The organism is Variovorax terrae (genome assembly GCF_022809125.1).
Lineage (GTDB): Bacteria > Pseudomonadota > Gammaproteobacteria > Burkholderiales > Burkholderiaceae_C > Variovorax_A > Variovorax_A terrae.
Map to the genome: position 1 here is coordinate 411,129 of NZ_JALGBI010000002.1, position 111,676 is coordinate 522,804.

111 protein-coding genes and 2 tRNA genes (2 of these 113 only partly in view) are annotated in these 111,676 nt (G+C 66.8%); 83 read left to right on the forward strand and 30 right to left on the reverse strand.

The annotated features are described in order from the left end of the window. From MMF98_RS17355 to tatC, 42 genes are all read left to right on the forward strand, one after another. A protein-coding gene (locus MMF98_RS17355; RefSeq protein ID WP_243307976.1) for a pilus assembly protein PilM crosses the window boundary here: on the forward strand, positions 1–1,025 show its 3' portion. 55 nt of this gene lie to the left of the window's left edge; only the last 1,025 of its 1,080 coding nucleotides appear in the window; the start codon falls outside the window, past its left edge; it ends in the stop codon at positions 1,023–1,025. Continuing rightward, positions 1,022–1,651, forward strand: a complete 630-nt coding sequence (locus tag MMF98_RS17360) for a PilN domain-containing protein (protein WP_243307978.1) — start codon at positions 1,022–1,024, stop codon at positions 1,649–1,651. The genes MMF98_RS17355 and MMF98_RS17360 overlap by 4 nt, the downstream gene beginning before the upstream one ends. 11 nt (positions 1,652–1,662) lie before the next feature. Next, on the forward strand, positions 1,663–2,334 hold the full coding sequence (locus MMF98_RS17365; protein WP_243307980.1) for a type IV pilus inner membrane component PilO: 672 nt from the start codon (positions 1,663–1,665) through the stop codon (positions 2,332–2,334). Then, positions 2,331–2,882 (forward strand): pilus assembly protein PilP, encoded by a 552-nt coding sequence (locus MMF98_RS17370; protein ID WP_243307982.1) that lies wholly within the window; start codon positions 2,331–2,333, stop codon positions 2,880–2,882. The genes MMF98_RS17365 and MMF98_RS17370 overlap by 4 nt, the downstream gene beginning before the upstream one ends. Further along, complete coding sequence (locus MMF98_RS17375; RefSeq protein ID WP_423837641.1) at positions 2,879–5,011, forward strand: type IV pilus secretin PilQ; 2,133 nt, start codon at positions 2,879–2,881, stop codon at positions 5,009–5,011. The genes MMF98_RS17370 and MMF98_RS17375 overlap by 4 nt, the downstream gene beginning before the upstream one ends. Before the next feature lie 204 nt (positions 5,012–5,215). Next, positions 5,216–6,982, forward strand: a complete 1,767-nt coding sequence (locus MMF98_RS17380; RefSeq protein WP_243307983.1) for a hypothetical protein — start codon at positions 5,216–5,218, stop codon at positions 6,980–6,982. Positions 6,983–6,989: 7 nt separating this feature from the next. Further along, positions 6,990–7,514: a shikimate kinase gene (locus tag MMF98_RS17385; RefSeq protein ID WP_243307984.1), complete on the forward strand. Its 525-nt coding sequence runs from the start codon at positions 6,990–6,992 to the stop codon at positions 7,512–7,514. Between the two features lie 67 nt (positions 7,515–7,581). Next, a complete protein-coding gene (gene aroB / locus MMF98_RS17390; RefSeq protein ID WP_243307985.1) occupies positions 7,582–8,694 on the forward strand; it encodes a 3-dehydroquinate synthase in 1,113 nt (370 codons plus the stop codon). A gap of 58 nt (positions 8,695–8,752) precedes the next feature. Then, positions 8,753–9,928 carry a deoxyguanosinetriphosphate triphosphohydrolase gene (locus MMF98_RS17395; protein WP_243307998.1) on the forward strand — a complete coding sequence of 392 codons (1,176 nt, stop codon included), beginning with the start codon at positions 8,753–8,755 and terminating at the stop codon, positions 9,926–9,928. A gap of 15 nt (positions 9,929–9,943) precedes the next feature. Then, a complete protein-coding gene (locus MMF98_RS17400) occupies positions 9,944–11,149 on the forward strand; it encodes an MFS transporter (RefSeq protein ID WP_243308000.1) in 1,206 nt (401 codons plus the stop codon). 69 nt (positions 11,150–11,218) lie between these two features. Then, on the forward strand, positions 11,219–11,866 hold the full coding sequence (locus MMF98_RS17405) for a hypothetical protein (protein WP_243308002.1): 648 nt from the start codon (positions 11,219–11,221) through the stop codon (positions 11,864–11,866). Between the two features lie 12 nt (positions 11,867–11,878). Beyond that, on the forward strand, positions 11,879–12,448 hold the full coding sequence (locus MMF98_RS17410; protein ID WP_243308004.1) for a DUF1415 domain-containing protein: 570 nt from the start codon (positions 11,879–11,881) through the stop codon (positions 12,446–12,448). Further along, positions 12,445–13,320, forward strand: a complete 876-nt coding sequence (locus MMF98_RS17415; protein WP_243308006.1) for a class I SAM-dependent methyltransferase — start codon at positions 12,445–12,447, stop codon at positions 13,318–13,320. The genes MMF98_RS17410 and MMF98_RS17415 overlap by 4 nt, the downstream gene beginning before the upstream one ends. Positions 13,321–13,344: 24 nt before the next feature. Then, the gene (locus MMF98_RS17420; RefSeq protein WP_243308008.1) at positions 13,345–14,043 is read left to right on the forward strand and encodes a transposase; all 699 of its coding nucleotides are present in this window, start codon (positions 13,345–13,347) and stop codon (positions 14,041–14,043) included. A gap of 177 nt (positions 14,044–14,220) precedes the next feature. After that, complete coding sequence (locus tag MMF98_RS17425; RefSeq protein WP_243308010.1) at positions 14,221–18,999, forward strand: glutamate synthase-related protein; 4,779 nt, start codon at positions 14,221–14,223, stop codon at positions 18,997–18,999. Between the two features lie 20 nt (positions 19,000–19,019). Further along, positions 19,020–20,486 (forward strand): glutamate synthase subunit beta, encoded by a 1,467-nt coding sequence (locus MMF98_RS17430; protein ID WP_243308011.1) that lies wholly within the window; start codon positions 19,020–19,022, stop codon positions 20,484–20,486. 56 nt (positions 20,487–20,542) lie between these two features. Continuing rightward, positions 20,543–21,367 carry an ABC transporter ATP-binding protein gene (locus MMF98_RS17435; RefSeq protein ID WP_243308012.1) on the forward strand — a complete coding sequence of 275 codons (825 nt, stop codon included), beginning with the start codon at positions 20,543–20,545 and terminating at the stop codon, positions 21,365–21,367. Continuing rightward, positions 21,364–22,146 (forward strand): lipid asymmetry maintenance ABC transporter permease subunit MlaE, encoded by a 783-nt coding sequence (gene mlaE, locus MMF98_RS17440; RefSeq protein WP_243308013.1) that lies wholly within the window; start codon positions 21,364–21,366, stop codon positions 22,144–22,146. The genes MMF98_RS17435 and mlaE overlap by 4 nt, the downstream gene beginning before the upstream one ends. Before the next feature lie 13 nt (positions 22,147–22,159). Then, entirely contained in the window at positions 22,160–22,648 is a 489-nt protein-coding gene (mlaD, locus tag MMF98_RS17445; RefSeq protein WP_243308014.1) for an outer membrane lipid asymmetry maintenance protein MlaD, read from the forward strand. Beyond that, positions 22,645–23,418 (forward strand): MlaA family lipoprotein, encoded by a 774-nt coding sequence (locus MMF98_RS17450; RefSeq protein ID WP_243308015.1) that lies wholly within the window; start codon positions 22,645–22,647, stop codon positions 23,416–23,418. The genes mlaD and MMF98_RS17450 overlap by 4 nt, the downstream gene beginning before the upstream one ends. Positions 23,419–23,530: 112 nt before the next feature. Beyond that, positions 23,531–24,169 carry an MlaC/ttg2D family ABC transporter substrate-binding protein gene (locus MMF98_RS17455; RefSeq protein WP_243308016.1) on the forward strand — a complete coding sequence of 213 codons (639 nt, stop codon included), beginning with the start codon at positions 23,531–23,533 and terminating at the stop codon, positions 24,167–24,169. A 3-nt stretch (positions 24,170–24,172) separates the two neighbouring features. Then, a complete protein-coding gene (locus MMF98_RS17460; RefSeq protein ID WP_243308017.1) occupies positions 24,173–24,445 on the forward strand; it encodes an STAS domain-containing protein in 273 nt (90 codons plus the stop codon). A 77-nt stretch (positions 24,446–24,522) separates the two neighbouring features. Next, entirely contained in the window at positions 24,523–25,446 is a 924-nt protein-coding gene (locus tag MMF98_RS17465) for an ABC transporter ATP-binding protein (protein WP_243308019.1), read from the forward strand. A 10-nt stretch (positions 25,447–25,456) separates the two neighbouring features. After that, on the forward strand, positions 25,457–26,212 hold the full coding sequence (locus tag MMF98_RS17470) for an ABC transporter permease (protein WP_243308022.1): 756 nt from the start codon (positions 25,457–25,459) through the stop codon (positions 26,210–26,212). A 108-nt stretch (positions 26,213–26,320) separates the two neighbouring features. Next, on the forward strand, positions 26,321–26,563 hold the full coding sequence (locus MMF98_RS17475) for a BolA family protein (protein ID WP_243308023.1): 243 nt from the start codon (positions 26,321–26,323) through the stop codon (positions 26,561–26,563). Positions 26,564–26,568: 5 nt separating this feature from the next. Then, on the forward strand, positions 26,569–27,834 hold the full coding sequence (gene murA / locus MMF98_RS17480; RefSeq protein WP_243308025.1) for a UDP-N-acetylglucosamine 1-carboxyvinyltransferase: 1,266 nt from the start codon (positions 26,569–26,571) through the stop codon (positions 27,832–27,834). Beyond that, positions 27,831–28,472: an ATP phosphoribosyltransferase gene (hisG, locus tag MMF98_RS17485; protein WP_243308027.1), complete on the forward strand. Its 642-nt coding sequence runs from the start codon at positions 27,831–27,833 to the stop codon at positions 28,470–28,472. The genes murA and hisG overlap by 4 nt, the downstream gene beginning before the upstream one ends. A 24-nt stretch (positions 28,473–28,496) precedes the next feature. Next, on the forward strand, positions 28,497–29,864 hold the full coding sequence (gene hisD / locus MMF98_RS17490) for a histidinol dehydrogenase (protein ID WP_243308028.1): 1,368 nt from the start codon (positions 28,497–28,499) through the stop codon (positions 29,862–29,864). Further along, complete coding sequence (gene hisC, locus MMF98_RS17495; protein WP_279343715.1) at positions 29,861–31,018, forward strand: histidinol-phosphate transaminase; 1,158 nt, start codon at positions 29,861–29,863, stop codon at positions 31,016–31,018. The genes hisD and hisC overlap by 4 nt, the downstream gene beginning before the upstream one ends. Then, positions 31,015–31,611 (forward strand): imidazoleglycerol-phosphate dehydratase HisB, encoded by a 597-nt coding sequence (gene hisB / locus MMF98_RS17500; protein WP_243308029.1) that lies wholly within the window; start codon positions 31,015–31,017, stop codon positions 31,609–31,611. Before hisC ends, hisB begins: the two co-directional genes overlap by 4 nt. Positions 31,612–31,655: 44 nt before the next feature. Beyond that, the gene (hisH, locus tag MMF98_RS17505) at positions 31,656–32,312 is read left to right on the forward strand and encodes an imidazole glycerol phosphate synthase subunit HisH (RefSeq protein ID WP_243308030.1); all 657 of its coding nucleotides are present in this window, start codon (positions 31,656–31,658) and stop codon (positions 32,310–32,312) included. Positions 32,313–32,336: 24 nt separating this feature from the next. Then, positions 32,337–33,080 (forward strand): 1-(5-phosphoribosyl)-5-[(5-phosphoribosylamino)methylideneamino]imidazole-4-carboxamide isomerase, encoded by a 744-nt coding sequence (gene hisA, locus MMF98_RS17510; protein ID WP_243308031.1) that lies wholly within the window; start codon positions 32,337–32,339, stop codon positions 33,078–33,080. Then, positions 33,073–33,936 carry a D-hexose-6-phosphate mutarotase gene (locus MMF98_RS17515; RefSeq protein WP_243308032.1) on the forward strand — a complete coding sequence of 288 codons (864 nt, stop codon included), beginning with the start codon at positions 33,073–33,075 and terminating at the stop codon, positions 33,934–33,936. Before hisA ends, MMF98_RS17515 begins: the two co-directional genes overlap by 8 nt. 52 nt (positions 33,937–33,988) lie before the next feature. Further along, positions 33,989–34,768, forward strand: coding sequence for an imidazole glycerol phosphate synthase subunit HisF (gene hisF, locus MMF98_RS17520; RefSeq protein ID WP_243308033.1), 780 nt, complete (start codon positions 33,989–33,991; stop codon positions 34,766–34,768). After that, positions 34,765–35,355: a type 2 periplasmic-binding domain-containing protein gene (locus MMF98_RS17525; RefSeq protein ID WP_243308034.1), complete on the forward strand. Its 591-nt coding sequence runs from the start codon at positions 34,765–34,767 to the stop codon at positions 35,353–35,355. Before hisF ends, MMF98_RS17525 begins: the two co-directional genes overlap by 4 nt. Before the next feature lie 25 nt (positions 35,356–35,380). Further along, the gene (gene hisI / locus MMF98_RS17530) at positions 35,381–35,770 is read left to right on the forward strand and encodes a phosphoribosyl-AMP cyclohydrolase (protein WP_243308036.1); all 390 of its coding nucleotides are present in this window, start codon (positions 35,381–35,383) and stop codon (positions 35,768–35,770) included. Between the two features lie 7 nt (positions 35,771–35,777). Then, positions 35,778–36,146 (forward strand): phosphoribosyl-ATP diphosphatase, encoded by a 369-nt coding sequence (locus MMF98_RS17535; protein ID WP_243308038.1) that lies wholly within the window; start codon positions 35,778–35,780, stop codon positions 36,144–36,146. Further along, the gene (locus tag MMF98_RS17540; protein WP_243308040.1) at positions 36,143–36,496 is read left to right on the forward strand and encodes a DUF4870 family protein; all 354 of its coding nucleotides are present in this window, start codon (positions 36,143–36,145) and stop codon (positions 36,494–36,496) included. The genes MMF98_RS17535 and MMF98_RS17540 overlap by 4 nt, the downstream gene beginning before the upstream one ends. Positions 36,497–36,523: 27 nt before the next feature. After that, positions 36,524–36,883, forward strand: coding sequence for a histidine triad nucleotide-binding protein (locus MMF98_RS17545; protein WP_243308041.1), 360 nt, complete (start codon positions 36,524–36,526; stop codon positions 36,881–36,883). A gap of 67 nt (positions 36,884–36,950) precedes the next feature. Continuing rightward, complete coding sequence (tatA, locus tag MMF98_RS17550) at positions 36,951–37,196, forward strand: Sec-independent protein translocase subunit TatA (RefSeq protein ID WP_243308043.1); 246 nt, start codon at positions 36,951–36,953, stop codon at positions 37,194–37,196. 6 nt (positions 37,197–37,202) lie between these two features. Then, complete coding sequence (tatB, locus tag MMF98_RS17555; protein WP_243308045.1) at positions 37,203–37,667, forward strand: Sec-independent protein translocase protein TatB; 465 nt, start codon at positions 37,203–37,205, stop codon at positions 37,665–37,667. A 4-nt stretch (positions 37,668–37,671) separates the two neighbouring features. After that, complete coding sequence (tatC, locus tag MMF98_RS17560; protein ID WP_243308046.1) at positions 37,672–38,475, forward strand: twin-arginine translocase subunit TatC; 804 nt, start codon at positions 37,672–37,674, stop codon at positions 38,473–38,475. Positions 38,476–38,669: 194 nt separating this feature from the next. Here the strand turns inward: tatC and MMF98_RS17565 are convergent, their stop codons facing one another. The 6 genes from MMF98_RS17565 to MMF98_RS17590 form a co-directional block, all read right to left on the reverse strand. Further along, a complete protein-coding gene (locus MMF98_RS17565) occupies positions 38,670–39,395 on the reverse strand; it encodes an ABC transporter ATP-binding protein (protein ID WP_243308048.1) in 726 nt (241 codons plus the stop codon). Beyond that, positions 39,392–40,183 (reverse strand): ABC transporter ATP-binding protein, encoded by a 792-nt coding sequence (locus MMF98_RS17570; protein ID WP_243308668.1) that lies wholly within the window; start codon positions 40,181–40,183, stop codon positions 39,392–39,394. The genes MMF98_RS17565 and MMF98_RS17570 overlap by 4 nt, the downstream gene beginning before the upstream one ends. Before the next feature lie 5 nt (positions 40,184–40,188). Next, a complete protein-coding gene (locus tag MMF98_RS17575; RefSeq protein WP_243308051.1) occupies positions 40,189–41,058 on the reverse strand; it encodes a branched-chain amino acid ABC transporter permease in 870 nt (289 codons plus the stop codon). A 22-nt stretch (positions 41,059–41,080) separates the two neighbouring features. Then, complete coding sequence (locus MMF98_RS17580; RefSeq protein ID WP_243308052.1) at positions 41,081–41,962, reverse strand: branched-chain amino acid ABC transporter permease; 882 nt, start codon at positions 41,960–41,962, stop codon at positions 41,081–41,083. A 176-nt stretch (positions 41,963–42,138) separates the two neighbouring features. Continuing rightward, entirely contained in the window at positions 42,139–43,296 is a 1,158-nt protein-coding gene (locus MMF98_RS17585) for an ABC transporter substrate-binding protein (RefSeq protein ID WP_423837644.1), read from the reverse strand. Positions 43,297–43,431: 135 nt separating this feature from the next. Beyond that, complete coding sequence (locus MMF98_RS17590; RefSeq protein ID WP_243308053.1) at positions 43,432–44,580, reverse strand: S1C family serine protease; 1,149 nt, start codon at positions 44,578–44,580, stop codon at positions 43,432–43,434. A gap of 115 nt (positions 44,581–44,695) precedes the next feature. Here MMF98_RS17590 and MMF98_RS17595 point away from each other — a divergent pair, with 115 nt between their 5' ends. Both MMF98_RS17595 and pdxA read left to right on the forward strand, forming a co-directional pair. Further along, positions 44,696–45,457: a Nif3-like dinuclear metal center hexameric protein gene (locus MMF98_RS17595; RefSeq protein ID WP_243308054.1), complete on the forward strand. Its 762-nt coding sequence runs from the start codon at positions 44,696–44,698 to the stop codon at positions 45,455–45,457. Next, positions 45,454–46,539: a 4-hydroxythreonine-4-phosphate dehydrogenase PdxA gene (pdxA, locus tag MMF98_RS17600; RefSeq protein ID WP_243308055.1), complete on the forward strand. Its 1,086-nt coding sequence runs from the start codon at positions 45,454–45,456 to the stop codon at positions 46,537–46,539. The genes MMF98_RS17595 and pdxA overlap by 4 nt, the downstream gene beginning before the upstream one ends. Positions 46,540–46,600: 61 nt before the next feature. Here the strand turns inward: pdxA and mscL are convergent, their stop codons facing one another. Continuing rightward, complete coding sequence (mscL, locus tag MMF98_RS17605) at positions 46,601–47,029, reverse strand: large conductance mechanosensitive channel protein MscL (RefSeq protein WP_243308056.1); 429 nt, start codon at positions 47,027–47,029, stop codon at positions 46,601–46,603. A 143-nt stretch (positions 47,030–47,172) separates the two neighbouring features. On the opposite strand from mscL, the gene petA reads away from it, so the two are divergent. The 6 genes from petA to MMF98_RS17635 all read left to right on the forward strand — a co-directional run bounded on the left by petA (position 47,173) and on the right by MMF98_RS17635 (position 51,410). Then, positions 47,173–47,772, forward strand: coding sequence for a ubiquinol-cytochrome c reductase iron-sulfur subunit (gene petA, locus MMF98_RS17610; RefSeq protein ID WP_243308057.1), 600 nt, complete (start codon positions 47,173–47,175; stop codon positions 47,770–47,772). 11 nt (positions 47,773–47,783) lie between these two features. Next, positions 47,784–49,193, forward strand: coding sequence for a cytochrome b (locus MMF98_RS17615; RefSeq protein ID WP_243308058.1), 1,410 nt, complete (start codon positions 47,784–47,786; stop codon positions 49,191–49,193). A gap of 16 nt (positions 49,194–49,209) precedes the next feature. Beyond that, a complete protein-coding gene (locus tag MMF98_RS17620) occupies positions 49,210–49,968 on the forward strand; it encodes a cytochrome c1 (RefSeq protein ID WP_243308060.1) in 759 nt (252 codons plus the stop codon). Between the two features lie 102 nt (positions 49,969–50,070). Continuing rightward, positions 50,071–50,682: a glutathione S-transferase N-terminal domain-containing protein gene (locus MMF98_RS17625; protein WP_243308061.1), complete on the forward strand. Its 612-nt coding sequence runs from the start codon at positions 50,071–50,073 to the stop codon at positions 50,680–50,682. 98 nt (positions 50,683–50,780) lie between these two features. Further along, positions 50,781–51,287 carry a ClpXP protease specificity-enhancing factor gene (locus MMF98_RS17630; RefSeq protein WP_243308063.1) on the forward strand — a complete coding sequence of 169 codons (507 nt, stop codon included), beginning with the start codon at positions 50,781–50,783 and terminating at the stop codon, positions 51,285–51,287. Positions 51,288–51,334: 47 nt separating this feature from the next. After that, positions 51,335–51,410, forward strand: a tRNA-Thr gene (locus MMF98_RS17635). A 3-nt stretch (positions 51,411–51,413) separates the two neighbouring features. Here MMF98_RS17635 and MMF98_RS17640 read toward each other — a convergent pair. Further along, the gene (locus MMF98_RS17640) at positions 51,414–51,725 is read right to left on the reverse strand and encodes a hypothetical protein (protein WP_243308064.1); all 312 of its coding nucleotides are present in this window, start codon (positions 51,723–51,725) and stop codon (positions 51,414–51,416) included. 34 nt (positions 51,726–51,759) lie between these two features. Here MMF98_RS17640 and MMF98_RS17645 point away from each other — a divergent pair, with 34 nt between their 5' ends. The 5 genes from MMF98_RS17645 (at position 51,760) to MMF98_RS17665 (ending at position 58,400) form a co-directional block, all read left to right on the forward strand. Further along, positions 51,760–52,728: a M23 family metallopeptidase gene (locus MMF98_RS17645; protein ID WP_243308065.1), complete on the forward strand. Its 969-nt coding sequence runs from the start codon at positions 51,760–51,762 to the stop codon at positions 52,726–52,728. A gap of 129 nt (positions 52,729–52,857) precedes the next feature. Further along, positions 52,858–55,617: a preprotein translocase subunit SecA gene (gene secA / locus MMF98_RS17650; protein WP_243308066.1), complete on the forward strand. Its 2,760-nt coding sequence runs from the start codon at positions 52,858–52,860 to the stop codon at positions 55,615–55,617. Between the two features lie 92 nt (positions 55,618–55,709). Further along, positions 55,710–56,939 (forward strand): bifunctional glutamate N-acetyltransferase/amino-acid acetyltransferase ArgJ, encoded by a 1,230-nt coding sequence (gene argJ, locus MMF98_RS17655; protein ID WP_243308067.1) that lies wholly within the window; start codon positions 55,710–55,712, stop codon positions 56,937–56,939. A 97-nt stretch (positions 56,940–57,036) separates the two neighbouring features. Further along, a complete protein-coding gene (locus MMF98_RS17660; protein ID WP_243308068.1) occupies positions 57,037–57,909 on the forward strand; it encodes an ATP-binding protein in 873 nt (290 codons plus the stop codon). Continuing rightward, positions 57,906–58,400: an NUDIX domain-containing protein gene (locus MMF98_RS17665; RefSeq protein WP_243308069.1), complete on the forward strand. Its 495-nt coding sequence runs from the start codon at positions 57,906–57,908 to the stop codon at positions 58,398–58,400. The genes MMF98_RS17660 and MMF98_RS17665 overlap by 4 nt, the downstream gene beginning before the upstream one ends. Before the next feature lie 40 nt (positions 58,401–58,440). Here MMF98_RS17665 and MMF98_RS17670 read toward each other — a convergent pair whose 3' ends face one another. The 8 genes from MMF98_RS17670 to MMF98_RS17705 form a co-directional block, all read right to left on the reverse strand. Next, positions 58,441–58,641 (reverse strand): DNA gyrase inhibitor YacG, encoded by a 201-nt coding sequence (locus MMF98_RS17670; RefSeq protein WP_243308070.1) that lies wholly within the window; start codon positions 58,639–58,641, stop codon positions 58,441–58,443. 26 nt (positions 58,642–58,667) lie between these two features. Beyond that, the gene (zapD, locus tag MMF98_RS17675) at positions 58,668–59,420 is read right to left on the reverse strand and encodes a cell division protein ZapD (RefSeq protein ID WP_243308071.1); all 753 of its coding nucleotides are present in this window, start codon (positions 59,418–59,420) and stop codon (positions 58,668–58,670) included. A gap of 23 nt (positions 59,421–59,443) precedes the next feature. Continuing rightward, a complete protein-coding gene (gene coaE / locus MMF98_RS17680; RefSeq protein ID WP_243308072.1) occupies positions 59,444–60,052 on the reverse strand; it encodes a dephospho-CoA kinase in 609 nt (202 codons plus the stop codon). A gap of 4 nt (positions 60,053–60,056) precedes the next feature. After that, positions 60,057–60,902 carry a prepilin peptidase gene (locus MMF98_RS17685; RefSeq protein ID WP_243308074.1) on the reverse strand — a complete coding sequence of 282 codons (846 nt, stop codon included), beginning with the start codon at positions 60,900–60,902 and terminating at the stop codon, positions 60,057–60,059. Next, positions 60,902–62,119, reverse strand: a complete 1,218-nt coding sequence (locus MMF98_RS17690; protein ID WP_243308076.1) for a type II secretion system F family protein — start codon at positions 62,117–62,119, stop codon at positions 60,902–60,904. Before MMF98_RS17690 ends, MMF98_RS17685 begins: the two co-directional genes overlap by 1 nt. Before the next feature lie 35 nt (positions 62,120–62,154). Further along, on the reverse strand, positions 62,155–63,891 hold the full coding sequence (gene pilB / locus MMF98_RS17695; protein ID WP_243308077.1) for a type IV-A pilus assembly ATPase PilB: 1,737 nt from the start codon (positions 63,889–63,891) through the stop codon (positions 62,155–62,157). 121 nt (positions 63,892–64,012) lie between these two features. After that, positions 64,013–64,089 (reverse strand) — tRNA-Pro (locus tag MMF98_RS17700). Positions 64,090–64,110: 21 nt separating this feature from the next. After that, positions 64,111–65,040, reverse strand: a complete 930-nt coding sequence (locus MMF98_RS17705; protein ID WP_423837645.1) for a polyprenyl synthetase family protein — start codon at positions 65,038–65,040, stop codon at positions 64,111–64,113. Between the two features lie 215 nt (positions 65,041–65,255). Here MMF98_RS17705 and rplU point away from each other — a divergent pair, with 215 nt between their 5' ends. The 4 genes from rplU (at position 65,256) to proB (ending at position 68,183) form a co-directional block, all read left to right on the forward strand. Next, positions 65,256–65,567, forward strand: a complete 312-nt coding sequence (gene rplU / locus MMF98_RS17710; RefSeq protein WP_243308079.1) for a 50S ribosomal protein L21 — start codon at positions 65,256–65,258, stop codon at positions 65,565–65,567. A 12-nt stretch (positions 65,568–65,579) separates the two neighbouring features. Beyond that, positions 65,580–65,837 carry a 50S ribosomal protein L27 gene (gene rpmA, locus MMF98_RS17715; RefSeq protein WP_243308080.1) on the forward strand — a complete coding sequence of 86 codons (258 nt, stop codon included), beginning with the start codon at positions 65,580–65,582 and terminating at the stop codon, positions 65,835–65,837. Between the two features lie 80 nt (positions 65,838–65,917). Continuing rightward, positions 65,918–66,988 (forward strand): Obg family GTPase CgtA, encoded by a 1,071-nt coding sequence (cgtA, locus tag MMF98_RS17720; RefSeq protein ID WP_243308082.1) that lies wholly within the window; start codon positions 65,918–65,920, stop codon positions 66,986–66,988. 58 nt (positions 66,989–67,046) lie between these two features. After that, entirely contained in the window at positions 67,047–68,183 is a 1,137-nt protein-coding gene (gene proB, locus MMF98_RS17725; RefSeq protein WP_243308086.1) for a glutamate 5-kinase, read from the forward strand. Between the two features lie 13 nt (positions 68,184–68,196). Here proB and MMF98_RS17730 read toward each other — a convergent pair whose 3' ends face one another. Together MMF98_RS17730 and MMF98_RS17735 are read right to left on the reverse strand one after the other, a co-directional pair. Further along, positions 68,197–68,700, reverse strand: a complete 504-nt coding sequence (locus tag MMF98_RS17730; RefSeq protein ID WP_243308087.1) for a CNP1-like family protein — start codon at positions 68,698–68,700, stop codon at positions 68,197–68,199. After that, positions 68,687–69,337, reverse strand: coding sequence for an RNA pyrophosphohydrolase (locus tag MMF98_RS17735; RefSeq protein WP_243308678.1), 651 nt, complete (start codon positions 69,335–69,337; stop codon positions 68,687–68,689). The genes MMF98_RS17730 and MMF98_RS17735 overlap by 14 nt, the downstream gene beginning before the upstream one ends. 90 nt (positions 69,338–69,427) lie before the next feature. Here MMF98_RS17735 and MMF98_RS17740 point away from each other — a divergent pair, with 90 nt between their 5' ends. Further along, entirely contained in the window at positions 69,428–71,170 is a 1,743-nt protein-coding gene (locus MMF98_RS17740) for a proline--tRNA ligase (protein ID WP_243308095.1), read from the forward strand. A 20-nt stretch (positions 71,171–71,190) separates the two neighbouring features. Then, on the forward strand, positions 71,191–71,799 hold the full coding sequence (locus MMF98_RS17745) for a lytic transglycosylase domain-containing protein (protein WP_243308097.1): 609 nt from the start codon (positions 71,191–71,193) through the stop codon (positions 71,797–71,799). Positions 71,800–71,957: 158 nt separating this feature from the next. Here MMF98_RS17745 and paeA read toward each other — a convergent pair whose 3' ends face one another. Continuing rightward, complete coding sequence (paeA, locus tag MMF98_RS17750; protein ID WP_243308101.1) at positions 71,958–73,271, reverse strand: polyamine export protein PaeA; 1,314 nt, start codon at positions 73,269–73,271, stop codon at positions 71,958–71,960. Positions 73,272–73,711: 440 nt separating this feature from the next. Between paeA and MMF98_RS17755 the strand changes: the two genes are divergently transcribed. The 7 genes from MMF98_RS17755 to mgtA all read left to right on the forward strand — a co-directional run bounded on the left by MMF98_RS17755 (position 73,712) and on the right by mgtA (position 83,926). Then, positions 73,712–74,416 (forward strand): MgtC/SapB family protein, encoded by a 705-nt coding sequence (locus tag MMF98_RS17755; protein ID WP_243308103.1) that lies wholly within the window; start codon positions 73,712–73,714, stop codon positions 74,414–74,416. Positions 74,417–74,426: 10 nt separating this feature from the next. Further along, entirely contained in the window at positions 74,427–74,813 is a 387-nt protein-coding gene (locus MMF98_RS17760) for a hypothetical protein (protein WP_243308105.1), read from the forward strand. Positions 74,814–75,104: 291 nt separating this feature from the next. Next, a complete protein-coding gene (locus tag MMF98_RS17765) occupies positions 75,105–76,259 on the forward strand; it encodes an efflux RND transporter periplasmic adaptor subunit (protein ID WP_243308106.1) in 1,155 nt (384 codons plus the stop codon). Continuing rightward, entirely contained in the window at positions 76,252–79,380 is a 3,129-nt protein-coding gene (locus MMF98_RS17770) for an efflux RND transporter permease subunit (RefSeq protein WP_243308107.1), read from the forward strand. Before MMF98_RS17765 ends, MMF98_RS17770 begins: the two co-directional genes overlap by 8 nt. Further along, a complete protein-coding gene (locus MMF98_RS17775) occupies positions 79,377–80,723 on the forward strand; it encodes a TolC family protein (protein ID WP_243308110.1) in 1,347 nt (448 codons plus the stop codon). Before MMF98_RS17770 ends, MMF98_RS17775 begins: the two co-directional genes overlap by 4 nt. An 18-nt stretch (positions 80,724–80,741) precedes the next feature. Next, positions 80,742–81,158 carry a hypothetical protein gene (locus MMF98_RS17780; protein ID WP_243308112.1) on the forward strand — a complete coding sequence of 139 codons (417 nt, stop codon included), beginning with the start codon at positions 80,742–80,744 and terminating at the stop codon, positions 81,156–81,158. Further along, positions 81,155–83,926 carry a magnesium-translocating P-type ATPase gene (mgtA, locus tag MMF98_RS17785; protein WP_243308115.1) on the forward strand — a complete coding sequence of 924 codons (2,772 nt, stop codon included), beginning with the start codon at positions 81,155–81,157 and terminating at the stop codon, positions 83,924–83,926. Before MMF98_RS17780 ends, mgtA begins: the two co-directional genes overlap by 4 nt. A gap of 154 nt (positions 83,927–84,080) precedes the next feature. Here the strand turns inward: mgtA and MMF98_RS17790 are convergent, their stop codons facing one another. The 5 genes from MMF98_RS17790 to hemA all read right to left on the reverse strand — a co-directional run bounded on the left by MMF98_RS17790 (position 84,081) and on the right by hemA (position 89,752). Next, on the reverse strand, positions 84,081–85,532 hold the full coding sequence (locus tag MMF98_RS17790; protein WP_243308116.1) for a hypothetical protein: 1,452 nt from the start codon (positions 85,530–85,532) through the stop codon (positions 84,081–84,083). Positions 85,533–85,719: 187 nt separating this feature from the next. Continuing rightward, complete coding sequence (gene grxD / locus MMF98_RS17795) at positions 85,720–86,043, reverse strand: Grx4 family monothiol glutaredoxin (RefSeq protein WP_243308117.1); 324 nt, start codon at positions 86,041–86,043, stop codon at positions 85,720–85,722. A 66-nt stretch (positions 86,044–86,109) separates the two neighbouring features. Then, positions 86,110–86,937: a peptide chain release factor N(5)-glutamine methyltransferase gene (gene prmC, locus MMF98_RS17800; protein ID WP_243308118.1), complete on the reverse strand. Its 828-nt coding sequence runs from the start codon at positions 86,935–86,937 to the stop codon at positions 86,110–86,112. 74 nt (positions 86,938–87,011) lie between these two features. Continuing rightward, the gene (prfA, locus tag MMF98_RS17805) at positions 87,012–88,100 is read right to left on the reverse strand and encodes a peptide chain release factor 1 (protein WP_243308119.1); all 1,089 of its coding nucleotides are present in this window, start codon (positions 88,098–88,100) and stop codon (positions 87,012–87,014) included. Positions 88,101–88,492: 392 nt separating this feature from the next. After that, positions 88,493–89,752, reverse strand: a complete 1,260-nt coding sequence (hemA, locus tag MMF98_RS17810) for a glutamyl-tRNA reductase (RefSeq protein ID WP_243308120.1) — start codon at positions 89,750–89,752, stop codon at positions 88,493–88,495. A gap of 59 nt (positions 89,753–89,811) precedes the next feature. Here hemA and MMF98_RS17815 point away from each other — a divergent pair, with 59 nt between their 5' ends. Further along, complete coding sequence (locus tag MMF98_RS17815) at positions 89,812–90,090, forward strand: hypothetical protein (protein ID WP_243308121.1); 279 nt, start codon at positions 89,812–89,814, stop codon at positions 90,088–90,090. Between the two features lie 37 nt (positions 90,091–90,127). Here MMF98_RS17815 and ugpQ read toward each other — a convergent pair whose 3' ends face one another. The 6 genes from ugpQ to ugpB form a co-directional block, all read right to left on the reverse strand. Continuing rightward, the gene (ugpQ, locus tag MMF98_RS17820; protein ID WP_243308123.1) at positions 90,128–90,871 is read right to left on the reverse strand and encodes a glycerophosphodiester phosphodiesterase; all 744 of its coding nucleotides are present in this window, start codon (positions 90,869–90,871) and stop codon (positions 90,128–90,130) included. Next, a complete protein-coding gene (locus MMF98_RS17825; RefSeq protein WP_243308124.1) occupies positions 90,868–91,209 on the reverse strand; it encodes a bleomycin resistance protein in 342 nt (113 codons plus the stop codon). The genes ugpQ and MMF98_RS17825 overlap by 4 nt, the downstream gene beginning before the upstream one ends. Beyond that, positions 91,206–92,216 carry a sn-glycerol-3-phosphate import ATP-binding protein UgpC gene (locus MMF98_RS17830; protein ID WP_243308125.1) on the reverse strand — a complete coding sequence of 337 codons (1,011 nt, stop codon included), beginning with the start codon at positions 92,214–92,216 and terminating at the stop codon, positions 91,206–91,208. Before MMF98_RS17830 ends, MMF98_RS17825 begins: the two co-directional genes overlap by 4 nt. Before the next feature lie 67 nt (positions 92,217–92,283). Then, positions 92,284–93,138 carry a sn-glycerol-3-phosphate ABC transporter permease UgpE gene (ugpE, locus tag MMF98_RS17835; RefSeq protein ID WP_243308128.1) on the reverse strand — a complete coding sequence of 285 codons (855 nt, stop codon included), beginning with the start codon at positions 93,136–93,138 and terminating at the stop codon, positions 92,284–92,286. Then, positions 93,138–94,019 carry a sn-glycerol-3-phosphate ABC transporter permease UgpA gene (gene ugpA / locus MMF98_RS17840; RefSeq protein ID WP_243308130.1) on the reverse strand — a complete coding sequence of 294 codons (882 nt, stop codon included), beginning with the start codon at positions 94,017–94,019 and terminating at the stop codon, positions 93,138–93,140. Before ugpA ends, ugpE begins: the two co-directional genes overlap by 1 nt. 95 nt (positions 94,020–94,114) lie before the next feature. Then, a complete protein-coding gene (gene ugpB / locus MMF98_RS17845; RefSeq protein WP_243308132.1) occupies positions 94,115–95,425 on the reverse strand; it encodes a sn-glycerol-3-phosphate ABC transporter substrate-binding protein UgpB in 1,311 nt (436 codons plus the stop codon). A 197-nt stretch (positions 95,426–95,622) separates the two neighbouring features. On the opposite strand from ugpB, the gene serA reads away from it, so the two are divergent. The 14 genes from serA to clsB form a co-directional block, all read left to right on the forward strand. Further along, positions 95,623–96,852, forward strand: a complete 1,230-nt coding sequence (serA, locus tag MMF98_RS17850; RefSeq protein WP_243308135.1) for a phosphoglycerate dehydrogenase — start codon at positions 95,623–95,625, stop codon at positions 96,850–96,852. A gap of 114 nt (positions 96,853–96,966) precedes the next feature. Then, positions 96,967–100,833 (forward strand): DUF3683 domain-containing protein, encoded by a 3,867-nt coding sequence (locus tag MMF98_RS17855; protein ID WP_243308137.1) that lies wholly within the window; start codon positions 96,967–96,969, stop codon positions 100,831–100,833. 20 nt (positions 100,834–100,853) lie between these two features. Continuing rightward, positions 100,854–101,267, forward strand: coding sequence for a gamma-butyrobetaine hydroxylase family protein (locus tag MMF98_RS17860; RefSeq protein WP_243308139.1), 414 nt, complete (start codon positions 100,854–100,856; stop codon positions 101,265–101,267). Between the two features lie 149 nt (positions 101,268–101,416). Next, on the forward strand, positions 101,417–102,148 hold the full coding sequence (gene ubiE, locus MMF98_RS17865; RefSeq protein WP_243308141.1) for a bifunctional demethylmenaquinone methyltransferase/2-methoxy-6-polyprenyl-1,4-benzoquinol methylase UbiE: 732 nt from the start codon (positions 101,417–101,419) through the stop codon (positions 102,146–102,148). Between the two features lie 24 nt (positions 102,149–102,172). Next, positions 102,173–103,189 carry a Tim44 domain-containing protein gene (locus MMF98_RS17870; RefSeq protein WP_243308143.1) on the forward strand — a complete coding sequence of 339 codons (1,017 nt, stop codon included), beginning with the start codon at positions 102,173–102,175 and terminating at the stop codon, positions 103,187–103,189. A 49-nt stretch (positions 103,190–103,238) separates the two neighbouring features. Next, entirely contained in the window at positions 103,239–103,793 is a 555-nt protein-coding gene (locus MMF98_RS17875; protein ID WP_243308145.1) for a ubiquinone biosynthesis accessory factor UbiJ, read from the forward strand. Continuing rightward, positions 103,790–105,355: a ubiquinone biosynthesis regulatory protein kinase UbiB gene (gene ubiB / locus MMF98_RS17880; RefSeq protein WP_243308147.1), complete on the forward strand. Its 1,566-nt coding sequence runs from the start codon at positions 103,790–103,792 to the stop codon at positions 105,353–105,355. Before MMF98_RS17875 ends, ubiB begins: the two co-directional genes overlap by 4 nt. A 43-nt stretch (positions 105,356–105,398) precedes the next feature. Next, positions 105,399–106,847, forward strand: coding sequence for a high affinity choline transporter 1 (locus tag MMF98_RS17885; RefSeq protein ID WP_243308149.1), 1,449 nt, complete (start codon positions 105,399–105,401; stop codon positions 106,845–106,847). Between the two features lie 132 nt (positions 106,848–106,979). Further along, entirely contained in the window at positions 106,980–107,297 is a 318-nt protein-coding gene (locus MMF98_RS17890) for an FmdB family zinc ribbon protein (RefSeq protein ID WP_243308151.1), read from the forward strand. 8 nt (positions 107,298–107,305) lie between these two features. After that, entirely contained in the window at positions 107,306–107,929 is a 624-nt protein-coding gene (locus MMF98_RS17895) for a DUF502 domain-containing protein (protein WP_243308152.1), read from the forward strand. A 28-nt stretch (positions 107,930–107,957) separates the two neighbouring features. Then, complete coding sequence (aspS, locus tag MMF98_RS17900) at positions 107,958–109,763, forward strand: aspartate--tRNA ligase (protein WP_243308153.1); 1,806 nt, start codon at positions 107,958–107,960, stop codon at positions 109,761–109,763. Positions 109,764–109,812: 49 nt separating this feature from the next. Next, positions 109,813–110,277, forward strand: coding sequence for a dihydroneopterin triphosphate diphosphatase (nudB, locus tag MMF98_RS17905; RefSeq protein ID WP_243308154.1), 465 nt, complete (start codon positions 109,813–109,815; stop codon positions 110,275–110,277). Then, positions 110,274–111,017, forward strand: a complete 744-nt coding sequence (locus tag MMF98_RS17910; RefSeq protein ID WP_243308155.1) for an endonuclease/exonuclease/phosphatase family protein — start codon at positions 110,274–110,276, stop codon at positions 111,015–111,017. The genes nudB and MMF98_RS17910 overlap by 4 nt, the downstream gene beginning before the upstream one ends. Before the next feature lie 94 nt (positions 111,018–111,111). Next, positions 111,112–111,676 carry the beginning of a cardiolipin synthase ClsB gene (clsB, locus tag MMF98_RS17915; RefSeq protein ID WP_243308156.1) on the forward strand. 650 nt of this gene lie beyond the right edge of the window, so 565 of the gene's 1,215 nt are visible here — the first part of the coding sequence; its start codon is at positions 111,112–111,114; its stop codon lies off the right edge, out of view.

The following is a 111,676-nucleotide window of genomic DNA, read 5'->3' on the forward strand; positions in this document are numbered from 1 at the left end:
ACATCAGTTCGTCCAGCGTCAAGCTGGTCGAGCTGGGGCGCGACAAGGCTGGCAATCTGGTGCTCGAGCGCTGCGCGATCGAGCCGCTGGAGCGCGGCTGGATCACCGATGGCAACGTCGAAAAGTTCGATGAGGTCGCCGAAGCCGTGCGCCGGGTGGTCAAGAAGAGCGGAACCCGGACCAAGAACGTGGCGATGGCGCTGCCGCCCTCGGCCGTGATCACGAAGAAGATCATTCTGCCTGGCGGCATGAGCGAGGCCGAGCTGGAAATCCAGGTCGAGTCCGAGGCCAACCAGTACATCCCGTTCTCGCTCGACGAGGTCAGCCTGGACTTCTGTGTCGTGGGGCCCAGCTCGACCTCGGCCGGCGATGTGGAGGTGCTGATCGCCGCTTCGCGCCGGGAAAAGGTGCAGGACCGACAGGGGCTGGCCGAAGCTGCGGGGCTCAAACCCGTGATCATCGATGTCGAATCCTACGCTTCCCGGCTGGCGACCGGCCGCCTGATCGAATCCCTGCCCAACAAGGGCGTGGACACCATGGTGGCGCTGTTCGAGGTGGGGGCTTTCACGACCAGCATGCAGGTCATCCGGAACGATGAAGTCCTGTATGACCGCGACCAGGCCTTCGGCGGGGCCCAGCTGACGCAGTTGATCGTGCGCCAGTACGGCTTTTCGCCGGAGGAAGCCGAGACCAAGAAGCGCAATGGCGACCTGCCCGACGACTATGAGTCCGGCGTCTTGAGGCCATTCGTGGACAGCATGGCCCAGGAAATCGGGCGTGCGCTGCAGTTCTTCTTCACCAGCACGCCCCACAACCGGGTCGACTACGTGATGCTGGCTGGCGGCTCATCCGCGTTGCCGGGCCTGACCGACGCCGTGACGCACCAGACGACCTTTGCGTGCAGCCTGGTCAACCCGTTCGACGGGATGGAAATCGCCGAGGGGGTTCGCGAGAAGAAGATGCGCCGCGAAGCGCCTTCCTATCTGACCTCCTGCGGCCTGGCGATGCGGAGGTTCCTCCAGTGATCCTCATCAACCTGCTCCCTCACCGGGAAGTCGCACGAAAGCACCGGCGCGATGCCTTCTATGCGTCGCTCGGTGTCGCCGCCCTCGTCGGGGGCGTGGTGTCCGGCGTCATCTACCTCTGGTACGAGGCGCAGATTTCATCCCAGCAGGGCAAGAACGTGTTCCTGCAGGGGGAGATCAAGCGGCTCGACGGCCAGATCAAGGACATTGCCAACCTGCAAGCCGAGATCGCCGGGCTGCGGGCCCGGCAACAGGCTGTCGAGGATCTTCAGGCGGATCGCAATCTGCCGGTTCATCTGCTCAACGAACTCGTCAAGCAACTGCCTGACGGTGTGTACGTCACCACCATGCGGCAGGAAAACCAGAGTGTGGTGCTGCAAGGCGTGGCTCAGTCCAACGAGCGCGTCTCGGAATTGCTGCGCAATCTGGCGAACAACAGTCCTTGGCTGACGCGGCCGGAACTGGTCGAAATCGTGGCCAGCAGCGTGAACCTCGGGCCGCGTGACCAGCGGCGGGTGTCCAACTTCACAATGCGCGTGGGTCTCAGGCGCGCCAGCGAGGCGCAAAAGGCCGCGCTGGCTGCCAGCGCCGCATCTGCGCCGGCCTCGGCAGCAGCCAAGACCTGATGGATAGCGCCATGGCAAAGATTCCCTCACTCAATATCGACTTCGCTGGATTGCGCGAACGTGCGCAATCCCAGTTTCGCGGCCTGAACCCGAATGACCCTTCTTCTTGGCCAGCCCTCCCGCGCTATGCGCTGTGTGTGGCCGCAACCCTGCTGGTGATCACCGTATTGTGGTTCGTGTGGTTGAGCGGATCCGATTCCGAACTGGATGCCGAGCGCACCAAGGAGGTTCAACTGCGCGAAGACTACAAAAAGAAGCTGGCGCAGGCCGTCAATCTGGATGCTCTGAAGAAGCAGCGGGAGCAGGTGCAGCAGTATGTGACGCAGCTGGAGAAGCAGCTTCCCAGCAAGGCGGAGATGGATGCCCTGCTGTCGGACATCAACCAGGCCGGACTGGGGCGTAGCCTGCAGTTCGAGCTGTTCCGTCCGGGCCAGGTCAGCGTGAAGGAATACTACGCCGAGCTGCCGATCGCCGTGCGGGTGACGGGCCGGTATCACGATATCGGCTCATTCGCTTCGGATGTGGCCAACCTGTCACGCATCGTGACCCTCAACAACCTTGCCATCGTGCCGGCGCGTGACGGAAGCTTGACCATGGACGCGACGGCCAAGACCTTCCGCTATCTGGATACGGATGAGGTCGCCGCGCAACGCAAGGCCGCACCTGCAGGAGCCAAGAAATGATGCCGGCGCGCCTGATATCAGTTTGCTTGCTGGGACTGTGGGGGGTGATGCTCGCAGGCTGCAGTGGCTCGGGCCAGGAGGAATTGCAGCAATGGATGACTGAGCAACGCAACCAGACCCGGCCCAAGATACCCCCGATTTCCGAGCCGAAGCAGTTCACGCCTCAGGCTTACACGCAGGAAGGGGTTGCTGATCCATTCAGCAATCAGAAGCTGACGCAGGCACTCAAACGGGACTCCACCCAGGCGACGGCGAATGCGGCATTGATTACTCCGGAGTTGGCTCGCCGCAAGGAGGCGCTGGAGGCCTTCCCCCTGGATGCGATATCGATGGTGGGGAGTCTGGTGAAAACAGGGCAACCAGTGGCGCTGGTCAAGGTCGACAACCTTTTGTACCAGGTGCGCACCGGCAACTATCTGGGACAGAACTACGGGCGAATCACCAAAGTCAGTGAGACGGAGGTTGCTTTGCGTGAAATCGTGCAGGACGCCGCGGGTGAGTGGATCGAGCGTACAGCCACGTTGCAGCTGCAAGAAGGGTCAAAATGAACAAACAGAATTGGACGACAGGACATATGCTGCGACGGCTGACCTTGGGGTTCGCGGTGGCTGTGGCATCGCTGTCGGTGCATGCACAAAACACCATCGAATCGGTCACCAGTTCCATCCAGGGGGGGGCAGAAGTCGTCCGGATCGACTTGGCGCAGCCGCTGGCGGCTGTGCCGGCGGGCTTTGCCATCCAGACACCGGCCCGGATTGCGCTCGACTTTCCGGGCGTGGCCAATGGCCTGGGGCGCTCTGCCGTCGAGGTCAACCAAGGTAATTTGAAGACGGTCAATGTCGTGCAGGCCGGAGATCGTACGCGTGTCGTGCTGAACCTGAAGCAGGCGACGACCTATCGGGCCCAGGTCCAGGGCAAGTCGCTGTTGGTTATGTTGGATGCTACGTCGGTGGCGGCCCCAACGGCGTCCGTGGCCCCAGCCTTCGCCGAGAACCGCAACCGGGATACCCTGCCGATCAGGGATCTCGATTTCCGTCGGGGGACCGACAGCACCGGCCGGGTCATCGTCGATCTGGCCAATAACCAGGTGGGGGTGGACATCCGCCAGCAAGGGCAGACGCTGGTTGTCGAATTCATGAAATCCACGCTGCCCGAGGGCTTGAGGCGGCGTCTCGATGTGTCGGATTTCGGCACGCCGGTTCAGACGGTGACCACCTTTCAGAATGGCGATCGGGTGCGCATGGTGATCGAGCCCAAGGGGGCGTGGGAGCATAGCGCCTATCAGAGCGACAACCAGTTCGTCGTAGAGGTGCGGCCGCAGAAGGTCGATCCCTCGAAACTGACCCAGGGCCCGGGCTACAGCGGTGAAAAGCTGTCATTGAATTTCCAGAACATCGAGGTCCGCTCGCTGCTGCAGGTGATTGCCGATTTCACCAACTTCAATATCGTGACGTCCGACTCCGTGAGCGGCGCCGTGACGCTGAGGTTGAAGGATGTGCCCTGGGACCAGGCGCTGGACATCATCTTGCGCGCCAAGGGGCTGGGCATGCGCAAGACCGGCAATGTGTTGTGGATTGCCCCCAAGGATGAAATCGCCGCCAAGGAAAAGCTGGAGCTTGAGGCGCAAGTCGCCATTCAAGGGCTGGAGCCCTTGCGGACGCAGAGTTTCCAATTGAATTACACCCGAGCGGCTGATGTTGCCGTGCAGCTTCGAGGGACTGGGGCTGCGGCTGGCGGAGCCAGCAGCCGTATCCTCACTAGCCGTGGCAGCGTGATTGCGGAGTCGAGAACCAACCAGTTGTTCGTGACGGACATTGCATCCAACCTCGACCAGATCCAGCAATTGATTTCCAAGCTGGACATTGCGGTTCGCCAGGTGCTGATCGAAGCACGTATCGTGGAGGCGTCCGATACGTTCGGCAAATCACTGGGGGTCAAACTCGGCGGCACGGACCAGCGCGCTCAAAATGGTGGTGACGGCGGCTATCGGCTGGCGGGAAACAACCGCGTCGCATTCGGTACGAGCTATAGCAATGTGGTGGCCAGCAGTGGCGCCGGTGGCTCGGTGGATACCACGAGCAATTTTGTGAACCTGCCGGCCGTGGGCCAGAATGGCTACAGCCCGGCGACGTTTGCTGTGTCCATCTTCAATTCGGCCGCCAATCGCTTCCTCAATCTGGAAATCTCCGCACTCGAGGCTGATGGCAAAGGCAAAGTGGTTTCGAGCCCTCGTGTGGTAACCGCAGATCAGACCAAGGCCTTGATCGAGCAAGGTACTGAGTTGCCCTACCAGGTCGCCACGTCGAGCGGCGCAACATCGATCGCGTTCCGCAAGGCCAATCTGAAGCTCGAAGTGACTCCCCAGATCACGCCCGAAGGCAACATCATCCTGGATCTGGATGTCAACAAGGACAGCGTCGGGCAGTCGACGGCGGCGGGCTTTGCCATCAACACCAAGCACATCAAGACCCAGGTCCTTGTAGAGAACGGTGGAACTGTCGTGATCGGCGGCATTTTCGAGCTCAACGAGACCGAAAACGAAACACGTGTTCCGATCCTGGGTGATCTGCCCGCGGTTGGAAACTTGTTCAAGAGTAAGTCACGTACGGCGAACAAGCAGGAAATGCTGGTGTTCATTACCCCCAAGATGATTGCTGACCGCGCGGCCGCGCGTTGAGAAAATCGAATTCAATAGATATAGAGGGAACCCATGAAGTTTTTGCGACATCTACTGGTACTTGTGCTGACCGTATTGCTGGTCGCCTGCGGTGGGGGCGGGGGAAGTCCGGGGACGACCAACAGTGGATCCACAAGCACAACTACAACTACAACTACAACCACACCTACCACCACCACGACCGTCGCTGCTCCTACAATCGCTGTGGCTCTTGTCGATGGTAGCGATGTTGCTCTTCCTTCCAGTGCAATTGGGTCGTCCTCTTTTGTTCGGGTTACTTTGAAAAACTCAAGCGGCGCAGTCGTCGTTGGTAAACTCGTCACGTTTGTAACTGACCCGACCATTGCGACGCTTTCGCAGCAGACGGCGCTGACTGACAGCAATGGTGTTGCTCGCGTAAAGATTTCGCCAGTTAACGTGACGGCTGCAGCTGCGGGCTCTGTTTCTGCTGCGGCAACGGTGGACTCTGTTGTTCTGAGCACCAGTATCGATTTCCAGACATCTGCAGCGAATGTGATTCTCAGCCAGTTCGCTGCCAGCGTTGTCAATATCACGGCTTTGCAATCGTCTGCTGTCACGGTTAAGGCGCTTGTTAATGGCAATGCAGCGGCTTCGGGGCAGGTTGCTGTCGCGTTCTCTGCATCCTGTGGTTCGTTTAGTCCAACATCTGCATCCACAAATAGTAGCGGCATCGTCTCGACCGTCTATCAATCTACCAGTGCGTGCAGCGGTAACGTGACCCTTACTGCGCAAGCTGCAGGATCGACTTCGGTCAACACTGTAGTCAATGTGGCTGCTGCTCAGGCTTCCAATATCTTGTTTGATTCCATTGATCAGAACCTGACCACCATCTTTACGTCGCGAGCTCCAAGTGGCATTAAACAAGCAACCTTGAAATTTAAGGTTGTTGACGCTTCCAATGCTGGCATGGCATCTCAGAATGTCCTATTTGACCTGTCGACCACGGCGATCAATGCGGGAGTGACATTCTCTGACGGGACAAGCGCTACGCAGACGGTGCCAACCGATGCGAGCGGCATTGCAAGCGTCACCATTGTGTCTGGCGCGTTGCCAACGCCGGTTGTCGTCACGGGCAAACTCCAAAGCGCCCCTACACGTGTTGCTTCATCGTTGATACTCTCTGTCACATCGGGTGTGCCGACGCAAGATGCTGCATCTTTATCTGCGTCGAAGCTGAGTATCGAGGGCTTCAATTACGATGGCGAAACTTCCGACATAACATTCCGGATCGCAGATCGTCAGGGCAACCCTGTCCCCGCCGGTACGGCTGTTACTTTCGTTGCATCCCACGGATTGGTGGGGGGTACTTGTAATCTAAACGCAAACTCGGCGTGCACTGTGATCTATACCAGCCAGGGGACTCGACCAGTGAATGGGCGGGTGGCGATTTTGGCCTACTTGGATGGAGAAGAAAGCTTTGTCGATATAGACGGGAACAACATCTTCTCCGCCGGTGACACGTTTACTGATGTTGGTACGGCCTATCGAGACGACAATGAAGACGGGGTCCGGCAATCGACCGAACAGCTCTACCCTGGCGGTATGGTTGGCACTAGCGCGTGTAGTAGTTCAGACCTGAGCGTGCCTTTTGTTGCGAATACCTGTGATGGTATCTGGAGTAGCTCTATTCGCGTTCGGAAGCAGTTGGTGATCGCGTTAGCGACGAGCCATGCGGCTATCTCGCAGATCTCTAGGACGAATCAGCGTCTGATCGTGTCGGTAGCGGATGATCATGGAAATGGAATGCCGACTGGAACGGCCGTTTCAGCCGCTGTCACCACCGTTGGTTCTGCCTGCTCAGTCATTTCGACAAACCCCGGAACTGTGATGAATTCTTCCGGAGCCAGCAGTCATACGATCACGCTCAATGGTGATGCAACCTGCAGTTCGGCGACCATCGCAGTTACCGTGACTACGCCGAAAAGCTTTGCCACGATCACAGCCTTCTGATGAGGAAGTGATCGCGCTCATCGGCCTCCCCGGCTCCGGCAAATCCACCGTCGGGCGGCAGTTCGCCCGGCGGCTGGGGCTTCCGTTTCTTGACTCCGACCATGTGATCGAGCAGCGCCTGGGCTGCTCGATCCGCGAGTTCTTCGAACGCGAGGGCGAAGCCGCATTTCGCGACGTCGAGGAGTCGGTCATCGACGAGCTGTCGCAGCAGCACGAGGGCGTGCTGTCCACCGGCGGCGGCGTCGTGCTGCGGCCGGCCAACCGCGTGCATCTGCGCGAGCGCGGCAAGGTGGTGTACCTGCGTTCCTCGCCCGAAGAGGTGTTTCGCCGCCTGCGGCATGACCAGAGCCGGCCGCTGCTGCAGGTGGCCGATCCGCTGGGCCGGCTGCGCGACCTCTATGCCGAGCGCGATCCGCTGTACCGCGAGACCGCGCATTTCCTGCTTGAAACCGGCCGTCCCTCGGTGGCCACGCTGGTCAACATGATCGTCATGCAGCTGGAGCTGGCCGGTGTTCTGCCGCCCAAACCCTGAGCAGGGTCGAGTGAGCGAATAGCCGACGGGCGGCGGCGCGGCGCGCCAAGCTCTAAACTCGAGGGCTATGCCTGCCTCCGACCTCACCCCTTCCTCCACCGCGCAGCAAGTCGCCATCGATCTCGGCGACCGCAGCTACCCGATCGTCATTGGCCCCTCCCTGCTGGGCGACGCCGCCACCTATGCCGCGCTGCCGCGCTCGGCCTCGGCGCTGGTCGTGACCAACAGTACCGTGGCGCCGCTGTACGCCCGCGCGCTGCGGGCCACCCTGGAGGCGCGCCACGCCGCGGTGCATACCGTGATCCTGCCCGATGGCGAAGAGCACAAGGGCTGGCAGACGTTGAACCTGATTTTCGATGCGCTGCTGCAGCACGGCTGCGATCGCAAGACCGTGCTCTATGCCCTGGGCGGCGGCGTGGTGGGTGACATGACCGGCTTTGCCGCCGCGAGCTACATGCGCGGCGTGCCCTTCGTGCAGGTGCCCACCACCTTGCTGGCGCAGGTCGATTCGTCGGTGGGCGGCAAGACGGCCATCAACCACCCGTTGGGCAAGAACATGATCGGGGCGTTCTACCAGCCGCTGCTCGTGGTGTGCGACCTTGACACGCTCAAGACGCTGCCGGCGCGCGAGCTGAGCGCCGGGCTGGCCGAGATCATCAAGTACGGCCCGATCGCCGACATGGCTTTCCTCGACTGGATCGAGGCCAATCTCGAGGCGCTGCTTGCGCGCGAGCCCGCGGCGCTGGCGCACGCGGTGCGCCGCAGCTGCGAGATCAAGGCCGCGGTGGTGGGCCAGGACGAGCGCGAAGCGGGCCTGCGCGCCATCCTGAACTTTGGCCACACGTTCGGCCACGCCATCGAGTCGGGCCTGGGCTATGGCGAGTGGCTGCATGGCGAGGCCGTGGGCTGCGGCATGGTGATGGCCGCGCAGCTGTCGCAGCGGCTCGGGCTGGTGGACAGCGCCTTCGTGCAGCGGCTGACCAGCCTGATCGGCCGCGCCGGCCTGCCCACTGTGGCGCCGCGGCTCGGCGCCGAGCGCTATCTGGCGCTGATGCGCGTGGACAAGAAGGCCGAGGCCGGCGAGATCAAGTTCGTGGTGATCGAGCAGCCCGGCCGCGCCGCCGTGCGTGGCGCGCCCGACGCGCTGGTGCGCGAGGTGATCGACGCCTGCTGTGCCTGATGTGCTATTGAATTCATAGCAAGCAATGACCGCTGTACCTGGACCTTCGGCTGATTTGATGGAAAAATCCCCGTGGGATGCGCCGGTTCCGCTGGCCGTCTATGCGAGCCATGCCGCGGGCTCGCGCGGGCGGCGCCATCCCGAGCCCGCGGCGCCCACGCGCACCGAGTTCCAGCGCGACCGCGACCGCATCGTGCACTCCACGGCCTTCCGGCGCCTGGTCTACAAGACGCAGGTGTTCCTCAACCATGAGGGCGACCTGTTCCGCACGCGGCTCACGCATTCGCTGGAGGTGGCGCAGCTGGGCCGTTCGATCGCGCGCGCCCTGCGGCTCAACGAAGACCTGGTGGAGGCGATCGCGCTGGCGCACGACCTCGGCCACACGCCGTTCGGCCACGCCGGGCAGGATGCGCTCAACGACTGCATGCGCGCGCATGGCGGCTTCGAGCACAACCTGCAAAGCCTGCGGGTGGTCGATGCGCTCGAGGAGCGCTACCCGCAGTACGACGGCCTGAACCTCACTTTCGAGACGCGCGAGGGCATCCTCAAGCACTGCGCGCGCGCCAATGCCGAGAAACTTGAAGCGGCCGAGCCCGGCGGCGTGGGGCTGCGCTTTCTCGACCGCACCCAGCCCAGCCTGGAAGCGCAGCTGTGCAACCTGGCCGACGAGATCGCCTACAACGCGCACGACATCGACGACGGCGTGCGCTCGGGCCTGATCACGCTGGAGCAGCTCGAAGCGGTGCCGCTGTTCGACGCCTACCGCCGCGAGACGCTTTCCGAGTACCCCGGGCTGCGCGGCCGCCGCGTGCTCTACGAGGCCATCCGCCGCATGCTCAGCGCGCAGGTGTACGACGTGGTCGACGCCACGCGCGCCGCACTCGAGGCGGCGCGCCCCGGCAGCGCCGATGAGGCACGCCAAACCGGCCCGCTGCTGCAGTTTGGAGATGAAATGCGGCTGAGGTCCGCGTCCCTCAAACGTTTCTTGCTACAAAATTTATACCGCCATCCTCAGGTCATGCAGACCACGGGGCAGGCCAAGCTGGTGGTGCGCGAGCTGTTCGAGGCCTACCTGGCCGAGCCGCAGCAGATGCAGGCCGGCTTTGCCGAGCGCACCCGGCATGCCAATGCGGATGCTGCGGCCCGCGCGGTGGCCGACTACATCGCCGGCATGACTGATCGCTTCGCGGCCCGCGAGCACGAGCGGCTCACCGGCCGCTGGCTGCTGGCCTGAGCGGCTTCCTTGTCCATGAAACGCATCGATCCGGCCACCATCGTCATTCTCGCGGGCGTGAGCGCCGCCCTGCACGTGGGCAAGCTGCCGCCGGCGCTGCCCGTGCTGCGCGAGGCGCTGGGCGTCACCCTGGTCCAGGCGGGTTTCCTGCTGTCGCTGGTGCAGTTCGGCGGCATGACGCTGGGGCTGGTCGTCGGGCTCGCCGCCGACGGCCTGGGCCTCAAGCGCAGCATGATCACCGGCCTGTTGCTGCTGTTCGTGGCCAGCGCGCTGGGCGGCGGCGCGCAGGATGCCACCAGCCTGCTGGTGCTGCGCGGGCTCGAGGGCTTCGGCTTCCTGCTCGCCACCATGCCGGCGCCGAGCCTGATCCGGCAACTGGTGCCGCCGCAGCGCATGAGCGGCGCGCTGGGCTGGTGGGGTGCCTACATGCCGCTGGGCTCCGCCACGGCGCTGCTGTGCGGGCCGCTGGTGATCGCGGCCGCCGGCTGGCCGGCCTGGTGGTGGCTGCTGGCGGTGCTGTCGCTGCTGATGGCGCTGTGGCTGTGGCGCGCCGTGCCGAGCGACCGGCGTGTGCCGCCGCCTGCAACCGTGACCATGGCTGCGGCCGGCGATGGCTGGCCGGTGCGCCTGCGCCAGACCTTGTGGGCGCCCGGCCCCTGGCTGGTGGCGCTGAGCTTCGCGGTGTACTCGGGCCAGTGGCTCGCGGTGATCGGCTTTCTGCCCTCCATCTACGCCCAGGCCGGCGTGGCGGGCAGCCTCAGCGGTGTGCTCACGGCGCTGGCCGCCCTCGTCAACATGGGCGGCAACATTGCCTCGGGTCGGCTGCTGCAGCGCGGGGTGCCGCCGCAGGCCTTGCTCTACACCGGCTTCGCCGCCATGGGCCTGGGCGCGCTGGTGGCTTTTGCCAGCGTGGATGGCCATGGGGCGCCGGCTGTGCTGCGCTATGTGGCTGTGCTGCTGTTCTCGATGGTGGGCGGCATGATCCCGGGCACGCTGTTCTCGCTGGCGGTGCGGCTCGCGCCCAGCGAGCGCACCGTGTCCACGACCGTGGGCTGGATGCAGCAGTGGTCGTCCATCGGCCAGTTCATCGGGCCGCCGCTGGTGGGCTGGGTGGCCAGCCAGGTGGGCGACTGGCACTGGACCTGGCTCGTGACCGGCGCCTGCGCGCTGATCGGCATCGTGCTGGCGCGCCAGGTCGGCGCACTGCTGCGGCGGGGCTGAAGGGCACCCGGCCGGTAGAATCCGGGAGACGAGATCGAGGGGAGGACCCACCACGGGCGGGACGATGCCATGAGCTTTCTGAACCAACTCAAATCGCAAGCCAGCGCCCTGCAGGATCAGCAGGTTGCGCAGCAGCACAATTTTGCGGCCAACCTGGCGCAGACGGAGCGCGCCTGCAAGACGGTCTGGTATTACCTGAGCGATCTGGCCCAGCAGCTCAACGTGATTGCGCCGGCCGGCCCCCGGTTCACGCTCGATGGCAAGACACCCTGGCCGGCGATGAAGCTGACCGGCTTCCGCGTCGATGCGCGCCGCAAGCAACTGGGCGGGCAAGAGGTCTACGATTACGTCGCCATGGGCTGGCAGATCGTTCCGCAGCAGGGCGCACCGGTGGAGGGGACGGTCAGCGTCAACTTTCCGCCCGACCTGCAGCGCGTGGAGACGCGGCTGGCCCACGGCGGCGTCAAGCATGAGCGCAAGGAAGTGCGCCACCCCGAGAAGAACAGCCTGCTGGCCATCCGCTTCGACTATCGCACCGAAGCGCGCGGCAGCGTGAGCGTGACGCCCGACCATGAGCGCGCGAATCTGGCTTTCCGGCTGACCAACGCCAACGGCTTTGACGTCGTGAACGTCAGCTGGCCTGCCGCGCAGATCCAGGGCGCCGTGCTGGACGAGCTGGCCAAGCTCATCGTCGCTCAGCCGAGCCGCTTTGCCTGAAGGCCCGCCCCCATGCCCGTTTCCACCTTCCAGGTCGAGCAGGACATGCGTGCCTGGCTCGAGCGCGCCGTGATCGGGCTGAGCCTGTGCCCCTTCGCCAAGGGCGTGCACGCCAAGGGCCAGATCCACTACGCGGTGAGCGCGGCCACGCAGCCGCAGCAACTGCTCGACGACCTGGTGGCGGAGCTGAAGGGACTGGCCGCCCTGGTGCCGTCCGTGCGGGATACGACGTTGTTGATGGCGCCCGATTGCCTGCGCGATTTCCTGGATTTCAATGACTTCCTCGACGAGGCCGACGCTGCGCTGGTGGCGCTGGACCTGGATGGCGTGATCCAGATCGCGAGCTTTCATCCCGGATACCAGTTCGCGGAGACCGCGCCCGACGACATCACCAACTACACCAACCGCGCACCCTATCCCACGCTGCACCTGCTGCGCGAGGAGAGCATCGATCGCGCCGTCGAGGCTTTTCCCGAAGCCGAGGCCATTTTTGAAGAGAACATGCAGACGATGGAGCAACTGGGGCACGCCGGCTGGGCCGCGCTGAAGGTCGGTCCAGGGCAGGGCGGGGGCGCGGCATGAGCAAGTCTCGGAACGCCACTCCGGTGGGCGCTGCCGCGGCTCCGTCTGCGAGCCTGGCGCCCGAGATCCGGCCCGGCCAGTCGGTCGAGCTGCTCAAGGAGCTGCACATCCTCACGCGCGAGGGCCGGCTCAACCAGGACTCGCGGCGCAAGCTCAAGCAGGTCTATCACCTGTTCCAGTTCATCGAGAAGCTGCTGCAGGAGCTGCCACAGCAGCAAGGCATCACCCTGGCGGACCACGGCGCGGGCAAGTCCTACCTGGGCTTCATCATCTACGACCTGTACTTCAAGGCGCTCGAGCAAGGCCGCATCTACGGCATCGAGACTAGGCCCGAGCTGGTGCAGAAATCGCGCGAACTCGCCGCCAGGCTTGGCTTCGGCCGGATGTCGTTCCTCAACCTCAGCGTGGCCGAGTCGGCGCAGTCGGCCGAGCTGCCCGAGCGCATCGATGTGGTGACTGCGCTGCACGCCTGTGACACGGCCACCGACGACGCCATCGCCTTCGGCCTGCAGAAGCAGGCCAGGTTCATGGTACTGGTGCCTTGCTGCCAGGCCGAGGTGGCGGCCTGCCTGCGCGAGAACAAGGCCCTGGCGCTGGCCCGCACGCCGTTGGCCGAGCTCTGGCGCCATCCGCTGCACACGCGCGAGCTGGGCAGCCAGATCACCAACGTGCTGCGCTGCCTGTACCTGGAGGCCAGCGGCTACCAGGTCACGGTGACCGAACTGGTGGGCTGGGAGCACAGCCTCAAGAACGAACTCATCATCGCCCGCCACATCGGCCAGAAGAAGCGCAGCGCCGCCGAGCGCCTGCGCGGCATCCTGGTGGAATTCGGCCTGGAATCATTAATCGGGGTCAGATTCAAACTATCATGATGCGGGTCAACCCCCTGCATCATCATGGCTCGTCTTCCCCGTCTCACCGTTCCCGGCTACCCCCACCACGTCATCCAGCGGGGCAACAACCGGCAGGCGATTTTTACCTCGGCGCAAGATCGGGAGAGGCTGCTGGCGCTGCTGGCTGAAAACGCCGTGAAGTTTGGCGTGGCCGTGCATGCCTATGTGCTGATGGACAACCATTTTCATCTGCTGGCCACGCCCGGAACGGCCGAAGGGCTGCCGCAGATGATGCAGGCGCTAGGGCGGCGCTATGTGCGCTATTTCAACGATAGCCAAGGCCGCAGTGGCACCTTGTGGGAAGGGCGGTACCGGTCCACGCTGATCCAGACCGAGCGCTACCTGCTGGCCTGCATGGCCTACATCGACCTCAACCCGGTGCGCGCGGGCCTCGTGGCCGAGCCGCGCGACTACGCCTGGTCCAGCCACGGCCACTACGTCGGCCTGCGCACCGACCGGCTGATCACGCCGCACCCCCTGTACTGGGCGCTGGGCAATACGCCGTTCGCGCGTGAAGCTGCTTATGCCGATTTGGTGCAGGCCGGCCTCGCCCGCGACCAGCAGGAGGCGTTGACACGCTCGGTGCTCGGCGGCTGGGCCCTTGGCGAGACGGCTTTTGTGGCCGATCTGCAGAAACGGACGGACCGGCGCGTCAGCAAGGGCATGGCAGGACGTCCAGTTTTGAAGAAAAAGCAGGAATAGAAAAGAGCTGGATAGCTTTATCTCCTTTGGGATTCTTGCTATTGATTTTGATGTGTCCCTAATTTAAAAATGAAAATGAGTCTTGATATTTAATAGGAATCTGACCCTTATTGTTCTTCTTGGCATTATTGTTGCGGTGCACTAAGCTATCCATCCCGCGATATTTAGGAGTGCGCCATGACGACGGCAGCTGAGCAACAACAATTGCAACAACAGGGCCTGTACGACCCTGCCAACGAGCACGATGCGTGCGGCGTGGGCTTCGTGGCGCATATCAAGGGCGAGAAAAGCCATGCCATCGTGCAGCAGGGCTTGAAGATCCTCGAAAACCTCGACCATCGCGGTGCCGTCGGCGCCGACAAGCTGATGGGCGACGGCGCCGGCATCTTGATCCAGTTACCCGACGCGCTCTACCGTGAAGAAATGGCCCGGCAGGGCGTTGAGCTGCCGCCGCCCGGTGAATATGGCGTCGGCATGATCTTCCTGCCCAAGGAGCATGCCTCGCGCCTGGCCTGCGAGCAGGAAATGGAGCGCGCCATCAAGACCGAGGGCCAGGTGCTGCTGGGCTGGCGCGACGTGCCGGTCAACCGCGACATGCCGATGTCGCCCACCGTGCGCGAGAAGGAGCCCATCCTGCGCCAGGTCTTCATTGGCCGCGGCAACGACGTCATCGTGCAGGACGCGCTGGAGCGCAAGCTCTACGTGATCCGCAAGACTGCCAGCGCCCACATCCAGGCGCTCAAGCTCAAGCACAGCAAGGAGTATTACGTTCCGAGCATGTCGAGCCGCACCGTGGTCTACAAGGGCCTGCTGCTGGCCGACCAGGTGGGCACCTATTACATGGACCTGCAGGACCCTCGCTGTGTTTCGGCGCTGGGCCTCGTGCACCAGCGCTTTTCCACCAACACCTTCCCCGAATGGCCGCTGGCCCATCCGTACCGCTACGTGGCGCACAACGGCGAGATCAACACCGTCAAGGGCAACTACAACTGGATGAAGGCGCGCGAGGGCGTGATGTCCTCGCCCGTGCTCGGCGCCGACCTCAAGAAGCTCTATCCCATCAGCTTTGCCGGCCAGTCCGACACCGCGACCTTCGACAACTGCCTCGAACTGCTGACCATGGCCGGCTACCCGATCAGCCAGGCCGTGATGATGATGATTCCCGAACCCTGGGAGCAGCACACCACGATGGACGAGCGCCGCAAGGCTTTCTACGAGTACCACGCGGCCATGCTCGAGCCCTGGGACGGCCCGGCCTCCATCGTGTTCACCGACGGCCGCCAGATCGGCGCCACGCTGGACCGCAACGGCCTGCGCCCCTCGCGCTACTGCGTGACCGATGACGACCTGGTGATCATGGCCTCCGAGTCCGGCGTGCTGCCGGTGCCGGAGAACAAGATCGTGCGCAAATGGCGCCTGCAGCCCGGCAAGATGTTCCTGATCGATCTGGAACAGGGCCGCATGATCGACGACGAGGAGCTCAAGGCCAACCTCGCGAACAGCAAGCCCTACAAGCAGTGGATCGAGAACCTGCGCATCCGCCTCGACGACGTGGTGGCGCTGACTGCCGGCGAGTCGCCCAGCGAGCTGCCGGCGGTGGCCACCGAGCCGCAGTCGGCGGGCATGGAGCAGGTGAGCGGTGACCTGCTCGACCGGCAGCAGGCCTTCGGGTACACCCAGGAGGACATCAAGTTCCTGATGAGCCCGATGGCCGCCAGCGGCGAGGAAGGCATCGGCTCCATGGGCAACGACAGCCCGCTGGCCGTGCTGTCCGGCAAAGACAAGCCGCTGTACAACTACTTCAAGCAGTTGTTCGCCCAGGTGACGAACCCGCCGATCGACCCGATCCGCGAGGCCATCGTCATGTCCCTGGTGTCCTTCATCGGCCCGAAGCCGAATCTGCTGGATATCAACCAGGTCAACCCGCCAATGCGGCTCGAGGTCAGCCAGCCCATCCTCGATTTCGCCGACATGGCCAAGCTGCGCGACATCGAGAAGCACACCCAGGGCAAGTTCAAGAGCTACACGCTGGACATCACCTATCCGCTGGCCTGGGGCCGCGAGGGCGTGGAAGCCAAGCTGGCCTCGCTGTGCGCGGAGGCCGTGGACGCGATCAAGGGCGGCAAGAACATCCTGATCATCAGCGACCGCGCCGTCAGTCCGACGCAGATCGCCATTCCAGCGCTGCTGGCGTTGTCGGCGATCCACCAGCATCTGGTGCGCGAGGGTTTGCGCACCACCGCCGGCCTGGTGGCGGAAACCGGCACGGCGCGCGAAGTGCACCACTTCGGCGTGCTCGCCGGCTATGGCGCCGAGGCCGTCCATCCCTACCTGGCGATGGAAACGCTGGTGGCCATCCACCGCGACCTGCCGGGCGACCTGTCGGCCGAGAAGGCCGTCTACAACTATGTCAAGGCCATCGGCAAGGGCCTGTCCAAGATCATGTCCAAGATGGGCGTGAGCACCTACATGAGCTACTGCGGCGCCCAGCTGTTCGAGGCCATCGGCCTGAACAGCGAGACCGTGGACAAGTACTTCACCGGCACCGCCAGCCGTGTCGAGGGCATTGGCGTGTTCGAGATCGCCGAGGAGGCCATCCGCATGCACAAGGCCGCCTTCGGGGACGATCCGGTGCTGGCTTCCATGCTCGACGCCGGCGGTGAATACGCCTGGCGCACGCGCGGCGAGGAGCACATGTGGACGCCCGACGCCATCGCCAAGCTGCAGCACAGCACGCGCGCCAACAACTGGAACACCTACAAGGAATATGCCCAGCTGATCAACGACCAGAGCCGCCGCCACATGACGCTGCGCGGCCTGTTCGAGTTCAGGATCGATCCGGCCAAGGCGATTCCGGTGGATGAAGTCGAGCCCGCCAAGGACATCGTCAAGCGCTTCGCTACCGGCGCCATGTCGCTCGGCTCGATTTCCACCGAGGCCCATGCCACGCTGGCCGTGGCCATGAACCGCATCGGCGGCAAGAGCAACACCGGCGAAGGCGGCGAGGACCCGGCGCGCTACCGCCAGGAGCTCAAGGGCATCCCGATCAGGCAGGGCCAGACCCTGGCCGATATCGTCGGCAAGGACGTGGTCGAGGCCGACTATCCCCTCAACGAAGGCGATTCGCTGCGCTCGCGCATCAAGCAGGTGGCCTCGGGCCGCTTTGGCGTCACGGCCGAGTACCTTTCTTCGGCCGACCAGATCCAGATCAAGATGGCCCAGGGCGCCAAGCCCGGCGAAGGCGGCCAGCTGCCCGGCGGCAAGGTGTCCGACTACATCGGCAAGCTGCGCTACTCGGTGCCCGGCGTGGGCCTGATCTCACCGCCGCCGCACCACGACATCTACTCGATCGAAGACCTGGCCCAGCTGATCCATGACCTGAAGAACGTGGCACCGCATTCGAGCATCAGCGTCAAGCTGGTGTCCGAGGTGGGCGTGGGCACCATCGCGGCGGGCGTCGCCAAGTGCAAGAGTGACCATGTGGTGATCGCCGGGCACGACGGCGGCACGGGCGCCTCGCCGTGGTCGTCGATCAAGCACGCGGGCAGCCCCTGGGAAATCGGTCTGGCCGAGACGCAGCAGACGCTGGTGCTCAACCGCCTGCGCAGCCGCATCCGCGTGCAGGCCGACGGCCAGATGAAGACCGGCCGCGACGTCGCCATCGGCGCGCTGCTCGGGGCCGACGAGTTCGGCTTCGCCACTGCGCCGCTGGTGGTCGAGGGCTGCATCATGATGCGCAAGTGCCACCTCAACACCTGCCCCGTGGGCGTGGCCACGCAGGACCCGGTGCTGCGCGCCAAGTTCTCGGGCAAGCCCGAGCATGTGGTGAACTACTTCTTCTTCGTCGCCGAGGAAGTGCGCCAGATCATGGCGCAGCTGGGCATCCGCAAGTTCGACGACCTGATCGGCCGCTCGGACCTGCTCGACATGCGCCAGGGCATCGAGCACTGGAAGGCGCGCGGCCTGGACTTCAGCCGCCTGCTGGCCCAGCCCCAGGTGCCGGCCGAGGTGCCGCGTTTCCATGTGGAATTGCAGGACCATGGCCTGAACAAGTCGCTCGACCGGGTGCTGATCGAGAAATCGCGCCCCGCGATCGACAAGGGCGAGAAGGTCCAGTTCATCGAGGTGGCGCGCAACGTCAACCGCTCGGTGGGGGCCATGCTCTCGGGCGCGCTGACCAAAGTGCATCCTGAAGGGCTGCCGGACGACACCATCCGCATCCAGCTCGAAGGCACGGGCGGCCAATCGTTCGGCGCCTTCCTGGCGCGGGGCATCACGCTGTACCTGATCGGGGACGCCAACGACTACACCGGCAAGGGGCTGTCGGGCGGCCGCGTGGTGGTGCGCCCGAGCATCGATTTCCGCGGCGATGCCACGCGCAACATCATCATCGGCAACACCGCGCTGTACGGCGCCACCACGGGCGAAGCCTTCTTCAGCGGTGTGGCGGGCGAGCGCTTCGCGGTGCGCCTGTCAGGTGCCACCACGGTGGTGGAAGGCACGGGCGACCATGGCTGCGAGTACATGACCGGCGGCACGGTCGCGGTGCTGGGCAAGACCGGGCGCAACTTCGCGGCCGGCATGAGCGGCGGCATCGCCTACGTCTACGACGAGGACGGCCAGTTTGCGAAGCGCTGCAACACGGCGATGGTCTCGCTCGACAAGGTGCTGCCTTCGGCGGAGCAGCAGGCCTCCATGGACAAGGCCATCTGGCACCGGGGCCAGACCGACGAAGCCCAGCTGAAGAAGCTGCTGGAAGAGCACAACCGCTGGACCGGCAGCAAGCGCGCGCGCGAGCTGCTGGACCACTGGGCCGAGGCGCGCGCGAAGTTCGTGAAGGTGTTCCCCAACGAATACAAGCGTGCCCTGGGCGAGATCCATGCAAAGAAGGAAGCGGCCGAAGCCACGACCAAGGCAAAGAGCTCGGCCCGCAAGGAAGCCGTTGCGGCCAAGTAAGACCTCACAAGGATTGAATCATGGGTAAAGTCACCGGCTTCATGGAGTACGAGCGCGTCGAGGAGGGCTACAAGCCCGTCGAGGAGCGCGTCAAGCATTACAAGGAATTCGTCGTCGGCCTGGATGAGTCGCAGGCCAAGGTGCAGGGCGCGCGCTGCATGGACTGCGGCACGCCGTTCTGCAACAGCGGCTGCCCGGTCAACAACGTCATTCCGGATTTCAACGATCTGGTGTTCCGCGGCGACTGGAAGAACGCCATCGAGGTCCTGCATTCGACCAACAACTTCCCCGAGTTCACCGGCCGCATCTGTCCCGCGCCTTGCGAGGCCGCCTGTGTGCTCAACGTGAACGATGACGCGGTGGGCATCAAGTCGATCGAGCACGCCATCATCGACCGCGCCTGGGACGAAGGCTGGGTGCAGGCGCGCCCGCCCAAGCACAAAACTGGACGGCGCGTGGCCGTGGTCGGCTCCGGCCCGGCCGGCATGGCCGCCGCGCAGCAGCTTGCGCGTGTTGGCCACGACGTGACGCTGTTCGAGAAGAACGACCGCATCGGCGGCCTGCTGCGTTACGGCATTCCCGACTTCAAGATGGAAAAGTCGCACATCGACCGCCGCGTCAAGCAGATGGAGGCCGAAGGCGTAGCTTTCCGCACCGGCGTGCTGGTGGGCAAGCTGCCCGAAGGCTCGAAAGTCACCAATTGGGCCAAGGAAACCCTCACGCCCGAGCAGTTGCACAAGGACTTCGACGCCATCATCCTGACGGGCGGCGCCGAGCAGTCGCGCGACCTGCCGGTGCCGGGGCGCGACCTCGACGGCATCCACTTCGCCATGGAATTCCTGCCGCAGCAGAACAAGGTCAACGCCGGCGACAAGGTCAAAGGCCAGTTGCGCGCCGACGGCAAGCACGTGATCGTGATCGGCGGCGGCGACACCGGCTCCGATTGCGTCGGCACCAGCAACCGCCATGGCGCGGCGAGCGTGACCCAGTTCGAGCTGATGCCCCAGCCGCCGGAAGAAGAGAACCGCCCGCTGACCTGGCCCTACTGGCCCTACAAGCTGCGCACCAGCTCCAGCCATGAAGAGGGCTGCGAGCGCGAATTCGCCATCGCCACCAAGGAATTCATCGGCGAAAAGGGCAAGGTCACGGGCCTGAAGACCGTGCGCGTCGAGTGGAAGGACGGCAAGATGGTCGAGGTGCCGGGCAGCGAGCAGGTGCTCAAGGCTGACCTCGTGCTGCTGGCGATGGGCTTTGTCAGTCCGGTCGCATCGATCCTCGATACCTTCGGCGTGGACAAGGACGCGCGCGGAAACGCCAAAGCAAGCACTGACTTTGCTGGGGGCTATGCCACGAATGTTCCCAAGGTGTTCGCGGCCGGCGACATGCGCCGCGGCCAGTCGCTGGTGGTCTGGGCGATCCGCGAGGGCCGGCAGGCCGCGCGCGCGGTGGACGAGTTCCTGATGGGCTTCAGCGACCTGCCACGCTGAGTTGGCCGCTATCCCTTATCATCCAAAAGCCGGACCGCATCCGGCTTTTGTCATTCATGGACTCTCCCCGCGCAGAATCATTGGTAGAACTTCACGACCTTAGCTTTGGCTACGGCGATCGCCTGATCCTGGACGGCATTTCCCTCACCGTGCCGCGTGGCAAGGTGACGGCATTGATGGGCGCTTCCGGGGGCGGCAAGACCACGGTGCTGCGCCTGATCGGCGGCCAGGTGCGTGCCCAGCAAGGCGCGCTGTTGTTCGACGGGCAGGATGTCGGCCGCCTCGACCAGGCCGGTCTGTATGCCGCGCGCCGTCGCATGGGCATGCTGTTCCAGTTCGGCGCCCTGTTCACGGATCTGAGCGTGTTCGACAACGTGGCTTTTCCCTTGCGCGAGCACACCGATCTGTCCGAGTCCCTGATCCGCGACGTTGTGTTGATGAAGCTCAATGCCGTGGGCTTGCGTGGCGCGCGCGACCTGATGCCCAGCGAGGTGTCGGGTGGCATGGCGCGCCGTGTCGCGCTGGCGCGCGCCATCGCGCTGGACCCGGAATTGGTGATGTACGACGAGCCGTTTGCCGGCCTCGATCCGATCTCGCTGGGGACGGCGGCGCGCTTGATCCGGCAGCTCAACGACACCATGGGGCTGACCAGCATCGTGGTGTCGCACGACCTCGACGAAACCTTTCACATTGCCGACCAGGTGATCGTGCTGGCCAACGGCAAGATTGCGGCCCAGGGCACGCCCGATGAGGTGCGGCACAGCAGCGACCCGCTGGTGCACCAGTTCGTCAATGCGCTGCCCGACGGCCCGGTGCGTTTCCACTATCCCGGCGCCAGCGTTGCGCAGGATTTCGGACTGGGCCGGGGGGAGGCGCCATGAGCTGGTACAAGCCGTCCGACGTCGGTCTCGCCACCCGCTCCAAGCTGGCGGACATCGGCCATGGCGCGCAGCTGTTCATGCGCCTGCTGGCCTTGCTGGGCCCGAGTTTCAGGCGGTTCGGCCTGATCCGCGACCAGATCCACTTCCTGGGCAACTATTCGCTGGCCATCATCACCGTGTCGGGCCTGTTCGTGGGCTTCGTGCTCGGGCTGCAAGGCTACTACACGCTGCAGCGCTACGGTTCATCCGAGGCGCTGGGGCTGCTGGTGGCCCTGAGCCTGGTGCGCGAGCTGGGCCCCGTGGTGACCGCGCTGCTGTTCGCGGGCCGCGCCGGCACGTCGCTCACGGCGGAGATCGGCCTCATGAAGGCCGGTGAGCAGCTCAGCGCCATGGAAATGATGGCGGTCGACCCGGTGCGCCGCATCCTGGCCCCCCGCTTCTGGGGGGGCGTGATCGCCATGCCGCTGCTGGCGGCCGTGTTCAGCGCGGTCGGCATCATCGGCGGCTGGGTGGTGGGCGTGCTGCTGATCGGCGTGGATGCGGGGTCTTTCTGGAGCCAGATGCAGGGTGGCGTCGATGTCTGGCGCGATGTGGGCAACGGCATCATCAAAAGCGTGGTGTTCGGCTTCACGGTGACCTTTGTGGCCCTGCTCCAGGGCTTCGAGGCGCAGCCGACGCCCGAGGGGGTGTCGCGCGCCACCACGCGGACGGTGGTGGTAGCGTCCCTGGCGGTTCTGGGTCTGGATTTCATCCTGACCACCATGATGTTCAGTATTTGAAGGAGAGTGTCGTATGCAACGCTCCAAGAGTGATGTGTGGGTAGGTCTGTTCGTGTTGATCGGTGCGGTGGCCATCCTGTTCCTGGCCTTGCAGTCGGCTAACCTGCTGAGCCTTAGTTTCCAGTCCACCTACCAGGTCGCGGCCAAATTCGATAACATTGGCGGCCTCAAGCCGCAGGCGGCGGTGAAAAGCGCGGGCGTGGTCGTGGGGCGTGTCGAGTCGATCACGTTTGATGACAAGTCTTTCCAGGCCCGCGTGACGCTGGCGCTGCAAAGCCGCTATGCTTTTCCGAAGGACAGCTCGCTGAAAATCCTGACCAGCGGCCTGTTGGGCGAGCAATACATTGGGGTGGAGGCTGGTGCAGACGAGAAGAACCTCGTGGCCGGCGACATCATCAAGACCACGCAATCGGCCGTGGTGCTGGAAAACCTGATCAGCCAGTTCTTGTACAGCAAGGCGGCGGATGGAAGCGCTTCTCAAGGGACGACAAGCAAGAAATGACAAGAATTCCGTGCGGAAACATTCGACAACAAACCGCTCGCTACGCCCGCAACACGGGCGCCGCCCTGGCGGCGCTCGGCCTGCTGGCGGGCTGCGCCAGCGGGCCCAATGCCAATCCACGTGACCCGCTGGAGCCGCTCAACCGCAGCGTCTCCAACTTCAACGAGGGCGTGGACAAGGTCCTGCTCAAGCCGGTAGCCACCGCCTACCGGGAAGTCACGCCCGGCGTGGTGCGGACCGGTGTCAACAATTTCTTTGGCAACCTGGGCGATGCGTGGTCGTTCGTCAACAGCGTGCTGCAGCTCAAGGGGCAGAATGCCGCCGAGAACTTCATGCGGTTCAGCTTCAACACGGTGTTCGGTTTCGCCGGTGTGCTGGACATCGCCAGCGAGATGAACATCGAGCGCCACAAGGAAGATTTCGGCCAGACCCTGGGCCGCTGGGGCGTTCCGGCGGGGCCCTACGTGGTGCTGCCGATCTTCGGGCCGTCGACGCTGCGCGACACGGTGGCGCTGCCGGTGGATACCCGCGGGGACATCGTTCGCCATGTCGACCATGTTCCCACACGCAACTCGCTCTATGCGCTGTGGGCGGTGGACAAGCGGGCCACCCTGCTGCGCGCCAGTTCGGTGCTGGATGAGGCGGCGCTCGACAAATACAGCTTCACGCGCGATGTCTATCTGCAGCTGCGCCGCAGCGAAATCTATGATGGCAAGGATCCGGCCGACGGCAAGGACCCGGGCGACAGCACGAGCCCGCCCGCCAAGTAGGTGTTGCATGCTGTTGCAAACAGGCAACGGGCCCGTCGGAACCGGTCCGCGCCGGGTCGTTCCAACGCGTTAAGAAATCACGGGGGAAGTCCCCCGGTTCGGAAAGGAAACCATGAACCGTCGTCATCTGGGCCAATGGGCCGCCAGCCTTGCCGTGGCATTGACCCTGGCTACACCGCTCGCGCATGCCGCCGACGAGGCGCCGGACGCCCTCATCAAGCGCTTGTCCACGGACGTGCTGGAAACCATCAAGGCCGACAAGACCATCCAGGCCGGGGACAGCTCCAAGATCATCGGGCTGGTCGATACCCAGATCATGCCGAACGTGAACTTCCAGCGCATGACGGCCTCCGCCGTCGGTCCGGGCTGGCGCCAGGCCACGCCGGAGCAGCAAAAGCGCCTGCAGGAGGAGTTCAAGACCCTGCTGGTGCGCACCTATTCCGGGGCACTGGCCCAGGTCAATGACCAGACCATCACCGTCAAGCCCCTGCGCGCCGCCGCGGACGACACCGAGGTGACGGTGCGCACCGAGATCAAGGGCCGTGGCGACCCGATCCAGCTCGACTACCGGCTGGAAAAGACGCCGGGCCAGGGCGCAGGCTGGAAAATCTTCAACCTCAACGTGCTGGGGGTGTGGCTGGTGGAAACCTACCGTAGCCAGTTCGCGCAGGAAATCAACGCCAAGGGCATCGACGGCCTGATTGCCACGCTGGCCGAGCGCAACAAGGCCAACGCCGCGAAGAAGGGCTGAGCGGTGCTGGTCCTGCCCGTCGAACTGACGCAGCAGCAGGCCGCAGCCTGCTCGCGCATGCTGCAGCAGGGGCTGCGCTCCCAGCCGCAGTCGGTCGTGGTGGCGGATGCCACGGCCCTGACCCGCTTCGACTCGTCGGCGCTGGCGGTGCTGCTGGAATGCCACCGCGAGAGCCTGTCCCAGGGCAAGACCTTTGCCGTGAAGGGCCTGCCGCCGCGGCTGCGCGAACTGGCCACGCTGTACGGCGTGGCCGAATTGCTGCCCGCCGCGGCCTGAGAATCCCGCGGCTTGGCGAGGCTGCTGCGCCGGCGCCAAGCGGGCGGCGGGGCCAGCCCGTAAAATCACGGGCTCCCATGCCCGCCATCTCCTTCCAGTCCGTCTCCAAAACCTACTCCACCGCCAAAGGCCCTTTCAAGGCGCTGGATGGCGTGAGCTTCGATATCGAAGAGGGCGAGTTCTTCGGCCTGCTCGGCCCCAACGGGGCGGGCAAGACCACGCTGATCAGCATCCTGGCCGGCCTGGCGCGCGCCACCGGCGGCAGGGTCACGGTCCAGGGCCATGACGTCCAGGCCGACTACGCCCAGGCGCGCCGCCAGCTCGGCGTGGTGCCGCAGGAGTTGGTGTTCGATCCGTTCTTTAGCGTGCGCGAAGCCTTGCGCATCCAGTCCGGCTATTTCGGCATGAAGCACAACGACGCCTGGATCGACGAGCTGCTTGAGAACCTGGGCCTCGCGGACAAGGCCGACGCCAACATGCGCCAGCTCTCGGGCGGCATGAAGCGGCGCGTGCTGGTGGCGCAGGCGCTGGTGCACAAGCCGCCGGTGATCGTGCTGGACGAACCCACGGCCGGCGTGGACGTGGAGCTGCGCCAGACGCTGTGGCAGTTCATCGCCCGGCTCAACAAGCAGGGCCACACCGTGCTGCTGACGACCCATTACCTGGAGGAGGCCGAGGCGCTGTGTCACCGCATCGCGATGCTCAAGACCGGCCGCGTGGTGGCGCTGGACCGCACCAGCGAGCTGCTCAAGTCGGCCTCCAGCAACGTGCTTCGCTTCAAAATTGATAGCAAACTTCCGCGGCAGCTTGCGGACATGGCGCGTATTACAGGCCGAATCGTGCAGTTTCCGGCCCACAGCGCGCGCGAGATCGAGCAGTACCTGGCCGCCGTGCGCGAGGCGGGCCTGCATGCCGAGGATGTGGAAATCCGCAAGGCCGATCTGGAAGACGTGTTTCTCGATGTCATGGCCGCCGAGCATCCGCTGCGGATGGCCGTATGAAAGCAGTCCCATGAGCGGTTGGCAAACCCTGTTCTACAAGGAAGTGCTGCGCTTCTGGAAGGTCAGCTTCCAGACCGTGGCGGCACCGGTGCTCACCGCCGTGCTCTACCTGATGATCTTCGGCCATGTGCTGGAGGACCACGTGAAGGTGTTCGGCACGGTGAGCTACACGGCCTTCCTGGTGCCGGGGCTGGTGATGATGAGCGTGCTGCAGAACGCCTTCGCCAACAGCTCGTCCTCGCTGATCCAGAGCAAGATCATGGGCAGCCTGGTGTTCGTGCTGCTGACGCCGCTGTCCCACTGGAGCTGGTTTTTCGCCTACGTGGGCTCGTCGGTCGCGCGCGGGCTGGCGGTGGGCACCGGGGTGTTCATCGTGACGGCCCTGTTCGCCAAGCTGAGCTTCGTGGCGCCGCTGTGGATCCTGGCCTTCGCCGTCCTGGGCGCCGCCATCCTGGGCGCGCTGGGGCTGATTGCCGGGCTGTGGGCCGAGAAGTTCGACCAGATGGCCGGCTTCCAGAACTTCATCATCATGCCGATGACCTTCCTGTCCGGCGTGTTCTATTCGATCAACTCGCTGCCGCCGTTCTGGCAGGGCGTGAGCCACCTGAACCCGTTCTTCTACATGATCGACGGCTTTCGCTACGGCTTCTTCGGCGTGAGCGACGTTTCGCCCTGGCTGAGCCTGGGCATCGTCAGCGCCGCGCTGGTGGTGGTCAGCGCCATTGCCGTGCACCTGCTGCGCATTGGCTACAAAATCAGAGGATGATGACCTACCCCCGAAGCGCCTGCAGCGCCTCCCCCTCGAGGGAGCGCAACCAGCGGCCCGGCGGAGCCGGTTCCGCGGCTGGTGCGGTTTTGCTCGAGATGGATCCTCATGACTGCTGACGAACTCAAGTCCATCATCGCCGCGGGCCTGCCCTGCGAGCACCTCGAACTCGACGGCGACGGCCGCCACTGGAGCGCCGTCATCGTGTCGGCCGAATTCGAGGGCCGGCGGCTGATCCAGCGGCACCAGCGGGTCTATGCCACGCTGGGTGCGAGAATGCATACCGACGAGGTCCATGCCCTGTCGATGAAGACGTTCACGCCCGCCGAGTGGGCAACCCAACCACACTGATTTTCATGGACAAGTTACTGATTCGCGGTGGCCGCCAGCTCCACGGCGAAGTCCGGATTTCCGGCGCCAAGAATGCCGCGCTGCCCGAGCTGTGCGCCGCGCTGCTCACCGCCGAGGCGGTCACGCTGCAGAACGTGCCGCGCCTGCAGGACGTGGCGACCATGCTCACGCTGGTGCGCAACATGGGCGTGGGCGTCGAGCGTGACGACCACGGCACCGTGCGCCTGGACGCCAGCACGCTGACCTCGCCCGAGGCGCCCTATGAGCTGGTCAAGACCATGCGCGCCTCGGTGCTGGCGCTCGGGCCGCTGCTGGCGCGCTTCGGCGAGGCCACGGTCTCGCTGCCCGGTGGCTGCGCGATCGGCTCGCGTCCGGTGGACCAGCACATCAAGGGCCTCACGGCCATGGGCGCCGAGATCCTGGTCGAGCACGGCTACATGATCGCCAGGCTGCCCAAAGGCTGGAAGCGCCTCAGGGGCGCGCGCATCGCCACCGACATGGTCACCGTCACGGGCACCGAGAACCTGCTGATGGCCGCCACCCTGGCCGAGGGCGAGACCATCCTGGAAAACGCCGCCCAGGAGCCCGAGATTCCCGACCTGGCCGAGATGCTCATCAGCATGGGCGCGCAGATCGAGGGCCATGGCAGCAGCCGCATCCGCATCCAGGGGGTCGACAAGCTGCACGGCTGCACCCACCAGGTCGTGGCCGACCGCATCGAGGCCGGTACTTTCCTGTGCGCCGTGGCCGCCGCCGGCGGCGACGTGCTGCTGCGCCACGGCCGGGCCGACCACCTGGACGCGGTGATCGACAAGCTGCGCGAGGCTGGCGCCCAGGTGCAGGCGGTGGACGGCGGCATCCGCGTGCAGGCCCAGGGCCGGCTCAAGGCACAGAGCTTTCGCACCACCGAGTACCCGGGCTTTCCGACCGACATGCAGGCCCAGTTCATGGCGCTCAACGTGATCGCCGAAGGCACTTCCACGGTGACCGAGACCATCTTCGAGAACCGCTTCATGCACGTCAACGAGATGCTGCGCCTGGGCGCGAAGATCCAGACCGACGGCAAGGTCGCGGTGATCGAGGGCGTGGACAAGCTCTCGGGCGCCACCGTCATGGCCACCGACCTGCGCGCCTCCGCCAGCCTGGTGATTGCCGGCCTGGTGGCCGAAGGCGAGACCCTGGTGGACCGCATCTACCATCTGGACCGCGGCTACGATCAAATGGAAGCCAAGCTGCGCGGCATCGGTGCTGAAATCGAGCGAGTCAAATGATTACCCTAGCCCTGTCCAAAGGACGCATCTTCGACGAGACCCTGCCGCTGCTCAAGGCCGCCGGCATCGAGGTGCTCGAAGACCCGGAAAAGTCGCGCAAGCTGATCCTGCCGACCAACCAGCCCGACGTGCGCGTGGTGCTGGTGCGCGCCACCGACGTGCCCACCTATGTGCAGTACGGCGGCGCCGACCTGGGAGTGACCGGCAAGGACACCCTGATCGAGCATGGCGGCCAGGGCCTGTACCAGCCGCTCGATCTGCAGATCGCCAAATGCCGCATGAGCGTGGCGGTGCGCGCCGATTTCGACTATGCCTCGGCCGTGAAGCAGGGTTCGCGCCTGAAGGTCGCCACCAAGTACACCACCATCGCGCGCGACTTCTTCGCCACCAAGGGCGTGCACGTGGACCTGATCAAGCTCTACGGCAGCATGGAACTGGCGCCGCTCACCGGCCTGGCCGACGCCATCGTCGACCTGGTGTCCACCGGCAACACGCTCAAGGCCAACCACCTGGTGGAGGTCGAGCGCATCATGGACATCACGTCGCGCCTGGTGGTCAACCAGGCCGCGCTCAAGCTCAAGCAGGCGCCGATCCGCGCGATCATCGATGCCTTTGCCGGCGCCATTGGAAAAAACTGAAACAGCACGCGAAAATTGAATGCTATGGATTTGGTAGCTGCTCCCGCCCGCCTGTCAACGACCTCGGCCACTTTCGAAGCTGAATTCAAGGCGCGCTTGCACTGGTCGGCCGACACCGACGCGGCCATCGAGCAGCGCGTGGCCGACATCCTGGCCGACGTGCAGCGGCGCGGCGACGAGGCGGTGCTCGACTACACGCGCCGCTTCGACGGCCTCGAAGCCGCCGCGCTGAAGGACCTGGAACTGTCGCAGGCCGACTTCAAGGCCGCGTTCGACTCGCTGCCCGCCGCGCAGCGCGCGGCCCTGCAGGATGCCGCGGCACGCGTGCGCCTGTACCACGAGGCACAGAAGAAGGCTTGCGGCGAGAGCTGGAGCTACCGCGACGAGGACGGCACCCTGCTGGGCCAGAAAGTCACGCCGCTGGACCGCGTGGGCATCTACGTGCCCGGCGGCAAGGCCGCCTATCCGTCGAGCCTGCTGATGAACGCCATTCCCGCCCATGTGGCCGGCGTGGGCGAGATCATCATGGTGGTGCCCACGCCGGCCAAGGGCAGCGTGGCCACCGGCGGCGCCGGCGGCCAGTCGTCCGGCAAGGGCGAGCGCAATGTGCTGGTGCTCGCCGCCGCCCACGTGGCCGGCGTCACGCGCGCCTTCACCATCGGCGGCGCGCAGGCCGTGGCCGCGCTGGCCTACGGCACGCAGACCGTGCCCGCGGTGGACAAGATCACCGGCCCCGGCAATGCCTATGTGGCGGCCGCCAAGCGCCGCGTGTTCGGTACGGTGGGCATCGACATGATCGCCGGCCCGAGCGAGATCCTGGTGCTGGCCGACGGCAGCACGCCGCCCGACTGGGTGGCGATGGACCTGTTCAGCCAGGCCGAGCACGACGAGCTGGCCCAGAGCATCCTGCTGTGCCCCGACGCGGCCTACATCGCCGCCGTGCAGGCCGAGATCGACCGCCTGCTGCCGCAAATGCCGCGCGCCGCGATCATCGCCAAGTCGCTGAACGGCCGCGGCGCGCTGATCCACACCCGCAGCATGGAAGAGGCCTGTGCCATCAGCAACCGCATCGCGCCCGAGCATTTGGAGGTCTCCAGCCGCGAGCCGCACCGCTGGGAGCCGCTGCTCAAGCACGCCGGCGCCATCTTCCTCGGCGCCTACACCAGCGAAAGCCTGGGCGACTACTGCGCCGGTCCGAACCACGTGCTGCCCACCAGCGGCACGGCGCGCTTTTCCAGTCCGCTCGGCGTCTACGACTTCCAGAAGCGCAGCAGCCTGATCGAGGTCAGCGAGGCCGGTGCGCAGAAGCTCGGCCTGATCGCCGCCGAGCTGGCCTATGGCGAAGGCCTGCAGGCCCATGCCCAGGCGGCCGAGATGAGGCTCAAGCGATGAGCGCGGGCGAGGCCGTGAGCGCCGCCGGGCCGTCCCAAGGCGTGAAGGCCCCCTCGGGGAGCAGCGCAGTCCATGCAGTGGCCAGCGTGGGGGCGCGTATCTTTCGCCAGGACGTGCAGTCCATGCACGCCTATGCCGTGCAGGACTCGACCGGCCTGCTCAAGCTCGACGCCATGGAGAACCCGCACCGCCTGCCACCTGCGCTGCAGGCCGAGCTGGGCGCGCGGCTGGGCGCGCTGGCGCTGAACCGCTATCCCGGCGAGCGCGTCAACGACCTGCGCCGCGCGCTGGCCGCCTACGCGCAGATGCCCGAGGGCTTCGACCTCATGCTGGGCAACGGCTCGGACGAGCTGATCTCGCTGCTGGCCATGGCCTGCGACGTCCCGGGGGCGAGCATCCTGGCGCCCGTGCCCGGCTTCGTGATGTACGCCATGAGCGCGCAGTTGCAGGGCCTGCGCTTCCATGGCGTGCCGCTGACCGCCGACTTCGAGCTCGACGAGGCCGCCATGCTGGCCGCCATCGAGGCGCACCGCCCGGCCATCACCTACCTGGCCTACCCGAACAACCCCACGGCCAACCTCTGGGACGACGCTGCGATCGAGCGCATCGTCACGGCCGTGGGCCGCCAGGGCGGGCTGGTCGTGATGGACGAGGCCTACCAGCCGTTTTCCAGCCAAAGCTACATCGGCCGCATCGCGCGCCACGGCCACGTGCTGCTGATGCGCACCCTGAGCAAGTTCGGCCTGGCCGGCGTGCGCATCGGCTACCTGATGGGGCCGGCCGCGCTGGTGGCCGAGCTGGATAAGGTGCGCCCGCCCTACAACATCAGCGTGCTCAACGCCGAGACGGCGCTGTTCGCGCTCGAGCATGCCGAGGTGTTTGCAGCCCAGGCCCGGGATCTGCGGGCGCAGCGCGCCGTCATCCTCGACGCGCTGGCGGCGCTGCCGGGCGTGCGGGCCTGGCGCAGCGACGCCAACATGGTGCTGGTGCGCGTGCCCGATGCCGCCAAGGCCTTCGAGGGCATGAAGGCGCGCAAGGTCCTGGTCAAGAACGTTTCTAAAATGCATCCATTGCTGGCCAATTGCCTGCGCCTGACCGTCGGAACGGCCGACGAGAACGCGCAGATGCTGGCCGCCCTCCAGGCATCCCTATGAGCACACCACGCACCGCGGACGTCACCCGCAACACGGCCGAAACCAGGATCACCGTCAAGCTCAACCTCGACGGCACGGGCCAGGCCCGGCTGCACACCGGCATCGGCTTTTTCGACCACATGCTCGACCAGATCGCGCGCCACGGCCTGATCGACCTGGACATCGACTGCCAGGGCGACTTGCACATCGACGGCCACCACACGGTGGAAGACGTGGGCATCACGCTCGGCCAGGCGGTGGCCAAGGCCGTGGGCGACAAGAAGGGCATCCGCCGCTACGGCCATGCCTACGTGCCGCTGGACGAGGCGCTGTCGCGCGTGGTGATCGATTTCTCGGGCCGCCCGGGGCTGGAGTTCCACGTGCCCTTCACCAGCGGCATGATCGGCACCTTCGACAGCCAGCTCGCCTACGAGTTTTTCCAGGGCTTCGCCAACCACGCCTTCGTCACGCTGCACATCGACAACCTCAAGGGCGTCAATGCCCACCACCAGTGCGAAACCGTGTTCAAGGCCTTTGCGCGGGCGCTGCGCGCCGCGCTGGAGATCGATCCGCGCGCGGCAGGCTCCATTCCCTCGACCAAAGGCACTTTGTAGAATGGTTTTGCCCCAAGGTCCTTGTCACACGGTCATTTGAAGCTATGAAAACTGTAGCAGTCGTCGATTACGGCATGGGCAACCTGCGCTCCGTCTCGCAGGCCGTGCAGGCCGCGGCAGAGGGCAGCGGCTACGAGGTGATCGTGACGGCGCGGCCCGAGGCGGTGCGCGCCGCCGAGCGCGTGGTGCTGCCCGGCCAGGGCGCGATGCCCGACTGCATGCGCGAGCTGCGCGAGTCGGGCCTGCAGGACTCGGTGCTCGAAGCCGCGGCGGGCAAGCCGCTGTTTGGCGTCTGCGTGGGCATGCAGATGCTGCTGGACCGCAGTGACGAGGGGCCCGAGGGCGTGGGCACCCCGGGCCTGGGCCTGATCCACGGCGAGGTCGTCCGGTTCGAGCTGGCCGGCCGGCTGCAGCCCGACGGCAGCCGCTACAAGGTGCCGCAGATGGGCTGGAACCAGGTGCGCCAGGCACGGCCGCACCCGGTGTGGGGCGAGGTGCCCGACAACAGCTACTTCTATTTCGTGCACAGTTTCTACGCCCGACCGTCTGATGCGCGCCACAGCGCGGGCGAGGCCGACTACGGCGGACGCTTTACCGCGGCGATTGCACGCGATAATATTTTTGCCACCCAATTCCACCCAGAGAAAAGCGCAGACCACGGCCTGGCCCTCTACCGCAATTTTCTGCACTGGAACCCCTGATTCCCTCTCTGATGCTCCGGCACCATGCTTCTCATTCCCGCGATTGATCTCAAAGACGGCCACTGCGTGCGCCTCAAACAGGGCGACATGGACCAGTCCACCACCTTCGGTGAAGACCCGGCCGCCATGGCGCTGAACTGGATCGAGCAGGGCGCGCGCCGCCTGCACCTGGTCGACCTGAACGGCGCCTTCGCGGGCAAGCCGCAGAACTACGCGGCCATCAAGTCCATCCTCAAGGCCGTGGGCGACGACGTCCCGGTGCAGCTCGGCGGCGGCATCCGCGATCTCGACACCATCGAGAAATACATCGACGGCGGCATCAGCTACGTCATCATCGGCACGGCCGCCGTCAAGAACCCCGGCTTCCTGAAGGACGCCTGCACGGCGTTCGGCGGCCACATCATCGTCGGCCTGGACGCCAAGGACGGCAAGGTCGCCACCGACGGCTGGAGCAAGCTCACCGGCCACGAGGTGGTGGACCTGGGCAAGAAGTTCGAGGACTACGGCGTCGAATCCATCATCTATACCGACATCGGCCGCGACGGCATGCTCAGCGGCATCAACATCGAAGCCACCGTCAAGCTGGCGCAGGCGCTCACCATTCCGGTGATCGCCTCGGGCGGGCTGTCCAACCTGGCCGACATCGAGAAGCTGTGCGCCGTCGAGGGCGAGGGCATCGAAGGCGTGATCTGCGGCCGCGCCATCTACAGCGGCGATCTCAATTTCGCCCGGGCACAAAGCCGCGCCGACGAACTCGGCAATGCCTGAATCCGGCGCCGCCTGGCGGCTGGAGGAGTTCCGGGGCCAGCCCTGCGTTGGCCTGCACCTGGGAGAGCACGATTCCGTGCGCGTGGCCCTGCATGGCGCCCAGGTGCTGTCCTGGGTGGCCCACGGGGCCGAGCGCCTGTACCTGAGCCCGCGGGCCGTGTTCGACGGCCACGGTGCCATCCGCGGCGGCGTTCCCGTCTGCTTTCCCCAGTTCAACGACCGCGGTCCGCTGCCCAAGCATGGCTTCGCGCGCAACCAGCGCTGGGCGCTGGCGGCCGAGCCCGGCGGGTCGGCGCCCGATGCTTTGCGCGCCGTGTTCCGCCTGCAGGATTCGCCCGCCAGCCGGGCCCTGTGGCCGCATGCGTTCACGCTCGAGCTGGAGCTGCTGCTGCACCCGGGCCGGCTCGACCTGGTGCTGACGGTGCACAACACCGGCGCGCAGGCGCTGGCGTTCACGGCCGCGCTGCACACCTACCTGGGCGTGGCGCAGGTCGCCGCGGCCGAAGTGCAGGGCCTGGACGGCGCAGCCTGCTGGGACGCGCTGAGCGGCGAGCGCTCGCTGCAGCGCGGTGCCATCGCCTTTGCCGGCGAGTTCGACCGCGTGTACGCCGCGGCTGCGGCGCCGCTGCGCCTGGCGCAGCCTGGCATCGCGCCCCTGGAGATCGCGCAAAGCGCGAGCTGGGCCCAGACCGTGGTCTGGAATCCCGGCGCGCTCAAGAACGCCTCGCTGGCCGACATGCCCGCCGACGGCTACCAGCACATGGTCTGCATCGAAGCCGCCCAGGTGGAGTCACCCATCGCACTGGCGGCCGGCGCGCAATGGCAGGGCTGGCAGCGCCTGTCCGTGCCGGCCTGATCCGGGTTCAGGGCGGCGCCCTCGTCCTGTGAGCGGGCTCTAGAATCCTCCCATGCTTGCCAAACGAATCATTCCCTGCCTTGACGTGACCGGCGGCCGCGTGGTCAAGGGCGTCAACTTCGTCGAATTGCGCGATGCCGGCGACCCGGTGGAGATCGCCGCGCGCTACAACGAGCAGGGCGCCGACGAGCTGACCTTTCTCGACATCACCGCCACCAGCGACGGCCGCGATCTGATCCTGCCGATCATCGAGGCCGTGGCCTCGCAGGTCTTCATTCCGCTGACCGTGGGCGGCGGCGTGCGCACGGTGGAAGACGTGCGCCGGCTGCTCAACGCCGGGGCCGACAAGACCAGCTTCAACTCGGCGGCCATTGCCAACCCGCAGGTGATCGCCGACGCCTCGGCCAAGTACGGCGCCCAGTGCATCGTGGTGGCCATCGACGCCAAGCGCCGTTCCGAGGACGAGGCCCTCACGCGCGGCCCGGGCTGGGACGTCTACAGCCATGGCGGGCGCAAGAACACCGGTCTGGACGCCGTGCAGTGGGCCGTCGAGATGGTCCGCCGCGGCGCGGGCGAGATCTTGCTCACCAGCATGGACCGCGACGGCACCAAGTCCGGCTTCGACCTCGCGCTCACGCGAGCCGTGAGCGACGCCGTCAGCGTGCCGGTGATCGCCTCGGGCGGCGTCGGCAACCTCGACCATCTCGCCGATGGCATCCAGACCGGCGGCGCCGACGCCGTGCTGGCGGCGAGCATCTTCCACTACGGCGAGTACACCGTGGGCCAAGCCAAGCAGCGCATGGCCGAACGCGGCATCCCGGTGCGCCTGTGATCGGTTTCGTCACGCTGGGGCCGCCGGGCAGCAACCACGAGTGGGTGACCCGGCGCTATTTGGCGCTGCAGGGCGTGGACGGGCGGGCCCGCATCGACCTGGTGGCCGGTTTCGACGAGGGCGCCGCCCGCCTGATCGCCGGCAGCGCGGACTTCATGGTCCAGTGTGCCGCCCATCCCGACACCGCGGCCATCGTGGGGCGCTACCGCCGCCAGCTGTTCGTGGTCGACACCTTCATCTCGCCGAGCCAGGAACTGGCGGTGGTGAGCCGCCGGGACGCGGCCGCGCCGCGCGCGCTGGCCCTGCAGCCCGCCACCCGCGACTACGTGGACACGCGGCGCTGGGAGGTGCTGCGGCCCGAGCCCACCGTCAGCGCCGTCGGCCAGGGGCTGCTGGACGGGCGGCACGAGGCCGGCATCGCGTTCGCGCAGCTGGCCGTGGAGCATCCCGAGCTGCTGCGGGTGGACGAATTCATCGGCACGGTGGACGACGCCTGGATCGTCTACGGCTGCGAACCGGTGGCGCGGGGCGCCCTGGTGGCCTGGCCCGACAGCCCGGCGGCGCAGCGCCTGCGTCGCATGGGGTGACACACAAATCGCCGACAATAAGGCCATGGACTGGCTCAATGAAGTGAAATGGGATGCGCAGGGATTGATCCCGGTGATTGCGCAGGAACTCGGCAGCAACGACGTGCTGATGTTCGCCTGGATGAACCGCGAAGCCCTGCAGAAGACGGCCGAACTCGGCCGCGCGGTCTACTACAGCCGCTCGCGCGGCAAGCTCTGGTTCAAGGGCGAGGAATCGGGCCATGTGCAGACCGTGCACGAGATCCGGCTGGACTGCGACAACGATGTGGTGCTGCTCAAGGTCACCCAGCTCGGCCACGAGCCCGGCATCGCCTGCCACACCGGCCGCCACAGCTGCTTCTTCCAGCTCTACCGGGATGGCGCCTGGCAGGCAGTCGAACCGGTCTTGAAAGACCCGGAATCCATCTACAAGTAACAACGGTATGAGCTCGAACGACTCCCTGGCGCGCCTGGCCGCCGTCATCGAAAGCCGCAAGCCTGCCAATGGCGGCGACCCCGGGACCAGCTATGTGTCGCGCCTGCTGCACAAGGGGCCCGACGCCTTTCTCAAGAAGATCGGCGAGGAAGCCACCGAGGTCGTGATGGCGGCCAAGGATGCCGACCATGGCGGCGATGCCGCCAAGATCGTCTACGAGGTGGCCGACCTGTGGTTCCACACCCTGGTCGCGCTGGCCCACTACGGCCTGTCGCCGGCCGACGTGATCGCCGAGCTGGAGCGCCGCGAAGGCACCAGCGGCATCGAGGAAAAGGCCTTGCGCAAGGCGCAGCTGCGCGAAGGAGCGGGCGAATGAGCGAAACTGACTTCAGCCGGTTCGATGCCAAGACCCCGAACGACCGCACCGTGATGCATGTGCTGTACGGCCTGCACACCATTGCCTGGGCCAGCATGGGCACGCTGGCCGTGATCGCGCTGATCGTCAACTACGTCAAGCGCGGCGAGGAGCAGGACGCGCTCTACCTGAGCCACCACAACTACATGATCCGCACCTTCTGGTGGACCATCCTGGCGCTGGTGGTGGCGTCGCCCCTGTGGCTGCTGTTCCTGCTGCCTGGGGCGGCGGCCTATACCCTCATCGGCCTGTGGTACCTGTACCGCTGCATCCGGGGCTGGCTGCGCTTTGCCGACGGCAAGCTGGCCTGACCTCTTTCCCTTTCGCCCATCCCAGACATGACTGCCGACCCCCACTGCATTTTCTGCAAGATCGTCGAAGGCCAGATCCCTTCGCGCAAGGTGTATGAAGACGACGAGCTGTTCGTCTTCCACGACATCCACCCCTGGGCGCCGGTCCATTTCCTGATGGTGCCGAAGCTGCACATCCCGTCCATGGCCCAGGTCGGGCCCGAGCAGGCCGGCCTGCTGGGCCGCATGATGGCGCTGGCGCCGAAACTGGCGCTGCAGGAGGGCTGCCGGCCCTATCCCGAAGGCGGCTTCCGCATCGTGGTCAACACCGGCGCCGAGGGCGGGCAGGAGGTCCACCACCTGCACGTCCACGTCATGGGCGGCCCGCGGCCCTGGCTCAAGGGTTGACGGAAGGGTTAATCCCGCCGAACTCTGACCGCCGACTAAAATCCAATCAATTCGTTAGGAGTAATCCATGGGTTCATTTTCCATCTGGCACTGGCTGATCGTGCTGCTGATCGTCGTGATGGTGTTCGGCACCAAGAAGCTCAAGAACATCGGCTCCGACCTGGGCGGCGCCGTCAAGGGCTTCAAGGACGGCATGAAGGAAGGCGGCGCTGCTGCGGCAGAAGACAAGCCGGCACCTCCCGCCGGCCAGGTCACGAATGCCGCCGCGGCCGACAAGACCACGATCGACGTCGAAGCCAAGCAGAAATCGTAGTCCGGCGTGATCGATCTCGGCATTTCCAAGATGGCGCTGATCGGCGCGGTGGCACTCATTGTCATCGGGCCCGAGAAGCTGCCGCGCGTCGCCCGCACGGTGGGCGCGCTGCTGGGCAAGGCCCAGCGCTACGTGAACGACGTCAAGGCCGAGGTCAATCGCTCGATGGAGCTCGACGAGCTCAAGAAGATGAAGGAAACGGTCGAGGGTGCCGCGCGCGACGTGGAGAACTCGATCCAGACCGGCGCCGCCGATTTCGAGAAGCAGTGGACCGAGACGGCCGGCGAGGCCGCTTCCGCGCTCTCGGGCGAGCTGCCGCAGGTTTACCCCGAATACAAGCACCCCAGGAAGAAATGGCGTGTCAAGCAGGGCGCGACACCCAACTGGTACAAGGCCCGCCAGGGCATCCGTACCAAGGCGCTGTCGGGCGCCGCCCGCGTGGCGAGATACCGGCCCCAGCGCCTGAGCTGATTTCATGACAGAACCCAACAAAGAAGACGAGCTCGCGGGCACCGAGCAGCCGTTCGTGCAGCACCTGATGGAGCTGCGCGACCGGCTGATCAAGGCCATGCTGGCCATCGGCGTGGCCGCCGCCCTGCTGGCGCTGTTCCCGGGCCCCTCGGCGCTGTACGACATCCTGGCCGCGCCGCTGGTGGCCCACCTGCCCAAGGGCGCGACGCTGATCGCCACCAACGTGATCTCGCCGTTCGTGGTGCCGCTCAAGATTTTGTTCATGACCGCGTTCATGCTGGCCTTGCCAGTGGTGCTGTACCAGGTGTGGGCCTTCGTGGCGCCGGGCCTGTACTCGCACGAGAAGAAGATGGTGCTGCCGCTGGTGATCTCCAGCACCCTGCTGTTTTTCGTGGGGGTGGCGTTCTGCTACTTCTTCGTGTTCGGCCAGGTGTTCAAGTTCATCCAGAGCTTCGCGCCCAAATCGATCACGGCGGCGCCGGATATCGAGGCCTACCTGAGCTTCGTCATCGGCATGTTCCTGGCGTTCGGGCTGGCCTTCGAGGTGCCGGTGGCCGTCATCCTGCTGGTGCGCATGGGGGTGGTCAGCGTGGCCCAGCTGCGCCAGTACCGCGGTTATTTCTGGGTGGTGGCCGCGGTCGGCACCGCCATGGTCACACCGCCCGACGCGGGCTCCATGCTCATGCTGCTGGCCGTGGTCGGCGGCCTGTACGAGGTGGGCATCCTGGCGGCGCAGATGTTCGTCAAGAGCACCCAGGCGCCGGAGGACAAGGAGGCGGACTCGTCGGCCTCGTCCTCGTCGTCCTGATACGGTTTTTCCGGTCTTTTCACGGCAACGTCCAGGCGGGACGGTCGTTTCCCGCTATCAAATCCGAAGCAATCGACGAGGCCGGCCGCGGCTCGGGGCTGCTCCTGATTCCATAGCGCGAAAGAACCGCCGGGCCTGGACCTCGGGGTGTTTTGGTGGCCAATCCGGCCCCGGCGGCGCTGCCGGGTCGGCCGTCAGCCCCCCAGGTAGGCGTCCTGCACCTTGGGGTTGCCCAGCAGGGCGCGCCCGCTGTCCGCCATCACGATTTTCCCGGTTTCCAGCACGTAGCCGCGGTCGGCGATCTTGAGCGCCTGCCGCACGTTCTGCTCCACCAGGAAGATGGTGAGGCCGGCCTTGTTGATCTCGCGCAGCGTGCGGAAGATGTCCTGCACGATGATGGGCGCCAGGCCCATGGAGGGTTCGTCCAGCAGCAGCAGGCGGGGCTTGGCCATCAGCGCGCGGCCGATCGCCAGCATCTGCTGTTCGCCGCCCGACAGGTTGCCCGCCAGGCCGTCGGCGCGCTCCTTCAGGCGCGGGAACAGGCTGTAGACGTAGTCCAGGTCGCGCGCCCGGCTGCCCCGGTCCTTGCGCGTGTAGGCGCCCAGTTCCAGGTTCTCGCGCACGGTCAGGGTGGTCAGCGTGGCGCGGCCCTCGGCCACCTGCACCACGCCGCGCGAGACGATCTTGTGCGGTGCCAGGGCGCCGATGTCTTCGCCGGCAAAGCGCACGCTGCCGGCCGCCTTTTTGGTCAGGCCCGAGAGCGCCAGCAGGGTGGTGGACTTGCCGGCGCCGTTGGCGCCGACCAGCGTGGTGATCTGGCCTTCGTGCAGCTCGAAGTCGATGCCCTTGACGGCTTCGATATGGCCATAGCTGACCTTCAGGCCGTTGACCTGGAGCAGCGGTGTGGCGGCGGCGGTCATGCGGCGGCTCCTTCTTCGTCGGCCGTGGCTTCGTCTTCTTCCCGGCCCAGGTAGGCCTCGATCACTTGCGGATCGTTCTTGATCTGCTCGGCGTTGCCCTGGGCGATGATGCGGCCGAAATTCAGCACGGCGATCTGCTCGCACAGGCCCATCACGAAGCGCATGTCGTGCTCGATCATGAAGATGGTGTAGCCGCGGCGCTGGATGTTCTCGATCTCGTGCATCAGCTCCGTCTTCTCGGTACTGTTCATGCCGGCCACGGGCTCGTCCAGCAGCAGCAACCGCGGATCGGTGGCGAGCGCGCGCGCCAGTTCCAGCTTGCGCTGGTCGCCGTAGGACAGGTTGTCGGCAGCGTCGTGCGCCTTGTGGTCGAGCTTGACCCACGACAGCAGCTCGCGCGCGCGGTCGCGCGCGCGCTTTTCCTCGGCGCGGAAACCGCCCAGCGACAGCAGCAGGCCGGCCGCGCCGTAGTTGAGGTGCGCATGCATGCCCACCATCACGTTTTCCAGCAGCGACATCTCCTTGAAGATGCGGATGTTCTGGAAGGTGCGCGCCAGCCCCAGGCGGGTGATCTCGTGCGGCTTGAGGCCGGCCAGATCCCGGCCGTCGAAGCTGATGCGGCCGCCCGTGACGGGCAGCAGGCCGGTGATCAGGTTGAACACGGTGGTCTTGCCGGCGCCGTTGGGGCCGATCAGGCCGAAGATGCCGCCCTGCGGAATGTCGAGGTCCACGCCCTGCAGCACCTGCAGGCCGCCGAAGTGCCGCGACACGGCGTTCAATTGCAGCATGCCGCTCATGCGCGCTCCTTCTTCGCACCCAGGCCGAACCAGCGGCGCAGCTGCGCGGGGTCCCAGATGCCCTTGGGCAGGAACAGCACGATGGCGACCAGGATGAAGCCGTTGACCACCAGCCGGAAATCCTTGAACGAGCGCAGCAGCTCCGGCAGCACCGTGAGGATGGCGCTGCCCAGCACCGGGCCGGTCAGGCCGTTGATGCCGCCCAGGATGGTCATGGTCAGGATGTCCACGCCGCGGTCGAAGCCGAACTCGTTGGGGCCGATGAAGAAAGTCAGGTGGGCGTTGAGCGCGCCGGCCAGCCCGGCGATCACGGCGCCCAGCACGAAGGCCAGCATCTTGCTGGCACCCACGTTGATGCCCATCAGGCCGGCCGCGGTCTCGTCCTCCTTGATGGCTTCGAAGGAGCGTCCCACCTTGGAGCGGCGCAGGCGCCAGAGCACGGCCAGCGTCAGCACCACGGCCAGCGCCACATGCCACCACTGCGTGAGCTGCGGGATGCCGTTGAGGCCCAGGGCGCCGCCGGTCCAGCCCTCGGCGTTCAGCAGCGCGATGCGCACCACCTCGCCGAAGCCGAGCGTGGCCATGGCGAGGTACACGCCCGACAGGCGCAGCGTGGGCTTGCCGATGATGAAGGCCATCACCGCCGGGGCCGCCATGCCGCCGGCCAGGGCCACCGGGAAGGGCGCGCCGGCATTCATGGTGAGCAGGGCCGAGGTGTAGGCACCTAGCCCCATGAAGGCGGCATTGGCCATGGCCAGCATGCCGCAGGACAGCGTGAGGTAGATGGACAGGGCCAGCAGCGCATTGGTGCCCAGCGTGAGCACCAGGTTGCTGTAGACCGACCAGAAGTTATCGAACCATTCCATGTTGTTCTTCGTCGTTCGGGCGTCAGACTTTGCGTTCCTGCAGCGTGCCGAACAGCCCCTTGGGCCGCACCAGCAGGATCAGGAACAGCAGGCCGAAGGCCACCGCGTCGCGCATGTTGGAGCCGATGTAGGCCACCGACAGCACCTCGGCAAAGCCCAGGAACAGGCCGCCCAGCATGGCGCCGCGGATGTCGCCCATGCCGCCCAGGATGATGACCGCGATGCCCTTGTGCAGCATGGGCTGGCCCATGAGCGGGAACAGGGCGTTCGAGTACAGCCCGATCAGCACGCCCGCCACGCCCCCCAGGCCGGCGGCCGCGAACGAGGTCAGGAAGAACAGCTGCTCGACGTTGATGCCCAGCAGGTAGGCGGCCTTGGGCGATTCGGCGATGGCGCGCAGCGCGCGGCCGAGCTGCGTCTTCTTGAGCGCGAACATCAGCACCGCCATCAGCGCGAAGGACAGCAGGATGATGCCCAGCTCCAGCGCGGTCAGGTGGATGCCGCCGAGATCGAGCGCATCGGTCGACACGACGCCGGACGGGAAGCGCAGGTTTTCCGCGCCGAAGATGCCCTGCACGCCGTTGTTCAGGATGATGGCCACGCCGATGGTGGCGATCATCGGGATCAGGTGCGGTGCGTTGCGCGCGCGCAGCGGCCGCAGCACCAGGAAGTCGATCACCATGCCGACCAGGCCGCTGAAGGCGAAGGCGAACAGCAGCGCCGCCCACAGCGGCAGGTCGAAGCGGGCGATGGCCTGCACGGCCGCATACGCGCCCACCATGAACACGGCGCCGTGCGACAGGTTGATGACGCCCAGGACGCCGAAGATGAGGGTGAAGCCGAGCGCGAACAGGGCGTACACGCACCCGAGCGACAAGGCATTGACTAGCTGCTGTTCCAGCACGATAGGGTTCCCGGCAAAAAAACAAAAAGGCGGCGCGGACCTCCGCGCCACCTCATTCTCCTAGGCTCCACGCTGCTTCGGGAAACACCGCGCAGCCGGCCTGGCCGGCTGGGCGGATGTTGCCTCCCGCCAGGGGGAGGCGAAGCGGCACGCCGTGCGCGCAGCCTGGGGCGAGCTTACTTCTCGATCACGAACTGGCCGCCCTTGGTCACGCTGACGATGGGCAGCTGCTGCGCGTCGTAGCCGGCGGGCTTGCCGGCCTTGTCCATGGCGCGGCGGAACTGGAAGGCGCCCGTGGCGCCGGTCCATTTCACGTTGGGCAGGGCGTCGCGCAGCGCGCTGCGGTCGGCGGCCAGGTTGCCCGAGAGCTTGACCTGCTTGATGGCCTGGGCCGCGATGTGCATCGCGTCATAGGCCTGGGCGGCGAACTGGTCGGGCTGGGTCTTGAACTTGTCGTTGTAGGCCTTGACGAACTTGCTGTTCTCCGGCGTGCTGTTGCTCGACGACCAGGGGCTGCCGACGTACAGGCCTTCGGCCTTGTCCTTGGCCAGGTCGAAGATCTTGACCGAGTTCATGCCGTTGCCGCCGATGAAGGGCACGTTGATGCCGAGCTGGCGGGCCTGCACCATGATGGGCGCGCCTTCGGCCAGCAGGGCCGACAGCACGATGGCGTCGGGGTTGCCGGCCTTGATCTTGGTGAGCTGGGCCTTGAAGTCGACGTCGCCCTTGGCGAAGGTTTCGGTGGCAGTGACCGGGATCTTCAGGTCTTCCAGCGCCTTCTTGAAGTTGTCGTAGCCGCTCTTGGTGAACACGTCGTCATTGCCGTAGAGCACGGCGACCTTCTTCACGTTCGACTTCTTGACCGCCATCTTGATGGTCTCGGGCAGCACGTCGGCTTCGGTCACGGAGTTGCGGAACACGTAGTCGCCGATCGAGGTGATGCCGTCGGCGGTGTTGGAGGTGCCGAAGGCCACGGTCTTGCCGGCCTGGGCGATCGGGTCGGCGGCCTGGGCCGAGTTGGACAGCGTGGGGCCGAACACCATCAGCACCTTGTCCTGGAAGATCAGTTTCTTGAAGACGTTGATGGCTTCTTCCTTCTTGCCCTGCTCGTCCTCGATCACCAGTTCCAGCTTGTTGCCGTTGACGCCGCCGGCGGCGTTGATCTCGTCGGCCGCCATCTGGAAGCCGTTGCGGATGGCTGCGCCGTACTGGGCGGCACCGCCCGACAGGGCTTCGGCCACGCCGATCTTGATGTCGGCGGCCTGGGCGGCGGTGGCCAGCGAGGCGGCGGCCAGCAGGGTGAGCAACGGGGATTTGAACTTGAATTGATTCACTGCGAAAACCTCTGGAAACTCTGGGGAGGAAAGCCAATGATTCTAGTCCGCCGACAAAAAGACACGGGATTGGTGTCTTTTGTGGTCTTTTGTATGGCTTTTCGAGGCACGGGCCCGCCGGCCGGCCCGCCGCTCTCAGCGCGGCGGCGCGGTGCGCGGCCTGGGCCGCAGGCCGGGCGTCACGTCGAGCTCGACCTTGTCGTCGTGGCGCAGCACGCTGAACTTGGCGGCCGTGCCCGGCTTGAGGGCGGCCACGCTGGTCAGCAGCTCGGACACGTTGGTGATGGGCCGGCCCGCCACATTGACGATCACGTCGCCCGGCCGGATGCCGGCCTGCGCGGCGGGGCCGTTCTGCAGCACGCCGGTGATGATGACGCCCTGGCGCGCCTTGACGCCGAAGGTCTCGGCCAGCTCGGGCGAGAGGTCGTTGGGCTCCACGCCGATCCAGCCGCGCGTGACCTGGCCGTCGCGCACGATGCTCTCGAGCACCTGCTTGGCGGTGGACACAGGAATCGCGAAGCCGATGCCCATGCTGCCACCCGAGCGCGAGTAGATCGCGGTGTTGATGCCCAGCAGGTTGCCGTTCACGTCGACCAGCGCGCCGCCCGAATTGCCGGGGTTGATGGCGGCGTCGGTCTGGATGAAGTTCTCGAAGGTGTTGATGCCGAGCTGGTTGCGGCCCAGCGCGCTGACGATGCCGCCGGTGACGGTCTGGCCGACGCCGAACGGGTTGCCGATGGCCAGCACCTGGTCACCCACCTGCAGCGCATCGGAGTTGCCCAGCACGATGACGGGCAGCTTGTCGAGTTCGACCTTCAGGATTGCGAGGTCGGTGTCCGGGTCGGTGCCGATCACCTTGGCCTTGGCGCGGCGGCTGTCGTTGAGGATCACCTCGATCTCGTCCGCGCCCTCGACCACATGGTTGTTGGTGAGGATGTAGCCGTTGGGGCTGACGATCACCCCGCTGCCCAGGCCCGCCTGGGGCTCGTTACCGCGGTCGCCGAAGAAGAACCGGAACCAGGGATCGTTGCTGCGCGGATTCTTCTCGGCCGCCTTGCTGGTGTTGATGCTGACCACCGCGGGCGCCGCCTTCTTGGCGGCGGCGCTCAGGCTGCCCTGGACCGGGGCCGCGGGGGAGGAGGGGGCGGGCGCTTCGATCAGCGCCACCGCGCCGGCCAGCGACGGGCGCCGGTCGAGCCAGCCGGGCTTGAGCGTGGCCACGACAAAGTAGGCGGCCAGCAGGAGGGTCACGGCTTGGGAGAACAGGAGCCAGAGTCGCTTCATGGTGCGGTATGCAATCTTCTTGGGTCGTCGCGGGGAACAGGCCGCGGCGCACCAGGCGCCGGGGCATCGCCCATTCTCCCTCAATTGCCGCTGCGGCTGACCGACAATAGGGCGCATGACGACGACCCGCCACGAACTCTCGCTCGCGCTGGACGAGCTGCTGCAGCCCGCGCGCTTCAAGGACTACGGCCCCAACGGCCTGCAGGTCGAGGGGCGCCCGGAGATCCGCAGGATCGTCTCGGGCGTGACCGCCAGCCGCGCGCTGATCGAGGCCGCCATCGCCGCCCGGGCCGACGCCGTGTTCGTGCACCACGGCCTGTTCTGGCGCGGCCAGGACGGGCGCGTGACCGGCTGGATGAAGCAGCGCCTGGCCTTGCTGCTGGGTCATGACATCAACCTGTTCGCCTACCACCTGCCGCTGGACGCGCACCCCGTGCTGGGCAACAACGCGCAGCTGGGGCTGCGGCTCGGGCTGCAGGCCGAGGCGCGCTTCGGCGAGCAGGACCTGGGCTTTCTGGGCGGGCGCGCCGACGGCGGCGCCTTCGCCAGCGCCACGCACCTGGCCGAGCACCTCGAAAAGGCATTGAATCGCCCCAATGTCCTTGTCGGCGGGTCATCGGGTGCTATTAAAAATATAGCGTGGTGCAGCGGTGGCGCGCAAGGCTACTTCGAGGCGGCGATCGCCGCCGGCGCCCAGGCCTTCATCACCGGCGAGATTTCCGAGCCGCAGGCGCACTACGCGCGCGAAAGCGGTGTGGCCTTCCTGGCCTGCGGCCACCACGCCAGCGAGCGCTACGGCGCACCGGCGGTGGCCGCGCAGATGGCGGCGCAGTTCGGGCTGGAGCACCAGTTCATCGACATCGACAACCCCGCATGAGCCGCGCCGCCAGCCCCTCCCGGGACGGCGCCGTCCCGCCCCCCGGCCGGCCGGAGCGCCGGCCCATCGCCATCACCCTGGGCGACCCGGCGGGCATCGGCCCGGAAATCATCGCCAAGGCCTTCCGCGACGCGCCCGGGCTGATGCGGGACTGCTTCGTGGCCGGCGACCTAGCCACGCTGCGCCGGGCCGTGCGGTTCATCGGCGGGCCGGGCCGGGCGGAGCTGCCGGTGGCGCTGATCGGCGCCGCCGCCGAGGCGCTGCAGATGCCGCCGCGCTGCCTCCCGGTGCTGCAGATTGCGGCGCCGGCGGCGCCCGTTCCACTTGGGCAGGTGAGCGCCCTGGCCGGCCGGATCGCGGCCGACTGCGTCACCTGGGCCGCGCGCGCCGCCCTGCGCGGCGAGGTGGCGGCGCTGGTGACCGCGCCCCTGCACAAGGAGGCGCTGGCTGCCGCCGGCGTGCCGTTTCCGGGTCACACCGAGCTGCTGCAGGCCGAGGCGGCGGCGTTCCTGGGGCGGCCCGTGGCCGAGGTGCCGGTGCGCATGATGCTGGCCAACGACGAACTGCGCACCGTGCTGGTGAGCATTCACGTGTCGCTGCGCGAGGCGATCGAGGCCGTGACCTTCGACAATGTCTTGCAGACTCTGCGCATTACGCACGAATCTGTGGGGACGGCGCTACAGCGCCCGCCGCGCATCGGCGTCGCCGGCCTGAATCCGCATGCGGGCGAGGGCGGGCTGTTCGGCCGCGAGGAGATCGACACCATCCTGCCGGCCGTGCGTGCGGCGCAGGCCGACGGCCTGGCGGTCAGCGGCCCGTTTGCGCCCGACACGATCTTCATGCGGGCGCGCCGCGGCGAGTTCGACGTGGTGGTGGCGATGTACCACGACCAGGGGCTGATTCCCGTGAAATACCTCGGCGTGGAGCAGGGCGTGAACGTCACGCTGGGCCTGCCGCTGGTGCGCACCAGTCCCGACCATGGCACGGCCTTCGACATCGCGGGCACCGGGCGGGCCGATGCGTCCAGCCTGCTCGAGGCGATCCGCATGGCGCGCCGGCTCGGCGCCGGTGTTTCCGAGTGAAATCGGGCCGAGGTCCAGGTGGGGCGGACCTCGGTAGCTATGAAAACTGTAGCGCCCGGGTTTACTTCTTCAGGCTGTCGCGGATCTCGCGCAGCAGCACGATGTCCTCGGGCGGCGCGGCCGGGGCGGGCGCGGGCGCCGGTTCCGAGCGCTTGAGCCGGTTGATCTGCTTGACCATGAGGAAGATGATGAACGCCAGGATCGCGAAATTGACCGCCACCGTGATGAAGTTGCCGTAGGCGAAGACCGGGACGCCGGCTTTCTTCAGCGCGTCCAGCGTCGTGGCCGTGCCCGGCGGCACGTTGCCCAGCACCAGGAACAGGTTGGAGAAGTCGAGCTTGCCGATGACCGCCCCGACCAGCGGCATGATGAGGTCGCCGACCACCGAATCGACGATCTTGCCGAAGGCGCCGCCGATGATCACGCCGACGGCGAGATCGATGACATTGCCCTTGACGGCAAATTCCTTGAATTCCTTCATCATGCCCATGCTGATCACTCCTGGTTGTCGGGGGGTTGAAGTATTCCCTACAAAATCGGGCTGTCAAGCGCGCCGGGGGGCGTTGAATTCACGCAGGGCGGTCAGCTACAATCGCGGGTTGACCCTAATAAGCGACGTTCTTGAGGACCCCCATGAGTGACACCCCAGTCGACACCAGCAAGCGGACGTGGCTGATCGCGTCCACCTGCGCCGGTGCAGTGGGCGGCGTGGCGACCGCCGTTCCCTTCGTGAGTAGTTTCGAGCCTTCCGAGAAGGCCAAGGCCGCCGGAGCGGCTGTCGAAGCGGACATCTCCGCCCTCAAGCCCGGTGAGAAGATGACCGTCGAATGGCGGGGCAAGCCGGTCTGGATCCTCAAACGCACGCCCGAGCAGGTCGCCGAGCTGCCCAAGCTCGACGGCGAGCTGGCCGATCCGCAGTCCAAGCGCCATCCCGACGAATTCACCCCGGTCTACGCGCGCAACGAAACCCGCTCCATCAAGCCCGACGTGCTGGTGGTGGTGGGCATCTGCACGCACCTGGGCTGCTCGCCCAGCGACCGGCTCGCCCCCGGCCCGCAGCCCTCGCTCCCCAATGACTGGCAAGGCGGCTTCCTGTGCCCCTGCCACGGCTCCACCTTCGACCTGGCCGGCCGCGTGTTCAAGAACAAGCCCGCGCCCGACAACCTCGAAGTGCCGCCGCACATGTATCTGTCGGACACCCGGTTGCTGATCGGCGAAGACAAGAAGGCTTGAGGACGACGAACATGGCTGAATTCAAGGACATCTCCCCCAACGCCACGGCTTCCGCCAAGCTGATGAACTGGGTCGACAACCGCTTCCCCGCCTCCAAGCTCTACAAAGAGCACATGAGCGAGTACTACGCGCCGAAGAACTTCAACTTCTGGTACATCTTCGGCTCGCTGGCCCTGCTGGTGCTGGTGATCCAGATCGTCACCGGCATCTTCCTGGTGATGCACTACAAGCCCGATGCGACGCTGGCCTTCGCCTCGGTCGAGTACATCATGCGCGACGTGCCCTGGGGCTGGCTGATCCGCTACATGCACTCCACCGGCGCCTCGGCGTTCTTCGTGGTGGTCTACCTGCACATGTTCCGCGGCCTGCTCTACGGCTCCTACCGCAAGCCGCGCGAGCTGGTCTGGATCTTCGGCTGCGCGATCTTCCTGTGCCTGATGGCCGAGGCCTTCATGGGCTACCTGCTGCCCTGGGGCCAGATGTCCTACTGGGGCGCCCAGGTGATCGTGAACCTGTTCTCCGCGATTCCCTTCGTCGGCCCCGACCTGGCGCTGCTGATCCGCGGCGACTACGTGGTGTCCGACGCCACGCTGAACCGCTTCTTCAGCTTCCACGTGATCGCCGTGCCGCTGGTGCTGCTGGGCCTGGTGGCCGCGCACATCATCGCGCTGCACGAAGTCGGCTCCAACAACCCCGACGGCGTCGAGATCAAGGGCCCCAAGGCCCCGAAGGACGCCCACGGCCACCCGCTGGACGGCATCCCGTTCCACCCCTACTACACGGTGCACGACATCTTCGGCGTCAGCGTGTTCCTGATGGTCTTCACCGCCATCATCTTCTTCGCGCCCGAGTTCGGCGGCTACTTCCTGGAGTACAACAACTTCATCCCGGCCGACCCGCTGAAGACGCCTTCGCACATCGCGCCGGTCTGGTACTTCACGCCGTTCTATTCCATGCTGCGCGCCATCACCAGCGAGATGATGTATGCGCTGATCGCCTGCGTGGTGGCCGGTGCCGGCTTCGGCGTGCTCAAGGCCCGGCTGCCGAGCCTGGTCAAGGGCGGCATCGCCGTGGTGGCGGTGGCGGTCGTCGCCATGATGCTGTCCATCGACGCCAAGTTCTGGGGCGTGGTGACCATGGGCGGCGCCGTCATCATCCTGTTCTTCCTGCCCTGGCTGGACCACAGCCCGGTGAAGTCGATCCGCTACCGTCCGAGCTGGCACAAGTACCTGTACGCCGTCTTCGTGGTCAACTTCGTAGTGCTGGCCTACCTGGGCGTGCAGCCGCCGTCGCCGGTGGGCGAGCGCGTGTCGCAAGTGGGAACGCTGTTCTACTTCGGCTTCTTCCTGCTGATGCCGTGGTGGAGCCGCCAGGGCCAGACCAAGCCGGTGCCGGACCGCGTGACCTTCGCTGCGCACTAAGCTGGAGATAACAACAATGAAGAAACTCATCCTCACGTTGATCGTCGCCCTGGGCTTCGCCGTGGGCGCGCAGGCCTCCGAAGGCGACAGCATCGCCTGGGACAAGGCGCCCAACAAGACCAACGACCTGGCCGCGCTGCAAAATGGCGCCAAGCTGTTCGTCAACTACTGCCTGAACTGCCACTCGGCCGCCTTCATGCGCTTCAACCGCCTGAAGGACATCGGCCTGACCGACCAGCAGATCAAGGACAACCTGCTGTTCACCACCGACAAGGTCGGCGAGACCATGAAGGCCGCGATCGACCCGAAGCAGGCCAAGGACTGGTTCGGCGCCAACCCGCCCGACCTCACCGTGATCGCGCGTTCGCGCTCGGGCCACGGCGGCACCGGTGCCGACTACCTGTACACCTACCTGCGCACCTACTACCGCGACGGCAGCAAGGCCACGGGCTGGAACAACCTGGCGTTCCCCAGCGTCGGCATGCCGAACGTGCTGTGGGAGCTGCAGGGTGAGCGCAAGCCGGTGTTCGAGGTGAAGGAAGAGCACGGCCACGAAATGAAGGTCTTCAAGGGCTGGGAGCAGGTGACGCCGGGAACCCTGTCGCCGCTGCAGTACGAGCAGGCCGTCGGCGACCTCGTGAGCTACCTGCAATGGATGGGCGAGCCCGCGCAGAACACCCGCGTGCGGGTGGGCGTCTGGGTGCTGCTGTTCCTGGGGGTGTTCACCGTGATTGCCTGGCGCCTCAATGCCGCCTACTGGAAAAACGTCAAGTAACCCGTACCCGACGCTCAGGGGCCGCACGTGATACTGTGGCCTGAGTTTGCAGAGTGGGCGTGCCAGCACGTTCCACTCTTTTGATTTTTAGGAGCCTCCGCCATGATGGTGCTGTATTCAGGAACCACCTGCCCGTTTTCCCACCGCTGCCGCTTCGTGCTGTTCGAGAAGGGCATGGACTTCGAGATCCGTGACGTCGACCTGTACAACAAGCCGGAAGACATCAATGTCATGAACCCGTACGGCCAGGTGCCGATCCTGGTCGAACGCGACCTGATCCTGTACGAGTCGAACATCATCAACGAGTACATCGACGAGCGCTTCCCGCATCCGCAGCTGATGCCCGGCGACCCGGTGGACCGCGCCCGCGTGCGCCTGTTCCTGCTCAATTTCGAGAAGGAACTGTTCGTGCACGTCAGCACGCTGGAATCGCGCGCTGCCAAGAGCAACGAGAAGGCGCTGGAAAAAGCCCGCTCGCACATCCGCGACCGCCTGACGCAGCTCGCACCCGTGTTCCTCAAGAACAAGTACATGCTGGGCGACAACTTCTCGATGCTCGACGTGGCCATCGCGCCGCTGCTGTGGCGCCTGGACTACTACGGCATCGACCTGTCCAAGAACGCGGCGCCGCTGCTCAAGTACGCCGAGCGCATCTTCTCGCGCCCGGCCTACATCGAGGCGCTGACGCCGTCCGAAAAGGTCATGCGCAAGTAAGATGGTTCTCTCGCCGGCCGCTCCGTGCGCAGCGCTGCTTCCCGAGGGGGCGCTGCCTGGGGCTGCCAGCCGTCACTGATGAGCTGCGGACCCTGTCCATGATGAATGCCCTGGAATCCACGTCCACGCGCCCGTACCTGATCCGGGCGCTGTACGAATGGTGCACCGACAACGGCTTCACGCCCTACGTGGCCGTGCTGGCGGACGACACGGTGCAGGTGCCGCGCGAGTACGTGAAGAACGGCGAGATCGTGCTCAACATCAGCTTCGACGCGACCAGCTCGCTCAAGCTGGGCAACGAGTTCATCGAGTTCAAGGCGCGCTTTGCCGGCACGGCGCGCGAGATCATGGTCCCGGTCAGCCGCGTGATCGCCATCTATGCCCGGGAGAACGGGCAGGGCATGGCGTTTCCCGTGCCGGTGCCCGCGGCCACCGGCGACGAGGCGCCCAAGGCGTCGCCGCTGGCCAGCGTGCCGGAGGCGGAGCCGCGGGTGGTGCAGCTGGTGCCAGGGGAAGCCCCGCCGGCCGGCGCCACCCCGGACGATCCCGAGCCGCCGCGTCCTCCCGCCGCCGGCGCGCGCCCCTCTCTCAAGCGGGTGAAATAGGGCGGCCTGGCGCGAGGCCTGCCGCGCGCCGCTAGAATGCCGGCACCGCCGATTTAGCTCAGTTGGTAGAGCAACCGCCTTGTAAGCGGTAGGTCGTCCGTTCGATTCGGACAATCGGCACCAACCTCAATATTTCGGGGCGATTTGAACCTTCAGCCGGATTGAGGTAACCTCCCACCCCCGGCTGCGCAAATGGGATTGAAGAGCAGGAAGCACCTGCCTCAGTTTCGCGGCCGCAGCGTTGTTGTCCACCAGCAGACACCAGGCCGCCCCCTCGATCGGGCCGGCCTGCACGGTGGGCCGCAGCGTGGCAGGGATCAACAATTCAACAGCCTTGAGGCGCTCGCTGGACTCCCGCACCAGTTCGGCCAGTCTCGCCAGCGTCGGCGAGTCCTGCGCCGCCTGGTGCAGTGTGACCGGATGATGGCGGCGGTTCATGGCTGGGGTCAAAGATCGTTGAGGGGTCAGCAAAGTGCACTTGATTATCACGGATGCGTGGCTTGCCAGGAGCCACGCCGTACACCTGAGCGGCACCAAACTGGTGCTGGCCGGCCTGGGCCTGTCGCTGGCGCTGATGATGGTGGCCGCCGGCCTGTACCACTGGGTCTTTCTCAAGGGCGCGCGCGAAGGCTGGCCCGTGATCGGCACCCTCGTCAAGCTCGTGGTGAAGGACGAATTCGAGCAGCGCGACCGCTTCATGCGCGAGAACCTTGACGTCATGGCGAAGAAGCTGGGCGAGATGCAGGCCAAGATGGTCCAGCTAGAAGCGCTGGGAGAGCGCGTCTCCGGGCTGGCGGGCGTGGTTCCCAGCGAGATCAAGCGGGTGCCCGGGCGCGGCGGCGCCCTGGTGTCGGGCCGGCCGCTCAGCATGGAAGAGCTGCAGGCCACGCTGGCCGACCTGGAGCAGTTGACCGACCAGCGGGTCGATCTGATGACCGTGGTGGAGTCGCGCCTGTTCGACCAGAAGGTGCGCAAGATGATGGTGCCGACGCAAAAGCCCGTCTCGCTGGGGCAGCTGGGCTCGTCGTTCGGCTGGCGCATCGACCCGTTCACCGGCCGCTCGGCCCTGCACACCGGGCTGGATTTCCAGGCGGAACCCGGCACCTCGATCCTGGCGGCCGCCGGCGGCGTGGTGGCGACGCAGGAGTTCCACCCCGCCTACGGCAACATGGTGGAGATCGACCACGGCAACGACCTGATCACTCGCTATGCCCATGCCTCGAAGGTCTGGGTCAAGAAGGGCGATCTCATCAAGCGCGGGCAGAAGATCGCCGAAGTCGGCACCACGGGCCGCTCGACCGGCCCGCACCTGCATTTCGAGGTGCTGGTGCAGGGGGTTCCGCAGGACCCGCAGAAATTCCTGGCGGCCGGCGAGAACCTGCCGGCGCCGCAAATGGCCAGGGCGATGGCGCCCGCGCCGGCCGCGCCCGGGCAAAGGTAAAATCAAAAGCTTGGCTGCAACAGCCCGGTGCCCTTGCATTGGTTTGCCTCAGCCTCATTTCCATCCGATAGATAAAGGATTGCGCTGCCCTGCCGGCCCCTGAGGGACTGGCAGTACGGTCTTGCTTTCATGGCCACCAACATCCTCACCAAAATTTTCGGCAGCCGCAACGACCGGCTTCTCAAGCAGTACCGCAAGACGGTGGACCGCATCAATGCGATGGAGCCGCAGTTCGAAAAACTGAGCGATGACGAACTGCGCCTGAAGACGCAGGAGTTCAAGGACCGCCTGGCGGGCGGCGAGGCGCTGGAGGCCATCCTGCCGGAGGCCTTCGCCGTCGTGCGCGAGGGCTCCAAGCGCGTCATGAAAATGCGCCACTTCGACGTGCAGATGCTGGGCGGCATGTCGCTGCACAACGGCAAGATTTCCGAAATGCGCACCGGCGAGGGCAAGACGCTCACCGCTACGTTGCCGGTCTACCTGAACGCGCTGACGGGCAAGGGCGTGCATGTCGTGACTGTGAACGACTACCTGGCCAACCGAGACGCCCGCTGGATGGGCCGCCTGTACAACTTTCTTGGCCTGACGGTGGGCGTGAACCTGCCGCAGATGCCGCGCGAAGAGAAGCAGGCCGCCTACCAAGCCGACATCACCTACGGTACCAACAACGAATACGGCTTCGACTACCTGCGCGACAACATGGTCTACGAGGTGGCCGACCGCGTGCAGCGCGGCCTGAACTACGCCATCGTCGACGAGGTCGATTCGATCCTGATCGACGAAGCCCGCACGCCGCTGATCATCAGCGGCCAGGCCGAGGACCACACCGACCTGTACATCGCGATGAACAGGGTGGTGCCGCTGCTCACGCGCCAGGAAGGCGAGGCCGACCCGCGCACCGGCGAGGGCGTCACCAAGCCCGGCGACTTCACGCTGGACGAGAAATCGCACCAGGTGTTCCTGACCGAACAGGGCCACGAGAACGCCGAGCGCATCCTGTTCAGCCAGGGCCTGATTCCCGAAGGCGCCACGCTGTACGACCCCGCCAACATCACCCTGGTGCACCACCTGTACGCCGCGCTGCGGGCCAACCACCTGTACCACCGCGACCAGCACTACGTGGTGCAGGAGGGCGAGATCGTCATCGTCGACGAGTTCACCGGCCGCCTGATGTCGGGCCGCCGCTGGAGCGATGGCCTGCACCAGGCCGTGGAGGCCAAGGAAGGCGTGCAGATCCAGGCCGAGAACCAGACGCTGGCCTCGATCACTTTCCAGAACTATTTCCGCCTGTACGGCAAGCTCGCCGGCATGACCGGCACGGCCGACACCGAGGCCTATGAATTCCAGGAGATCTACGGCCTGGAAACCGTGGTGATCCCGCCGAACCGCCCGAGCCGGCGCGACGACCAGCTCGACCGCGTCTACAAGACCTCGCGCGAGCGCTACGAGGCGGCGATCAAGGACATCCGCGAGTGCCACGAGCGTGGCCAGCCGGTGCTGGTGGGCACCACGTCGATCGAGAATTCCGAGCTGATCTCCTCGCTGCTGGACAAGGAAAAGCTGCCGCACCAGGTGCTGAACGCCAAGCAGCACGCGCGCGAAGCCGACATCGTGGCGCAGGCCGGCCGGCCGAAGATGATCACCATCGCCACCAACATGGCGGGCCGCGGCACCGACATCGTGCTCGGCGGCAACGTCGAAAAAGCCATCGAGGCGGTGGAGGCCGACGCTTCGATGGAAGCGGCGGCGAAGGAGCGGCAGATCGCGCAACTGCGCGAGCAGTGGACCCAGGACCATGAGTTCGTCAAGGCCCAGGGCGGCCTGCGCATCATCGCAACCGAACGCCACGAGTCGCGCCGCATCGACAACCAGCTGCGCGGCCGCTCGGGCCGCCAGGGCGACCCGGGCTCCTCGCGCTTCTACCTGAGCCTGGACGACCCGCTGATGCGCATCTTCGCGGGCGACCGCGTCAAGGCCATCATGGAGCGCCTGAAGATGCCCGACGGCGAGGCCATCGAGGCCGGCATCGTCACGCGCAGCATCGAGAGCGCGCAGCGCAAGGTCGAGGCCCGCAACTTCGACATCCGCAAGCAGCTGCTCGAATACGACGACGTGTCGAACGACCAGCGCAAGGTGATCTACCAGCAGCGCAACGACATCCTGGACGCCGCCGACCTCGCGGCGCAGATCGCCTCGCTGCGCGAAGGCTGCTTCACCGACCTGACGCGCCAGTACGTGCCGGTGGAGTCGGTCGAGGAGCAATGGAACCTCGCGGGCCTGGAGAAGGTGCTGGCCGAGGAATGGCAGATCGAGCTGCCGCTGCAGCAGGACGTGCAGGCCGCCAGCGCCATCACCGACGAGGACATCCTGGAGAAGGTGCTGCAGGCCGCCAACGATGCGTTCGCCGCCAAGGTGGCGCAGGTGGGCGGCGAGAACTTCACCCAGTTCGAGCGCATCGTGCTGCTGCAAAGCATCGACAGCAACTGGCGCGACCACCTGAGCTCGCTCGACTACCTGCGCCAGGGCATCCACCTGCGCGGCTATGCGCAGAAGCAGCCCAAGCAGGAGTACAAGCGCGAGGCCTTCGAGCTGTTCGGCCAGCTGCTCGATGCCGTCAAGAACGACGTCACCAAGGTGCTGATGACGGTGCGTGTGCAGTCCAGCGAGCAGCTCGGCGAGGCGGCCGAGGCCATGGAAGACCGTGCCGAAGCGATCTCCAACGTGACCTACAGCGCGCCCACGGAAACCGGCGAAGTCGAGACCACGGTGGACGAGGAAACGCTGCGCCGCCAGCAAGCCGCCGCCGGCCTGCCGCGCGTGGGCCGCAACGATCCCTGCCCCTGCGGCAGCGGCAAGAAATACAAGCTCTGCCACGGCCGGCTCGCCTGAGGCGGCCCCTGTGTTGCAAGACGGGCTGCGGCCCGTTTTGCTTTTGGTTCGCCACTTTTTCGGATAATCGACCCAGTCTCTGAAAGCGCCCCATGCCCGTCAACCTGTCCGCTCCCCGTTCCTCCGACCTCCATCCCGTGCCCGGCGTGCGCATCGGGGTGGCCGAGGCTGGCATCCGCAAGGCCAACCGCAAGGACCTGACCGTCGTGCTGATCGACGAGGGCGCCTCGGTGGCCGGCGTCTTCACGCAGAACCGCTTCTGCGCCGCACCGGTCCAGGTCTGCCGCGAACACCTGGCCCAGGGCCGCGGCATCCGCGCCATGGTGATCAACACCGGCAATGCCAATGCCGGCACCGGCGAGGACGGACTGGTCCGCGCGCGCGCCACCTGCATTGCGCTGGCGCGCCGGCTGGAGCTGGCGCCCGAGCAGATCCTGCCATTTTCCACCGGCGTGATCATGGAGCCGCTGCCGCATGAGCGCATCGAGGCCGGCCTGCCTGCGGCGCTGGCCGACGCGGCCGCCGACCACTGGCTGCGCGCGGCCGAAGGCATCATGACCACCGACACCGTGCCCAAGGCCTTCAGCGCGCAGGCCACCATCGGCGGCGCGACGGTGAGCATCACCGGCATCAGCAAGGGCGCCGGCATGATCCGCCCCAACATGGCCACCATGCTGGGCTTCATGGCCACGGACGCGCAGGTGGCCCCGGCGGTGATGCAGCAGCTGGCGAAGGAACTGGCCGACGGCTCGTTCAACCGCGTCACGGTGGACGGCGACACCTCCACCAACGACTCGTTCGTGGTGATCGCCACCAACCGGGCCCGCCATGCGCCTATCACCTCGCTGGACAGCGCCGAGGGCCAGGCCCTGAAGGCCGCCATGCTGGCGATCGCGCGGCAGCTGGCGCAGGCCATCGTGCGCGACGGCGAGGGCGCCACCAAGTTCATCGCGATCCAGGTCGAAGGCGGCGGGACCGGCGAAGAATGCCGCCAGGTGGCCTATGCCATCGCGCATTCGCCGCTGGTCAAGACGGCCTTCTTCGCCAGCGACCCGAACCTCGGCCGCATCCTGGCGGCCGTCGGCTATGCGGGCATCGCAGACCTGGACCAGACGAAGATCGACCTGTACCTGGACGACGTGCGGGTCGCCGTGCAGGGCGGGCGCGACCCCGCGTACCGCGAGGAAGACGGCCAGCGCGTGATGAAGCAAAGCGAGATCACGGTGCGCGTGGCACTGGGCCGCGGCACGGCCGCCGACACGGTCTGGACCTGCGACCTCAGCCACGACTACGTGTCGATTAACGCGGATTACAGGTCTTGACCACCCCCGACGCGCCTGCGGCGCCTCCCCCTCAAAGGGGGCGCCACCAGCGGCCCGGCACAGCCGGTTCCGCGGTGGCCCCCGAAAGTAGACGCTGATGAACGAGAAATTTGAACACCTGATCGAGCGCGCCGAACAGCTGATCCGCCGCATCGAATCGATCCTGCCGCAGCCGCTGTCGGCGCCCGACTGGCAGGCGTCCATCGCCTGGCGCTACCGCAAGCGCTCGTCCGGCCACGGCGCGCTGGAGCCGGTGCGCCATGTGGCGGCGATGCGGCTGGACGACCTCAAGGAGATCGACGGCCAGAAGGAGAAGATCCAGCGCAACACGCTGCAGTTCGTCGAGGGCAAACCCGCCAACAACGTGCTGCTGACGGGCGCGCGCGGCACCGGCAAGTCCTCGCTGATCAAGGCCTGCCTCAACGCCTACGCGCCCCGGGGCCTGCGCCTGATCGAGGTCGACAAGGACGACCTGATCGACCTGCCGGACATCGTGGACACCGTGTCCGCGCGCCCCGAGAAGTTCATCGTGTTCTGCGACGACCTGAGCTTCGAGGACGGCGAGCCCGGCTACAAGGCGCTCAAGTCCATCCTCGACGGCTCGGTGGCCGCGGCCACGCCCAATGTGCTGATTTATGCCACCAGCAACCGGCGCCACCTGCTGCCCGAGCACATGAAGGACAACCTGACCTACACCACCTCCGCCGAGGGGGAAATCCACCCGGGCGAGGTGGTGGAGGAAAAGATCTCGCTGTCCGAGCGCTTCGGCCTGTGGGTGAGTTTCTACCCGTTCAGCCAGGACGAGTACCTCACCATCGTCGCGCAATGGCTGTCGTCCTTCGGCGTCGCGGTGCCGGCGATCGAGGCGGCACGTGCCGAGGCCCTGGTCTGGGCGCTGGAGCGCGGCTCGCGCAGCGGCCGCGTGGCCTACCAGTTCGCGCGCGACTACGCAGGCACGCACGCGCGATGAGGGCCGGCCCGAGCACCGCGGCAGCGCCTCTGGTGGCCGATGCCGACCGCCCGCGCGAAGGCGGCCCGGACCGCCCCGTGACGGACGTGGCGGTGGGCGTGCTGGTGCGGGCCAATGGCGACTTCCTGCTGACCTCGCGCCCGCCTGGCAAGGTCTATGCGGGCTACTGGGAGTTTCCCGGCGGCAAGCTGGAGGTCGGCGAGACGGTCGAGCAAGCGCTGCGCCGCGAGCTGCATGAAGAGTTGGGCATCACCATCGGCGCCGCCCAGCCCTGGAAAGTGGAGTTGGTCGACTACCCCCATGCGCTGGTGCGGCTGAACTTCTGCAAGGTGTTCGAGTGGTCGGGCGAGCTGCAGATGCGCGAAGGCCAGACCTGTGCCTGGCAGGCGCTGCCGGTCGCGGTGGCGCCGGTGCTGCCGGGCACGGTGCCGGTGCTGCGCTGGTTCGCGCTAGAGCGGGCGTTCGAGGGTGCTACACATTCTGTAGCATGAAATGACCGCGGGACGCGGACATCCGGCCATTTTTATTGAATTATTGGAGCGGAAGGCCGTTCGGCAGGTCTTCGGGCGGCGCCTCGCTGGGCACGCGGAAGTTTTCGCTGGCCCAGGCGCCGAGGTCGAGGTTCTTGCAGCGCTCCGAGCAGAACGGGCGGAAGCGGTTGCTGGGCGCGTAGACGCTGTCGCCGCTGCACTGGGGGCAGCGCACGATCTTGGGGGCGGCTTGCTCGGACATGGCGGCTCTCGGCACGGAGGGCAGGTTCAGCACAGCGCCAGTTCGAAGGAGGCGTCGTTGCTGCACGGGTGCAGCCGCTCGTCGGCCTCGTGGCGCATCAGGCGTACCGATACCATCAGCCGGTTGCCGCTGATCTCGGGAATCAGCCCGAGAGTGGGGTCGATGCGCAGGCGCAGTAGCTGGAAGCTGCGGCCCTGCGGCAGGTTCTGCTGGAACTGGCCCGAGCTGGCCATGACTTTCTGCGGCGCGCCGGAGTCACGCAGCAGCTTGAGCAGCACATGCACGGACTCGGCCAGCGGCCCCAGGGAGCCGGCCCAGCGCTGCAGATCGGCGCGGCGGCTGGCGCCGTCGCGGTGCTGCCAGGCGTAGTAGGCCGGCAGGTCGAACTCGCAGGTGCCGCCGGGAATGCCGGCGCGGCTGCGGATGCCCATGAGCAGGTCGTTCTCGGTCAGCGACTGGCCGGCCTTGCCCGGCTGGCCGTTGAGCGCGGCGAAGCAGCCGTCGAGCTGGCTGATCACCCCGTCGAGCACGCCCTCGGCGATCGCCGGGTTGCCGCGGTAGCCGTTGAGCACATGCTTCTGCTTTTCCAGATCCTTGAGCACGTCGGATTTGAGGTCGGCGCGGGCTGCGACATCCATGACCTCGAACATCGTGGTCAGCGCATAGTGGTGATCGAGCGGGTGGTCCCGCGGTACCAGCTCGCCGAGGCGGCGGAACAGGTGCTCCAGGCGCAGGTAGGTACGGATTCGTTCGTTGAAGGGGTATTCGTACAGGATCACGCTGCTTGGTTCCAGTGGCCCAATCATAGCCCGAAGTATTGGGCGATCTGCCCCACCTCGGTACGCAAACTTGCGAATGAGAGGCCTTCGTTACAGATCACGGCATCGGCGGCCGCCAGCCGCTGGGCGCGGCCGGCCTGGGCCGCGATGATGCGCTCCACGGCATCGCGCGCCAGTGCGCTGCGCTCCATCACGCGGCGGATCTGGGTTTCCGGCTCGCAGTCCACCACCAGCACGCGGTCGACCTGCTGCCGCCAGCGCCCGGATTCCACCAGCAGGGGCACGTCGAACACCAGGCAGCGATGGCCGGCCTGCAGCGCGGCCTCGGCCTGGCGCGCGGTTTCCCGCCCCACCAGCGGGTGGATGATGGCCTCCAGGCGGCGGCGGGCGGTGGCGTCGACGTAGGCCTGCTCGCGCATGCGGTCGCGGTCCATCGCGCCCTGCGCCGTGATGAAGTGGCTGCCGAACTCGGCCGCAATCGGCACGATGGCGCCGCCGCCCGCGGCCGTCACGCTGCGCGCAATCGCATCGGCATCGATCACGGCGGCGCCGAGCTCGGCCAGCATGCCGGCCACCGTGCTCTTGCCGCTGCCGATGCCGCCGGTCAACCCGAGCTTGAGGGCGGCCTTCATGGCGCTACAGCCCGACCACCTGCAGGATCGAGGCCGGCCCGAAGACCATGGCCGTGAGGCCGGCCCCGGCGAGGAACGGGCCGAACGGCACGTAGCCGCCTTCGCGCAGCCCGCTGGAAAACTTGAGGGTGAGGCCGACGATGGCGCCGATCACCGAGGCCATGAGGATGATGGGCACCAGCGCGGGCCAGCCGAACCAGGCGCCCAGCGCGGCGAACAGCTTGAAGTCGCCATAGCCCATGCCCTCCTTGCCGGTCAGCAGCTTGAAGAGCCAGTACACCAGCCAGAGCGACAGGTAGCCCGCCACGGCGCCCCACAGGGCCGTGGACAGGGGTACCGGCGTCCACTGCAGTGCGGCGGCGATCAGGCCGGCCCACAGCAGCGGCAGGGTGATGTCGTCGGGCAACAGGGTGGTGTCCCAGTCGATGCAGGCCAGGGCCACCAGGGCGGCCGAGTAGCCGCACCAGGCCAGGGCCGCGGGGCTGAGGCCCCAGTGCCGCACGCAGAAGAAGAACAGCGCCCCGGTGGCCAGCTCCACCAGCGGATAGCGCAGGCCGATCGGCGTGCCGCACGCGGCGCATTTGCCGCGCAGCGCGAGGTAGCTGAGTAGCGGCACATTCTCGTACCAGCGGATGGCGTGGCCGCAGGCCTGGCAGCGCGAGCGCGGCACCATGAGGTTGAAAGGCTGCGCGTCGGCGGCAGCGGCCTGGCCCGAGAATTCGGCGCATTCGGCCGCCCACTGCCGCTCCATCATCTTGGGCAGCCGGTAGATCACCACGTTGAGGAAGCTGCCCACCAGCAGGCCCAGCACGCCGCCGAGGGCGGCGTCGAGCCACAGTTCCAGCGGCATCAGACAACCTGGCCCAGCTTGAAGATCGGCAGGTACATCGACACCACGATGCCGCCGATCAGGGTGCCCAGGAAAACGATGATGATGGGCTCCATCAGGCTCGACAGGCCGGCGACCATGTCGTCGACCTCGGCCTCGTAGAAGTCGGCGGCCTTGCCGAGCATGTGGTCGATCGAGCCCGACTCCTCGCCGATGGCGCACATCTGCAGCACCATGGTCGGGAACAGGTTGGCGTTGCCCATGGCGGCCGTGAGGCTGGTGCCGGTGGAGACTTCCTGCTGGATCTTCTCGGTGGCCATCGAGTAGACGGAATTGCCCGAGGCGCCGCCCACGGAGTCGAGGGCTTCGACCAGCGGCACGCCGGCCGCGAACATGGTGGACAGCGTGCGCGTCCAGCGGGCGATGCACGACTTCTCGATCAGGGCGCCGAACACCGGCACCTTGAGCAGCAGGCGGTCCATGAACATCTGCATCTTCTCGTTGCGCTTCCAGGCCTGGAAGAAGAAGTACAGGCCGCCGCCGATGCCGCCGAAGATCAGCCACCAGTAGGCCACGAAGAATTCGCTGATCGCGATCACGAACAGGGTGGGCGCGGGCAGGTCGGCGCCGAAGGAGCTGAACACCTGCTTGAACGCCGGGATCACGAAGATCATGATCACGGCCACCACCACGAACGCCACCACCACGACCGAGATCGGGTACATCAGCGCCGACTTGATCTTGGACTTGATGGCCTCGGTCTTTTCCATGTAGACCGCGAGGCGGTCCAGCAGCTGCTCCAGGATACCGGCGGCCTCGCCGGCCTCGACCAGGTTGCAGTACAGGTTGTCGAAGTACATCGGGTACTTGCGGAACGCGGCGCTGAGCGAGGTGCCGGTCTCGACGTCGGTGCGGATGTCGTTGAGCAGCTTGGTGACGCTGGCGTTGGCGTTGCCGCGCCCCACGATGTCGAAGGCCTGCAGCAGCGGTACGCCGGCCTTCATCATGGTGGCGAGCTGGCGCGTGAAGATGGCCATGTCCTTCGGACGGATCTTCTTGCCCGAGCGCATGCGGCGCTTGCGGATCTTGGTGGGCAGCACGCCCTGGCGGCGCAGCGAGGCGGTGACCTGGTTTTCCCCGCCGGCGCGCAGCTCGCCGCGCACCACCTTGCCATTGCGGTCCTTGCCTTCCCACTCGAAGACGAATTCCTTGATGTCTCTAGACGCGGCTGTGGCCATGATTCCCTCGGTTTGCTGCTGTTTGCAGCCTGCTGTTATTCATTGGTGCAGCCCAGCACTTCCTCGAGCGAGGTCATGCCCTGCTTGACTTTGTGCAGGCCCGACTGGCGCAGGCTGCGCACACCCTCTTTCTGCGCCTGCTCGGCGATCTCCAGGGCGCTGCCGTCGCGCAGGATGATGCGCTGGATGTCGTCGCTGATCGGCATCACCTGGTAGATGCCGACGCGGCCCTTGTAGCCGTTGTTGCACATGGAGCAGCCCACCGGGCGGTAGGGCGTCCAGGAGCCGTCGACATCCTCTTCCTTGAAGCCGGCTTCCAACAGGGTTTCGTGCGGAATGTCGGCCGGGGCCTTGCAGTTGGGGCACAGGCGCCGCGCCAGCCGCTGCGCCGTGATCAGGATCACGCTGGAGGCGATGTTGAACGGCGCGATGCCCATGTTGCGCATGCGCGTGAGCGTGGTGGGCGCGTCGTTGGTGTGCAGCGTGGACAGCACCAGGTGGCCCGTCTGGGCAGCCTTGATCGAGATGTCAGCGGTTTCCAGGTCGCGGATTTCGCCGACCATGATGATGTCCGGATCCTGGCGCAGGAAGGACTTGAGCGCCGCGGCGAACGTCAGCCCGGCCTTTTCGTTGACGTTGACCTGGTTGACGCCCGGCAGGTTGATTTCCGACGGGTCTTCTGCCGTGGCGATGTTGACGCCGGGTTTGTTGAGCAGGTTCAGGCAGGTGTAGAGCGACACCGTCTTGCCCGAGCCCGTGGGGCCGGTCACCAGGATCATGCCGTAGGGCCGTCCGATGGCGCTCAGCAGCCGCTCCTTCTCCTCGGGCTCGTAGCCCAGCGCATCGATGCCGAGCTTGGCGCTGCTCGGGTCCAGGATACGGATCACGATCTTTTCGCCGAACAGCGTGGGCAGGGTGCTGACGCGGAAGTCGATCACGCGGTCGGGCCCGACCTTGAGCTTCATCCGGCCGTCCTGCGGCACGCGCTTTTCGGAGATATCCATGCGCGAGATCACCTTGATACGCGAGGCCAGCTTGTCCTTGATGGCGATCGGCGGCGAGGCGATCTCGCGCAGCTCGCCGTCGATGCGAAAGCGCACGCGGTAGGTGTGCTCGTAGGGTTCGAAATGCAGGTCCGAGGCGCGCATGCCGAAGGCGTCGAGCAGCATCTTGTGCAGGAACTTGACGACCGGGGCGTCCTCGACCTCGGAGACGCTGGCTTCGGCGGCCTCGGCGGCGACCGAATCCATGGAGGACTCGTCGAACTCGAAGTCGTCGCCGATGATGCTGTCCATGGCCTCCGAAGCCGTGGTGGCGTTGGCCTCCACCATCTTCGTGAGCTTGTCGTATTCCGCGATGACCCAGTCCACCCCCATCTGCGTGGCGAACTTGATCTTCTCGGCGGCGCCCTGGTCGGACGGGTCGGCCGTGGCGACGATCAGCCGGTTGTTGCGCTTGCTGAGCACGACGACGCGGTAGTCCTGGCAGATCTTGGCGTCGAGCAGGCCCTTGGGCAGGCGCTGGGTGTCGATGGCCTCCAGGTCGAGCAGCGGGGCCGCGAAGGCCGCCGACATCGTGTGCGCCAGATCGGCGGCCGAGACCGCGCCCGAGCCCGTGAGTTCGGCGATGAAGTTGGTGCGGCCGGTCTGGGCCTTGCGGTAGATGTCTTCGGCGGACTTCTGCCCGAGCTTGCCGGCGGAGACGAGCGCACGCGCCAGACCGGGCAGGGCAATGGTGATGGGTTCGTTGAGGACGGTGTCGACGGCGGCCATGTCCGGCAAATGTAAGCGAAGGGAGGGGGACTTCCCGATCATCGCCGATTGCCATGGCGCTGTAAATCGCCAACCGTGCCCGCCGGGCCGCGGCCGGCGCCGCGCGTGAATCGAAAATGTCTGGTCGGGGTGAGAGGATTCGAACCTCCGGCCTCTACGTCCCGAACGTAGCGCTCTACCAGGCTAAGCTACACCCCGTTTGCTGTTTGACGGAACGTCTCAGGAGCGACGTTCCAGCAGTTGAGCCGCCAATTGTAGCAAACCCTCGGCGTGTTGATTGGCGGGCAGCTTGCGCGCAGCTTCCACGGCGCGTTGCGCCTCGGCGGCCGCGGCCTGCCGCGTGACCTCCAGCGCCCCGGTGTCGCGCACGATGGCCACGATGTGATCGAGCTCTTCCACGGCGCCGGTTTCGATGGCGCGGCGGATCGTGGCGCACTGGCTGGCCGTGCCGCGTTGCATGGCGGCGATCAGGGGCAGCGTGGCCTTGCCTTCGCGCAGGTCGTCGCCGAGGTTCTTGCCCATCTCGCCGGCATCGCCGGCATAGTCGAGCACGTCGTCGATGACCTGGAAGGCCGTGCCCAGGGCCTGCCCGTAGTCGGCGCAGGCCTGCTCGATCTCGGGGCTGCTGCGCGCCAGCACGGCGCCGAGCCGGGCGCTGGCTTCGAACAGCTTGGCCGTCTTGGAGCGGATCACGCGCAGGTAGCCCGCTTCGTCGAGCGAGGCATCGTGCATGTTCATCAGCTGCAGCACCTCGCCCTCGGCGATCACGTTGGTGGCATCGGAGAGGATCTGCATGACGCGCATGTCCTGCGCGTCCACCATCATCTGGAAGGCGCGCGAGTACAGGAAGTCGCCCACCAGCACGCTGGCGGGGTTACCGAATGTTTCATTCGCTGTGGCGCGGCCGCGACGCAGCGTGGACTCGTCGACCACGTCATCGTGCAGCAGGGTGGCGGTGTGGATGAACTCCACCACGGCCGCGAGGTTGTAGCGCTGGTCGCCGCGGTAGCCGAGGGCGCCGCACATCAGCAGCAGCAGGGCCGGGCGCAGGCGCTTGCCACCCGCCGAGATGATGTAGCGGGAGACCTGGCCGACCAGCGGCACGGCGGAATCGAGCCGCCGTGCAATGACCCCGTCGACCTCGCGCATGTCGTCAGCGATCAGGGCAAGGGCGGCAGCGGTACTGGAGGAGTTGACGGCCAAGGCAGGTAACACAAGTAAGTGCGGGGATTATAGGAAGGCCGCGCGGACCTTCCGGCGGCGCCTGGAACCGGCTGGGCGCGGGCGATGTTAGTGGATGCAAACCGTGCTATAATCTTTGGCTCTGTGGAAATCCGTCCGCAGAACTCATTCGAGAGGTCAACATGTACGCGGTCATAAAAACCGGCGGCAAACAATACCGTGTTGCTGCTGGCGAGAAAATTAAAGTAGAACAGATTGCTGCGGACGTAGGCCAGGAAATCGTGATCGACCAGGTTCTGGCTGTCGGAAACGGCACCGAGCTCAAGGTCGGCACCCCCCTGGTGTCCGGCGCAACTGTGAAAGCCACTGTGGTGGCGCACGGCAAGCACGACAAGGTTCGCATCTTCAAGATGCGCCGTCGCAAGCACTATCAGAAACGCCAGGGGCATCGTCAGCAGTTCACCGAGCTGCAGATCGCTTCTATTGCTGCATAAGGAGCAACGGAAATGGCACAGAAAAAAGGCGGCGGCTCTACGCGAAACGGGCGCGATTCCAAGCCCAAGATGCTCGGCGTGAAGGCTTTCGGCGGTGAACTGATCAGCGCCGGCTCCATCATCGTGCGCCAGCGCGGTACCAAGTTCCATCCCGGCACCAATGTCGGCGTGGGCAAGGACCACACCCTGTTCGCCCTGGTGGACGGCCACGTGTCGTTCGCCGTGAAGGGTGAGCAGAACAAGCACCTGGTCAGCGTGACCCCGGCATAAGGCATCAGGCTTTCCGGCACGAAAGCCCTGCGTCGACGCGCAGGGCTTTTTTGTTTCATGCCCCCTAAAATCATCGCATCATGAAATTCGTAGACGAAGCCTTCATCGACATCGCGGCTGGCGACGGCGGGAACGGCTGCGTCTCGTTCCGCCACGAGAAGTACAAGGAATTCGGCGGCCCCAACGGCGGCGACGGCGGCCGGGGCGGCCATGTGTTCGCCGTGGCGGATTCCAATCTCAACACCCTGGTGGACTTCCGCTTCTCGCGCCGCCACGAGGCCAAGCGCGGCCAGCACGGCATGGGCTCCGACATGTTCGGCGCCGCCGGCGACGACATCACGCTCAAGATGCCGGTGGGCACCATCATCACCGACGCCGAAACCGGCGAGGTGCTGTACGAGCTGCTCACGCCGGGCGAGGTGATCACCATCGCCAAGGGCGGCGACGGCGGCTTCGGCAACCTGCGCTTCAAGAGCGCCATCAACCGCGCGCCGCGCCAGAAGACGCCGGGCTGGCCCGGCGAGAAGAAGAGCCTCAAGCTCGAACTCAAGGTGCTGGCCGACGTCGGCCTGCTGGGCCTGCCCAATGCCGGCAAGTCCACCTTCATCACCGCGGTCTCCAACGCCCGCCCGCGCATCGCCGACTACCCGTTCACCACGCTGCACCCCAACCTGGGCGTGGTGCGCGTCGGCCCCGAGCAGAGCTTCGTGGTGGCCGACCTGCCGGGCCTGATCGAGGGCGCGGCCGAGGGCGCCGGCCTGGGCCACCTGTTCCTTCGCCATCTGCAGCGCACCCGGCTGCTGCTGCACATCGTGGATATCGCTCCGTTCGACGAGGGCGCCGACCCCGTGGCACAGGCCAAGGGGATCGTCAACGAGCTCAAGAAATACGACGCCGCGCTGTACGACAAGCCGCGCTGGCTGGTGCTCAACAAGCTCGACATGGTGCCTGCCGACGAGCGCGCCGCGCGCGTCAAGGACTTCGTCAAGCGCTTCAAGTGGAAGGGCCCGGTGTTCGAGATCTCGGCCCTCACGCGCGAGGGCTGCGAGCCGCTGGTGCAGGCGATCTACCAGCATGTGAAGGCGCAGCAGGTGGCCGAGCAGCCGCCGGTGGAGATCGATCCACGCTTCACGGGCGATCCGGCGCCGTGACCGGTTGCTATCAAAACAATAGCTGACAACGTCCACTGCACCTGGACATCAAGCCAAAATGATTGAAAAAACAGCTTCCACCGTGCTGCGCGATGCCCGCCGCATCGTGGTCAAGGTCGGCTCCAGCCTGGTGACCAACGAAGGCCGCGGCCTGGACGAGTCCGCCATCGGCGAATGGTGCCGCCAGCTGGCGTGGCTGGCCGGGCAGGGGCGCGAGGTCGTCATGGTGTCCAGCGGGGCCATCGCCGAAGGCATGAAGCGCCTGGGCTGGAGCGCGCGGCCGCATGAAGTCCATGAGCTGCAGGCCGCCGCCGCCGTGGGCCAGATGGGGCTGGCGCAGATGTATGAAACCAAGCTGCGCGAGAACGGCCTGGGCAGCGCGCAGGTGCTGCTCACGCACGCCGACCTGGCCGACCGCGAGCGCTACCTCAATGCGCGCTCCACGCTGCTCACGCTGCTGCGCCTGCATGTGGTGCCGGTGATCAACGAGAACGACACGGTGGTCAACGACGAGATCAAGTTCGGCGACAACGACACCCTGGGCGCACTGGTGGCCAACCTCGTGGAGGCCGATGCGCTGGTCATCCTGACCGACCAGAAGGGCCTGTACACCGCCGATCCGCGCAAGGACCCGGCGGCCACCTTCGTGCACGAAGCCAAGGCCGGCGACCCGGCGCTGGAGGCCATGGCCGGCGGCGCGGGCTCGAGCCTGGGCAAGGGCGGCATGATCACCAAGATCCTGGCCGCCAAGCGGGCCGCGGGCTCGGGCGCCTCCACCGTGATTGCCTGGGGCCGCGAGCGCGACGCGCTGGTGCGCCTCGCGCGCGGCGAGGCCATCGGCACCCTGCTGGTGGCCCAGACCCAGAAGACGCAGGCGCGCAAGCAATGGATGGCCGACCACCTGCAGCTGCGCGGCGCGGTGACGGTGGATGCCGGCGCCGTGGTCAAGCTGCGCGACGAGGGCAAGAGCCTGCTGCCGATCGGCATGACGGCGGTGGAAGGCGATTTCTCGCGCGGCGAGGTGATCGCGGTGCGGGATGCGCAGGGCACCGAGATCGCGCGCGGGCTGGCCAACTACGCCAGCGCCGAAGCGCGCCTGCTGTGCCGCAAGCCGTCCGGCGAATTCGAGGCGCTGCTGGGCTATGCCGCTGAGCCCGAGATGGTGCACCGGGACAACCTGGTGCTGACCCGCTGACCCCCGGCGCCGATCAGCCGCGCTTCTGTTCGTTCTGGTTGCGCAGGTCGCGCAGGATGTGCTGCACGCTGGGCGGCGGCGCATTCTCCGCGCACACGCCCTGGCGGGCCAGCTCCAGCGCATAGCGGGGGCGGACCGCCTTGTACATCGACTGCCACTCGGGGGCGCTCACGGGCGTCCAGCCGCTGCCCTCGTTGTAGCGCGCGTAGGTCTTGAACTCCCCGGTGGCGCAGCGGATGCCCTCGTACATCGTGTTGGTGGCGCCGCCGCTCTTGCTGCGCGCCACCACCACATAGCGCACCACGCCATCGCCGCCGATGCGAATGGTGCCGGCATCGACGCCGAACGCCAGCGAGGAGGAGGCGCTGACCTCGAACGGCACCAGGCGCGACAGCTCGAAGGCCGGTGGAGGCGGCGCGTCGTTTTCGCGCCAGTCGGGGTTGTCGGCAGCCAGCTGGGCGAAGGCCCCGCCGGCCGCCAGCGCCAGCAGAGCTGGCGCCAGATCACGAAACCGCATGGTTGTTGTCCTGGGGAGCCGCAGCACTGGTCTGCGGATCGGGTTCAAAGGTCGCGCCGGGCGGCAGCTCGAAGCCAGCGCCGGGCAGGGGATCGGGCGGCACGTCGTGCGCCTCGTGTTCGCGCGAGCGCATGCCGCTGCGCAGGTAGCGGTTGCGGTGGTCGTGGCGCGGCAGGTAGCGGGCCAGCTCGGTCAGCGCCATCTCGTAGACACCGCGCTTGAACTCCACCACCACGTCCAGCGGCACCCAGTAGTCGTTCCAGCGCCAGGCATCGAACTCGGGGTGGTTGGTGGCGCGCAGGTTCAGGTCCCAGTCATGGCCCACCAGCTGCAGCAGATACCAAATCTGTTTCTGGCCCTTGTAGTGGCCGCGCGCGTCGCGGCGGATGTACCGGTCGGGCACTTCGTAGCGCAACCAGTCGCGGGTGCGGGCGACCACGCGCACATGCTGCGGCATGAGCCCCACTTCTTCATGAAGTTCGCGGAACATCGCCTGCTCCGGGGTCTCGCCCCGGTCTATGCCACCCTGCGGAAACTGCCAGCTGTGGGTGCGGATTCGCTTGCCCCAGAACACCTGGTTTTTCTGGTTGAGCAGGATGATGCCGACGTTCGGCCGAAAGCCGTCCCGGTCAAGCATAATCAAACCCCAAATTTTTAAACTGAGTTCATTATGCACGCCACTGCGCGGGCGGCAAGGGGCTTGGTACCTATTCATTATTTCCGCCCGATGAAAGCCTCCCAGTTCTTCATTTCCACTCTCAAGGAAGCGCCCGCCGATGCCGAAGTGGTGAGCCACAAGCTCATGACGCGCGCTGGCATGATCAAGAAGCTGGGGGCCGGCATCTACAGCTACATGCCGATGGGCCTGCGGGTCATCCGCAAGGTCGAGGCCATCGTGCGCGAGGAGATGAACCGGGCCGGCGCCGTCGAGTGCACCATGCCGGTGATCCAGCCGGCCGAGCTGTGGCAGGAGACCGGCCGCTTCGACAAGATGGGCCCGGAGCTGCTGCGCATCAAGGACCGGCATGAGCGCAGCTTCATCGTGCAGCCGACCAGCGAGGAAGTGGTCACTGACATCGCGCGCCAGGAACTGCGCAGCTACAAGCAGCTGCCGAAGAACCTGTACCAGATCCAGACCAAGTTCCGCGACGAGCGCCGGCCGCGCTTTGGCCTGATGCGCGGGCGCGAGTTCATCATGAAGGATGCCTACAGCTTCGACCGCGACATGGCCGGGGCCAAGGCCAGCTACCAGGTCATGGCCGCGGCCTACCGCCGCATCTTCGACCGCTTCGGCTTGTCGTACCGCGCCGTGGCCGCCGACAGCGGGGCCATCGGCGGCGACCTGAGCGAGGAGTTCCAGGTGATCGCTGCCACGGGCGAGGACGCCATCGTCTACTGCCCGAGCAGCAGCTATGCCGCCAACATGGAAAAGGCCGAGGCGCTGGCGCCCGCCGGGCCGCGTCCGGCGCCGGGGCAGGCCCTCGTGAAGACGCCGACGCCGGGCAAGAGCACCTGCGCCGACGTGGCCGAGCTGCTCGGCCTGCCGCTGCAGCGCACCGTCAAATCGCTGGTGCTGGCGACCGACACGCTGAACGAGGCCGGTGAAGTGGCCAGGACTCAGGTCTGGCTGTTGCTGCTGCGCGGCGACCATGACATGAACGAGGTCAAGGTCGGCAAGGTGCCGGGGCTGGAAGGCTTCCGCTTCGCCACCGTCGCCGAGATCGAGAGCCATTTCGGCTGCAAGCCGGGCTACCTCGGCCCGATCGGCCTCAAGCAGCCCGTGAAGATCGTGGCCGACCGCGACGTCGCCGTCATGGCCGACTGGATCTGCGGCGCCAACGAGATCGATTTCCACCTCACCGGCGTCAACTGGGGCCGCGACGTGGCCGAACCCGACCTTGTGGCCGACCTGCGCAACGTGGTGGCGGGCGATGCCTCGCCCGACGGCCAGGGCGTGCTCGCCATCGAGCGCGGCATCGAGGTCGGCCATGTGTTCTACCTCGGCACCAAGTACAGCCAGGCCATGAACGCCACCTTCCTGGACGAGAACGGCAAGCCCCAGTTCATGGAAATGGGCTGCTACGGCATCGGCATCACGCGCCTGCCCGCGGCCGCCATCGAGCAGAGCCACGACGAGCGCGGCATCGTCTGGCCCGACGCCATCGCGCCGTTCACCGTGGTGATCTGCCCGATCGGCATGGACCGCAGCGCCGAGGTGAAGGCCGCTGCCGAGGCGCTGCATGACGATCTGGCCGCGGCCGGCGTGGATGTGCTGCTGGACGACCGCGGCGAGCGCCCCGGCGCCATGTTTGCCGACTGGGAGCTGATCGGCGTGCCGCACCGCGTGGTGATTTCCGATCGCGGCCTCAAGGAAGGCCAGCTCGAGTACCAGCACCGCCGCGACACCGCTGCCACCAAGGTGCCGGCGTCCGAGGTGTCCGGCTTCGTGAAGAGCCGGTTGCAGGTGTGATTTCGAGAAGAAAGTGCCTGATGTCCTTGCCCGGTGGGCTTGGACTGCTATCGATTTCAGAGCAAGCGCAGGCCGGTGCGCAGATCGAGGAGCCGCTGGCCGACTCGGTGCGCACGGCCCTGAGTTCGGCCATCGCCAACCACGCGCCGCCGATTCCCGAGTTTGCCGACACGGAAAGCCGGCTCGCCTACCTGCGCTGGCTGGGCGCCATGAGCGAGCGGCTCAAGAAGAAAAAGCCCGAATGGCAGATCCGCAAGGAGTTCCTGCAGAGCGTCTGGTATGAGAGCAAGCGCGCCGGGCTGGACACGGCGCTGGTGCTGGGCCTGATCCAGGTGGAAAGCAATTTCCGCAAGTTCGCGGTCAGCAACGCCGGCGCGCGCGGCTACATGCAGGTCATGCCGTTCTGGACGCGCGTGATCGGCGATGGCGATGCGGGCAAGCTGTTCCACATGCAGACCAATCTGCGCTTTGGCTGCGTGATCCTGCGCCACTACCTGGACCGCGAGCGCGGCGACCTGTTCATGACGCTGGGCCGCTACAACGGCAGCCGCGGCAAGGCGCCGTACCCGAACGCCGTGCTGGGCGCCAAGCGACAGTGGGAACACGGCGCCGAGGCGCGCCAGTCCTGAGGCCTACGCGGCCGCAGCCTGAGTGGTGGCCGGTTGTGGGCGTGAATCCCGCTTCGAATCCCGGAATTTGAGTCAGATCGGCCCAAGGTCCAGGTGCAGCGGTCATTTGCTGCTATCAATTTTGAAGTTGAGTGAGGCGGTGGCCAGCCACCGCCGGCTCAGGCGCTGGCACCCGCCGCGCCGGCGGGTGCCAGCCGCGTCACCATCACCTGGTCGATGCGGTAGCTGTCCACGTCCAGCACCTCGAACTGGTAGCCCTCCCAGGTCACCTTGTCGGTGCGCTTGGGCACGCGGCGCAGCATCACCATCAGGAAACCGGCCAGGGTTTCGTATTCCTCGGCGTGCGGCAGGCTGTCGAGGTCGAGCGCGCGCTGCACGTCCTGCACCGGCGTGATGCCGTCGATCAGCCACGAGTTCTCGTCGCGCCGCACGATCAGCTCCTCGTCCTGCGGCGAGACCAGGTCGCCCATCACCGTGCTCATCACGTCGTTGAGGGTGATCACGCCCACCACCAGGCTGTATTCGTTGACGATCACCGCGAAGTCCTCGTGCGCCTGGCGGAACTGCTCCAGCACCTCGGTCAGCGTCAGGCGGTCGGGGATGATTAGCACCTTGTGCAGCATGCCTTCGGCGCCCGGCGAGATCGACTGGTTGTTGAGCACGCGCTGGAACATGTCCTTGGCGTCCACGTAGCCCACCACGTGGTCGATGTCGCCCTCGCACACCGGGTAGGACGAGAACGGTTCGGCCACGATGCGCGCGCGCACCACGGCGTCCGGGTCGTCGCGCAGGAACCAGGCGATGCGGTCGCGCGGCGTCATGGCGCTGGAGACGGCGCGGGTGTCGAGCTCGAACACATTGGCAATCACCTGCTGCTCGCGCCGTTCCAGCGCGCCCGACTGCGCGCCGGCCTCGGTCAGGGCGAGGATGTCGTCGGAGGTGATGCGGTCGTCGCGCTGCGGCGGCAGGCCCGAGATGCGGAACAGCAGGTCCGCGCACTGGCTGTAGACCCAGACCACCGGCTTGAACACCGACATGCAGGCCTGCATGGGCTGCACCACGCGCACCACCAGCCGCTCGGGCTGGATCATGCCCAGGCGCTTGGGAAACAGGTCGGCGAACAGGATGAACAGCGAGGTCACCGTGAGGAACGAGGCCAGGAAGCCCGCCGTCTCGGCGCGGGCCGGGGCCAGCCAGAGGCCGAACAGCGCCGTGAAATGCGGGCTCAGCGCGCCTTCGCCCACGATGCCGCCCAGGATGGCGACGGCATTCAGGCCGATCTGCACCACGGTGAAATAGTGGCCGGGCTGCTCCTGGATGCGTATCACGCGCTCGGCGCGCGCGTCGCCGTCATCGGCCATCTGGCGCAGGCGCAGGCGGCGCGAGGCGGCCAGCGAGATTTCCGCCACCGAGAAAAAGGCGCTGGCGGCGATCAGCAGGGCGATGACGAGGAGGCTCTGGATCAGGTTCATGGGAGGGCCGGGCGGCGCCAGGCGCGCCCTGCCGTGCCCAGTGTAACGGCGTGTCCCGCCGGTGCCATGACAGCCGCCGCGGCGCAGCCGGGCGCCCGCCCTCGCGCAGTCTTCGCGCGAAGCAGGGGCATGCCTTGACTTTTTTGCGGTGCAGCAATAGACTCCGCCGCATCTCAACTTTGGAGTCTTCTGTGGGTACTTGTTCCGGTGACAGTAGTCGATCTTGGATCGACATCGCCGCCTGATCGGGTTCACGAGCCTCCCTTCGTGCCCCGATCCCGCGGGTACGATGTCCAGAGCCAGGCGCTAGCCGCTTCGCTCTTCTTTTCCCAGATAGCTTCTGTCTTCAGGTGCTGAGCGCGCGTCTCGCGTAGCGCTTTGCCGTGCAGCGCCTGCCTTCAAGGCTCGCCGGGTCTCCCTGTTCGCAACAGGAGGCGGTGATGGTCTGGTATGACTTTGCCCTGCGGGTGCTGGTGGCGCTCGTCTTGGGCTCATTGATTGGAACCGAGCGCCAGCTGCGCCAGCGCATGGCGGGCCTGCGCACGAACGCCCTGGTGGCGGCGGGCGCGGCGCTGTTCGTCTCGATCTCGGCTTTCACGCCCGATCCGCAGGGTCACGCCCGCATCGCCGCGCAGGTGGTGTCGGGCATCGGTTTCCTCGGCGCGGGCGTGATCATGCGCGAAGGGCTCAACGTGCGCGGCCTCAACACCGCCGCCACGCTCTGGTGCTCGGCCGCCATCGGCGTGCTCTCGGGCCTGGGCTATGCGCTGGAGGCTGCGATCGGCACCTTCTTCGTGCTGGCCGCCAACTTCGCGCTGCGCGGCATCGCGCAGCGCCTGGGCCAGCACAGCGCGCTGGTTGGCACGGACATCGAGCAGGCGTTCCGCATCACGGCGCAGTGCGAGGCGGCCGAGGAAGTGCATGTGCGCAGCCTGCTGCTGAACATGGTGGGCAGCATGCCCAACCTGATGCTGCAGTCGCTGCACAGCGAGGACGCCACGCCCGGCGGCCGCATCGAGGTGCGCGCCGACGTGCTGACCTCGGCCGCCCACAAGAACCTGCTCGAGCAGATCGTCAGCCGCGTGAGCCTGGAGAAAAGCGTCTCGGTCGTGCGCTGGGCCATGTTGAGCGATGCCTACGAATGAGGAGACGGCCATGAACCACTTTGTCGAACTTGTTGCAGGAAAGGAGCATGCCATGCGCTTGATGGAATGGACCACTGCCGGCGCCGGCCGCGCGACCGGCGCGGCGGCGAAGACCGGTGCCCTCCCGCTGTACCGGCTCAGCGTCGCCTGCCTGGGGCCAGCCGCGCCGCGCCTCGAACAGCAGATTCGCGGCGAGGCCGGGCAAGGCCGGCTGGAGTTGTTGCGCCTGGTGGCCGCGCCGCTGGAAGGGCGGGCCCTGACGCAGCTCACGGCCTGGGTCAAAGGCAGCCCCGAAGCCCGCCGGGAGCTGGTGGGCATGGTGCAGCGCCTGGGGCGCGAGCCGCAGGTGCGCTCGGTGCGCTGGGAGTGCGTGCCCCAGCCGGTGGACCTGCACTGAGGGCCCGGCGCGACTGCTGTCGATTCAATCCCCATCAAGGAGAGACCATGGACCCCGACCCAGCTCCTAGATGGCGCCCAGGAGGCGCGCGTTCGCCCGAGGTCTGACCTCCCGCCCGCTGCCGGGCGGCTCGGCCCCCGCGAACCCGCCGCCTGCCTTCGGCGCTTTCCCATCCACTGACCGCTTCGCGGGCGCACGCCCGTGTCCTGTCGGGCCGCTCTGGCCCGAGGGGCACACCTGCGCGCGCTGCGGCGATCCCGTTTCCCCCGAGATGCTTGAAGGAGAAGAACAATGACATTCGAACCATCGACCCGCAGCGCCGCAGGCTGGCTGCTGGCGGCCGCCTGCACCGTGCTGGCCGGCTGCGACGGCGCCCGCGGGCTGCCCGGGTCCAGCACTGCCGAGGAGCCGGCCCGCCCGTCCGCGGCTGCCGTCGTGCACGAGGCCGGCTCGGTCTTCGTGCCCGAAGCCTCACCGCTGCGCCAGAGCCTGCAACTGGCCGCGGTGCAGGTGCAGGCGGTGGAGCGCCCGATCGGCGTGCCGGCCGCGATCGAGGCAGATCCGGCGCGCCTGGTGCGGATCGTGCCGCCGCTGGCCGGCCGCATCGTGCGGCTGCACAAGATGCTGGGCGATCCCGTGCAGGCCGGCGACCTGCTGCTCACGCTGGACTCGGCCGATCTGTCGGCCGCGCACAGTGATGCCACCAAGGCGCAGGCCGCGCTCGGCCTGGCGCGCAAGAACCTGGCGCGCCAGCAGGAGCTGGCGCAGGCCGAGATCGCCGCGCAGAAAGACCTGGAGCAGGCGCAGAGCGACTTCGCCCAGGCCGAGAGCGAGGCCCGGCGCGCCCGCACGCGCCTGGCCCAGCTCGGGGCGGCGCCGGGCGCGGGCTCGGCGCGCGAATACGTGCTGCGCGCGCCGATCAGCGGCCGTGTGATCGAGCTGGCCGGCGCGGCCGGCGGCTACTGGAACGACACCAATGCCCCGGTCATGACGGTGGCCGACCTGTCCAGCGTCTGGCTCGCCGCCAGCGTGTCGGAGCGCGACCTCGCGTCGGTGTTCGTCGGCCAGAAGGCCCGCATCGAGCTCAACGCCTACGAGGGTCAGGCCTTCGAGGGCACGGTGCGCTACGTGGGCGAGGTGCTGGACGCCGACACCCGCACGGTGAAGGTGCGCGTGGCCGTCGACAACCGCGCCGGCCGGTTCCGCCCCGGCATGTTCGCCCGCGCCGTGTTCTCGGGCCCGGCGCATCAGGCCGTGGTGGTGCCGGCCTCGGCCCTGGTGCAAAGCGGGCTGTACACCCGCGTGTTCGTGGAGAAGGCGCCGTTCCGGTTCGAGCCGCGCGTGGTCAAGGCCGGCGCCGTGCTGGGCGACCGGGTGGAGATCGTGTCGGGGCTGCAGGCCGGCGAGCGCATCGTCGTGAAGGAAGGGGTGCTTCTCAATGATTGAGCGCATCGTCACCCTGTGCTTTCGCCGCCGCGGCATCGCCTGGCTGGTGTTCGCGTTCGTGGCGCTGTACGGCTGGACCAGCTGGAAGCAGCTGCCGGTCGAGGCCTACCCCGACATCGCCGACGTCACCTCGCAGGTCGTCACCCAGGTGCCCGGGCTGGCGGTCGAGGAGGTCGAGCAGCAGATCACCGTGCCGCTGGAGCGCGCCCTGCTGGGCACGCCGGGGCTGCATGTGCTGCGCTCCAAGAGCACCTTCGGCCTGTCGCTGATCGTGGTCGTGTTCCAGGACGGCGTGGAAGGCTACTGGTCGCGCCAGCGCCTGCAGGAGCGCATCAACGACGTCAGCCTGCCCTACGGCGCCAAGCCGGGGCTGGACGCCTACACCTCGCCGATCGGCGAGATATACCGCTACACGCTGGAGTCGAAGACGCGCAACCTGCGCGAGCTCTCCGAACTGCAGTTCTGGACCGTGATCCCGCGCCTGAAGAAGGTGGCGGGCGTGGTCGACGTGGCCAACTTCGGCGGCCTGACCACCCAGTTCATGCTCGAACTCGACCCCGCGCGGCTGGTGCAGTACCGCCTCACGCTGCAGCAGGTCAAGGACGCGATCAACGCCAACAACAACAACGCGGGCGGCAGCCTGATGAACCGCGGCGAGCAGGCCTACGTGATCCGCGGCGTCGGCCTGATCGGCTCGCTGGAGGACATGGGCAACGTGGTGGTGACGGCCAAGGGCGGCACGCCGGTGCTGGTGAAGGACCTCGGCCGGCTGGTCTACGGCAACGTCGAGCGCCGCGGCATCCTGGGCAAGGACGGCAACCCCGACACCCTTTCGGGCATCACGCTGCTGCTCAAGGACGCCAACGCCTCGGCCACGCTCGAAGGCGTGCACCAGGCGGTGCGCGACCTCAACGAGAACCTGCTGCCGCGCGACGTGAAGGTCGTGCCCTACCTGGACCGCACCTCGCTGATCGACGCGACCATGAAGACCGTGGGCATGACGCTGGCCGAGGGCATGCTGCTGGTGACCCTGGTGCTGCTGCTGTTCCTCGGCAGCCCGCGCGCGGCCCTGATCGTGGCGCTCACGATTCCGCTGGCGCTGCTGATCGCCTTCATCTTCATGCACCACTTCCGCATCCCGGCCAACCTGCTGTCGCTGGGCGCGATCGACTTCGGCATCCTGGTCGATGGCGCGGTGGTGCTGGTGGAGAACATCCTGCGCCGGCGCGAGCAGCAGCAGGACCGGCCGCTGACGCCGGCCGACGCCGTGGCCGCCACGCTGCAGGTGGCGCGGCCCATCCTGTTCGGCATGCTGGTGATCATCGCGGCGTACTTCCCGCTGTTCGCCTTCCAGCGAATCGAATACAAGCTGTTCTCGCCGATGGCCTACGCGGTGGGCGCGGCGCTGCTCGGCGCGCTGGTGACGGCGCTCGCGCTGATTCCCGGCCTGGCCTACTTGGCCTTTCGCACGCCGCGCCGCATCTTCCACAACCGGCCGCTGGAGTGGCTGGCGGTGCGCTACGACGCCTTCCTGTCGCGTGCGCTGGGCCGCACCCGCTGGCTGGCGGCCACCTGCGCCGCCGCGGTGCTGGGCATCGCGGCGCTGGGCGCGACCCTCGGCCGCGATTTCCTGCCCTACCTCGACGAGGGCTCGCTCTGGCTGCAGGTGACGATGCCGCCCGGCATCACGCTGGACAAGGCCAGCGCCATGGCCAACGAGCTGCGCCGCGTGACGCTGGAGTTTCCCGAGGTCTCGTACATCGTGACGCAGACCGGGCGCAACGACGACGGCACCGATCCCTGGACGGTCTCGCACATCGAGGCCAGCGTCGGCCTGCATCCCTACAGCACCTGGAAGTCCGGTCTCACCAAGCAGGAGCTGATCGCCCGGCTCGATGCGCGCTACCGGCAGATGCCGGGCTACGCGGTCGGCTTCATGCAGCCCATGATCGACGGCGTGCAGGACAAGCTCTCGGGCGCGCACAGCGACCTGGTGGTCAAGGTCTACGGCGACAGCTTCGACGAGATGCGCCGCATCGCCGGCGACGTGATCGCGGCGCTGCGCCAGGTGCCGGGCGCGGCCGACGTGTCGATCGACCAGGAGCCGCCGCTGCCGAACCTGCGCATCGACGTCGACCGCGCCGCTACCGCGCGCTACGGCATCAACGCGGCCGATGTGTCCGACCTGATTTACACCGGCATCGGCGGCGCCCCGATCGGCCAGCTCTATGTGGGCGAGAAGAGCTACGACCTGAGCGTGCGCTTTCCCGAGGGCGTGCGCAACGACCCCGATGCCATCGCCGGCCTGATGCTGACCGCGCCCGACGGCGCCAAGGTGCCACTGGCGCAGGTGGCGAGCATTCGCACGGTGTCGGGCGAAAGCATGATCACGCGCGAGAACGCGCGGCGTCACGTCACCGTCAAGCTCAATGCGCGCGACCGTGACCTGGCCGGCTTCCTGAAGGACGCGCAGGCCGCCATCGAGCGCGGCGTGCGCTACGACCACCAGCGCTACCAGATCGCCTGGGGCGGCCAGTTCGAGAACCTGGAGCGTGCCGAGGCGCGGCTGCGGGTGATCCTGCCGATGACGCTGGCGATCATGTTCCTGCTGCTGTTCGCCGAGTTCCAGAACCTGCGCCAGCCGGCCCTGGTGCTGCTGGTGGTGCCGCTGGCCACGCTCGGCGGCCTGGCCGCGCTGCACCTGCGCGGCATGACGCTCAACGTCTCCAGCGCCGTTGGCTTCATCGCGCTGTTCGGCGTGGCCGTGCTCAACGGCGTGCTGATGATCGCGCAGATCAACCGGCTGCGCAGCGAGGAAGGCAAGGCGCTGCGCGAGGCCGTGCTCGAGGGGGCTGGAAGCCGCATGCGCCCGGTGCTGATGACGGCCACCGTGGCCGCCCTCGGCCTGACGCCCGCGATGCTGGCCACCGGCCTGGGCAGCGACGTGCAGCGCCCGCTGGCCACCGTGGTGGTGGGCGGGCTGGTCACGGCCACGCTGCTGACGCTGGTGCTGCTGCCGGCGCTCTACCACCTGATCGAAACCCGGGCCGAGGCCGCCGCGCGGCGCCGCGCCCCCTCAGAAGCCGAGGCCCTGGCGGCCGATACCAAGGAGCCGACATGAACCACCACACCCTTCGGCGGGCCCGTCTGGCCGGGCTCGCCAGCGCCCTGCTCTGGGCTGGCCTGGCGCCGGCCCAGCCGGCTGGCCTGCCCGACACCGCAGCAGCAGCGGCGCCGGCGATCCGCTTTCGGCAGTACCTCGACGCGGTCGAGCAGCACAGCCTCGACCTGGCCGCCCAGCGCGAAACGATCACCGCCGCCCGCGCGGGCGTGACGGTGGCCGGCGTGCGCCCCGATCCGAACCTGTCGATCGGCATGGGGCCCAAGGAGTTCAGCAGCGCGGTCAACCCCAAGCCGCCCGTGGCCCGCTCTATCGGCCTGGACTGGACCGTGGAGACCGGCGGCAAGCGCGACAAGCGCATCCAGGCCGCGCAAAGCAATGTGCGGCTGACCGAGGCCACCGTCGAGGGCTTTCGGCACCAGCTCTACAGCGATTCGGCGGGGGCCTTCGCCGAGGCCTGCCGCACGCGCGAGGCGCTGGCGCGCCAGCAGTCCACGCTGCAGGCCCTGTCGGAGGTGGTGCGCGCCAACGAGGCCCGCCGCAAGGCCGGCGACGTGGGCGGGCTGGAACTGCTGCAGTCGCGGGTCGAGCGCGACCAGTTCCAGGCCGTGGTGGACAAGGCGCGGGCCGACGCGCAGGCCGCGCAGCTCGGCCTGTCGGTGCCGCTGGGCCGGCGCTTCGCCGAGCTGTTCGGCGCGGGCGCGCTGGAGTGCGGTTTCGAGGCCTTTGTGCCCGGGCAGGACCTGGAGGCGCTGGTCCGCCAGGGCCTGCGCGCCCGCGACGACGTGCTGATCGCGCGCGCCGCGCTCGACAGTGCGCGCGCCAACGAGGAACTGGTGCAGGCCAACCGCCATGTCGACCCGACGCTGGGCCTGAGCTACAGCCGCACGCCGACCGGGCCCGCGTCGATCGACGCCGACGGCAACCTGGTGGATGGCTCGCCGCGCTCGCGCACCCTGAGCGTCACGCTGTCGATCCCGATTCCGTTCTCGCGGCTGCAGCGCGGCGAGCTGATCCAGGCGGCCTCGGCGGTGACGCAGGCCATGCTCGGCCTGAACCAGGCCGAGCTCAAGGCCGAGGCCGACGTGCGCGTGGCCCATACGCAGTTTCTAGCCGCGCGCGACAACCTGCGCCGCTACCGCGAATCCGTGCTGGCCGACGCCGACCGGGTGCTCGAGGGCATGCGCCTGTCGTACCGCAAGGGCGCGGCCTCGCTGCTGGAGCTGCTGGCGGCCCAGCGCTCGGCCGACGAGGCCTACCTGGCCAGCCTGCAGGCGCAGGCCGATCTGGCGAGCGCCACGGTCCAGTTACAGTTGAGCCTGGGCCAGCGCCCGGCGCTGTGATCCGCAAGGACTGTCCGCATGATGACTGTCGATCGTCACCGCGCTCCCGCCCGGCTGCACCACCGCGTGGCGCTGATCGTCTGCGCCGAGGCGCGGGACAGCGCCCGCGAGCTGCTGCGCTGCGCCGCCTATGACACCCGGGTGCAGCTCTCCTGTGTGCAGGAGCAGTGGCTCGGCCTGCCGCCGGCCCGCTGCATGCTCAGCGGCGAGTTCACCGGCTCGGTCGCCGCGGCGGCCCGCCTGGTGCAGGGCCTGGCTCGGCTGCTGGAGCCGTCGCAGCTGGTCCTGATCCGGCTCGATACGCTGGGCGGCCTGGCCCGCAGCGCCGCCCCGATGATGCCTGCACCGGCGATGGAACCCGCGGCGCGCCGCGCGCTCCAACGCCTGCGCCCCCCTTCCGAACACAGGCCCCCCGCAACCGGAGTCCCCGCATGAATTTCCTGAAGACCTGGTTTGGCAACTTCCTGCGCAGCCGCCACACCGCCAAGCATTTCGGCCGCCGGGCCCTGCTGGAGACGGTGGCGGGGCGGGGCCTGTCGCAGCCGGTGCCGGAGCACCTCTCGCGCGACCTGCTGCGCGCGGCCCGCGACGACCTGTCGGCGGCGCTGGTGCAGCTCGATTCCCACGAAGACGGCCTGAGCGCGCCGGAAGCCGCGGCCCTGCTGGAGCACTACGGCCCCAACGAGGTCGAGCACGAAAAGCCGCTGGCCTGGTGGCTGCACCTGTGGCAGTGCTACAAGAACCCGTTCAACCTGCTGCTCACGGTGCTGGCCGTGGTGTCGTACCTGACCGAGGACGCCAAGGCCACGATCGTGATCAGCACGATGGTGGTGCTGTCCACGCTGATCCGCTTCGTGCAGGAGGGCCGCTCCAGCCGCGCCGCCGAGCGCCTCAAGGCCATGGTGAGCAACACCGCCACCGTGATCCGGCGCGACCTCGGCACCGAGGCGGCCGAGGTGGCCGAGCGCTACTTCGAGGCGCACCTGCACACGCGCCGCCCGCCCTCGCGCCAGGAGGTGCCGATCCGCGAGCTGGTGCCGGGCGACCACGTGGTGCTGTCGGCCGGCGACATGATCCCGGCCGACTGCCGCGTGATGACGGCCAAGGACCTGTTCGTGGGCCAGGCCGCGATGACCGGCGAATCGCTGCCGGTGGAGAAGTTCGCCGAGCGGCGCGCCAGCAGCGACAGCGTGCTGGAGCAGAGCAACCTGCTGTTCATGGGCACCAACGTGGTGTCGGGCTCGGCCACGGCGCTGGTGGTGGCCACCGGCAACCGCACCTATTTCGGCATGCTGGCCACCCGCGTCACCGCCACCGACCGCACGCCGACCGCGTTCCAGGCCGGCGTCAACAGCGTGAGCTGGCTGCTGATCCGCTTCGCGCTGGTGATGGTGCCGATCGTCCTGCTGGTCAACGGCTTCACCAAGGGCGACTGGATGGAGGCCTTCCTGTTCGCGCTCTCGGTGGCGGTGGGCCTGACGCCCGAGATGCTGCCGATGATCGTGACCTCCACGCTGGCCAAGGGCGCCGTGCTGCTGGCGCGCCGCAAGGTGATCGTGAAGCGGCTGGACGCGATCCAGAACTTCGGCGCGATGGACGTGCTGTGCACCGACAAGACCGGCACGCTGACGCAGGACAAGATCGCGCTGGAGCGCCACACCGACGTGTTCGGCAACTCCTCGGAGGAGGTGCTGAAGTTCGCCTACCTCAACAGCCACTACCAGACCGGGCTGAAGAACCTGCTCGACCGCGCCGTGCTCGAGCACGTGGAACTGCAGACCGAGCTCAAGCTGGAGCAGGACTACCGCAAGATCGACGAGATTCCGTTCGACTTCGAGCGCCGGCGCATGTCGGTCGTGGTGTCGGAGCGCGACGACCACCACGAGCTGATCTGCAAGGGCGCGCTGGAGGAGATGCTGTCCGTGTGCGCGCGCGTGCGCATCGAGAACGGCGAGGGCCCGCAGGAGCATGCGCTGGACGAGGCCATGCTGGCGCGCGTGCTCGAGGTGACCCGCCGCCTGAACGAGGACGGGTTGCGCGTGGTGGCGGTGGCGATGAAGGAGATCCCGGCCAGCCCCAACGCCTACTCGGTGGCCGACGAGGCCGACCTGACGCTGATCGGCTACATCGCCTTCCTCGACCCGCCCAAGGAATCGGCCGCGCCGGCGCTGAAGGCGCTCAACGAGCACGGCGTCACCGTCAAGGTGCTGACCGGCGACAACGAACTCGTCACGGCCCGGGTGTGCAGCCAGGTCGGCCTGCCGGCCGACGACGTGCTGCTCGGCTCGCAGATCGAGCGCATGAGCGACGAGGCCCTGGCCCATGCCGTGGACGTGCACCAGGTGTTCGCCAAGCTCACGCCGCTGCACAAGGAGCGGCTGGTGCGCGCGCTGCGGGCCAAGGGCCACGTGGTGGGCTTCATGGGCGACGGCATCAACGACGCGCCGGCGCTGCGCGCGGCCGACATCGGCATCTCGGTGGACAGCGCGGTGGACATCGCCAAGGAGGCGGCCGACATCATCCTGCTCGAGAAGAGCCTGATGGTGCTGGAGGAGGGCGTGATCGAGGGCCGCCGGACCTTCAGCAACATGCTCAAGTACATCCGCATGACGGCCAGCTCCAACTTCGGCAACGTGTTCTCGGTGCTGGTGGCCAGTGCCTTCCTGCCGTTCCTGCCGATGCTGCCGCTGCAGCTCCTGGTGCAGAACCTGCTGTACGACATCTCGCAGATCGCGATCCCGTTCGACAACGTGGACAGCGAGCTGGTGCGCAAGCCGCTGCGCTGGAACCCGGGCGACATCGGCCGCTTCATGCTGTTCTTCGGCCCGGTCAGCTCGATCTTCGACATCGTGACCTTCGCCCTGATGTGGTTCGTGTTCAAGGCCAGCAGCGTGGAGCAGCAGACGCTGTTCCAGTCGGGCTGGTTCGTCGTGGGGCTGATCACGCAGACCCTGATCGTGCACATGATCCGCACGCCCAAGCTACCGTTCATCGAGAGCCGCGCGGCGTGGCCGCTGCTGCTGACCACGGCGGCCATCATGGCGGTCGGCATCTTCCTGCCGATGGGGCCGTTGCACGACTACTTCAAGCTGCAGCCGCTGCCGCTGCTGTTCTTCCCCTGGCTGGTGGCGATCCTGCTGGGCTACGCCGTGCTCACCACGGCGATGAAGAAGTTCTACATCCGGCGCTTCGGCTGGCAGTGAAGGAAGGAGGGCCGCCGGGCAGTGTGGCAGTTGTGTGCTATCAAAAATATAGCTGAAAATAACCACCCCGCCTGGACATTAGCCAAACTTTCCTCTGAAAATCTGCCAAAGCACGAAATACACTGGATCTGCGTTGCCGCGGTCCTTCTCTAGTTCAGGAGGGAACGATGGCATCCGGTCCCAGCCAGATTTCCATTTGGCCTGGTTTGACCCTGTTTTCGTAGCCGCGCACAAAAATGCACTGCAACGGCATCTTCAGAATCCCGCCCAGCGCCGTGGCGGTGGTGCTGCATGATGCTTTGTCGTCTGGCCGGAAGTACCGCAGGACGTTGACTCCCCTGTAGTCCGGAATCGCCTCCGTGAGGTAGATGGTCGCACTATTCAAAATCTCCGAATGTTTGGCTCTCAGCAGCGTGTCCAGTGCTGCGCGTTGCGATGCCTTGGCGACTTGCGGATAAATGAAGATCGCGGGTTGCTGTGTGCCTTTACTGGGCTGGACGTTTAGCAGGTCCTCGCTTGAAGTGGCACCGGGGCAACTCGTAAGGGGTTTTGTGGCGCTCGCATTCTTATGCACGCACATTTCTCCCTGGTAGTCGATGGTGACTCCCAGACTGGCCAACTGGCTGACGGTGCTGGCAATGGTTTGAATGGCCACGTCACTCAGGGTGGCGCTCACTTGGACTGGTGTTGTCGAGGTGGCGGTCGCAGCGGTCGCTGCTGCGTTGAGAGCCGGGCCCTGAGCGGCGAGGCTGTCGTAGAACTTGCGGGCGTCATCGGCCTTTTTCTTTTTTGCATTCCAGTCCAACTTTTTGTCCTGGCAGTCCTTTTGGTCGCCCGTGTCCGCGATGGCGGTGCAATCTTTCTCTTTTCCTTCGGCCGGCTTGGCCTTGTCGAGCACCGCGTCGTAGGCCTTTTTAGCGTTGCCCTCAGCCGTTTCGGTCGCTTTGACGTCGTCACGAGCGGCAGTCAACTGGTCAGCGAATTTGGCGGCAGCACCTCCGGCCGAGCCGCCGCTGAATGCGGACGTGCGGTTGAGCTGCGGCCGTATCATGTTGGTCAACTGCTCGATGGCCAGCACCGACACCAGCATGCGTTGATCTCGTGCTGCTTGAAGAGTCATTTCTTCGTCGCTGATCATGTTGTTTAGCTGACGCTCACAACTGCGATACAGCGACATGGCCAGCAGATTGACCGTCTGCGACCGCTCGATGGCGCCGCCAGATTCGGCGATGGCTTGAGCCAGTGAGGCGCTCAGGTTCTTTTGCTCGGCAGTGGCCGTGGCGCTGGCCGAGGCGTTTGCGCTCGCGCTGATGACGGAAAAAATGTCCGGCGCCTGTTCCGCACACAGCTTGATGGTGGCTTCGGCGCCAGTGCCGTATTGCACCGAATGAACGGCGCGCTGCTTGGCGTCCATGGTCACGATCGCCTGCCGGGCTCCCGGGGCATCCGTGACGGTCTGGTTGCGGTAGATCGAGGTCCAGTTGGCGGCGCAGCCGGTGAGCCCGAGGAAGAGGAGGCCTCCCCCTGACCAAGCCAGGATTTGGCGCCTGGCGTTCAAGAACCGATAACGTGCGCTACCTCTTGAGTTGCGTGTGTGATGAGCCATGTGAATCCCCTCCGGTGTGCCTTTGGCGGCACTGTGATGCTAGGGCGGGGTGCGGCTCGTGTCATACCACAAATGGAGTAGAACGGTCTGCGGTCAGCCATGGTGCGGACGACTGCTTTCCTGATTTCGGCAGAGCAAAAACCGCCCGGGGGCGGCTTGGCTTGGAAGGGAATGGAGGGAGGTCGGCTCAGGCCTGTGCACTCAGCACCTGCTGGAGCTCGCCGTTCTCGTACATCTCCATCATGATGTCCGAGCCGCCGATGAACTCGCCCTTCACGTAGAGCTGCGGGATGGTGGGCCAGTTGCTGTAGGCCTTGATGCCCTGGCGGATCTCGTCGTCCTCCAGCACGTTCACGGTCTTGAGGGTGCGGGGGTCCACGCCGCAGGCCTTGAGGATCTGGATGGCGCGGCCCGAGAAGCCGCACATGGGGAAGCTCGCGCTGCCCTTCATGAACAGCAGGATGTCGTTGTGCTTGACGAGGTCGTCGATGCGTTGCTGGGCGTTGCTCATGGGTCACTCTCCTAAAGGGGGCTTCACCCGGCCGGGCCGGGCCGGGATCGGAAGCGTTACCCCCGATTATCCCAGCGCCGGCCATTGTCCGCCGGAGCAGCGCTCAATGCCGGCCAGATCGCGGTGGCTGGCCACGGCGCCGAAGCCGCGCTGCGCCAGCAGGGCGCGCACGGCCGCGGCCTGGTCCCAGCCGTGCTCCAGCAGCAGCCAGCCGCCGGGGTGCAGGTGGGCGGGCGCCTGCGAGACGATGGCGCGCAGGTCGTCCAGCCCGTCGGGGCCGGCCGCCAGGGCCTCGCGCGGCTCGTGGCCGAGCGCGGCCAGGTGCGGGTCGTCCTGCGCGATGTAGGGCGGGTTGGAGGCGATCAGGTGGTAGCGGCCCGGGGTGCCGGCCAGCCAGGAGCCCTGGCGGAACGCCACCTCCAGCCCGAGCCGCTGGGCATTGGCCTGCGCCACGGCCAGCGCGCCGGCGCTGGCGTCCACGGCGCTCACCTGGGCATCGGGGCGCGCGTGCTTGAGGGCCAGCGCGATGGCGCCGCTGCCGGTGCCCAGGTCCAGCACCGAGGCGCCCGGCTGGCCGGCCAGGACCTGCAGGCTCCACTCGACCAGGGTCTCGGTGTCGGGCCGCGGCACCAGCACGCGGGCGTCCACCTGCAGCGCCAGGCCGAAGAACTCGCGCCGGCCGGTGAGGTAGGCCAGCGGCTCGCCGGCGGCGCGGCGCTGGCTGAGCTGCTGGAACTGCTGCTGCGCGGCCTCGGGCAGGGCGTCGCCGTCATGCGCCAGCAGCCAGGCGCGGCCGTGCTCGGCGCGGCCCAGCGCGTGCAGCAGCAGCAGCTGGGCGTCCAGGCGCTCGAGGCCGAGCGCGGCGGCGGCTTGCAGGGCCTGGGCGATCGTCATGGCATCAAGGTGCTATCAAAATAGTAGCAATAAATGACCGTGGGGCGAGGACCTTGGCCGTATTTCATCCAAAATCAGGCCGAAACGCCGAGTTCCAGCTCTTCGAGCTGCTCGGCCTTGCGCGCCAGCAGCAGCGCGTCGATCACCTCGTCGAGGTCGCCCTCCATGATGAACTGCAGCTTGTACAGCGTGAGGTTGATGCGGTGGTCGGTCAGGCGGCCCTGCGGGAAGTTGTAGGTGCGGATGCGGTCGCTGCGGTCGCCGCTGCCGATCAGGCCCTTGCGCGTGGCGGCCTCCCTGGCGGCGCGCTCGCTGCGCTCCTTTTCGTGGATGCGCGCGGCCAGCACCTGCATGGCCTTGGCCTTGTTGCGGTGCTGGCTGCGGTCGTCCTGGCACTCGGCCACGATGCCGGTGGGAATGTGGGTGATGCGCACGGCCGAGTCGGTCTTGTTCACGTGCTGGCCGCCGGCGCCACTGGCGCGGTAGGTGTCGATGCGCAGGTCGGCCGGGTTGATCTGCACCGCCTGCGCCTCGTCGGGCTCGGGCAGCGCGGCCACGGTGCAGGCGCTGGTGTGGATGCGGCCCTGCGTCTCGGTGGCGGGCACGCGCTGCACGCGGTGGCCGCCGGACTCGAACTTGAGCTTGCCGTAGACGCTGTCGCCCACCACGCGGATCACCACCTCCTTGTAGCCGCCGACCTCGCCCTCGCTCTCGCTCACGATCTCGCAGCGCCAGCCCTGGCGCTCGGCGTAGCGGGTGTACATGCGCAGCAGGTCGCCGGCGAACAGGGCCGACTCGTCGCCGCCGGTGCCGGCGCGGATTTCGAGGAAGGTGTTGCGCACGTCGTCCGGGTCCTTGGGCAGCAGCAGGCGCTGCAGCTCGTCCTCCAGCGCGGTGAGGTCGGCCTCGGCGGCCGGGATCTCGGCCTGCGCCAGCTCGGCCATGTCGGGGTCGTCGAGCATCTCGCGGGCCTGCGCCAGGTCGCTCTCGCGCTGCAGGAAGCGGGCGAAGCAGCCGGCCACCTCGCTGACCTCGGCGTGCTCGCGCGTGAGCGCGCGAAAGCGCTCCATGTCGGTCACCACGTCGGGCTGCGACAGGTAGAAATCGAGTTCGTGCAGGCGCACGGGGTAGCGGTCGAGTTGCTGGCGGAGAAAAGGTTTCACGGCAGGCGGGTCACAAAGGAGAGGAAGGCTTCGACAGGCTCGGCCCGGACGGCACGGTCCGGCAGGGGAAGAGATTCCGTTCGCCCTGAGCTTGTCGAAGGGCCCGCGGAGTCCTCGAGCGTCGCTAGGGCCTGTTCACCCTATTTTTACCAGTGCGAACGAGGTGAAAACAGCGCCAATCAAGGCGCCTGACGACGCCCAGCCTGGACGGCTGGGCTAGGAGGGCAACGCCGAGTGGCGCTGTTTTCACCCCGTTCCCTACGGGTTGCGGCCAAAAAGGCCATGCGCCGCGTTGCGAAGCCTCGCCGGGGGTAGACCCCGGCTGCGTTTCGCGCCTTGCGCATGACCTTTTTGTTCCGCAACGCATCTGGTAAAAATAGGGTGAACAGGCCCTACTTTTCCTTGCGCAGGAAGAAATGCTGAATGGCCGCGGTGGCGCGCTCGCGTGCCGTGGCGTCGCCCGCGTGCAGCTCGGCCAGCGCGCCGTGCAGCATCTTCTGGGTGAGGCCGCGCGACAGGGCTTCGAGCACGGCGTCCACGTCCTCGCCCCGGGCCAGCAGCTTGCGGGCGCGGGCGATCTCCAGCGTGCGCCATTCGTCGGCCTGGGCGTTGAGCTGCTGGATCAGCGGCACGGCGCCGCGCTGGTCCATCCAGTGCATGAAGCTCTGCACGCCGGCGTCGATGATGGCCTCGGCCTGCGCCACGGCGGCCTGGCGGCTGGCCTGGGCGGTCTGCACCACGCCGGCGAGGTCGTCCACGGTGTAGAGGTAGACGTCTTCCAGCGCTTTGACCTCGGGTTCGATGTCGCGCGGCACGGCCAGGTCGACCATGAACATGGGGCGGTGGCGGCGCGCCTTGAGCGCACGCTCCACGGCGCCCAGGCCGATGATGGGCAGGGTGCTGGCGGTGCAGCTGATGACGGCGTCGAACTCGTGCAGGCGGCTGGGCAGGTCCGCCAGGCGCATCACCTCGCCGCCAAAGCGCGTGGCCAGCTTCTCGCCGCGCTCCAGCGTGCGGTTGGCGATCGAGATCGACTTCGGGTTCTTCGCGGCGAAGTGCGTGGCCGCCAGCTCGATCATCTCGCCCGCGCCCACGAACAGCACGCGGATCTTGCCCAGGTCCTCGAACAGCTGGCCGGCCAGGCGCACGGCGGCGGCGGCCATGCTGATCGAGTGCGCGCCGATCTCGGTGGAGGTGCGCACCTCCTTGGCCACGGCGAAGGAGCGCTGGAACAGCTGGTTGAGCGTGGTGCCCAGGGCGCCGGCCTCGTCGGCGGCGCGCACCGCATCCTTCATCTGGCCCAGGATCTGGGGCTCGCCCAGCACCATGGAGTCGAGCCCGCTGGCCACGCGGAAGGCGTGGCGCGCGGCCAGCCCGTCCTGCAGCGTGTAGGCATGCGAGCGCAGCAGCGCGGGCGAGACGCCGCCGGAATGGGCCAGCCAGTCCAGCGTGTGCTCCAGCTCGGGCCGCTCGCCGGCGCAGTAGATCTCGGTGCGGTTGCAGGTGGAGATGATGGCGGCCTCGGGGCGGCGGGCCAGCGACTCGCGCAGGCCCTTGAGCGTGGGCTCGATCTGGTCGATGGCGAACGCAAAGCGGCCGCGCAGATCGAGCGGCGCGGTCGTGTGATTGAGGCCCAGAGCCCAGACTGCCATCCCCGGATTATAAAATTGCTCCGAATCCCAAGCCTGCACCCCCCTTCATACCCTTCGCCATGGGCCCGCTGGACCTGTTTTTTCACCTGAGCAACTTTGTCGCCCCGGCGCTGGGCGTGGCCGCCCTGAGCGTGCTCGCGGCCCGGTTTTTTGGAGGAAAACAGGCGTATGTCCGCGCCTGGTGGTCACAGCTTGCTATTGTTTTTGTAGTGAATGCGGCGGTGCTGCTGGCCGGCCTGTGGTTCTTCGGCCGCGACGGCAAGATGGCGACCTACGCCGCGCTGGTGCTGGCCTGCGGCACCAGCCAGTGGCTGCTGCTGCGCGGCTGGCGGCGCTGAGCGGCCGCGCCGGCCCCGGCGGGGCGCGTGCGCCGGCTCACGCCATGGGAGAAAAAAGGTCCACCCGGTCGGTGATGATGCCGTCGGTGCCGAGCGCGATCAGGCGCTCGGCGGCCCACTCGTCGTTGACCGTGTAGCTCAGCGTGCGCAGGCCCGCGGCCTGCGCCTGTGTGACGGTGGAGGTGTCCCACAGCGCGTGGTTGCAGACCAGGGCCACGCAGTCGAGCGAGAGCGCGGTTTCGAGCCAGCCTTTCCACAGCGTGTCCAGCAGCAGCCCGCGCGGCAACTGCGGCTGCGCGGCCTGTGCGCCGGCCAGCGATTCGGGGCGGAACGAGGTCAGCAGCGGCGGCACGGCCTGGCCCTGCCACAGCCGCGCGGCATGGTCGGCCACCACGCGGCCGGTGTGCTCTTCCACGCCGGGCGTGGGCTTGATCTCGATGTTGAGGGCATGGCCGTTGCGCAGGCAGTAATGCGCGATGTTCTCGAAGCTCGGCAGCGGCTCGCCGGCATAGGCGCGCGAGTGCCAGCTGCCGGCGTCGAGCTGCGCCAGCGCGCCCCAGGGCTGGTCGCCCCCGAGGCCGGTGCCGTTGGTGGTGCGCTCCAGCGTGGCGTCGTGCATCAGAAAGGGCACGCCGTCGGCCGAGAGTTTGACGTCGCATTCGAACATGCGAAAGCCGTGGCTCGCACCGAGGCGGAAGGCCGCCAGCGTGTTCTCGGGCGCGAGCTTGCCGGCGCCGCGGTGCGCCACCCAGCGCGGGTAGGGCCAGGAGGGAAGGGTCATGCGGATTCTCCGAACTTGAGCAGATTACCGTGCGGATCGATGACGTAGAGCTCCCGCATGCCCCAGGGCCGCACCTCGGGCGCCGGCAGCGCCAGGCCGCGGTGGCCGAAATCGCGGTGCAGCGCCCGCGTGTCGCCGCGCACATAGCATGAGGTGTTCTCCGCGATGCGCCGTTCGGCGCAGAGCCAGAAATGGATCTCGCAACCCTCGCGCTCCACGATCAGGTAGTCGGGTGCGCGCAGGCGCGGCGTAAATCCCAGGCGTTCGCGATAGAAGCTCTCGGTTTCCCGGAGATCGAGCGAGGCGAGCACGGGGATGGTCGCCTGCAGCATCGTCATGACCTTTTGCCGGTGGCGGCATCGAACCAGTGCAGGCGGTCTTCGCGCGGCCGCACGTGGATGACCGAGCCGATCGCGGGCGCCTGGCCCAGGCTTTCGTCGGTGCGCACGATCACCATCTCGTCGCCAAGGCGGCCGTACACCAGGCGCTCGGCGCCCAGCATCTCCACGGTTTCCACCTGCAGCGCCCAGCCGTCGCCATCGACGACCTGCAGGTGCTCGGGCCGGATGCCCAGGATGGTGCCGGGCCGGCCGCCGGGGGCGTTCTTCAGCAGGTTCATCGGCGGCGAGCCGATGAAGCTGGCCACGAAGGTGGTGGCGGGCCGCGCATAGACTTCCTCGGGCGCGCCAAACTGCTCCATCACGCCGGCGTTCATCACGATCATGCGCTGCGCCAGCGTCATGGCCTCGACCTGGTCGTGGGTGACGAACAGGCTGGTGATGCCGAGCTCGCGGTGCAGTTTCTGGATCTCCAGGCGGGTCTGGGCGCGCAGCTTGGCGTCCAGGTTGGACAGCGGCTCGTCGAACAGGAACACCTGCGGCTGGCGCACGATGGCGCGGCCCATGGCCACGCGCTGGCGCTGGCCGCCCGAGAGTTCGCGCGGCTTGCGCGCCAGCAGGTGGCCGAGTTCGAGGATCCGGGCGGCCTTGTCCACGCGCGTCTTGATCTCGTCGATCGGCACCTTCTTGATCTTCAGGCCGTAGGCCATGTTGTCGAACACGGTCATGTGCGGGTACAGCGCGTAGTTCTGGAACACCATCGCGATGTCGCGCTCGGAGGGTTCGAGGTCGTTGACTACCCGGTTGCCGATGGAAATCTCGCCGCCCGAGATTTCCTCCAGGCCGGCCACCATGCGCAGCAGCGTGGACTTGCCGCAGCCCGAGGGGCCGACGATGACGATGAACTCGCGGTCGGCGATGTCGGCGTTGACGCCGTGGATCACCTGGTTGGCCTTGGGGCCGTGCCCGTAGCGCTTGACGACGTTGTGAAGAGTGATGGCAGCCATATTTTCAATCAGTGGGTGACAGAGCAAAAATTGCTGCGCAATTTCTGGGTCTGCCACGCAAAGCCGTTTATTTCTCCGTATCCACGAGGCCCTTGACGAACCATTTCTGCATCAGCATCACCACGATGGCCGGCGGCAGCATGGCCAGGATGGCGGTGGCCATGACCACGTTCCACTCGATGTAGACCTCGCCAAAGATCAGGCGCTTGATGCCCATCACGATCGGGTACATGGATTCGTCGGTGGTCACCAGCAGAGGCCAGAGGTACTGGTTCCAGCCGTAGATGAACTGGATCACGAACAGCGCCGCGATCGAGGTCTTGGACAGTGGTAGCAGCACGTCCCAGAAGAAGCGCATCGGCCCCGCGCCGTCCATGCGCGCGGCCTCGACGAGTTCGTCGGGCACCGTGAGAAAGAACTGCCGGAACAAAAAGGTGGCGGTGGCCGAGGCGATCAGCGGGATCGTGAGGCCCGCCATGCTGTTGAGCATGCGCAGATCGGAAACGACCTCGTAGGTCGGGCCGATGCGCACTTCCACCGGCAGCATCAGCGTGACGAAGATCATCCAGAACACCATGTTCTTCAGCGGGAAGCGGAAGTAGACGATGGCGAAGGCCGACAGCAGCGAGATCGCGATCTTGCCGATGGCGATGATCAGGGCGCTGCCCAGGCTGATCATCATCATCGGCGCGGCGGCCCCGATGCTGGCGCCGGCCTCGGTCTTGCCGCCGAACAGCGCGAGCCGGTAGCTCTCGATGAAATTGTTGCCCGGCAGCAGCGAGATCGGGTTGCTGGTCAGGATCTGCTGCGCGGTCTGCGTCGAGCCGATGAAGGTGACGTAGATCGGGAAGAACACGATCAGCACACCGAGGATCAGGACCAGGTGCGAGAAGAAGTCGAGGACGGGGTTGCGCTGGACCATCAGTATTGGACCTTCTTTTCGACGAAGCGGAACTGGATCACCGTCAGCGTGACCACGATCACCATCAGCACCACCGACTGCGCGGCCGAGCCGTTGATGTCCAGCGCCTTGAAGCCGTCGTAATAGACCTTGTAGACCAGGATCGAGGTGTCCTTGCCGGGGCCGCCGTGGGTGGCGGCATCGACGATGGCGAAAGTGTCGAAGAAGGCGTAGACGACGTTGATCACCAGCAGGAAGAAGGTGGTGGGCGAGAGCAGCGGGAACACGATGCTCCAGAAGCGCTTCCAGGGCGAGGCGCCGTCGATGGTGGCGGCCTCGATCAGCGAATGCGGAATCGACTGCAGGCCGGCCAGGAAGAACAGGAAGTTGTAGGAGATCTGCTTCCAGACCGCGGCCATCACGATCAGGGCCATGGCATGGTTGCCGTTGAGCACGTGGTTCCACTCGAAGCCCAGCGCGCGCAGCGCGTAGGCGATGGTGCCGTAGGGCGAGGCGAACATCATGAGCCACAGCACGCCGGCCACCACGGGCGCCACGGCATAGGGCCAGATCAGCAGCGTCTTGTAGACGGAGGCACCGCGCACCACGCGGTTGGCCATCACGGCCAGCAGCAGGGCGATGCTCAGGCCCGATACCGCCACCAGCCCGGAGAACAGGGCCGTGGTCTTGAACGAGGCGAGGTAGCTCGGGTCGTTGAACAGGCGCTCGAAATTCTCCAGGCCCACGAATTCGGTCGAGGAGCCGAAGGCGTCCTGCAGCAGCACGCTCTGGTAGAGCGCCTGGCCGGCCGGCCAGAAGAAGAACACCAGGATGACCGCCATCTGGGGCGCGATCAGCGCCCAGGGCAGCCATGAGGATTTGAAAAGGACCCGTTTTTCCATGAAGCTTCAGGTAAGCGCCCAGCCGCCCTCGCCCGCAGGGCGGGCGAGGGCGGCTAAGAGAGTGCCGTCAGGACGGCGCGAGGCGGGCAAAGGCTTTAGCCTTTGTTCGCTTTCTGGAAGCGTTCGAGCTGCTCGTTGCCGCGCAGGACGGCGGCATCGAGGGCTTCCTTGGGCTGCTTCTTGCCGCTCCACACGCCTTCGAGTTCCTCGTCGATGATGGTGCGGATCTGCACGAAGTTGCCCAGGCGCACGCCGCGCGACTTGTCGGTGGTCTTGCGGATCATCTGCGTGACCGAGACGTCGGTGCCGGGGTTCTTCTTGTAGAAGCCGGACTTGTCGGTCAGCTCGAACGAGGCCTTGGTGACGGGCAGGTAGCCGGTGCGCTGGTGGCTGGCGGCGGCCACTTCGGGCTTGGACAGGTAGTCGAAGAAGGCGGCCACGGCCTTGTATTCGGCCGGCTTCTTGCCCGACATGACCCACAGGCTGGCGCCGCCGATCACGGTGTTCTGCGGTGCGCCGGGAACGTCAGGGTAGTAGGGCAGGGTGCCGATGCCGTAGGCGAACTTGCCGTTGCGCACCACGCTGCCATACAGCGCGGAAGAGCCCGTGGCCATGGCGCATTCGCCCGACACGAAGGTCGCGTCGGCGGCATTGTTGCGGCCCTTGTAGACGAACAGGCCGCTCTTGGCCATGTTGGCCAGGTTCTCGATATGGCGCACGTGCAGCGGCGTGTTGAACGCCAGGCGCGTGTCCAGGCCGCCGAAGCCGTTGTTCTTGGTGGCGTACAGCACGTTGTGCCAGGCCGAGAAGCTCTCGAGCTGGGTCCAGCTGATCCAGCTCGTGGTGAACGGGCACTTGTGGCCCGAAGCCTTGAGCTTGGCGGCGGCCAGGGCCACTTCGGGCCAGGTGGTCGGCGGCTTTTCCGGGTCCAGGCCGGCGGCCTTGAACGCGTCCTTGTTGTAGTGGAACACCGGCGTGGAGCTGTTGAACGGGAAGCTCAGCATCTGGCCGTTGGGGGCGGTGTAGTAGCCGGCGACGGCGGGCACGTACACGCTGGGGTCGAACTTGTAGCCGGCGTCCTTCATGACTTCGGCCACCGGCTTGATGGCGCCCTTGGAGGCCATCATGGTGGCCGTGCCCACTTCGAACACCTGCAGGATGTGCGGGGCGTTGCCGGCGCGGAAGGCGGCGATCGCGGCCGTCATCGATTCATCGTAGCTGCCCTTGAAGGTGGGCGTGATCTTGTAGTCCTTTTGGCTGGCATTGAAATCCTTGGCCAGGTCGTTGACCCATTCGCCGAGGGCGCCGCCCATTGAATGCCACCATTGAACTTCGGTCTGCGCATAGGCCGGGGCGCACAGGACGGTGCCGAGCGCGGCGGCCATGGCCAGGGTTTTGAACTTCATGAACACTCCTGATTGGAAAAGACGGGATGCTAGTGCGTGTTTGTGACACTGTCTTGTATTGTTGTCACAAGGGTGGCAGCGCTTCAACCGGGGGAAACCCGTTCACGGGCCAGGGCCGGTGCGCCCGCCGCGGCATGCTGCACTGCACCATGCTAGGATCGGCGTCCGATAGAGCAAGGGCTCGCGCCCGTCGTGACATGAGCAAGACCTCCCTGGACAAAAGCAAGATCAAGTTCCTCCTGCTGGAGGGCATCCATCCTTCCGCGTCCGAGGTGCTGCGGTCCGCGGGCTACACCCAGATCGAGACCAGCCCGAAGGCGCTGCCGCCCGAGGAGCTGAAGGCCAAGATCGCCGACGTGCATTTCCTCGGCATCCGCTCGGCCAGCCAATTGACGGCCGACGTGTTCGAGCAGGCCAGCCGGCTCGTGGCCGTGGGCTGCTTCTGCATCGGCACCAACCAGGTGGACTTGAACGCCGCGCGCGAAAAGGGCGTCGCGGTCTTCAACGCGCCTTACTCGAACACCCGCTCGGTGGCCGAGCTGGTGCTGGCCGAAGCCATCCTGCTGCTGCGCGGCGTGCCTGAAAAGAATGCGCTCGCGCACCGGGGCGGCTGGCTCAAGTCGGCCGCCGGCTCGTACGAGATCCGCGGCAAGACGCTGGGCATCGTGGGCTACGGCTCGATCGGCACGCAGCTGTCGGTGCTGGCCGAGGCGCTGGGCATGCAGGTGGCGTTCTTCGACGTGGTGACCAAGCTGCCGCTGGGCAATGCGCGCCAGGTGCACAGCCTGCACGAACTGCTGGCCCAGAGCGACATCGTGAGCCTGCACGTGCCCGAGACGGCGGCCACCCAGTGGATGATCGGCGCCGCCGAGGTCGCGGCGATGAAGCCCGGGGCGATCCTGATCAACGCCTCACGTGGCACGGTGGTCGAGATCGAACCGCTGGCCGAAGCCCTGAAGCAAAAGAAGCTGCTGGGCGCGGCCATCGACGTGTTCCCGGTGGAGCCGCGCAGCAACAAGGACGAGTTCCAGTCGCCGCTGCGCGGGCTGGACAACGTGATCCTGACGCCGCACATCGGCGGCTCGACCATGGAGGCGCAGGCCAACATCGGCCTCGAAGTGGCGGAAAAGCTGGTCAAGTACAGCGACAACGGCACCTCCACCTCGTCGGTGAACTTCCCCGAAGTGGCGCTGCCGGCGCATCCGGGCAAGCACCGGCTGCTGCACATCCACCGCAACGTGCCCGGCGTGCTGTCCGCGATCAACCGGATCTTCTCGGACAACCACATCAACATCGCCTCGCAGTACCTGCAGACCAACGAGAAGATCGGCTACGTGGTGACCGACATCGACGCCGCCTCCTCCGACCTGGCGCTGGAGAAGCTCGCGCAGGTGGAAGGCACCCTCCGCAGCCGCGTGCTGTTCTAGGGGCCTTGCGGTCCCGGGCGTCCCGCGGCGGCGGGCGGCCTGCTGTCATAAAATTCCCTTCCCGGGGGCTCAGGGCGCGCGGCGCTCACCCCAGGTCTTCCAAGACTATCCCCCATGAATGCTCCGACTGCGTTGGCCACATTGGTTTCACAGGCCGCAGAGCCCGTCCGCCTGCGCGAAATCCCCTACAACTACACCTCGTTCTCCGACCGGGAGATCGTGATCCGCCTGCTGGGCTCCCGGGCCTGGGACCTGCTCAACCGCCTGCGCGAGGAGCGCCGCACCGGCCGCTCGGCCCGCATGCTCTACGAGGTGCTGGGCGACATCTGGGTGGTGCAGCGCAACCCCTACCTGCAGGACGACCTGCTGGACAACCCCAAGCGCCGCCGGCTGCTGGTGGATGCCCTGAACCACCGCCTGGGCGAGATCCAGAAGCGGCGCACGCCCGAGGCCGACCGCGAGCGCGACAGCCTGGTGGGCGAGCTGCATCAGGCGGCCGTGCAGGCGGTGCGGACGTTCGATGCCATGTTCGAGGAGGCCTCCGCGCTGCGCCGCCAGGTCCAGCGCAGCCTGCGCCGGCTCACGGCCAAGGACAACATCAAGTTCGACGGCCTGTCCCGCGTCTCGCACGTCACCGACGCCACCGACTGGCGCGTGGAGTATCCGTTCGTGGTGCTCACGCCCGACACCGAGGCCGAGATGGCCGGCCTGGTCAAGGGCTGCATCGAACTGGGCCTGACCATCATTCCGCGCGGCGGCGGCACCGGCTACACCGGCGGCGCGATCCCGCTGACCTGGAAGAGCGCGGTCATCAACACCGAGAAGCTCGAATCCATGACCGAGGTCGAGATGGTGTCGCTGCCGGGGCTGGACCAGCCCGTGCCCACCATCTGGTCCGAGGCCGGCGTGGTCACGCAGCGCGTGGCCGACGCGGCCGAGCGCGGCGGCTTCGTCTTTGCCGTCGACCCGACCTCGGCCGAGGCGTCCTGCGTGGGCGGCAACATCGCCATGAACGCCGGCGGCAAGAAGGCCGTGCTCTGGGGCACGGCGCTGGACAACCTGGCCTCCTGGCGCATGGTCACGCCCGAGGCGCAGTGGCTGGAGGTCACGCGCCTGAACCACAACCTCGGCAAGATCCACGACGCCGAGGTGGCCAGCTTCGAGCTGCGCTACTTCGAGGCCGACGGCAAGACGCCGGTGCGCACCGAGCGCCTGGACATCCCGGGCAAGACCTTCCGCAAGGAAGGCCTGGGCAAGGACGTGACCGACAAGTTCCTGAGCGGCCTGCCCGGCATCCAGAAGGAAGGCTGCGACGGCCTGATCACCAGCGGCCGCTGGGTGGTGCACCGCATGCCCTCGCACACGCGCACCGTGTGCCTGGAGTTCTTCGGCAACGCCAAGGATGCCGTGCCCAGCATCGTGGAAATCAAGGACTTCATGTTCGCCGAGCAGAAGCGCAGCGGCACGCTGCTGGCCGGCCTGGAGCATCTGGACGACCGCTACCTGAAGGCCGTGGGCTACACCACCAAATCCAAGCGCGGCGGCCTGCCCAAGATGGTGCTGATCGGCGACATCGCGGGCGACGATGCCGACGCCGTGGCGCGCGCCACCTCGGAAGTGGTGCGCATGGCCAACTCGCGCAGCGGCGAGGGCTTCATCGCCATCAGCGCCGAGGCGCGCAAGAAATTCTGGCTCGACCGCAAGCGCACGGCCGCCATCAGCCGCCACACCAACGCCTTCAAGATCAACGAGGACGTGGTGATCCCGCTGCCGCGCATGGCCGAGTACACCGACGGCATCGAGCGCATCAACATCGAGCTGTCGCTGCGCAACAAGCTCCATCTCACCGATGAGCTCGAAGCCTTCTTCACGCGGGGCGAGCTGCCACTGGGCCGCGGCGACGATGCCGGCGAGATTCCCTCGGCCGAACTGCTTGAAGACCGCGTGGCGCAGGCCGTGGCCGTGCTCCGCGAGGTGCGGGCGCTGTGGCAGGGCTGGCTGGGCGAGGCCGACGCGCTGTTCCCGCAACTGCAGGACCACAGCCTGCGCGCCAGCTGGAAGACGCAGATCCGCGCGCCGCTGCAGGCCATCTTCGGCGGCGCCGCCTTCAAGCCCATCCTGGAGGAATGCACGGCCATCCACCAGCGCGTGCTCAAGGGCCGGGTCTGGGTGGCGCTGCACATGCACGCGGGCGACGGCAACGTGCACACCAACATCCCGGTCAACAGCGACAACTACGAGATGCTGCAGACCGCGCATGAGGCGGTCAAACGCATCATGGCGCTGGCGCGCAGCCTGGACGGCGTGATCTCGGGCGAACACGGCATCGGCATCACCAAGCTCGAATTCCTGAGCGACGAGGAACTGCGCCCGTTCACCGAGTACAAGCAGAAGGTCGATCCCGAAGGCCGCTTCAACAAGGGCAAGCTGCTGCGCAGCACGGAAGCGGCACACGATGGATCGGCCCTGTACGCCGACCTGACCAACGCCTACACGCCGAGCTTCGGCCTCATGGGCCACGAGTCGCTGATCATGCAGCAGAGCGACATCGGCGCCATCGCCGGCAGCGTGAAGGACTGCCTGCGCTGCGGCAAGTGCAAGCCGGTCTGCGCCACGCACGTGCCGCGCGCCAACCTGCTGTACAGCCCGCGCAACAAGATCCTGGCGACCTCGCTCTTGGTCGAGGCCTTCCTGTACGAGGAGCAGACGCGCCGCGGCGTGTCGATCAAGCACTGGGAGGAGTTCGAGGACGTGGCCGACCACTGCACGGTCTGCCACAAGTGCCTGTCGCCATGCCCGGTGAACATCGACTTCGGCGACGTGTCCATGAACATGCGCAACCTGCTGCGCAAGATGGGCCAGAAGAGCTTCCGCCCCGCGGGCGCGGCGGCGATGTTCATGCTCAACGCCACCCGCCCCGAGACCATCAAGCTCGCGCGTGCCGCCATGCTCAATGTCGGCGTCAAGGCCCAGCGCCTGGCCCATGACCTGCTGAAGCGCGCTGCGCGCAAGCAGACCGCCGCGCCGCCGGCCACGGTGGGCACCGCGCCGCTGAAGGAGCAGGTGATCCACTTCATCAACAAGAAGCTGCCCGGCGGCCTGCCCAAGAAGACGGCGCGCGCGCTGCTCGACATCGAGGACCGGGACTACGTGCCGATCATCCGCGACCCCCGGGGCACCTCGCCCGAGACGGAGGCGGTGTTCTACTTCCCCGGCTGCGGCTCCGAGCGCCTGTTCTCGCAGGTCGGGCTGGCGACCCAGGCCATGCTGTGGCACGCCGGCGTGCAGACCGTGCTGCCGCCGGGCTACCTGTGCTGCGGCTACCCGCAGCGCGGCGCGGGCCAGTTCGACAAGGCCGAGAAGATCATCACCGACAACCGCGTGCTGTTCCACCGCGTGGCCAACACGCTGAACTACCTCGACATCAAGACCGTGGTGGTGAGCTGCGGCACCTGCTACGACCAGCTCCAGGGCTACGAGTTCGACAAGATCTTCCCGGGTTCGCGCATCATCGACATCCACGAGTACCTGCTCGAAAAGGGCATCCGGCTCGAATCCAAAGGCGCCTACCTGTACCACGATCCCTGCCACACGCCGATGAAGCTGCAGGAGCCGATGAAGACCGTGAAGGCACTGGTGGGCGAGGGCGTGCTCAAGTCCGAGCGCTGCTGCGGCGAGTCGGGCACCCTGGCGCTGAACCGCCCAGACATCTCGACCCAGGTGCGCTTTCGCAAGGAGGAGGAAATCCGCAAGGGCGAGGCGGCGCTGCGCGGGGCCGGCCACCAGGGCGACGTCAAGATCCTGACCAGCTGCCCGAGCTGCCTGCAGGGCCTGTCGCGCTACGGTGGCGACCTCAACAACGGCCTGCTGGAGGCCGACTACATCGTGGTCGAGATGGCCAACCAGATCCTGGGCGCCAACTGGATGCCCGAGTACGTGGCCGCGGCCAACACCGGCGGCATCGAGCGCGTGCTGGTCTGACACTTCAAGGAGACACTTCCATGGCAGGCCTGCAATCCGGCGCCCCGACGCCCACCGCGCTCACGGCGCACAACCAGTCCCGGGTGCTGGAGGTGTCGTTCTCCGACGGCGCGCAGTTCCGCATCCCGTTCGAGCTGATGCGCATCTACTCGCCCTCGGCCGAGGTGCAGGGCCACGGCCCGGGCCAGGAGGTGCTGCAGACGGGCAAGCGCGAGGTCGGCCTGGTGGCGCTGGAGCCGGTGGGCAACTACGCCGTGAAGCCCACCTTCTCCGACGGCCACGACAGCGGCCTGTTCTCCTGGGACTACCTGTACTTCCTGGGCTCGCAGCAGGACAAGCTGTGGGCCGACTATGCGGCGCGCCTGCAGGCCGCGGGCGTGGAGCGCGATGCGCCCATGCCCGAGAAGGCCGGGCACGCCTGCGGCAGCCACTGAGTCCTGGCGCCGGCTGCTCTGTTTTTCATAGCATTCCGCATCCGCGGGACGCGGACCAGCGCCCGGTTTTCATCAAAATCACGACAAATTCCCTGCATGGGTGCGGGGTTGTCGGGGGCCGCGCCGCCATTCGCCCCTAGCATTCGGGCATGACAACGACGCATTTCGGCTTTCAATCGGTGGATGAGACCGAGAAGGCGCGCCATGTGCGCAGCGTGTTCGACTCCGTTGCGCCCAAGTACGACCTGATGAACGACCTCATGTCGATGGGGCTGCACCGCGCCTGGAAGGCCTACACCGTGATGGTGGCCAACCTGCGCGAGGGCCAGCAGGTGCTCGACATCGCCGGCGGCACCGGCGACCTCGCGCTGGCCTTCGCGAAGAAGGTGGGCGCCACCGGGCGCGTGGTGCACACCGACATCAACGAGGCCATGCTGCGCACCGGCCGCGACCGCCTGCTCGACGCGGGCGTGGCGCTGCCCACCCTGGTCTGCGATGCCGAGAAGCTGCCGTTTCCCGACGGCCATTTCGATCTCGTGAGCGTGGCCTTCGGGCTGCGCAACATGACGCACAAGGACGCGGCGCTGGCCGAGATGAGCCGCGTGCTCAAGCCCGGCGGCAAGCTGCTGGTGCTGGAGTTCTCCAAGGTGGCCAAGCCGCTGGAGAAGGCCTACGACTGGTACTCATTCAACGTGCTGCCCCAGCTGGGCAAACTGGTGGCCGGTGACGATGCGAGCTATCGCTACCTGGCCGAATCGATCCGCATGCACCCGGGCCAGGAAGAACTCAAAGCCCTGATGAAGAAAAATGGCTTTGGTCATGTGGACTATCACAACCTCACGGGCGGGGTGGTGGCGTTGCATGTTGGAATCAGGTGTTGATGGTTTTGAAATCTGGAGGGTGACATGAAATTCTGGTCCTTGTTTCTGGTGCTGGCCCTGGTGTTCGTGAGCGCGGATGCCGACGCGGCGCGGCGCCTCGGTGGCGGCAAATCGATGGGCAAGCAGTCGGGCAACGTGACGCAGCGCGAAGCCGCCCCGGCGGCCCCGGCCGCACCGGCAGGCGGGGCGGCGCAAAGCGCGGCCAAGCCGGCCCCGGCTCCTGGCGCGGCCCCGGCCGCCGCCGCGGCGCCGAAGAAGCCCTGGGGCGCCATGCTCGGCGGCCTGGCCGCCGGCCTCGGCCTGGCCTGGCTGGCGAATTCGCTGGGCCTGGGCGCTGCCTTCGGCCAGTTCATGCTGATCGCACTGCTGGTGCTGGTGGTCATGGTGGTGGTGGGCATGGTGATGCGCGCCCGCAAAGGCAATAGCGCTGCATCAAGCCGCAGCCCGTTCGCCTTCCAGGGCGCGGGCGCCACCGCCGAGGCGGCCACGCCGCCGCGCCAGTACAGCCCTGACAACGTGGGCAACGATGCCTCGGCCCGGCCCTGGGAGCGCAGCAGCATGGCGTTCGACAGCGGCCGCTTCCAGACGGACGCGGCAGGCGCTTCCGGTGGGCTGGTCATCGGCTCCGCGCTCGGCGGTTCGCAGTCCTGGGGCATTCCCGCGGGCTTCGACACCGAGGGCTTCCTGGGCGCCGCCAAGCGCAACTTCGTGACCCTGCAGGACGCCTGGGACCGCTCCGACATCGGCACCCTGCGCTCGATGATGACGGACGGCATGGTCGGCGAGATCAAGTCGCAGCTGGCCGAACGCGAGAACCACCTGGGCGGCCAGCCCAATCGCACCGACGTGGTCATGCTCGACGCGCAGTTGCTGGGCATCGAGGACCTGGGGCAGGACTACATGGCCAGCGTCGAGTTCTCGGGCATGATCCGCGAGCAGCCGTCGGCCGGCCCGAGCCCGTTCCGCGAGGTCTGGAACATGACCAAGCCCAAGAGCGGCAGCAACGGCTGGCTGGTGGCCGGGGTGCAGGCCCTTCAATAGCGGCCGCGGCCCGGGTGGGCCGCGACTTTCAGGGAATAATCGGGGGGCTATGGCAACACAGTCCCCCTTTCCCTTTCTGGACAGCCTGTTCGACCGGTTCGGCGCCGGCTTGCAGCCACCTCCCTGGCTGGTCGATGAACTGCAGCACCGCGCGGTGCTGCTCCTCAATCACGTGCTGATGCAGGAACCCGAGGCGCAAAGCCGGCTTTCAAGGCAAAAAGACCGTGTGGTCCAGGTGCAGTGGCGTTCGTTTGCTATTAAATTGGTAGCAACCCCGGCCGGCCTGCTGGACCGGGCGGCGCCTGCCGCCACGCCCGACCTGATGCTCACCGTGACCGAGGCCTCGCCGTTCGGCCTGGCCCAGGCCGCCGTGCGCGGCGACAAGCCGGCCGTGCGCATCGAGGGCGACGTGCAGCTGGCCGCCGAGGTCAACTGGCTGGTCGACCATGTGCGCTGGGATGTGGAGGAAGACCTGTCGCGCCTGATCGGCGATGCGCCGGCCCATGCCGTGGGCGACGTGGCGCGCCGCGCGGCGCAGGCCCTGCGCCAGTTCATCAGCGCCCGTCCCGGCGCTTCCACGGGCCCGGGCCCGGCTGCGCAATGACGCGGTTCTCCCGGGGCGTCTTCATCGTCTGGGTGGTCCTGCGCTATGGGCTGGACGAGCTGGTGCTGACCAGCTTCCGCAAGCCCTGGCTCAAGGTGATCGCCCGCGTCGTCTCCATTGGCCGCAACCTCGACGCACCGCGCGGCCAGCGCCTGCGCGAGGCGCTGGAGCGGCTCGGGCCGATCTTCGTCAAGTTCGGCCAGGTGCTGTCGACGCGGCGCGACCTGATGCCGCCCGACATCGCCGACGAGCTCGCGCGGCTGCAGGACCGCGTGCCGCCGTTCGATTCCGCCGTGGCCGTGGCCACCATCGAGCGGGCCTTCCGCCGGCCGGTGGGCGAGATCTTTGCGAGCTTCGAGCGCGAGCCGGTGGCCAGCGCCTCGATCGCGCAGGTGCATTTCGCCACCCTCAAGGGCCGCGACGGCACGCTGCGCGAGGTGGCCGTGAAGGTGCTGCGCCCCGGCATGCTGCCGGCGATCGAGAAGGACCTGAGCCTGATGCGCATGATGGCCGGCTGGGTCGACTCGCTCAGCGCCGACGGCAAGCGCCTCAAGCCGCGCGAGGTGGTGGCCGAGTTCGACAAGTACCTGCACGACGAGCTCGACCTCGTGCGCGAGGCCTCCAATGCCGCCCAGCTGCGCCGCAACATGGCGGGCCTGGACCTGGTGCTGATCCCCGAGATGGTCTGGGACTACTGCCAGCCCGAGGTGATCGTGATGGAGCGCATGAACGGCGTGCCCATCAGCCAGCTCGACCGCCTGCGCGAGGCCGGCGTGGACATCCCGAAGCTGGCGCGTGACGGCGTCACCATCTTCTTCACCCAGGTGTTCCGCGACGGCTTCTTCCACGCCGACATGCATCCCGGCAACATCCAGGTCAGCCTGGAGCCCGCTACCTTCGGGCGCTACATCTCGCTCGATTTCGGCATCATCGGCACGCTCACCGAGTTCGACAAGGAATACCTGGCGCAGAACTTCACCGCCTTCTTCCGGCGCGACTACAAGCGCGTGGCCGAGCTGCACATCGAGAGCGGCTGGGTGCCGCCGGGCACCCGGGTGGACGAGCTGGAGGCCGCCATCCGCGCGGTCTGCGAACCCTACTTCGACCGCCCGCTCAAGGAAATCTCGCTCGGCATGGTGCTGATGCGGCTGTTCCAGACCTCGCGCCGCTTCCAGGTCGAGATCCAGCCGCAGCTCGTGCTGCTGCAGAAAACCCTGCTCAACATCGAGGGCCTGGGCCGCCAGCTCGACCCCGAGCTCGACCTCTGGAGCACGGCCAAGCCGTTCCTCGAGAAATGGATGCTCGAGCAGGTCGGCCCGCAGAAGCTGATCGACCAGCTCAAGGACGAGGCGCCGCGCTACGCCAAGCTGCTGCCCGAGCTGCCGCGCCTGCTGTACGACTACCTGCGCCAACGGCCCTCGGACCACCGCCGCGACCTGCAGGACCTGCTGGCCGAGCAGAAGCGCACCAACAAGCTGCTGCAAAGCCTGGTCTACGGCGGCATGGGCTTCGTGCTCGGGCTGATCGCGATGCAGCTGGTCATGCGCATCCGCATTTTCTGAACCCTTTTTTTGCCGATAATCCGCCCACGTTGAGGAGTGCGCCGTGTTATTGACCCTGGTCATCGTCTATCTGCTGGTCACCATCGCCATCGGCCTGTATGCCGCGCGGCGGGTCAAGAACTCGGCCGACTACGCGATCGCCGGGCGCAACCTGCCGCTGGTGATGATCGTCACCACCACCTTCGCCACCTGGTTCGGCTCGGAGACGGTGCTCGGCATCCCGGCCAAGTTCGTCAACAGCGGCCTCAACGGCGTGGTGGAAGACCCGTTCGGCGCCGGCACCTGCCTGATCCTGGTCGGCCTGTTCTTCGCCAGCAAGCTGTACAAGATGAGCCTGCTGACCATCAGTGACTACTACCGGGAGCGCTACGGCCGCACGGTGGAGGTGGTGTGCTCGCTGATCATCATGCTGAGCTACCTGGGCTGGGTCTCGGCCCAGGTCACGGCGCTGGGCCTGGTGTTCAACCTGCTGTCGGGCGGCGTGATCGCCATCCCCACCGGCATGGTGATCGGCGTGGTGTCGATCCTGGCCTACACGCTGTTCGGCGGCATGTGGTCGGTCGCCGTCACCGATTTCATCCAGATGATCATCCTGGTGAGCGGCCTGGCCATCCTGGCGGTGTTCGCCGGCAACCTGGCCGGCGGCGCCGACAAGGTGGTGGCGCTGGCCGTGAGCAAGGATCTGTTCCACTTCTGGCCCGAGCCGAGCTTCAAGGACATGGTCTTCTTTTTCGCCGCGGCCATCACCATGATGCTGGGCTCGATCCCGCAGCAGGACGTGTTCCAGCGCGTGATGTCGGCCAACAGCATCGGCGCCGCCACCAAGGGGCCGGTGATCGGCGGCGTGTGCTACATCCTGTTCGCCTTCGTGCCCATGTTCCTGGTGGCCAGCGCGCTGATCATCATGCCCGAGCAGACCGCCGCCCTGCTCAAGGACGATCCGCAGAAGGTGCTGCCCACGCTGGTGCTGCAGAAGATGCCGTTCGTGATGCAGGTGCTGTTCTTCGGCGCGCTGCTGTCGGCCATCAAGTCCACCGCCTCGGCCACGCTGCTGGCGCCGAGCGTGACCTTCACCGAGAACATCTGGCGCCAGTTCCGCCCGCGCGTGAGCGACCGCAACGAGCTGCGCAACATGCGCATCACGGTGCTGGTGTTCAGCGCGCTGGTGCTGGCCTACGCCATCCGGATGCAGGGCACCTCGATCTACGAGATGGTCTCGGGCGCCTACCAGGTGACCCTGGTCGGGGCCTTCATCCCGCTGGTGTTCGGCCTGTACTGGAAAAAGGCCACCACCCAGGGCGCGATCTTCTCCATCGTGCTGGGCATCCTGGCCTGGCTGCTGTTCCTGGCCACCCCGGCGGGCGAGCAGTTTCCGGCCCAGCTCGCGGGGGTGCTGGCGGCGCTGGTCGGCATGCTGGTCGGCTCGCTCGGGCCGCAGGCCATCCGCAACAGCCACGCCGGGCACCACAAGCTGGCCGGCGGCGCCGCCTGAGGGGCGGGTTCGCGCGCGGCGGGGCCGGCGGGCCGGCCCCGGGCGGCGCTGGGGGTTTAATTCCGGGTCAAAGCCTATAATTGAGAGCTTTGCATCCTCAAAACCCCATTTGGGCCTCCTCCTTCAGAAGCCATGCCTATCTACGCCTACAAATGCGAGTCCTGCGGCCTCACCAAGGACGTTCTGCAAAAGATCTCGGATGCACCGCTGACCGATTGCCCGGCCTGCGGCCAGTCCAGCTTCCGCAAGCAGCTCACGGCGGCCGGTTTCCAGCTCAAGGGCTCGGGCTGGTACGCCACCGACTTCAAGGGCGGCAGCTCAAGCGCCGCCGTGCCGGCGGAGGCCAAGGCCGACAGCAAGCCGTCCGACACGGCGGCCAGCCCCGCCAAGAGTGACGCCGCCCCGGCCGCGGCGGCCGGCGGCTGCGGCGCGTCCTGCGCCTGCCACTGAAGGACGCCATGGCTGCCTTGCGCAAATGGCTGTTTGCCGGCCTCCTGGTCATCGTGCCGGTGGGTATCACCGTCTGGGTGCTCGAGTGGATCATCAGCACGCTCGACCAGACGCTGTACATCCTGCCCGGCGCCTGGCATCCCGACAAGCTGTTCGGCATCCACATCCCCGGTTTCGGCGTGCTGCTGGCGCTGGCGATCCTGCTGGTGGTCGGCGCGGTGGCCAGCAACTTCTTCGGCAAGAAGCTGGTGCAGTGGGGCGACGCGCTGGTCAGCCGCATCCCGGTGGTGCGCTCGATCTACTCCAGCGTCAAGCAGGTGTCGGACACGCTGTTCTCCGAGAACGGCAACGCCTTTCGCACCGCGGTGCTGGTGCAGTGGCCGCGCGAGGGGGTGTGGACCATCGCCTTCGTCACCGGTGCGCCCGGCGGCGACGTCGCCACCCACCTGCAGGGCGAGTACCTGAGCGTCTATGTGCCGACCACGCCCAACCCGACCGGCGGCTATTTCGTGATGCTCAAGAAGAGCGACTGCATCGAGCTCAAGATCAGCGTGGACGAAGCGCTCAAATACATCGTCTCCATGGGCGTCGTGGTTCCCGGCGGCCCCGCCAATCCCCACCTTAGTAAGTAACGCGCCCCGTCGGCGCTGGAAATTCAGTATGGCTATGCGTTCCCACTATTGCGGTCTCGTGACCGAAGCCCTGATGGGCCAAACCGTGACCCTGTGCGGCTGGGTCAACCGCCGGCGCGACCATGGCGGCGTGATCTTCGTCGACCTGCGCGACCGCGAAGGCTATGTGCAGGTGGTGTGCGACCCCGACCGGGCCGAGATGTTCAAGGTGGCCGAAGACCTGCGCAACGAGTTCTGCGTGCAGATCAAGGGCCTGGTGCGCGCGCGCCCCGAGGGCACCGCCAACGAGCACCTCAAGAGTGGCAGGATCGAGGTGCTGTGCCATGAGCTGACGGTGCTCAACCCGTCGGTCACGCCGCCGTTCCAGCTCGACGACGACAACCTCAGCGAGACCACGCGCCTGACGCACCGCGTGCTCGACCTGCGCCGCCCCTACATGCAGAACAACCTGATGCTGCGCTACCGCGTGGCGATGGAGGTGCGCAAGTTCCTCGACGCCCACGGCTTCGTCGACATCGAGACACCGATGCTCGGCAAGTCCACGCCCGAAGGCGCGCGCGACTACCTGGTGCCCAGCCGCGTGCACGACGGCATGTTCTTCGCGCTGCCGCAGTCGCCCCAGCTGTTCAAGCAGCTGCTGATGGTGGCCGGCTTCGACCGCTACTACCAGATCACCAAGTGCTTCCGAGACGAGGACCTGCGCGCCGACCGCCAGCCCGAGTTCACGCAGATCGACATCGAGACCTCGTTCCTCGGCGAGGAAGAGATCCGCGACATGTTCCAGGGCATGATCAAGACCGTGTTCAAGAACACACTGAGCGTTGATCTCGGCGAGTTCCCGGTCATGCCGTACTCGGAGGCGATGCACCGCTACGGCTCCGACAAGCCCGACCTGCGCGTCAAGCTCGAGTTCACCGAACTTACCGATGCTATGGCCGACGTCGATTTCAAGGTATTCTCCACGCCCGCCACCATGAAAGGCGGCCGCGTGGTCGCGCTGCGCGTGCCGGGCGGGGCGAAGGAAGGCAGCGGCATGAGCCGCGGCGAGATCGACGGCTACACCGAGTTCGTGAAGATCTACGGCGCCAAGGGCCTGGCCTGGATCAAGGTCAACGAAATCGCCAAGGGCCGCGAGGGCCTGCAGTCGCCGATCGTGAAGAACCTGCACGACGCGGCCATCGCCGAGATCCTCAAACGCACCGGCGCGCAGGACGGCGACCTGCTGTTCTTCGGCGCCGACAAGGCCAAGATCGTCAACGACGCCATCGGCGCGCTGCGCCTCAAGGTCGGCCACAGCGAGTTCGGCAAGAAGAACGGCCTGTTCGAAAAAGCCTGGCGCCCGCTGTGGGTGGTGGATTTCCCGATGTTCGAGTTCGACGAGGAAGCCCAGCGCTGGAGCGCCGTGCACCACCCGTTCACGGCCCCCAAGGACGGCCACGAGGACCTGATGGACACCGCGCCCGAGGAATGCGTCGCCAAGGCCTACGACATGGTGCTCAACGGCTGGGAACTCGGCGGCGGCTCGGTGCGCATCCACCGCGCCGAGGTGCAGAGCAAGGTGTTCAGCGCGCTCAAGATCAGCCCCGAGGATGCGCAGCACAAGTTCGGCTTCCTGCTCGACGCGCTGCAGTACGGCGCGCCGCCGCACGGCGGCCTGGCCTTCGGCCTGGACCGCATCGTCACGCTGATGACCGGCGCCGAGTCGATCCGCGACGTGATCGCCTTCCCCAAGACCCAGCGCGCGCAGGACCTGCTCACGCAGGCGCCGGCGCCGGTGGACGAGAAGCAGCTGCGCGAGCTGCACATCAAGCTGCGCAACACCCAGGCCGCCTGAAGCGGGCCTGAGGCAGAATGAAAGGGCGCCCCTGGAGCGCCCTTTTTTCATGACCCGACCGTTCAAGATCCCCGAGTCCGTGCTGGTGGTGATCCACACCCCGGCACTGGAGGTGCTGCTGATCCAGCGTGCCGACGCCGCGGCCTTCTGGCAGTCGGTCACCGGCAGCAAGGACCGGGCCGGGGAAGCCTGGCGCGAGACGGCGGTGCGCGAGGTGGCCGAGGAGACCGGCATCGACTGCGCCGAGGGCTCGCGGCTGGCGGCCGGGCTGCGCGACTGGGGGCTGGAGAACGTCTATGACATCTACCCGCGCTGGCAGTCCCGCTATGCGCCCGGGGTCTCGCGCAACACCGAGCGCGTGTTCGGGCTGTGCGTGCCGGCCGGCACGCCGGTGGCGCTCAACCCGCGCGAGCACACGGCGCAGCGCTGGCTGCCCTGGCGCGAGGCGGCCGATGCCTGTTTTTCCCCCTCCAACGCCGAAGCCATCCTGATGCTGCCACAATTTACGGCATGAACGTTCTTCGCGTCGCCACCTACAACATCCACAAGGGGGTGCAGGGCTTCGGGCCGAACCGGCGCTTGGAAATCCACAACCTGGTGCACGCCGTGGAGCAGCTCGACGCCGACATCGTGTGCCTGCAGGAGGTGCGCAAGCAGCACCTGCGCGAGCAGAAGCATTTCGCGCGCTGGCCCGAGCTGCCGCAGGCGGAATTCCTGGCGCCCGAGGGCTACGAGTCGGTCTACCGCACCAACGCCGTCACGCGCCACGGCGAGCACGGCAATGCGCTGCTGTCGCGCTGGCCGGTGATGGCGCACCAGCACGAGAACATGTCGGACCACCGCTTCGAGCAGCGCGGCCTGCTGCACGTGAGCCTGCAGGTGCATGGCGTGGGCGTGCACGTGATCGTGGTGCACCTCGGCCTGGTGCCGGCCAGCCGCAAGCGGCAGATGGCGCAGATCGAGCGCTTCATCGAGCGCGAAATCCCGCACGATGCGCCCATGGTGGTGGCCGGCGATTTCAACGACTGGGGCGAGAAGCTGCACCGGCCCATGCACGACATCGGCCTGCAGACCTTCGAGGGGCTGCGCCTGCCCACCTTTCCGTCGCGCGCGCCCGTGCTCTACATGGACCGCATCTACGTGCGCGGGCTGACCCCCATGACGGCCTACGTGCCGCGCGGGCGCATCTGGTGGCGCATGTCGGACCACCTGCCGGTGATCGCCGAGTTCGCCGTGGATGCCGCGGCGTCCTAGGGCCCGTTCCCACCCCGCCCCGGCATGAACCGCTCGCGCCGCCACCGCCCCCGCCGTCTTGCGGCACCTTCCGAGCGGCGGGGCGGGCACTGACATGCCCCTGCAGCTGCGCCCCGGCCACCACCTCGAGTTGCTGCAGGGCGCGCAGGCGTTCTTCGCGGCCCTGGTGGCCGACATGGACGAGGCGCGGTTCGAGGTGCGGCTGGAAACCTACATCTTCGACTTCCACGGCAGCGGCAGCCAGGTGGCCGAGGCGCTGATCCGGGCCGCGCGCCGCGGCGTGGTGACGCAGCTCACGGTCGACGGCGTCGGCACGGGCCGGCTGCCCGCCAGCTGGCGCAGCCGCTTCGAACAGGCCGGCGTGCGCTGGCGCGTGTTCTCGCGGCTCGGCCCGCTGGGGCTGCTCAACCCCACGCGCTGGCGCCGGCTGCACCGCAAGCTCGGCGTGATCGACGGCCGCGTGGCCTATTGCGGCGGCATCAACGTGCTGGACGACTACTACGACCCCAATTACGGCACGCTGGCGGCGCCGCGCTTCGACTTCTGCGTGCGCGTCACCGGCCCGCTGGTGGCCGACGTGCACGCGGTCACCGGCCAGCTCTGGTGGCGCATGCAGGCGCTGCGCGAGGCGCGCCTGCGCGACTTCGGCGGCGCCTGGC

What these genes read in the sequence shown, in the direction of transcription:
- MMF98_RS17640 (WP_243308064.1), bottom strand. Translation starts at nt 51,725, where the DNA reads ATGAACCGCCGCCATCATCCGGTCACACTGCACCAGGCGGCGCAGGAC.
- MMF98_RS17370 (WP_243307982.1), top strand. Translation starts at nt 2,331, where the DNA reads ATGATGCCGGCGCGCCTGATATCAGTTTGCTTGCTGGGACTGTGGGGG.
- MMF98_RS17515 (WP_243308032.1), top strand. Translation starts at nt 33,073, where the DNA reads ATGCCTGAATCCGGCGCCGCCTGGCGGCTGGAGGAGTTCCGGGGCCAG.
- petA (WP_243308057.1), top strand. Translation starts at nt 47,173, where the DNA reads ATGAGTGACACCCCAGTCGACACCAGCAAGCGGACGTGGCTGATCGCG.
- hisB (WP_243308029.1), top strand. Translation starts at nt 31,015, where the DNA reads ATGAGCACACCACGCACCGCGGACGTCACCCGCAACACGGCCGAAACC.
- tatC (WP_243308046.1), top strand. Translation starts at nt 37,672, where the DNA reads ATGACAGAACCCAACAAAGAAGACGAGCTCGCGGGCACCGAGCAGCCG.
- MMF98_RS17825 (WP_243308124.1), bottom strand. Translation starts at nt 91,209, where the DNA reads ATGACGATGCTGCAGGCGACCATCCCCGTGCTCGCCTCGCTCGATCTC.
- MMF98_RS17630 (WP_243308063.1), top strand. Translation starts at nt 50,781, where the DNA reads ATGATGAATGCCCTGGAATCCACGTCCACGCGCCCGTACCTGATCCGG.
- MMF98_RS17615 (WP_243308058.1), top strand. Translation starts at nt 47,784, where the DNA reads ATGGCTGAATTCAAGGACATCTCCCCCAACGCCACGGCTTCCGCCAAG.
- MMF98_RS17890 (WP_243308151.1), top strand. Translation starts at nt 106,980, where the DNA reads ATGCCTATCTACGCCTACAAATGCGAGTCCTGCGGCCTCACCAAGGAC.
- MMF98_RS17780 (WP_243308112.1), top strand. Translation starts at nt 80,742, where the DNA reads ATGATGACTGTCGATCGTCACCGCGCTCCCGCCCGGCTGCACCACCGC.
- MMF98_RS17755 (WP_243308103.1), top strand. Translation starts at nt 73,712, where the DNA reads ATGGTCTGGTATGACTTTGCCCTGCGGGTGCTGGTGGCGCTCGTCTTG.
- rpmA (WP_243308080.1), top strand. Translation starts at nt 65,580, where the DNA reads ATGGCACAGAAAAAAGGCGGCGGCTCTACGCGAAACGGGCGCGATTCC.
- MMF98_RS17365 (WP_243307980.1), top strand. Translation starts at nt 1,663, where the DNA reads ATGGCAAAGATTCCCTCACTCAATATCGACTTCGCTGGATTGCGCGAA.
- MMF98_RS17400 (WP_243308000.1), top strand. Translation starts at nt 9,944, where the DNA reads ATGAAACGCATCGATCCGGCCACCATCGTCATTCTCGCGGGCGTGAGC.
- ugpQ (WP_243308123.1), bottom strand. Translation starts at nt 90,871, where the DNA reads ATGACCCTTCCCTCCTGGCCCTACCCGCGCTGGGTGGCGCACCGCGGC.
- ugpA (WP_243308130.1), bottom strand. Translation starts at nt 94,019, where the DNA reads ATGGAAAAACGGGTCCTTTTCAAATCCTCATGGCTGCCCTGGGCGCTG.
- MMF98_RS17595 (WP_243308054.1), top strand. Translation starts at nt 44,696, where the DNA reads ATGACGACGACCCGCCACGAACTCTCGCTCGCGCTGGACGAGCTGCTG.
- MMF98_RS17590 (WP_243308053.1), bottom strand. Translation starts at nt 44,580, where the DNA reads ATGAAGCGACTCTGGCTCCTGTTCTCCCAAGCCGTGACCCTCCTGCTG.
- serA (WP_243308135.1), top strand. Translation starts at nt 95,623, where the DNA reads ATGAGCAAGACCTCCCTGGACAAAAGCAAGATCAAGTTCCTCCTGCTG.
- murA (WP_243308025.1), top strand. Translation starts at nt 26,569, where the DNA reads ATGGACAAGTTACTGATTCGCGGTGGCCGCCAGCTCCACGGCGAAGTC.
- MMF98_RS17470 (WP_243308022.1), top strand. Translation starts at nt 25,457, where the DNA reads ATGAGCGGTTGGCAAACCCTGTTCTACAAGGAAGTGCTGCGCTTCTGG.
- MMF98_RS17830 (WP_243308125.1), bottom strand. Translation starts at nt 92,216, where the DNA reads ATGGCTGCCATCACTCTTCACAACGTCGTCAAGCGCTACGGGCACGGC.
- MMF98_RS17685 (WP_243308074.1), bottom strand. Translation starts at nt 60,902, where the DNA reads ATGCCGCTGGAACTGTGGCTCGACGCCGCCCTCGGCGGCGTGCTGGGC.
- MMF98_RS17625 (WP_243308061.1), top strand. Translation starts at nt 50,071, where the DNA reads ATGATGGTGCTGTATTCAGGAACCACCTGCCCGTTTTCCCACCGCTGC.
- hisH (WP_243308030.1), top strand. Translation starts at nt 31,656, where the DNA reads ATGAAAACTGTAGCAGTCGTCGATTACGGCATGGGCAACCTGCGCTCC.
- MMF98_RS17395 (WP_243307998.1), top strand. Translation starts at nt 8,753, where the DNA reads ATGGAAAAATCCCCGTGGGATGCGCCGGTTCCGCTGGCCGTCTATGCG.
- hisC (WP_279343715.1), top strand. Translation starts at nt 29,861, where the DNA reads ATGAGCGCGGGCGAGGCCGTGAGCGCCGCCGGGCCGTCCCAAGGCGTG.
- MMF98_RS17910 (WP_243308155.1), top strand. Translation starts at nt 110,274, where the DNA reads ATGAACGTTCTTCGCGTCGCCACCTACAACATCCACAAGGGGGTGCAG.
- MMF98_RS17790 (WP_243308116.1), bottom strand. Translation starts at nt 85,532, where the DNA reads ATGGCTCATCACACACGCAACTCAAGAGGTAGCGCACGTTATCGGTTC.
- MMF98_RS17860 (WP_243308139.1), top strand. Translation starts at nt 100,854, where the DNA reads ATGGCAGGCCTGCAATCCGGCGCCCCGACGCCCACCGCGCTCACGGCG.
- MMF98_RS17665 (WP_243308069.1), top strand. Translation starts at nt 57,906, where the DNA reads ATGAGGGCCGGCCCGAGCACCGCGGCAGCGCCTCTGGTGGCCGATGCC.
- MMF98_RS17740 (WP_243308095.1), top strand. Translation starts at nt 69,428, where the DNA reads ATGAAAGCCTCCCAGTTCTTCATTTCCACTCTCAAGGAAGCGCCCGCC.
- hisI (WP_243308036.1), top strand. Translation starts at nt 35,381, where the DNA reads ATGGACTGGCTCAATGAAGTGAAATGGGATGCGCAGGGATTGATCCCG.
- MMF98_RS17450 (WP_243308015.1), top strand. Translation starts at nt 22,645, where the DNA reads ATGACAAGAATTCCGTGCGGAAACATTCGACAACAAACCGCTCGCTAC.
- paeA (WP_243308101.1), bottom strand. Translation starts at nt 73,271, where the DNA reads ATGAACCTGATCCAGAGCCTCCTCGTCATCGCCCTGCTGATCGCCGCC.
- hisA (WP_243308031.1), top strand. Translation starts at nt 32,337, where the DNA reads ATGCTTCTCATTCCCGCGATTGATCTCAAAGACGGCCACTGCGTGCGC.
- MMF98_RS17690 (WP_243308076.1), bottom strand. Translation starts at nt 62,119, where the DNA reads ATGGCCACAGCCGCGTCTAGAGACATCAAGGAATTCGTCTTCGAGTGG.
- MMF98_RS17435 (WP_243308012.1), top strand. Translation starts at nt 20,543, where the DNA reads ATGGACTCTCCCCGCGCAGAATCATTGGTAGAACTTCACGACCTTAGC.
- cgtA (WP_243308082.1), top strand. Translation starts at nt 65,918, where the DNA reads ATGAAATTCGTAGACGAAGCCTTCATCGACATCGCGGCTGGCGACGGC.
- MMF98_RS17405 (WP_243308002.1), top strand. Translation starts at nt 11,219, where the DNA reads ATGAGCTTTCTGAACCAACTCAAATCGCAAGCCAGCGCCCTGCAGGAT.
- MMF98_RS17815 (WP_243308121.1), top strand. Translation starts at nt 89,812, where the DNA reads ATGGGCCCGCTGGACCTGTTTTTTCACCTGAGCAACTTTGTCGCCCCG.
- MMF98_RS17875 (WP_243308145.1), top strand. Translation starts at nt 103,239, where the DNA reads ATGGCAACACAGTCCCCCTTTCCCTTTCTGGACAGCCTGTTCGACCGG.
- MMF98_RS17775 (WP_243308110.1), top strand. Translation starts at nt 79,377, where the DNA reads ATGAACCACCACACCCTTCGGCGGGCCCGTCTGGCCGGGCTCGCCAGC.
- MMF98_RS17425 (WP_243308010.1), top strand. Translation starts at nt 14,221, where the DNA reads ATGACGACGGCAGCTGAGCAACAACAATTGCAACAACAGGGCCTGTAC.
- MMF98_RS17375 (WP_423837641.1), top strand. Translation starts at nt 2,879, where the DNA reads ATGAACAAACAGAATTGGACGACAGGACATATGCTGCGACGGCTGACC.
- MMF98_RS17670 (WP_243308070.1), bottom strand. Translation starts at nt 58,641, where the DNA reads ATGTCCGAGCAAGCCGCCCCCAAGATCGTGCGCTGCCCCCAGTGCAGC.
- MMF98_RS17735 (WP_243308678.1), bottom strand. Translation starts at nt 69,337, where the DNA reads ATGCTTGACCGGGACGGCTTTCGGCCGAACGTCGGCATCATCCTGCTC.
- coaE (WP_243308072.1), bottom strand. Translation starts at nt 60,052, where the DNA reads ATGAAGGCCGCCCTCAAGCTCGGGTTGACCGGCGGCATCGGCAGCGGC.
- MMF98_RS17545 (WP_243308041.1), top strand. Translation starts at nt 36,524, where the DNA reads ATGACTGCCGACCCCCACTGCATTTTCTGCAAGATCGTCGAAGGCCAG.
- ubiE (WP_243308141.1), top strand. Translation starts at nt 101,417, where the DNA reads ATGACAACGACGCATTTCGGCTTTCAATCGGTGGATGAGACCGAGAAG.
- prmC (WP_243308118.1), bottom strand. Translation starts at nt 86,937, where the DNA reads ATGACGATCGCCCAGGCCCTGCAAGCCGCCGCCGCGCTCGGCCTCGAG.
- MMF98_RS17575 (WP_243308051.1), bottom strand. Translation starts at nt 41,058, where the DNA reads ATGGAATGGTTCGATAACTTCTGGTCGGTCTACAGCAACCTGGTGCTC.
- ubiB (WP_243308147.1), top strand. Translation starts at nt 103,790, where the DNA reads ATGACGCGGTTCTCCCGGGGCGTCTTCATCGTCTGGGTGGTCCTGCGC.
- MMF98_RS17420 (WP_243308008.1), top strand. Translation starts at nt 13,345, where the DNA reads ATGGCTCGTCTTCCCCGTCTCACCGTTCCCGGCTACCCCCACCACGTC.
- aroB (WP_243307985.1), top strand. Translation starts at nt 7,582, where the DNA reads ATGCCTGCCTCCGACCTCACCCCTTCCTCCACCGCGCAGCAAGTCGCC.
- hisD (WP_243308028.1), top strand. Translation starts at nt 28,497, where the DNA reads ATGGATTTGGTAGCTGCTCCCGCCCGCCTGTCAACGACCTCGGCCACT.
- MMF98_RS17570 (WP_243308668.1), bottom strand. Translation starts at nt 40,183, where the DNA reads ATGCTGCAATTGAACGCCGTGTCGCGGCACTTCGGCGGCCTGCAGGTG.
- tatA (WP_243308043.1), top strand. Translation starts at nt 36,951, where the DNA reads ATGGGTTCATTTTCCATCTGGCACTGGCTGATCGTGCTGCTGATCGTC.
- secA (WP_243308066.1), top strand. Translation starts at nt 52,858, where the DNA reads ATGGCCACCAACATCCTCACCAAAATTTTCGGCAGCCGCAACGACCGG.
- MMF98_RS17730 (WP_243308087.1), bottom strand. Translation starts at nt 68,700, where the DNA reads ATGCGGTTTCGTGATCTGGCGCCAGCTCTGCTGGCGCTGGCGGCCGGC.
- ugpE (WP_243308128.1), bottom strand. Translation starts at nt 93,138, where the DNA reads ATGGTCCAGCGCAACCCCGTCCTCGACTTCTTCTCGCACCTGGTCCTG.
- MMF98_RS17565 (WP_243308048.1), bottom strand. Translation starts at nt 39,395, where the DNA reads ATGACCGCCGCCGCCACACCGCTGCTCCAGGTCAACGGCCTGAAGGTC.
- aspS (WP_243308153.1), top strand. Translation starts at nt 107,958, where the DNA reads ATGGCTATGCGTTCCCACTATTGCGGTCTCGTGACCGAAGCCCTGATG.
- mgtA (WP_243308115.1), top strand. Translation starts at nt 81,155, where the DNA reads ATGAATTTCCTGAAGACCTGGTTTGGCAACTTCCTGCGCAGCCGCCAC.
- MMF98_RS17765 (WP_243308106.1), top strand. Translation starts at nt 75,105, where the DNA reads ATGACATTCGAACCATCGACCCGCAGCGCCGCAGGCTGGCTGCTGGCG.
- mlaE (WP_243308013.1), top strand. Translation starts at nt 21,364, where the DNA reads ATGAGCTGGTACAAGCCGTCCGACGTCGGTCTCGCCACCCGCTCCAAG.
- MMF98_RS17410 (WP_243308004.1), top strand. Translation starts at nt 11,879, where the DNA reads ATGCCCGTTTCCACCTTCCAGGTCGAGCAGGACATGCGTGCCTGGCTC.
- MMF98_RS17540 (WP_243308040.1), top strand. Translation starts at nt 36,143, where the DNA reads ATGAGCGAAACTGACTTCAGCCGGTTCGATGCCAAGACCCCGAACGAC.
- pilB (WP_243308077.1), bottom strand. Translation starts at nt 63,891, where the DNA reads ATGGCCGCCGTCGACACCGTCCTCAACGAACCCATCACCATTGCCCTG.
- hemA (WP_243308120.1), bottom strand. Translation starts at nt 89,752, where the DNA reads ATGGCAGTCTGGGCTCTGGGCCTCAATCACACGACCGCGCCGCTCGAT.
- pdxA (WP_243308055.1), top strand. Translation starts at nt 45,454, where the DNA reads ATGAGCCGCGCCGCCAGCCCCTCCCGGGACGGCGCCGTCCCGCCCCCC.
- MMF98_RS17620 (WP_243308060.1), top strand. Translation starts at nt 49,210, where the DNA reads ATGAAGAAACTCATCCTCACGTTGATCGTCGCCCTGGGCTTCGCCGTG.
- MMF98_RS17535 (WP_243308038.1), top strand. Translation starts at nt 35,778, where the DNA reads ATGAGCTCGAACGACTCCCTGGCGCGCCTGGCCGCCGTCATCGAAAGC.
- MMF98_RS17760 (WP_243308105.1), top strand. Translation starts at nt 74,427, where the DNA reads ATGAACCACTTTGTCGAACTTGTTGCAGGAAAGGAGCATGCCATGCGC.
- hisG (WP_243308027.1), top strand. Translation starts at nt 27,831, where the DNA reads ATGATTACCCTAGCCCTGTCCAAAGGACGCATCTTCGACGAGACCCTG.
- mscL (WP_243308056.1), bottom strand. Translation starts at nt 47,029, where the DNA reads ATGGGCATGATGAAGGAATTCAAGGAATTTGCCGTCAAGGGCAATGTC.
- grxD (WP_243308117.1), bottom strand. Translation starts at nt 86,043, where the DNA reads ATGAGCAACGCCCAGCAACGCATCGACGACCTCGTCAAGCACAACGAC.
- MMF98_RS17870 (WP_243308143.1), top strand. Translation starts at nt 102,173, where the DNA reads ATGAAATTCTGGTCCTTGTTTCTGGTGCTGGCCCTGGTGTTCGTGAGC.
- MMF98_RS17705 (WP_423837645.1), bottom strand. Translation starts at nt 65,040, where the DNA reads ATGCGCGAGGTCGACGGGGTCATTGCACGGCGGCTCGATTCCGCCGTG.
- MMF98_RS17455 (WP_243308016.1), top strand. Translation starts at nt 23,531, where the DNA reads ATGAACCGTCGTCATCTGGGCCAATGGGCCGCCAGCCTTGCCGTGGCA.
- nudB (WP_243308154.1), top strand. Translation starts at nt 109,813, where the DNA reads ATGACCCGACCGTTCAAGATCCCCGAGTCCGTGCTGGTGGTGATCCAC.
- proB (WP_243308086.1), top strand. Translation starts at nt 67,047, where the DNA reads ATGATTGAAAAAACAGCTTCCACCGTGCTGCGCGATGCCCGCCGCATC.
- MMF98_RS17465 (WP_243308019.1), top strand. Translation starts at nt 24,523, where the DNA reads ATGCCCGCCATCTCCTTCCAGTCCGTCTCCAAAACCTACTCCACCGCC.
- MMF98_RS17770 (WP_243308107.1), top strand. Translation starts at nt 76,252, where the DNA reads ATGATTGAGCGCATCGTCACCCTGTGCTTTCGCCGCCGCGGCATCGCC.
- MMF98_RS17895 (WP_243308152.1), top strand. Translation starts at nt 107,306, where the DNA reads ATGGCTGCCTTGCGCAAATGGCTGTTTGCCGGCCTCCTGGTCATCGTG.
- argJ (WP_243308067.1), top strand. Translation starts at nt 55,710, where the DNA reads ATGCCCGTCAACCTGTCCGCTCCCCGTTCCTCCGACCTCCATCCCGTG.
- MMF98_RS17430 (WP_243308011.1), top strand. Translation starts at nt 19,020, where the DNA reads ATGGGTAAAGTCACCGGCTTCATGGAGTACGAGCGCGTCGAGGAGGGC.
- mlaD (WP_243308014.1), top strand. Translation starts at nt 22,160, where the DNA reads ATGCAACGCTCCAAGAGTGATGTGTGGGTAGGTCTGTTCGTGTTGATC.
- MMF98_RS17415 (WP_243308006.1), top strand. Translation starts at nt 12,445, where the DNA reads ATGAGCAAGTCTCGGAACGCCACTCCGGTGGGCGCTGCCGCGGCTCCG.
- ugpB (WP_243308132.1), bottom strand. Translation starts at nt 95,425, where the DNA reads ATGAAGTTCAAAACCCTGGCCATGGCCGCCGCGCTCGGCACCGTCCTG.
- MMF98_RS17475 (WP_243308023.1), top strand. Translation starts at nt 26,321, where the DNA reads ATGACTGCTGACGAACTCAAGTCCATCATCGCCGCGGGCCTGCCCTGC.
- MMF98_RS17660 (WP_243308068.1), top strand. Translation starts at nt 57,037, where the DNA reads ATGAACGAGAAATTTGAACACCTGATCGAGCGCGCCGAACAGCTGATC.
- hisF (WP_243308033.1), top strand. Translation starts at nt 33,989, where the DNA reads ATGCTTGCCAAACGAATCATTCCCTGCCTTGACGTGACCGGCGGCCGC.
- MMF98_RS17745 (WP_243308097.1), top strand. Translation starts at nt 71,191, where the DNA reads ATGTCCTTGCCCGGTGGGCTTGGACTGCTATCGATTTCAGAGCAAGCG.
- MMF98_RS17855 (WP_243308137.1), top strand. Translation starts at nt 96,967, where the DNA reads ATGAATGCTCCGACTGCGTTGGCCACATTGGTTTCACAGGCCGCAGAG.
- rplU (WP_243308079.1), top strand. Translation starts at nt 65,256, where the DNA reads ATGTACGCGGTCATAAAAACCGGCGGCAAACAATACCGTGTTGCTGCT.